The sequence below is a fragment of the Zhongshania borealis genome (assembly GCF_039539625.1).
Taxonomy (GTDB): Bacteria; Pseudomonadota; Gammaproteobacteria; order Pseudomonadales; family Spongiibacteraceae; genus Spongiibacter; species Spongiibacter borealis.
Map to the genome: position 1 here is coordinate 229676 of NZ_BAABDM010000004.1, position 114783 is coordinate 344458.

The 114783-nt window shown below is 50.4% G+C and carries 116 protein-coding genes, 1 tRNA gene and 1 pseudogene (2 of these 118 only partly in view); 63 read left to right on the top strand and 55 right to left on the bottom strand.

All coding sequences use genetic code 11. The features are described 5' to 3' along the window. Both ABD836_RS12450 and ABD836_RS12455 read left to right on the top strand, forming a co-directional pair. Positions 1-246 carry the 3' portion of a YceI family protein gene (locus tag ABD836_RS12450; protein ID WP_344936395.1) on the top strand. Its footprint begins 435 nt before the window's first position, so only the last 246 of its 681 coding nucleotides appear in the window; its start codon lies beyond the left edge, outside the window; its stop codon occupies positions 244-246. Positions 247-339: 93 nt separating this feature from the next. After that, positions 340-720, top strand: coding sequence for a DUF4345 family protein (locus ABD836_RS12455; protein ID WP_344936398.1), 381 nt, complete (start codon positions 340-342; stop codon positions 718-720). 95 nt (positions 721-815) lie between these two features. Here ABD836_RS12455 and ABD836_RS12460 read toward each other — a convergent pair whose 3' ends face one another. Genes ABD836_RS12460 through ABD836_RS12480 form a run of 5 tightly spaced genes read right to left on the bottom strand, consistent with a single transcriptional unit; the run spans position 816 to position 5118 of the window. Further along, a complete protein-coding gene (locus ABD836_RS12460) occupies positions 816-2108 on the bottom strand; it encodes an MFS transporter (protein WP_344936400.1) in 1293 nt (430 codons plus the stop codon). Between the two features lie 9 nt (positions 2109-2117). After that, entirely contained in the window at positions 2118-2930 is an 813-nt protein-coding gene (locus ABD836_RS12465) for a hypothetical protein (RefSeq protein WP_344936402.1), read from the bottom strand. A 54-nt stretch (positions 2931-2984) separates the two neighbouring features. After that, a complete protein-coding gene (locus tag ABD836_RS12470; RefSeq protein WP_344936403.1) occupies positions 2985-3779 on the bottom strand; it encodes an SDR family NAD(P)-dependent oxidoreductase in 795 nt (264 codons plus the stop codon). Between the two features lie 2 nt (positions 3780-3781). Next, complete coding sequence (locus tag ABD836_RS12475) at positions 3782-4654, bottom strand: NAD-dependent epimerase/dehydratase family protein (protein WP_344936405.1); 873 nt, start codon at positions 4652-4654, stop codon at positions 3782-3784. A 35-nt stretch (positions 4655-4689) separates the two neighbouring features. Then, on the bottom strand, positions 4690-5118 hold the full coding sequence (locus ABD836_RS12480) for a DUF2141 domain-containing protein (protein ID WP_344936407.1): 429 nt from the start codon (positions 5116-5118) through the stop codon (positions 4690-4692). Positions 5119-5263: 145 nt separating this feature from the next. On the opposite strand from ABD836_RS12480, the gene ABD836_RS12485 reads away from it, so the two are divergent. The 3 genes from ABD836_RS12485 to ABD836_RS12495 all read left to right on the top strand — a co-directional run bounded on the left by ABD836_RS12485 (position 5264) and on the right by ABD836_RS12495 (position 6754). Beyond that, positions 5264-5722 carry a VOC family protein gene (locus tag ABD836_RS12485; protein ID WP_344936409.1) on the top strand — a complete coding sequence of 153 codons (459 nt, stop codon included), beginning with the start codon at positions 5264-5266 and terminating at the stop codon, positions 5720-5722. Next, positions 5719-6390: a hypothetical protein gene (locus tag ABD836_RS12490; protein ID WP_344936412.1), complete on the top strand. Its 672-nt coding sequence runs from the start codon at positions 5719-5721 to the stop codon at positions 6388-6390. Before ABD836_RS12485 ends, ABD836_RS12490 begins: the two co-directional genes overlap by 4 nt. A 79-nt stretch (positions 6391-6469) precedes the next feature. Next, entirely contained in the window at positions 6470-6754 is a 285-nt protein-coding gene (locus ABD836_RS12495) for a hypothetical protein (protein ID WP_344936414.1), read from the top strand. Between the two features lie 168 nt (positions 6755-6922). Here the strand turns inward: ABD836_RS12495 and ABD836_RS12500 are convergent, their stop codons facing one another. Beyond that, positions 6923-8254 (bottom strand): choice-of-anchor Q domain-containing protein, encoded by a 1332-nt coding sequence (locus ABD836_RS12500; protein ID WP_344936416.1) that lies wholly within the window; start codon positions 8252-8254, stop codon positions 6923-6925. 19 nt (positions 8255-8273) lie between these two features. Beyond that, positions 8274-9605, bottom strand: a complete 1332-nt coding sequence (locus ABD836_RS12505) for a choice-of-anchor Q domain-containing protein (RefSeq protein WP_344936419.1) — start codon at positions 9603-9605, stop codon at positions 8274-8276. 303 nt (positions 9606-9908) lie between these two features. Here ABD836_RS12505 and ABD836_RS12510 point away from each other — a divergent pair, with 303 nt between their 5' ends. After that, a complete protein-coding gene (locus tag ABD836_RS12510; RefSeq protein ID WP_344936421.1) occupies positions 9909-10574 on the top strand; it encodes a TetR family transcriptional regulator in 666 nt (221 codons plus the stop codon). A 50-nt stretch (positions 10575-10624) separates the two neighbouring features. Next, complete coding sequence (locus ABD836_RS12515) at positions 10625-11023, top strand: DUF8021 domain-containing protein (RefSeq protein WP_344936423.1); 399 nt, start codon at positions 10625-10627, stop codon at positions 11021-11023. A 37-nt stretch (positions 11024-11060) separates the two neighbouring features. Here the strand turns inward: ABD836_RS12515 and ABD836_RS12520 are convergent, their stop codons facing one another. The 9 genes from ABD836_RS12520 to cyoA form a co-directional block, all read right to left on the bottom strand. Then, a complete protein-coding gene (locus tag ABD836_RS12520; RefSeq protein ID WP_344936426.1) occupies positions 11061-12029 on the bottom strand; it encodes a D-2-hydroxyacid dehydrogenase in 969 nt (322 codons plus the stop codon). 38 nt (positions 12030-12067) lie between these two features. Continuing rightward, the gene (locus tag ABD836_RS12525; protein ID WP_344936429.1) at positions 12068-12808 is read right to left on the bottom strand and encodes a hypothetical protein; all 741 of its coding nucleotides are present in this window, start codon (positions 12806-12808) and stop codon (positions 12068-12070) included. Between the two features lie 70 nt (positions 12809-12878). Beyond that, on the bottom strand, positions 12879-13451 hold the full coding sequence (locus ABD836_RS12530) for a response regulator transcription factor (protein ID WP_344936431.1): 573 nt from the start codon (positions 13449-13451) through the stop codon (positions 12879-12881). Between the two features lie 3 nt (positions 13452-13454). Then, positions 13455-14777 carry an ATP-binding protein gene (locus ABD836_RS12535; protein WP_344936433.1) on the bottom strand — a complete coding sequence of 441 codons (1323 nt, stop codon included), beginning with the start codon at positions 14775-14777 and terminating at the stop codon, positions 13455-13457. A 123-nt stretch (positions 14778-14900) separates the two neighbouring features. Beyond that, positions 14901-15629, bottom strand: a complete 729-nt coding sequence (locus ABD836_RS12540) for an SURF1 family protein (protein WP_344936436.1) — start codon at positions 15627-15629, stop codon at positions 14901-14903. A gap of 3 nt (positions 15630-15632) precedes the next feature. After that, positions 15633-16010: a cytochrome o ubiquinol oxidase subunit IV gene (gene cyoD, locus ABD836_RS12545; RefSeq protein WP_344936438.1), complete on the bottom strand. Its 378-nt coding sequence runs from the start codon at positions 16008-16010 to the stop codon at positions 15633-15635. Beyond that, positions 16007-16636, bottom strand: coding sequence for a cytochrome o ubiquinol oxidase subunit III (cyoC, locus tag ABD836_RS12550; RefSeq protein WP_344936440.1), 630 nt, complete (start codon positions 16634-16636; stop codon positions 16007-16009). The genes cyoD and cyoC overlap by 4 nt, the downstream gene beginning before the upstream one ends. 1 nt (position 16637) lies before the next feature. Then, the gene (gene cyoB, locus ABD836_RS12555) at positions 16638-18623 is read right to left on the bottom strand and encodes a cytochrome o ubiquinol oxidase subunit I (RefSeq protein ID WP_344936442.1); all 1986 of its coding nucleotides are present in this window, start codon (positions 18621-18623) and stop codon (positions 16638-16640) included. Positions 18624-18700: 77 nt separating this feature from the next. Next, the gene (gene cyoA, locus ABD836_RS12560; protein WP_344936445.1) at positions 18701-19687 is read right to left on the bottom strand and encodes a ubiquinol oxidase subunit II; all 987 of its coding nucleotides are present in this window, start codon (positions 19685-19687) and stop codon (positions 18701-18703) included. Between the two features lie 151 nt (positions 19688-19838). Here cyoA and ABD836_RS12565 point away from each other — a divergent pair, with 151 nt between their 5' ends. From ABD836_RS12565 to ABD836_RS12655, 19 genes are all read left to right on the top strand, one after another. Continuing rightward, positions 19839-21152 (top strand): MFS transporter, encoded by a 1314-nt coding sequence (locus ABD836_RS12565; RefSeq protein WP_344936447.1) that lies wholly within the window; start codon positions 19839-19841, stop codon positions 21150-21152. A gap of 248 nt (positions 21153-21400) precedes the next feature. After that, positions 21401-21556 (top strand): hypothetical protein, encoded by a 156-nt coding sequence (locus ABD836_RS12570; protein WP_344936450.1) that lies wholly within the window; start codon positions 21401-21403, stop codon positions 21554-21556. 637 nt (positions 21557-22193) lie between these two features. Further along, positions 22194-22382, top strand: coding sequence for a nitrate/nitrite transporter NrtS (nrtS, locus tag ABD836_RS12575; RefSeq protein WP_344936452.1), 189 nt, complete (start codon positions 22194-22196; stop codon positions 22380-22382). Continuing rightward, on the top strand, positions 22372-22986 hold the full coding sequence (locus ABD836_RS12580; RefSeq protein ID WP_344936454.1) for an RNA polymerase factor sigma-70: 615 nt from the start codon (positions 22372-22374) through the stop codon (positions 22984-22986). Before nrtS ends, ABD836_RS12580 begins: the two co-directional genes overlap by 11 nt. A 5-nt stretch (positions 22987-22991) precedes the next feature. Further along, complete coding sequence (locus ABD836_RS12585) at positions 22992-23210, top strand: zf-HC2 domain-containing protein (RefSeq protein WP_344936654.1); 219 nt, start codon at positions 22992-22994, stop codon at positions 23208-23210. A gap of 298 nt (positions 23211-23508) precedes the next feature. Next, positions 23509-24462, top strand: a complete 954-nt coding sequence (gene arsS / locus ABD836_RS12590; RefSeq protein WP_344936456.1) for an arsenosugar biosynthesis radical SAM (seleno)protein ArsS — start codon at positions 23509-23511, stop codon at positions 24460-24462. 276 nt (positions 24463-24738) lie between these two features. Continuing rightward, positions 24739-26712 (top strand): FAD-dependent oxidoreductase, encoded by a 1974-nt coding sequence (locus ABD836_RS12595; protein WP_425583034.1) that lies wholly within the window; start codon positions 24739-24741, stop codon positions 26710-26712. A 59-nt stretch (positions 26713-26771) separates the two neighbouring features. Beyond that, on the top strand, positions 26772-27839 hold the full coding sequence (locus ABD836_RS12600; RefSeq protein ID WP_344936461.1) for a lipid A deacylase LpxR family protein: 1068 nt from the start codon (positions 26772-26774) through the stop codon (positions 27837-27839). Between the two features lie 27 nt (positions 27840-27866). Then, positions 27867-28670 (top strand): DUF547 domain-containing protein, encoded by an 804-nt coding sequence (locus tag ABD836_RS12605; protein ID WP_344936464.1) that lies wholly within the window; start codon positions 27867-27869, stop codon positions 28668-28670. Beyond that, positions 28660-29364: a TIGR04283 family arsenosugar biosynthesis glycosyltransferase gene (locus ABD836_RS12610; protein ID WP_344936466.1), complete on the top strand. Its 705-nt coding sequence runs from the start codon at positions 28660-28662 to the stop codon at positions 29362-29364. The genes ABD836_RS12605 and ABD836_RS12610 overlap by 11 nt, the downstream gene beginning before the upstream one ends. Then, the gene (locus ABD836_RS12615) at positions 29361-30014 is read left to right on the top strand and encodes a TIGR04282 family arsenosugar biosynthesis glycosyltransferase (RefSeq protein WP_344936468.1); all 654 of its coding nucleotides are present in this window, start codon (positions 29361-29363) and stop codon (positions 30012-30014) included. The genes ABD836_RS12610 and ABD836_RS12615 overlap by 4 nt, the downstream gene beginning before the upstream one ends. A 280-nt stretch (positions 30015-30294) precedes the next feature. After that, complete coding sequence (locus ABD836_RS12620) at positions 30295-30729, top strand: MauE/DoxX family redox-associated membrane protein (RefSeq protein WP_344936471.1); 435 nt, start codon at positions 30295-30297, stop codon at positions 30727-30729. Between the two features lie 120 nt (positions 30730-30849). Then, positions 30850-31731, top strand: coding sequence for an MBL fold metallo-hydrolase (locus tag ABD836_RS12625; protein ID WP_344936474.1), 882 nt, complete (start codon positions 30850-30852; stop codon positions 31729-31731). A 145-nt stretch (positions 31732-31876) separates the two neighbouring features. Then, positions 31877-32917 (top strand): methyltransferase domain-containing protein, encoded by a 1041-nt coding sequence (locus tag ABD836_RS12630; RefSeq protein WP_344936477.1) that lies wholly within the window; start codon positions 31877-31879, stop codon positions 32915-32917. Between the two features lie 119 nt (positions 32918-33036). Continuing rightward, entirely contained in the window at positions 33037-33846 is an 810-nt protein-coding gene (locus tag ABD836_RS12635) for a phosphate ABC transporter substrate-binding protein (protein ID WP_344936480.1), read from the top strand. Positions 33847-33874: 28 nt separating this feature from the next. Next, the gene (gene pstC, locus ABD836_RS12640) at positions 33875-34765 is read left to right on the top strand and encodes a phosphate ABC transporter permease subunit PstC (RefSeq protein ID WP_344936483.1); all 891 of its coding nucleotides are present in this window, start codon (positions 33875-33877) and stop codon (positions 34763-34765) included. Then, positions 34758-35588: a phosphate ABC transporter permease PstA gene (pstA, locus tag ABD836_RS12645; RefSeq protein WP_344936486.1), complete on the top strand. Its 831-nt coding sequence runs from the start codon at positions 34758-34760 to the stop codon at positions 35586-35588. The genes pstC and pstA overlap by 8 nt, the downstream gene beginning before the upstream one ends. Next, on the top strand, positions 35588-36421 hold the full coding sequence (locus tag ABD836_RS12650) for a phosphate ABC transporter ATP-binding protein (RefSeq protein WP_344936489.1): 834 nt from the start codon (positions 35588-35590) through the stop codon (positions 36419-36421). The genes pstA and ABD836_RS12650 overlap by 1 nt, the downstream gene beginning before the upstream one ends. Positions 36422-36425: 4 nt before the next feature. After that, positions 36426-37178 (top strand): YiiX/YebB-like N1pC/P60 family cysteine hydrolase, encoded by a 753-nt coding sequence (locus tag ABD836_RS12655; RefSeq protein WP_344936492.1) that lies wholly within the window; start codon positions 36426-36428, stop codon positions 37176-37178. A 319-nt stretch (positions 37179-37497) separates the two neighbouring features. Here the strand turns inward: ABD836_RS12655 and ABD836_RS12660 are convergent. Next, a tRNA-Ile gene (locus ABD836_RS12660) sits at positions 37498-37574 on the bottom strand. Positions 37575-37838: 264 nt separating this feature from the next. On the opposite strand from ABD836_RS12660, the gene ABD836_RS12665 reads away from it, so the two are divergent. The 3 genes from ABD836_RS12665 to ABD836_RS12675 are packed head-to-tail and all read left to right on the top strand — an operon-like array spanning position 37839 to position 42288. Further along, positions 37839-39710 (top strand): adenylate/guanylate cyclase domain-containing protein, encoded by a 1872-nt coding sequence (locus ABD836_RS12665; protein WP_344936494.1) that lies wholly within the window; start codon positions 37839-37841, stop codon positions 39708-39710. A gap of 11 nt (positions 39711-39721) precedes the next feature. Next, complete coding sequence (locus ABD836_RS12670) at positions 39722-40093, top strand: response regulator (protein WP_344936496.1); 372 nt, start codon at positions 39722-39724, stop codon at positions 40091-40093. Further along, the gene (locus ABD836_RS12675; RefSeq protein ID WP_344936498.1) at positions 40090-42288 is read left to right on the top strand and encodes an ATP-binding response regulator; all 2199 of its coding nucleotides are present in this window, start codon (positions 40090-40092) and stop codon (positions 42286-42288) included. The genes ABD836_RS12670 and ABD836_RS12675 overlap by 4 nt, the downstream gene beginning before the upstream one ends. A 25-nt stretch (positions 42289-42313) precedes the next feature. Here ABD836_RS12675 and ABD836_RS12680 read toward each other — a convergent pair whose 3' ends face one another. The 5 genes from ABD836_RS12680 to rpsU form a co-directional block, all read right to left on the bottom strand. Beyond that, positions 42314-42793: an outer membrane protein assembly factor BamD gene (locus tag ABD836_RS12680; RefSeq protein ID WP_344936500.1), complete on the bottom strand. Its 480-nt coding sequence runs from the start codon at positions 42791-42793 to the stop codon at positions 42314-42316. Positions 42794-42877: 84 nt separating this feature from the next. Continuing rightward, entirely contained in the window at positions 42878-44692 is a 1815-nt protein-coding gene (rpoD, locus tag ABD836_RS12685; RefSeq protein ID WP_344936502.1) for an RNA polymerase sigma factor RpoD, read from the bottom strand. 109 nt (positions 44693-44801) lie between these two features. Further along, positions 44802-46673, bottom strand: a complete 1872-nt coding sequence (dnaG, locus tag ABD836_RS12690; RefSeq protein WP_344936505.1) for a DNA primase — start codon at positions 46671-46673, stop codon at positions 44802-44804. Positions 46674-46763: 90 nt separating this feature from the next. Next, positions 46764-47216 (bottom strand): GatB/YqeY domain-containing protein, encoded by a 453-nt coding sequence (locus ABD836_RS12695; protein ID WP_344936508.1) that lies wholly within the window; start codon positions 47214-47216, stop codon positions 46764-46766. 65 nt (positions 47217-47281) lie between these two features. Next, on the bottom strand, positions 47282-47497 hold the full coding sequence (rpsU, locus tag ABD836_RS12700; RefSeq protein WP_008248432.1) for a 30S ribosomal protein S21: 216 nt from the start codon (positions 47495-47497) through the stop codon (positions 47282-47284). 190 nt (positions 47498-47687) lie between these two features. On the opposite strand from rpsU, the gene tsaD reads away from it, so the two are divergent. From tsaD to folK, 3 genes are read left to right on the top strand one after another with little or no spacing between them, the layout of a single operon-like run. Then, on the top strand, positions 47688-48713 hold the full coding sequence (gene tsaD / locus ABD836_RS12705; protein ID WP_344936656.1) for a tRNA (adenosine(37)-N6)-threonylcarbamoyltransferase complex transferase subunit TsaD: 1026 nt from the start codon (positions 47688-47690) through the stop codon (positions 48711-48713). 41 nt (positions 48714-48754) lie between these two features. Further along, positions 48755-49138: a dihydroneopterin aldolase gene (gene folB, locus ABD836_RS12710; RefSeq protein ID WP_344936512.1), complete on the top strand. Its 384-nt coding sequence runs from the start codon at positions 48755-48757 to the stop codon at positions 49136-49138. Then, a complete protein-coding gene (gene folK, locus ABD836_RS12715; protein WP_344936658.1) occupies positions 49095-49622 on the top strand; it encodes a 2-amino-4-hydroxy-6-hydroxymethyldihydropteridine diphosphokinase in 528 nt (175 codons plus the stop codon). The genes folB and folK overlap by 44 nt, the downstream gene beginning before the upstream one ends. 6 nt (positions 49623-49628) lie before the next feature. On the opposite strand, the gene ABD836_RS12720 is transcribed toward folK, so the two are convergent. The 13 genes from ABD836_RS12720 to ABD836_RS12780 all read right to left on the bottom strand — a co-directional run bounded on the left by ABD836_RS12720 (position 49629) and on the right by ABD836_RS12780 (position 64873). Then, positions 49629-50720 (bottom strand): tRNA nucleotidyltransferase/poly(A) polymerase-related protein, encoded by a 1092-nt coding sequence (locus tag ABD836_RS12720; protein WP_344936514.1) that lies wholly within the window; start codon positions 50718-50720, stop codon positions 49629-49631. An 89-nt stretch (positions 50721-50809) separates the two neighbouring features. Next, on the bottom strand, positions 50810-51451 hold the full coding sequence (gene coq7 / locus ABD836_RS12725) for a 2-polyprenyl-3-methyl-6-methoxy-1,4-benzoquinone monooxygenase (RefSeq protein WP_344936516.1): 642 nt from the start codon (positions 51449-51451) through the stop codon (positions 50810-50812). Between the two features lie 35 nt (positions 51452-51486). After that, positions 51487-54324, bottom strand: a complete 2838-nt coding sequence (locus ABD836_RS12730) for a response regulator (RefSeq protein WP_344936519.1) — start codon at positions 54322-54324, stop codon at positions 51487-51489. Continuing rightward, entirely contained in the window at positions 54275-55552 is a 1278-nt protein-coding gene (purD, locus tag ABD836_RS12735) for a phosphoribosylamine--glycine ligase (protein ID WP_344936521.1), read from the bottom strand. The genes ABD836_RS12730 and purD overlap by 50 nt, the downstream gene beginning before the upstream one ends. Before the next feature lie 172 nt (positions 55553-55724). Next, positions 55725-57305 carry a bifunctional phosphoribosylaminoimidazolecarboxamide formyltransferase/IMP cyclohydrolase gene (gene purH, locus ABD836_RS12740; protein ID WP_344936524.1) on the bottom strand — a complete coding sequence of 527 codons (1581 nt, stop codon included), beginning with the start codon at positions 57303-57305 and terminating at the stop codon, positions 55725-55727. 59 nt (positions 57306-57364) lie between these two features. After that, the gene (gene fis / locus ABD836_RS12745; protein ID WP_344936526.1) at positions 57365-57673 is read right to left on the bottom strand and encodes a DNA-binding transcriptional regulator Fis; all 309 of its coding nucleotides are present in this window, start codon (positions 57671-57673) and stop codon (positions 57365-57367) included. Further along, positions 57670-58659: a tRNA dihydrouridine synthase DusB gene (gene dusB / locus ABD836_RS12750; protein WP_425583035.1), complete on the bottom strand. Its 990-nt coding sequence runs from the start codon at positions 58657-58659 to the stop codon at positions 57670-57672. Before dusB ends, fis begins: the two co-directional genes overlap by 4 nt. Positions 58660-58792: 133 nt before the next feature. Next, a complete protein-coding gene (locus tag ABD836_RS12755; protein WP_344936530.1) occupies positions 58793-59632 on the bottom strand; it encodes a zinc-ribbon and DUF3426 domain-containing protein in 840 nt (279 codons plus the stop codon). A gap of 14 nt (positions 59633-59646) precedes the next feature. Further along, positions 59647-60546, bottom strand: a complete 900-nt coding sequence (gene prmA, locus ABD836_RS12760) for a 50S ribosomal protein L11 methyltransferase (RefSeq protein WP_344936532.1) — start codon at positions 60544-60546, stop codon at positions 59647-59649. Positions 60547-60635: 89 nt separating this feature from the next. Further along, positions 60636-61976, bottom strand: coding sequence for an acetyl-CoA carboxylase biotin carboxylase subunit (accC, locus tag ABD836_RS12765; protein WP_344936534.1), 1341 nt, complete (start codon positions 61974-61976; stop codon positions 60636-60638). 47 nt (positions 61977-62023) lie between these two features. Continuing rightward, positions 62024-62488, bottom strand: a complete 465-nt coding sequence (gene accB, locus ABD836_RS12770) for an acetyl-CoA carboxylase biotin carboxyl carrier protein (protein WP_344936536.1) — start codon at positions 62486-62488, stop codon at positions 62024-62026. A 42-nt stretch (positions 62489-62530) separates the two neighbouring features. Continuing rightward, positions 62531-62971, bottom strand: coding sequence for a type II 3-dehydroquinate dehydratase (aroQ, locus tag ABD836_RS12775; protein WP_344936538.1), 441 nt, complete (start codon positions 62969-62971; stop codon positions 62531-62533). Positions 62972-63157: 186 nt separating this feature from the next. Further along, positions 63158-64873, bottom strand: coding sequence for a protein-disulfide reductase DsbD family protein (locus ABD836_RS12780; protein ID WP_344936541.1), 1716 nt, complete (start codon positions 64871-64873; stop codon positions 63158-63160). Between the two features lie 142 nt (positions 64874-65015). Here ABD836_RS12780 and ABD836_RS12785 point away from each other — a divergent pair, with 142 nt between their 5' ends. Genes ABD836_RS12785 through ABD836_RS12795 form a run of 3 tightly spaced genes read left to right on the top strand, consistent with a single transcriptional unit; the run spans position 65016 to position 67147 of the window. Then, entirely contained in the window at positions 65016-65522 is a 507-nt protein-coding gene (locus ABD836_RS12785) for a copper chaperone PCu(A)C (RefSeq protein ID WP_344936543.1), read from the top strand. Then, positions 65522-66556 carry a DUF2333 family protein gene (locus ABD836_RS12790; protein WP_344936546.1) on the top strand — a complete coding sequence of 345 codons (1035 nt, stop codon included), beginning with the start codon at positions 65522-65524 and terminating at the stop codon, positions 66554-66556. Before ABD836_RS12785 ends, ABD836_RS12790 begins: the two co-directional genes overlap by 1 nt. A gap of 3 nt (positions 66557-66559) precedes the next feature. Next, complete coding sequence (locus tag ABD836_RS12795; RefSeq protein ID WP_344936549.1) at positions 66560-67147, top strand: YajG family lipoprotein; 588 nt, start codon at positions 66560-66562, stop codon at positions 67145-67147. A 91-nt stretch (positions 67148-67238) separates the two neighbouring features. Here the strand turns inward: ABD836_RS12795 and ABD836_RS12800 are convergent, their stop codons facing one another. The 3 genes from ABD836_RS12800 to ABD836_RS12810 form a co-directional block, all read right to left on the bottom strand. Continuing rightward, positions 67239-67763, bottom strand: a complete 525-nt coding sequence (locus tag ABD836_RS12800) for a hypothetical protein (protein WP_344936551.1) — start codon at positions 67761-67763, stop codon at positions 67239-67241. A 287-nt stretch (positions 67764-68050) separates the two neighbouring features. Then, complete coding sequence (gene trxC, locus ABD836_RS12805; protein WP_344936554.1) at positions 68051-68503, bottom strand: thioredoxin TrxC; 453 nt, start codon at positions 68501-68503, stop codon at positions 68051-68053. Between the two features lie 118 nt (positions 68504-68621). Continuing rightward, on the bottom strand, positions 68622-69620 hold the full coding sequence (locus tag ABD836_RS12810) for an adenosine kinase (protein WP_344936556.1): 999 nt from the start codon (positions 69618-69620) through the stop codon (positions 68622-68624). Positions 69621-69700: 80 nt separating this feature from the next. Here ABD836_RS12810 and mrcB point away from each other — a divergent pair, with 80 nt between their 5' ends. Beyond that, positions 69701-71995 (top strand): penicillin-binding protein 1B, encoded by a 2295-nt coding sequence (gene mrcB, locus ABD836_RS12815; protein ID WP_344936558.1) that lies wholly within the window; start codon positions 69701-69703, stop codon positions 71993-71995. 14 nt (positions 71996-72009) lie between these two features. Here the strand turns inward: mrcB and ABD836_RS12820 are convergent, their stop codons facing one another. Continuing rightward, the gene (locus ABD836_RS12820) at positions 72010-73464 is read right to left on the bottom strand and encodes an ATP-binding cassette domain-containing protein (RefSeq protein ID WP_344936560.1); all 1455 of its coding nucleotides are present in this window, start codon (positions 73462-73464) and stop codon (positions 72010-72012) included. A gap of 129 nt (positions 73465-73593) precedes the next feature. Continuing rightward, positions 73594-74469 carry an LOG family protein gene (locus tag ABD836_RS12825; RefSeq protein WP_344936562.1) on the bottom strand — a complete coding sequence of 292 codons (876 nt, stop codon included), beginning with the start codon at positions 74467-74469 and terminating at the stop codon, positions 73594-73596. Positions 74470-74659: 190 nt separating this feature from the next. Here ABD836_RS12825 and nhaA point away from each other — a divergent pair, with 190 nt between their 5' ends. The 6 genes and pseudogenes from nhaA (at position 74660) to ABD836_RS12855 (ending at position 80806) form a co-directional block, all read left to right on the top strand. Continuing rightward, positions 74660-75850, top strand: a complete 1191-nt coding sequence (nhaA, locus tag ABD836_RS12830; protein WP_344936565.1) for a Na+/H+ antiporter NhaA — start codon at positions 74660-74662, stop codon at positions 75848-75850. Between the two features lie 64 nt (positions 75851-75914). Continuing rightward, positions 75915-76205, top strand: coding sequence for a hypothetical protein (locus tag ABD836_RS12835; RefSeq protein WP_344936567.1), 291 nt, complete (start codon positions 75915-75917; stop codon positions 76203-76205). A gap of 54 nt (positions 76206-76259) precedes the next feature. Then, a pseudogene (locus tag ABD836_RS12840) lies at positions 76260-76736 on the top strand (DUF1295 domain-containing protein). A gap of 34 nt (positions 76737-76770) precedes the next feature. Further along, complete coding sequence (locus tag ABD836_RS12845) at positions 76771-78330, top strand: cation:proton antiporter domain-containing protein (protein WP_344936570.1); 1560 nt, start codon at positions 76771-76773, stop codon at positions 78328-78330. 138 nt (positions 78331-78468) lie between these two features. Beyond that, positions 78469-79797, top strand: a complete 1329-nt coding sequence (locus ABD836_RS12850; RefSeq protein ID WP_344936572.1) for a DUF2157 domain-containing protein — start codon at positions 78469-78471, stop codon at positions 79795-79797. Continuing rightward, entirely contained in the window at positions 79790-80806 is a 1017-nt protein-coding gene (locus ABD836_RS12855; protein ID WP_344936575.1) for a GDYXXLXY domain-containing protein, read from the top strand. The genes ABD836_RS12850 and ABD836_RS12855 overlap by 8 nt, the downstream gene beginning before the upstream one ends. Positions 80807-80866: 60 nt before the next feature. Here ABD836_RS12855 and ABD836_RS12860 read toward each other — a convergent pair whose 3' ends face one another. After that, positions 80867-82090 carry an acyl-CoA desaturase gene (locus ABD836_RS12860; protein ID WP_344936577.1) on the bottom strand — a complete coding sequence of 408 codons (1224 nt, stop codon included), beginning with the start codon at positions 82088-82090 and terminating at the stop codon, positions 80867-80869. A 287-nt stretch (positions 82091-82377) separates the two neighbouring features. Here ABD836_RS12860 and ABD836_RS12865 point away from each other — a divergent pair, with 287 nt between their 5' ends. Together ABD836_RS12865 and ABD836_RS12870 are read left to right on the top strand one after the other, a co-directional pair. Next, complete coding sequence (locus ABD836_RS12865; protein ID WP_344936578.1) at positions 82378-84891, top strand: TonB-dependent receptor; 2514 nt, start codon at positions 82378-82380, stop codon at positions 84889-84891. Positions 84892-84951: 60 nt separating this feature from the next. Further along, positions 84952-85962, top strand: coding sequence for a 2-dehydropantoate 2-reductase (locus ABD836_RS12870; protein ID WP_344936580.1), 1011 nt, complete (start codon positions 84952-84954; stop codon positions 85960-85962). Positions 85963-85965: 3 nt separating this feature from the next. Here ABD836_RS12870 and ABD836_RS12875 read toward each other — a convergent pair whose 3' ends face one another. The 3 genes from ABD836_RS12875 to ABD836_RS12885 form a co-directional block, all read right to left on the bottom strand. After that, positions 85966-86649 carry a hypothetical protein gene (locus ABD836_RS12875; RefSeq protein WP_344936582.1) on the bottom strand — a complete coding sequence of 228 codons (684 nt, stop codon included), beginning with the start codon at positions 86647-86649 and terminating at the stop codon, positions 85966-85968. 155 nt (positions 86650-86804) lie between these two features. Beyond that, positions 86805-87128, bottom strand: coding sequence for an Mpo1-like protein (locus tag ABD836_RS12880; RefSeq protein ID WP_344936585.1), 324 nt, complete (start codon positions 87126-87128; stop codon positions 86805-86807). Between the two features lie 24 nt (positions 87129-87152). Then, positions 87153-87908 carry a class II aldolase/adducin family protein gene (locus ABD836_RS12885; RefSeq protein WP_344936587.1) on the bottom strand — a complete coding sequence of 252 codons (756 nt, stop codon included), beginning with the start codon at positions 87906-87908 and terminating at the stop codon, positions 87153-87155. Positions 87909-88059: 151 nt separating this feature from the next. On the opposite strand from ABD836_RS12885, the gene ABD836_RS12890 reads away from it, so the two are divergent. Further along, positions 88060-88746: a Crp/Fnr family transcriptional regulator gene (locus ABD836_RS12890; RefSeq protein WP_344936590.1), complete on the top strand. Its 687-nt coding sequence runs from the start codon at positions 88060-88062 to the stop codon at positions 88744-88746. Between the two features lie 56 nt (positions 88747-88802). Here ABD836_RS12890 and ABD836_RS12895 read toward each other — a convergent pair whose 3' ends face one another. The 3 genes from ABD836_RS12895 to ABD836_RS12905 form a co-directional block, all read right to left on the bottom strand. Continuing rightward, complete coding sequence (locus ABD836_RS12895; protein ID WP_344936592.1) at positions 88803-89549, bottom strand: DUF481 domain-containing protein; 747 nt, start codon at positions 89547-89549, stop codon at positions 88803-88805. Positions 89550-89574: 25 nt separating this feature from the next. Next, positions 89575-90399 (bottom strand): mechanosensitive ion channel family protein, encoded by an 825-nt coding sequence (locus tag ABD836_RS12900; RefSeq protein WP_344936595.1) that lies wholly within the window; start codon positions 90397-90399, stop codon positions 89575-89577. Between the two features lie 122 nt (positions 90400-90521). Continuing rightward, a complete protein-coding gene (locus ABD836_RS12905) occupies positions 90522-91292 on the bottom strand; it encodes a glucose 1-dehydrogenase (RefSeq protein ID WP_344936598.1) in 771 nt (256 codons plus the stop codon). Positions 91293-91490: 198 nt separating this feature from the next. Between ABD836_RS12905 and ABD836_RS12910 the strand changes: the two genes are divergently transcribed. The 4 genes from ABD836_RS12910 (at position 91491) to ABD836_RS12925 (ending at position 94597) form a co-directional block, all read left to right on the top strand. Next, positions 91491-91967 (top strand): hypothetical protein, encoded by a 477-nt coding sequence (locus tag ABD836_RS12910; RefSeq protein WP_344936599.1) that lies wholly within the window; start codon positions 91491-91493, stop codon positions 91965-91967. Between the two features lie 209 nt (positions 91968-92176). Then, the gene (locus ABD836_RS12915) at positions 92177-92443 is read left to right on the top strand and encodes a DUF4404 family protein (protein WP_344936601.1); all 267 of its coding nucleotides are present in this window, start codon (positions 92177-92179) and stop codon (positions 92441-92443) included. 92 nt (positions 92444-92535) lie between these two features. Further along, a complete protein-coding gene (locus tag ABD836_RS12920; RefSeq protein WP_344936603.1) occupies positions 92536-93216 on the top strand; it encodes a VIT1/CCC1 transporter family protein in 681 nt (226 codons plus the stop codon). 154 nt (positions 93217-93370) lie between these two features. After that, positions 93371-94597, top strand: coding sequence for a PGAP1-like alpha/beta domain-containing protein (locus ABD836_RS12925; protein ID WP_344936605.1), 1227 nt, complete (start codon positions 93371-93373; stop codon positions 94595-94597). Between the two features lie 49 nt (positions 94598-94646). Here the strand turns inward: ABD836_RS12925 and ABD836_RS12930 are convergent, their stop codons facing one another. After that, positions 94647-95102 (bottom strand): TlpA family protein disulfide reductase, encoded by a 456-nt coding sequence (locus ABD836_RS12930; protein WP_344936608.1) that lies wholly within the window; start codon positions 95100-95102, stop codon positions 94647-94649. 87 nt (positions 95103-95189) lie between these two features. On the opposite strand from ABD836_RS12930, the gene arsC reads away from it, so the two are divergent. The 4 genes from arsC to sppA are packed head-to-tail and all read left to right on the top strand — an operon-like array spanning position 95190 to position 98389. Beyond that, positions 95190-95543 carry an arsenate reductase (glutaredoxin) gene (gene arsC / locus ABD836_RS12935; RefSeq protein WP_344936610.1) on the top strand — a complete coding sequence of 118 codons (354 nt, stop codon included), beginning with the start codon at positions 95190-95192 and terminating at the stop codon, positions 95541-95543. A 35-nt stretch (positions 95544-95578) separates the two neighbouring features. Further along, positions 95579-96175: an NAD(P)H:quinone oxidoreductase gene (wrbA, locus tag ABD836_RS12940; RefSeq protein WP_344936613.1), complete on the top strand. Its 597-nt coding sequence runs from the start codon at positions 95579-95581 to the stop codon at positions 96173-96175. 7 nt (positions 96176-96182) lie between these two features. Continuing rightward, positions 96183-96575, top strand: coding sequence for a DUF2069 domain-containing protein (locus ABD836_RS12945; protein ID WP_344936615.1), 393 nt, complete (start codon positions 96183-96185; stop codon positions 96573-96575). Then, positions 96572-98389, top strand: coding sequence for a signal peptide peptidase SppA (gene sppA, locus ABD836_RS12950; protein WP_344936617.1), 1818 nt, complete (start codon positions 96572-96574; stop codon positions 98387-98389). The genes ABD836_RS12945 and sppA overlap by 4 nt, the downstream gene beginning before the upstream one ends. Positions 98390-98429: 40 nt before the next feature. Here sppA and glpE read toward each other — a convergent pair whose 3' ends face one another. After that, positions 98430-98753 (bottom strand): thiosulfate sulfurtransferase GlpE, encoded by a 324-nt coding sequence (gene glpE / locus ABD836_RS12955; protein ID WP_344936619.1) that lies wholly within the window; start codon positions 98751-98753, stop codon positions 98430-98432. 41 nt (positions 98754-98794) lie between these two features. On the opposite strand from glpE, the gene ABD836_RS12960 reads away from it, so the two are divergent. Continuing rightward, positions 98795-99181 (top strand): diacylglycerol kinase family protein, encoded by a 387-nt coding sequence (locus tag ABD836_RS12960; RefSeq protein WP_344936621.1) that lies wholly within the window; start codon positions 98795-98797, stop codon positions 99179-99181. 23 nt (positions 99182-99204) lie between these two features. On the opposite strand, the gene ABD836_RS12965 is transcribed toward ABD836_RS12960, so the two are convergent. The 6 genes from ABD836_RS12965 to cls all read right to left on the bottom strand — a co-directional run bounded on the left by ABD836_RS12965 (position 99205) and on the right by cls (position 108765). Continuing rightward, complete coding sequence (locus tag ABD836_RS12965; protein WP_344936623.1) at positions 99205-102348, bottom strand: efflux RND transporter permease subunit; 3144 nt, start codon at positions 102346-102348, stop codon at positions 99205-99207. Next, on the bottom strand, positions 102345-103574 hold the full coding sequence (locus ABD836_RS12970; RefSeq protein ID WP_344936625.1) for an efflux RND transporter periplasmic adaptor subunit: 1230 nt from the start codon (positions 103572-103574) through the stop codon (positions 102345-102347). Before ABD836_RS12970 ends, ABD836_RS12965 begins: the two co-directional genes overlap by 4 nt. A 152-nt stretch (positions 103575-103726) precedes the next feature. Continuing rightward, positions 103727-106048 (bottom strand): PqiB family protein, encoded by a 2322-nt coding sequence (locus tag ABD836_RS12975; protein ID WP_344936627.1) that lies wholly within the window; start codon positions 106046-106048, stop codon positions 103727-103729. After that, positions 106041-106661 (bottom strand): paraquat-inducible protein A, encoded by a 621-nt coding sequence (locus ABD836_RS12980; protein WP_344936629.1) that lies wholly within the window; start codon positions 106659-106661, stop codon positions 106041-106043. Before ABD836_RS12980 ends, ABD836_RS12975 begins: the two co-directional genes overlap by 8 nt. Next, positions 106662-107285, bottom strand: coding sequence for a paraquat-inducible protein A (locus ABD836_RS12985; RefSeq protein WP_344936630.1), 624 nt, complete (start codon positions 107283-107285; stop codon positions 106662-106664). A 7-nt stretch (positions 107286-107292) separates the two neighbouring features. Next, entirely contained in the window at positions 107293-108765 is a 1473-nt protein-coding gene (gene cls, locus ABD836_RS12990; protein ID WP_344936632.1) for a cardiolipin synthase, read from the bottom strand. Between the two features lie 262 nt (positions 108766-109027). On the opposite strand from cls, the gene ABD836_RS12995 reads away from it, so the two are divergent. From ABD836_RS12995 to chrA, 9 genes are all read left to right on the top strand, one after another. Then, positions 109028-109486, top strand: a complete 459-nt coding sequence (locus ABD836_RS12995; RefSeq protein WP_344936634.1) for a MaoC family dehydratase — start codon at positions 109028-109030, stop codon at positions 109484-109486. A gap of 221 nt (positions 109487-109707) precedes the next feature. After that, the gene (locus ABD836_RS13000) at positions 109708-110379 is read left to right on the top strand and encodes a zinc ribbon domain-containing protein (RefSeq protein ID WP_344936635.1); all 672 of its coding nucleotides are present in this window, start codon (positions 109708-109710) and stop codon (positions 110377-110379) included. A 101-nt stretch (positions 110380-110480) separates the two neighbouring features. After that, positions 110481-110717, top strand: coding sequence for an amidohydrolase family protein (locus tag ABD836_RS13005; protein ID WP_344936660.1), 237 nt, complete (start codon positions 110481-110483; stop codon positions 110715-110717). Positions 110718-110889: 172 nt separating this feature from the next. Further along, positions 110890-111183 (top strand): hypothetical protein, encoded by a 294-nt coding sequence (locus ABD836_RS13010; protein WP_344936637.1) that lies wholly within the window; start codon positions 110890-110892, stop codon positions 111181-111183. Between the two features lie 197 nt (positions 111184-111380). After that, entirely contained in the window at positions 111381-111998 is a 618-nt protein-coding gene (gene trhA / locus ABD836_RS13015) for a PAQR family membrane homeostasis protein TrhA (RefSeq protein WP_344936639.1), read from the top strand. Positions 111999-112021: 23 nt separating this feature from the next. After that, complete coding sequence (locus ABD836_RS13020) at positions 112022-112294, top strand: hypothetical protein (RefSeq protein ID WP_344936641.1); 273 nt, start codon at positions 112022-112024, stop codon at positions 112292-112294. A 43-nt stretch (positions 112295-112337) separates the two neighbouring features. After that, a complete protein-coding gene (locus tag ABD836_RS13025) occupies positions 112338-112724 on the top strand; it encodes an acyl-CoA thioesterase (protein WP_344936643.1) in 387 nt (128 codons plus the stop codon). A 168-nt stretch (positions 112725-112892) separates the two neighbouring features. Continuing rightward, positions 112893-114710, top strand: coding sequence for a DEAD/DEAH box helicase (locus tag ABD836_RS13030; protein ID WP_344936644.1), 1818 nt, complete (start codon positions 112893-112895; stop codon positions 114708-114710). Positions 114711-114776: 66 nt separating this feature from the next. Continuing rightward, positions 114777-114783, top strand: partial view of a chromate efflux transporter gene (chrA, locus tag ABD836_RS13035; protein ID WP_344936645.1) — the 5' portion only. Its footprint extends 1151 nt past the window's final position; only the first 7 of its 1158 coding nucleotides appear in the window; it begins with the start codon at positions 114777-114779; the stop codon falls past the right edge of the window.

A 114783-nucleotide genomic window follows, 5' to 3' on the forward strand; every position in this document is an offset into this window, starting at 1 on the left:
GATTTAACCTTGCATGGGATCACTAAGTCGATTGTGCTGAATGCGACATTTAACGGGGGGTATGCAGGGCATCCTTACGACCCAAATGCGCGAGTAGGTTTTTCTGCGCGAGGCAGGTTTAAGCGATCTGATTTTGGCATAGTAATCGGTATTCCTGAACCCGGAACGACGATGGGTGTGGGGGATAATATTGAAGTCATTATTGAGGCAGAGTTTACTGGGCCCCCGCTAGAAGGAGCGAAATAGGGTGGTGATAAAGTTAAATTTATCTGGCTATACTCTCTTGTCCTCAATATTCATAACCACAACAGAGACTAATTCTACACCATGAACTTTAATGTGCTTTTAATTAATATCACTGCCGCTATTTTTGCTCTGTACGGACTTGGGTTTGTTTTTGCGCCGGCTCAGCTTGCCCTTTTAATTACTGATGCAGCGCCAGCAACGGCCACGGCCTTAACGGATATGCGAGCCACTTATGGTGGTATGTCAGTCGGGGTTGGTATCGTGCTATTTGTTTTATCATCAAAAGCTGAGACTATTCGGCTTGGCTTGCTTGCGGTGTTATTGCTTATGGTGGGTATGGGCGGTGGCCGTCTTGTCGGCTTGATAATTGATGGCGCCGAAAATCAAATCATGTACGTTTACCTAGCCCTTGAAGTCGTGGCATCCGTTGCAGCTTGGCTTTTGTTAAGCCGCAACAAACCGCTCTCAGTCTGAAAACGCTTCTGCTGCGGGCACGATGTTGACTCATCGATACCCGCTAAACTCGTCCTCTGTTCTTGCGGTACTGTGTAAAGAGAAGGCTTGGTGTTTTAGCCTAATTCGTTTGTTCCCGGTTTTATCACTTTGCGCCGCACAAAAAACGCGGCAACGCAGACAACACCATTGAGCACACCGAATAAAACAAAGGGTGTGCTCGGGCCAAATTTACCGAACAGCCAGCCACCCCCAGCCGTGCCGACTAAGATGCCCACAGCACCAGCCACCCCGAAGAAACCGATGACGGCACCACGCCTTGCTGCTGGTGCCTGCTGCCCCACAAGCGCCTGACTAGACACAAAGGCGCTGATTTCGGCTACGCCCATTATGGCCAATAAGCCAAACACCCACGGTGCAGTGGGGTCGTCGACAAGGCCAACACTTAAATACACACAGCTGGCGAGTCCGGCGGCGATCATCACTGCGGTGCTGCGACGAATACGGTCGGCGATAATACCCATAAGAATGGCGCCAATCATCGCCCCCGTTACGGTGGTGAGTACGCGTGGTACGGCCAATTCTTGCATGGCTTGGCTTGGCGCCATGCCTAAATTTTGGGTGCCAAACTGCACTAGCCAAAGGCCCATAAAAGCACCTGTTACGGCAAGGTCGCCACGGGAGATAAATGCCGCGCCATAGCTTAGTGCCACGCCCGGATCTTTTGCCGCTTGTAGGCCCTTACGCAGCATCGTTGCGATGGGTTCCTGTATTTCCTTGGCGGCAGACTTTGCGTGGGGAGCTAAGCCAATTAACACAATAATAGTGCCGACCACGCCCATGGCGCCGCCAATACCAAAGGTGGCTTGTTGAGCTTCAATTTCGCTGTAGCCTTTTGCCACAAACACGCCGGGCATGATGCCGAGAATCGGCGGTATAAACGCACCAAAGGTGGCCAGTAAACCTTGTAAGCCATTGGCCTTTCCGCGCGACTGTTCCGAGCTGTAGTCGGCAATAACGGTCACCATCATGCCGATCATGGCGGCACCGCCGAGGGCGATAATAAGACGATAGCCGATCAGTTGCGCAAAGGAGGTGGCAAAGGGGTAGGCAAAAAAGCCGAGTGCGGTGAATCCTAAACCAAAGGCGTAGACGTAACGACGACCTATGCGGTCGGCGAGCACACCAAACAAGCCCATGGTGAGAATTAATACGGCTTCCTGCACTGCGCCGAGTAAGCCCGTGATATGCGCTTGATCGGCCGTGGCGTAGCCGAGGGTCGCTAATAAGCCCGGCTGTAACACCGCGAGGGCGCCAGCGTAGCCTGATGAAATAAGCGCCGCCAGTAAGTAGGCGGTGAGGTGGCGGGGGCGAATGCCCTCAGATAATTCTATGCCAAGGGCTCGCATCGCAGTTCCTCAATAGGTTTTGTTTTTTTCCATTTGCGCCTTACCCATGCGCACGTTAATCATATGTTCGACCTGATCTTCGCCAAACACCTGGGCGGCCAGCTTGTTCATGGGATCGAGTCGATAACCCAATTCACGCACCTTGTGATCGTAGCGTTGTAACTCGGCGCGGCGCTCTGCAGGCACTGGCTCGGCCTTGTCTAACCAGCCCAGCCAACGGTTTAAAAAGCGGTAGGCATAGTCTTCGAGAATATCGATGTTTTCATCGGTTAAATCTGCGCTCAGGCTTAGCGCCGAGGGTGACAACAGTGCGCGCATATAGGGGCCGTGACTAACAGACCACTGGAAGTTGGGATGGCCGCGCAATTCTAAGAAGTCTTTGTTGGCTTCGTCGTCGTAGTATTTGTTTAAGTACTCTTCGTCTACGCGAATATCGCTGCGCGGGGTGAAGTCAAAGTAGAAGAACAGTTTGGGTATGGTGCCAAAAACCATAATGAAATGCGGTACATCGGTTTCTTGGCCGAGGAAGGCCGTGGCGTTCATGTCTAAGATACTGGCTTTGCGATTGCCTAGCCATGAATTGACCAGCCATTCAACGCCATTGCCGGTCCATGCTTTCATCGAACCTTCGAACTCGCCATTGGGCGAGGTGTAAAATTCCCGACCGACGCAATCTGGGTCGAGTTCCAGATTACTAAAGCGCTCGGCGATGCGGTTTTTAATATCGGTAAGAATCGTAAAGCTGCGTTCCCATGCCTTGCTTACATCTACGTTGGGGTTTTCGGCAAGAAACTGGTCAATGGTTTTTGTATCGGCGCTCATGCAAACCTCTGTTTTGTGGGCTGTTGTTTTAACTGTGGTTGTGAATGGGACAAATTACAGGCCAAAGGCCTCGAACTGATCTGGGCGTGGTTTTATCTTACTCATTAACATCCGACCGGCGATCTTGCTGCCGTTGAGCCAGCGTATTTTGCGGCCGCTTTTATCGGTGGCCAGAACCTCTTTGGCAAGCCACGGTGAAACGGTGTCCACGGTATCGACCAGATTGTTCATGATCTTGCGCGACTTCTGAAAATTCTCGAAATCTGCGCGGGCTTCGCGTACTACGCCTTCGGTAATGATCATACCGGGGCGAATTTTGCCGATGATTAAAGGGCTGTCTTTTAACTCTTTGATCAGGGCGTTGGTGAAGTAATCGAGGCCACGTTTGGTGGAACCGTACACGCCCATGCCAGGAAAGGTTTCGCCGTCGCTGCCGCCGCCGAGCATATTGAATATTTTACCTTGGCCGTTTTTTAACATGCCTTTGGCGGCGACTTGGCAACCATTGATTGTGCCCAGCATATTGGTGGTGACCATGTTTTGAATTTCAGCGCTGGGGGTGTCGACTATCGACCACACTGTGCGCGCTAATCCGGCATTGTTGATCCAAATGTCGACGCTGCCGAATTTTGCTTCGGCGGCATCCCACAGGGCTTGAACCTGATCGGCTTCGCGCACATTGGCGGTGTGGCCGGCCACAGTGCCTTCGTCTTGTAGGCTGTTGAGGGCGGATTCGACGCTGGCATCGCTGCTACCTGAAATCATTACCTTGTGACCCAGTCGCGCGAACTCCCGTGCTAAGCCAAAGCCAATGCCCTTAGTGCTGCCGGTGATGACGATACTGGCCATGCTTACGCCCCTGCTTTTTGGCTGGCTTCGACGATCTCGGCATTGGGGTCTGCATGCAGAACTTTATAGCCAGTGTCGTAGATTTTTTGCGCTGAAATTTTGCGGTTGGGCGCCTGGATTTGGTCGAGGTAGTCGAGGCGACTTAGGCCTTCGCGGTCGGTGATGGCGTCGAAGACTTGCTTGTTGGTGTACGGCAGGTTGTCGTTGTCGCAAACATTAAAGGTGCCCGCGAGGGACTTGTCGATGGCGTGTTTAACCGAGGCCACCACATCTTCAAAATGAATACAGTACAGTGGCGCGTTGGCGCCAAAAATGACTTTACCGCCGAAATAACTGTGAGCCATTTTTACCCGCTCGGTAAAACTCATGTCGCCGGGTGCGCCGTACATGTCTGGGAAGCGCAGTACGCAACCTTCGGTCGCACCTAATACTGCGCGCTCGGCGGCTTGGTAAAACTTAGAAGAGGGCTCTTCATGGTTGGCCGTTGGTGTACTTTCATCAATTGCCCCAGTGCCTTCGCCACCATTGCCGTAGACTGAAAACGATGACAGAAAAATAACGCGGGGGGACACTGCCGCTGCGCTTTGGCAGCTCTTTTCTAGCACTTCGTGGTATTCGGTTTCGCGTTCTTCCTTTGTCCGAGTCTTGCGAATATTTGGCGCTACGGTCACCACAATGGCGTCGCAGCCTGCAGAGGCGGCGGCTACTTTGTCGCTTTCGCTACCTTTAAGAATGGCGACTTCGTCTGCGTATTGGCGAAGGTCGTCGACTTTGCCAGGTGTGGTTGTGCTGCCAACAATGCTGTGGCCGTCCGCACGAAGGCGCTTAGCGAGGGCTTTGCCTACGTGTCCCATACCCAAAATGAAAATCTTCATACTGTCTCCCAATAATTCAGTGGCCGTGGCGGGCCTTAATCTAATGTGATGTTTATTTTTTTGGTGTCGGCGTTAATACTGAGCTCGGCCTTTTTGTAACGTGGTGGCCCAAAGCGCGGACGGTGATCGTTAGACAAACCCACTGGCTCTTCGGGTAGGCCGATAAAGTTCTTGTTCATGGCGCCGCTGCCGTCAACGTCGTGATACACCGCAAACGCGTATCTTCCTGCCTCGAGTTCAATATCGATTTGCAGCGGTCCGCCTTTATAGTTACTTGGCATTGGCAGAACTTTTGTCATTATTGGTGAGTCGCTCAGCCAGTTGTCTTTGTTGTATACCCGGGCGGCCAAGCTGCCTGTGCTGTGTTTTATACCGTCAACTTCGATACTGAGGGCGACGGTTTCCGCATAGGCTGGGGACGCAAGCATTAGGCTGCTGAATACGGCGAGGGTAAATTTTTTCAAGGTTCGTCCTCTGTATATGCTGTAGTAGTTGCGCATAGCTAATGGGTTTTAGTGCGCAAGCATTACGATAGAAAGTTTGATAATATTGCTTATTGATATAACATTAATACAAATTGATTGTGATATCCAGACTGAGATCGGGAAAATGATGAAAAACTTGGCCTTTGCGCTGCAGGACTACATTCTTGGGATTCAGCACGTTGGTCATGTGGTGAGTGATTTGGAGGCCGCGGTGGCTGACTTTGAGGCGCTCTATGGCATAGACGTAAATACCGTGCGCTGGGAGCCACCGGCTGGCGTAGACAGCCCGAGCCGATTTGCCTTTGTGACCGTGGCGGGCACTGAATTTGAATTAATAGAAGCGCGCGAGCCGCAAATGCGCGCGCAAATTGAGAAATACCCCTCCGGTGGCGCTGGGATCAACCACATCGCGTGGCGGGTAAAGGAGTTGGATACAGTCATGGCCATGCTCGCCGAGCAAGGCGTAAAGCCGGGCCACGTAACCCCCAGCGGCCCAGTTCGCTTCGGTAGCAAAGCGTTGGTTTATCTCGACCCTGCGACGACCGGTGGCGCCTTGGTTGAGTTGATCGAAATTTTTGAATGAATATTGCTGTGTTTGCAAAAGCGGAGAGCGCAGCAATACTGTCTGCCGGGCGCTACGACTATTATTTGAACGAGGTACTGCAGCCGGTCAGTGAAACCTGGCAGTTCTATACCAATAGCCGTGGCGAGTTAGTGATCGACAGTTGTCGGCAGGCAGGAGAGTTAACGCTTCGCAGCCGGGCTATCTGCGTTGGTGATGACTTAACCCAGGTTTTGGTTGAGTGGCATGACGAGCATTCCATTCAAGCACTTTACGATCTTAGCGCCCAGCAGTGCTATTGGCAGATAAATGCTGACGCCGAGCAGGTGCTCGCGTTACCCGCCGCACCGGTTTACCCGCTGATGCGAGTTTTTACTGGTGGCATTATTAAGCGAGTCGCCCAGCTCGGCGGCAATGCGCCGATTATTGTGCCAGACATTCGACCAGATACGCTGGCCAACCAAAAACTGCGGCCGTATCGCGGCACGCGCCGCTGCGCGTTCATCGCCGATGAAGAAATTCATATTCAGGGCGCTAGATACCGCAGTGCATGTTGGTCGTTTATTGGTGATCAATACGGCGAAGACAGTCGTTTTTGGCTAGACACGCAGAGCAATTTACTTCGCTATACTTGGCTTCAAGCACCTGGCCAAGCGTGGCGGGTTGAGCGGGTGGCGGTGAAACCCTAGGGGAATCGCGATATGTGCGATTGTTCGGCTTGGGCTTTCAGTATATTGTCTTGGCATTAGCGTCTACTAGGACAAAGTAATGAACGTAGATAAAGCCAAGAAACGTATCGCAAAACAGGTAAAGAAGGGCTTTAACGGTTATCCGCAAATATCGTTGACCTACTTTGGTAAAAGCGCAGATTCTGCCAGCGAGGTGCTTATCTCCTTTGTTTTGGACGAAGGTGAAGCTTCCCAAGAACAGAAATTCACCTGTGAACAAGACGCCCGTGAAGACGAAACGATTCAATCTATTTTGGTTAAAATCATTGAACGTGCCGATGCCAAAACCGTGATCGAAAGCGACGGTGTGTCGATAATTTCATAGTTCCGCTTAGCGCGTAGAATAATTAAAAGGAAAAGCAGGGTGGTTTCCTTGTGAGAATCACCGTGCATTTTCTGTTGTTCAGGCGCAGATTGATTGGCGTTACCACCGCAATGATTTCATTGGCTGACTTTAGCTATCTCCTCTGCGCCTCAAACAGTTTAGCTGGACCTACATTCCCTCTTGCATTGCGCCACTATCACATACAGTTTCTCGTTGTGCGCCACGTTGATCTTGGGCGGGGCATCGGTCCATTAGGCCATTTTCAAGTGCGGGACTGGTTGCGAAGGGGGCATGGGTGTCGGTAGGGCCGCCATTGTCAGCGAGTTCATCTAACTCTGGGTCGGTAGAATTCTGGTCATTTGTAAAATTTAGGTTACAGCTATCGTCATCGGATATATTGCCGCCGAGTGAGTGGATAGCCGAGATAGTGTTTTTACAGTTTGCAGGACCTCGTGTGGAGGTGTTGCCAGCAATTATTGTGTTAATTAATTCGACCGGGCGTCCGAAAACTTCACTGCCAATTGCCTGAAATACCCCGCCAGGATCGCCTTGATAGGACGTCGCAATATTGAGTCCGCCACCGCCAATGACCGCGTGATTGTTGACTATAGTGGAGTTGATGATGGTGACTGGGCCGCCGCCGCGTGCATCTATTCCGCCACCTTCACCTTGTGTACCGCCGTCATAGGTACTGTCTGAGCAGCAATCCTCTAGTATGCGATTGTTGCTAATCGTCGAGTTTATGACCAGTCCCGCTGCATCAAATCGAATCCCACCGCCTTCGCTTTCAGCAGTGTTATTGCTGATGGTGCTTGAATCTATAATCGCGGAGCTACTTGGAGTATTGAAAATACCGCCGCCATAGCCGCTAGTGTTGCCGCTAATAGTGCATCGCGTAACGGTTAATTGGCCTTGATTAAAGATTCCGCTAGCGGATCCTCCGGTAATGGTTAGGTCGGAAATAGATAAAATTGCGTTTGGACCCACACCGAATACTCGGTCAATACCATTGCCATCTAAAATGGTTTTTCGGGCCCCTGCGCCGCGAATGTTAGTGGAGCCAAGGATAGATAGCATTCCAGCATCGGAGGTGCCCTCGGCGACAACGGTTGGTATAAGTGGCGGCTCTATAAATTTATAGTGGCCTGGAGGCATAATTATCACGTTAGTGTGGGTGAATGGATTTGTGCTCAGCAGTATTGTGGCATTAGATTCCTGAACTGCCGCTCGTAAACTGCAACCCCCAGTCTCTGTTTCACATAGGCCATCACCTTGTAATATATCGGGTTCGTCACCCTCGTAATCGACGATAAATGTGCCTGGTGATGCCGGGCTAAACGGGGGCGAGTTATCCTCACTTTCTTGCGCAGTGTTACTTGGGTTCTGATCACCTCCGGGCGAGCTTGAGCTTCCACCACAAGCACTTTGAAATACCAGTGCAGCTGCGATAAGTAGGCGTGGGAGAGTGAGGTTTAAAAAGCCGCTACAAAAACTATTCATAATTTACTCCGGAAACTTGTCACTCTGATTCGACGGCGCCGATATCACAGGTATTATTTTGGCCGCGAGCTACCCCGCGTTGATCAACAGCTGTGCAGGTTTCGATCTTTCCAGCGTCTATTGCGGGGCTAGATGGTAATAGTAAATGTGTGTCGGTCGCCCCGCCGTTGTTTGCTAATGGTGCAAGAAAAGGTTCAACGCCCGGTAAGTCTCCGGCCTGATCCAAGCCACAGCTGCCGTCGCTGTCTATATTGTTGCCCTGTGACAATATGCGCGAAAGGCCAACTGTCGTTAAGCAATCACCGCTTTCAACCTCGGAGAGATTATTTGCGATAATTGTATTTTCTAAAATTAAATCAAAGTGTGGGATCTCGGCTGCGCCGGTGACTGGATCGGGCAAGGCATCTATATATGCAGTGTCGAAATGAACTCCGGCGCCACCTTGGGCGGAACTGTTAAATACAATCGTCGAATTCCGAATGCTAGTGCCTATACCGCGAATGTCGATACCACCGCCTTGCGAGAAAGCAAATGGAACGCCTGTGCCTGCGGGTAGTGGCTCTGCTAAACCCAGTGCCTCGTTGTGGCTGATAGTCGAGTTTGTGATTGTTCCTCGGGTATCGATGCGTATGCCGCCAGCTTGACCTTCAGCGATATTATGACTAACCGTGCTGTCGTTTAGCTCTAAACTGCCGAGTGGGTTAACGAATATACCGCCGCCGCCACTGGATTGATTTTCTATAATCCAAACCCGCGATAACTTTAAATGCGCCTGCGAGTATATTCCTCCGCCCATGGTGTTGCCGTATCCGCCGGTGATCGTTAAATCGGCGAACGCCGTGTCAGCGCCGCGGTGTATTTCGAATACCCGATCTAGTTGCTGTGCGTCAATTATCGTTTCCCTTGCGCCTGCGCCTTGAATGGTCATGGGAACCGTTATATTGAGTGACCCGGTTTCTTCGCTTGCGATGATTGGTCTAGCGATAGCCGCATCTAGTCCTAAATCGCCTGTAGAAAGTGTATTGGGTATTGATAGCGCGTAGGTGCCTTCCGGTATAACGATGGTGTGCGGATTTCCTGCGGAATTCAGGACACTGGAATTCGCCTCCATGATTGCTGCGCGCAGGGTGCATGCACCTTGCGCGGTCGCACATATTAGATCGCCAGGGGTTTCATCGACTTCGTCATCCGGGCTGTTAACTCGGAGGGCGTGCTCAGATAGGTTTGCTGTATTCCCTGTTGTTTCTGACAATTCAGGCTTGCTGCTTGACCCGCCACAAGCGGTCAAGCTGAGTGTAGAAATCAAAAATACTAGCTTACGTTGGCTCAGGAAATTTTGCGTTATACGCATAACTCACTCCTTATTTTTTTATTTTTAATTGTATTTTTAAGCGTAGCTGCCCCAAAAAGGAGACTGCATCGTTTTATTTTCTATCAGATATATGTCGTGGAACCCCGTTGTTGGCGCCTAAGCGATTAAATACGTTTATTGGTATGAGGCAATTCACCATTCCTTATTATTAAGCCCGTGAATGATGTTGCGCTAATACTCAATGTAACCATGTGGTGACTTAGGTGGATGTAACCATATGGTGACATTCGTGTCAATCTAAGCTAATCTCGATTTCAATAATTTTTAATTTCGGGCGTGAATGTGAGTGCCAAAATCGAAACTACCGCTAAGAAATTAAGGGGAGGGAAGGGGAATCTGTCCGCCGCTAAAGTGGGTGGCGGACGAGATCGACTGTTGAAAGCGGCGTTACGTCTAGGCGCTAGGCAACGGTCGATTGCAAATCTCGGTTTGAGGGAGTTGGCGCGGGAAGCCGGCATGCACCACACGGCAATATATCGCCACTTTAAATCGATAGATGAAGTTGCTGTTGCTTTAGTCGAGCCACTGTCTGCGCAATTGCGAGTTGATCTTCGCTTTGCCCGACGAAGTGCGAATAGAGATGCCAAAGATATGATTAGGGCGTCTACACTACGCTATTTTGACTATGTTCGAGAACATCCACTTGGTGTAATTTTTTGCGCTAGGGAGATTCATGGCGGTCTACCTTGCCTTCGTGAGGCATTGCAGAAAATGTTAGATGAATTTGCCGCCGATAGTGCAGAGGATTTGTGCTTGCTTGGCTTAGATAAATTGTTGCCTGACTATGAAATGCTCTTAACCTTGACGCGTTTGATTGCGCAGCACACGCTTTTTGCGGCGCTCGATTATTTGGAGCAGAAGGAAAGTAGTGACGTAATTGTTGAGCGAACTGTCATATTTGTGGAGTGTTTAATTGCGGGTGCTATTGCGCGTAATCGCAGTACCTGAAGCGGTTCGGGAACCCGATTGACAGATTAAAATAATTATAAGGATAAAGAATGAGTGATTTTCGTGCCCAACAAATTGCTATTGTCGAAACGTATTTAGATGCGGGTTTATTGCAGCATAAGCCAGAGAATGTATTGTTCGCTGAGAACTGTACCCGCTGGGAGATGGGCTATGCCACCGGCAGCGGAGCGGCCCAATTGCGCGAGTTGTTAAAAGATCCCGCGTATGAGGGCAATGAGGCGATTGAGAATAGACGCTGGCTGGTAGAGGGCGATGAGGTCGATTGTTTTTATGATTTAAGAATAAGTGGTTTGCCCGAGCCGCTGAAAATAGCCACGCGATTCACTATTGAGAATAAGTTGATTAGCCGCATTGAGATTTATGTGTGCGCTGGTGAATTACAGCAAATTATCATGGACCAGGTGAAGGCGCTGAGCGAAGGTCTATAAAAAACGGCTGCTGAGCCGGTGTTATTAAGATTCGTGCTCAGCATCCATTAACGATATTAATGGCTTCACCCCGCCGGAAAGCCGCGACTATTTCTACCGATTGATCGATTAGTGCCTGTCGCGCTTCGCGACTTCCCCAGGCATTGTGGGGTGTTACGATTAGGTTGGGGTGCTTGCAACTGAGCAGTGGATTACTCTTTCTTGGCGGTTCTTCGGTGAGAACGTCTACCCCTGCACCACTAATCAGACTGTCGTCTAACGCGCGTGCTAGATCGCCCTCGTTCACGATGCCGCCACGCGCGGTGTTGATAAGAATGGCTTCCGGTTTCATTGTTTGTAGCGCGGCATAGTTGATTAGATCGCGAGTTTGTTCGGTGAGTGGGCAATGAATACTCAGTACATCGCATTGCGGCAGCAGTTCACTCAATGGCAGTCGCGGTGGTGTTTGCTCGGCCCTAGCTGCGCCCCGCGATTGCCATGCGAGAATATTCATTCCCATGGCGCGGCCAAAGTCGGCGACGCCTTGCCCGGACGCACCGTAGCCGATAATACCCAGGGTTTTTCCGCGCAATTGGCGGATCGGCGGTTCTAACAGGCAAAACTGATCGTGGTTTTGCCATTGTCCTTGTTGCACTGCCGCGTGGTAGCTGGGCAGCTGGCGCATTAACGCGAGGATTAGCATTGCGCTGTGTTCGACTAGGGTAGCGTTGGCGTAGGCGACGTTATTGCATACGGTTACGCCAAATTCAGTGGCGGCGGCAAGGTCGATATTATTGGTTCCGGTTGCCAGTACAACAACGAATTTTAAATTTTTAGCCGCGGCGAAATTGGCACGGCCGAGGGCTACCTTATTGCTGAATACCACATCAGCAGAGGCGATGCGTACGTCTATGTCGGCTGCGTTGGTTTGCGGGTAAACATCGGCACTGTCGACTGCGTCGCGAAGCTTGTGCCAGTTTACGTCGGCTGGCGCGAGGCTATCTAGGTCGAGAAAAACGCCGTGCATGCTTAAACCTTCTTTAAATTAATTTGCGTTAAATTTGCCTACGCCGGGTATTTATCTGCCCAGTGCGGGAAGTGCATTCGATGCGACGACAGCAGCAATGCCCCCGTTTGAAAAATCATATACAGCAGAACATTTCCGTAAATGGCGAAGAAGGGTAGTGTTAGCAGCAAATTAGGTACGTGGCAGAGTAAGACTTTGCGTAGATTCCACTCCGGATAATTATGCGGTGGCGAGACCTTAATATCCCAATAAAATTGCTGCCAGTTGCCGTTGTAGATTGAAATTAAGCTAATACTAATTAGCGTTGTCCAAGCAAGTGATAGCTGCGCTAACTCGCTAAGCGCCCAGAAACTTAAAAACAATTGGGCTTGGCTTAGGCCCCACATGACGCCAAATACGGTAGTGCTAACGGGGTGCCATAGGCGACCGTCGGTATATGTGCCTTTGGCCCAAATAAAACCGTAGGCAATGACGATTAGTAGGCTGCAAACCGCAACGCCGACGAGCCAGCGTGGATCAGATATTTGTGCAGGTGTGGCCAGTGGGTATTGCAGGACCGCGTCGGCGACACCACAGAATAGCGCGATAAGCGAGGTTGCACAGAAATAGATCAGCGCGCGTAGCCAGGCGAGATCTGCGCGGTAGTTGCTGCTCGCGTTGCGCCGTTTTACTAAAATCACGGCAGCGATTACCGAAATAAGTATGCAAAGGCTCGCCACTACATATTGCCATGGCGCGGATAAATATAGGCTTGGGCTAAAGTAAGGTGTGTGCGACACAGAGCGGCTTCCACTAATAATTTTTTTGAAGTGTTGGCCGAGCTAAGGGGCAGTGTCAAGTTTCTGCCCCTTATTTCACCTGTTGTTTGGCGAGTTTGCGGGCTAGGGTTCGTCGGTGCATGCCGAGCCGTCTTGCTGTCTCGGAAATATTAAAACCGGTTTCTGCGAGTGTTTCGTGAATACGCTCCCACTCGAGGGTTTTTATGGAAGTCGCGCGACCGCGAATCTCGACTTCTACATTGCCTTGGGCGCTGTTGAATGCGGCTTCGATATCGTCGGTGTTTGATGGCTTGGCTAGGTAGTGGCAGGCCCCAAGTTTGACAGCTTCGACTGCGGTGGCGATGCTGGCGTAGCCGGTGAGCACCACAATCAGCATATCTGGGTCGTGTTTGTGTAAGGCCTGTACGCAGGCTAAACCAGATGCTTCGCCGTCTAACTTTAGGTCAACGACGGCGTAGCCTGGTGCGTGGTCGTCTAGTAATGCGAGTGCACCCTCTAAACTACTGGCGGTGATTACGGCGTAGCCGCGTCGCTCAAATGAGCGCCCGAGGGTGCGTGCAAAGGCGGCATCGTCTTCGATGAGTAGCAGAGTAGGGGCGGTGTTTTCTGTGTTTAGGTCTGTCTTGTTAACGTCATCTACCATTGCTTAAGTTTCCTTGAGCTGGATTGCATCGAGCGGCAGGCGCAAACTAATTTCCGCGCCGCCACCACGGCGATTACGGGCGCGAACTTGGCCGCCTAAAATACGTGCGACATTGAAGACCAAAAATAAACCGAGGCCGCTGCCGGGGCGCCCCTTGGTTGATTGGTAGGGTTGGCCTAATCGGTCAAACACTCCTTTGGCAAAGCCGGGGCCGCGATCAATTACCCGGATCACTAAGGTGTCTTCTTGGCGCGATACGTAGAGCGCGATCCACTCCGGCGAGGCCTCCAGCGCGTTGTCGAGTAAATTGCAGATGGTCTGTTTTAATACGGTGTCGGAGGCGATATCGATGTCTTCGCCAAACTGATTGTCAAAATTGAACTCTTGAACCTTGCGGGTGTTTTTCCATTCGGCGATAAGCTCGTCAAAAAATTCGCATACACTGGTCTCGCCGGAGGATTCGCCGCGGGTTTCACCAGCGGACATGAGAATACCGCTAACGATTGTCTTGCAGCGCTTCACTTGGGTCTGCATTTCAGTGATTTCTTCGGCCAGGTCCGGGTCGGCGCTAAGTGCCGGCATACGCCGCCAATCGCCAAGAATGACGGCAATGGTTGCCAGTGGGGTGCCGAGTTCGTGGGCGGCGCCGGAGGCGAGTAGGCCCATGCGCAAAATATGTTCTTCTTCGGCTGCGCGCTGGCGCAATTCCGCGAGGCGGGCGTCGTGCTCGCGGTGAGTGCGGTTAATTCGGTTGATAAAGACTACAAGCAGCGCGGCGTTGAGGACTAGGCATATCAGCATGCCTTCAAGGTAATAGCTGCGGATACCTAGGTGGTAATCTTGCGGGAGGTCGATAGGGCGACCTGCTTCGGCCAGCCAAAGAAAGCACATGGTCGCCACACCAAGCAGTACCCATGCGTAGGTTTGGGCTAACAATACAGCCGCTAGGCCAACCTGCAGTAAATACAGAAAAACAAAGGGGTTGGTGGCGCCGCCGCTGAGAAAAAGCTGCGCGGTAAGTGCACCCATGTCGACCAGTAGGCCCATAAATAATTCGGCTGTGCGCACCCGACGATTTAGGCGCAGACTCAATTCATTAAAGGCGTTAAAGGCGATGAGCCCGGCCAAAATACTGAACATGGTCTGCATTGGCAGTTCAACGCCAAAGCCGTAATGGGTGACCAAAATGGTGAGCAATTGACCGAGCACTGCCATCCAGCGCAGCTGCACTAGTTGGCGCATATGCTTGCCGAGGGTGTCGGTGTCACTGGATTCTGTTTGTCTAAGCAGCTGGTTTACGGCGGCCAGTGCTTTGGTGTTTGTCATACGACTGTTTCTCCCAGACCTGCTTTGCGACAGGGGCTCTGTTGGCTTGGGTCAGTATACCTATGAGTTAATAGCGGCGCAGCCGTGATCACTGACGAGCGAAGTGTGAGCTTATCGTTTAGCTCAGCCTTCGTTGCGGCGACGGCCTTCTCTCACTACGATAAGCCCGGCAAGTACGACGCAGAGCGCAAGGCCATACCAGGTGATTGCGTACACCAGATGGCTATTATTGAATGCGATAACAGTAAGACCTGCGACGGGTTGGCTACTCGGTGTGTTGTTGTTCGCTTGAGTCGGTATTGCTTCAGCATCGACAAAATAGGGTGCCGCTGTGAGGCCGAGGCTGGCAGCTATTGCCTGTACATCGCGGGAGTACCAGCGCCCGGTACTTGGGCTGTTTTCGCGCAGCACACTGCCTTTTGGCTCGTTTAGGCGGAGTAAGCCGCTCACCGCGATGTTACGAGAGGCAGGTGCTAACGGTGTGACGCCTTGGTCGATATAACCGCGATTGACCAGAACAATACCGCCATCGTCGCGCTGAAATGGGGTGAGCACCCAGTAGCCGCTGCCCAGCTCGGTGGCGGCAACCACTAGGGTGTCTTTGCCTGTTAGGAATTGGCCTTTTAAAACAACGTGGCGGTATTCGTCGTCAGCTTTGTTAACTGACGGCCAGTCGCGAATACCTGGCGCTGCTTCAGCGGGCGCGTGAACGCGGGTTTCGACTTTTTCAATTAAGTCTAACTTCCATAATCGGCGTTCTAACTGCCAATTGCCGAGGGCAATAAAGCCCGCAAAGAGGAGCAGGCCGCATAGGCTGATTAGCGATAAGCTAACTATGCGGCGAAGTGACACGGTTTAGCTGCCGCCAGACATCATTGAGGGCATCATATTCACGTTCATGTGGTACATCACCCACAGCGACCCGGCTAAGGTAATGAACAAGAGTACTACAGTGAAAATGAGCGATAGCATGGTCCAGCCACCTTCAGACTGAAAATTCATGTGCAGAAAATAAACCATGTGCACTAGAATTTGCACTAGGGCAAAGGCGAGAATGATCAGCACGGTGGTGTTGCGTGAGCTGAATACATCACCCATTACTAGCCAAAAGGGGATGGCGGTAAGAAACACCGAGGCCATAAAACCCAGCATATAACCGCTGAAGCTGCTGTGCGGGCCTTCTTCTTCGTGATGGTCGTGATGCTCATCGTGGTTGTGTGAAAGCTCGCTCATGACAGTGACCCCATCAAATAAACAATAGTGAATACGCCGATCCAGACAACATCAAGAAAGTGCCAGAACATAGACAGGCAGAATAACCGGCGGCGGTTTGCGGTGGTTAAGCCGTGCTTGCGGAGTTGGAAAAGTAAGGTAACTAACCAAATTATGCCAATGCACACGTGCAAACCGTGGGTGCCGACAAGGGTGAAAAAGGCCGACAAGAACGCACTGCGTTGGGGACCAGCACCTTGGTGTAAAAGGTGGTAGAACTCATAGAGTTCTAAGCCGAGAAAGCCTGCGCCGAATACGCCGGTAATGGCCAGCCAAATTATGGTGCCTTTGAGCTTGCGCTGCTGCATCTGCAGCATGGCAAAGCCGTAGGTGATCGACGAAAACAGCAGAAAACTGGTGTTTAAGGCGACTAGCGGCAGATCAAATAAATCTGCGCCCGATGGCCCACCCGCATAGTTTTGGCTCAATACGCCATAGGTGGCAAACAGCGCGGCAAAGATGAGGCAGTCGCTCATCAAATACAACCAGAAGCCCAGCAGCGTGCCGTTAGCGACGTGATGCTCTCCCTTAACGAGGAAGTCGAATTGGCCCGGCTCTGCGGCCGGCATAGCAGTAGAGTGAGACATCTTAGGCAGCTACCTCGGAACGTTGGGCTTCGACTAACGCGACCTCTTCAGCCGGTATGTAGTAGTCGCGCTTGTAGTTAAAAGTGTGCGCAATAATGGCGATCATTAGCGCCGCAAACGTCAGACCACCGATTAACCACATATGCCAAACCATGGCGAAACCGAATGCTGCGCTGAGGCCAGAAATAACCATGCCAGCAGCGGTATTTCTGGGCATATGGATGGGCATAAAGCCATCAGTTGCGCGCTTAAAACCATTGCTCTTCATATGCCACCAGGCGTCAAGATCGTATACCCGTGGGGTAAAGGCGAAGTTGTATTTGGGTGGTGGCGACGAGGTCGACCACTCTAGGGTGCGGCCACCCCACGGATCGCCAGTTTCGTCGCGCAGCGAGTCGCGGCGCTTGTAGCTCACATAGAGCTGAACCAAGAAGGCGATGATACCGGCGCCGATTAATACCGCGCCACCTAGGGCAACCTGGAACCAAATCTGCAGCGATGGATCGTCGAAGTGGCTCATGCGGCGGGTGACGCCCATAAAGCCCAACATATACAGCGGCATAAAGGCGAGGTAGAAACCGATAAACCAGCACCAGAACGAGACCTTGCCCCAGAACGGTTCCAGCTTGTACCCGGTAACTTTGGGATACCAGAAGGTAATCGCCGCGAAGGTGCCGAACACCACGCCACCGATAATGACGTTGTGGAAGTGAGCAATCAAAAACAGGCTGTTGTGCAGCACAAAGTCAGCAGGTGGCACAGCCAGTAACACGCCGGTCATGCCGCCAATCACGAAGGTGATCATAAAGCCGATGGTCCATAGCATCGGGACTTCAAACTGAATGCGACCACGATACATGGTGAACAACCAGTTGAAGATTTTCGCGCCAGTGGGAATAGAAATAATCATGGTGGTGATACCAAAGAAGCTATTCACCGTTGCGCCAGATCCCATGGTAAAGAAATGGTGCAGCCACACGAGGTAAGACAGAATCGTGATGACCAAGGTCGCGTAGACCATGGACGAGTAACCGAATAGGCGCTTACCACTGTAGGTAGAGACGATCTCTGAGAACACACCAAAGATCGGTAGAATCAGTATATAAACCTCTGGGTGACCCCAGATCCAAATCAGGTTTACGTACATCATGGCGTTGCCGCCAAGGTCGTTGGTGAAGAAGTTCATGTCCAAATAGCGGTCTAAGGACAGCAAGGTCATTACCGCTGTTAAAACGGGGAAAGCCGCCACAATCAGGATGTTAGTACACAGCGCGGTCCAGGTGAAAATCGGCATTTTCATCATGTTCATGCCGGGCGCGCGCATTTTGACAATCGTAACTACAAAGTTGATGCCGGACAGCAAGGTGCCGACCCCGGCAATCTGTAGGGACCAAATATAGTAATCCACCCCGACCCCGGGACTTTGCAGTATTCCGGTTAATGGCGGGTAGGCCAGCCAGCCGGATTTGGCGAATTCACCGATAAACAGTGAGATCATGATGAGCGCCGCACCGGCACTGGTCATCCAGAAGCTGAGGTTGTTTAAGAATGGGAAGGCTACGTCACGCGCGCCGATCTGCAGGGGCACAATGTAATTCATTAAGCCAACCACAAAGGGCATGGCCACAAAGAAAATCATGATCACGCCGTGGGCGGTAAATATTTGGTCGTAGTGATCTGGCGGCAGGTAGCCGGTAGCTTCACCAAAGGCCATGGCTTGGTGAATCCGCATCATGATGGCGTCGGCAAAGCCGCGGAGCAGCATGACTAAGCCCAGAATCATATACATCACACCGATCCGCTTGTGATCGATGCTGGTGAACCATTCACTCCACAGATAGCCCCACACTTTGTAATAAGTCAGTGTGGCGAGCAGTGCTATTCCGCCAATTGCGGCCACGACAAAGGTCGCGATCAAAATCGGATCGTGGAAGGGGATGGAGTCAAGGCTTAGGCGCCCGAATATAAGGGTACTGAGATCAGACATGAGAGTTACCGGCGCCCTGACGCGCTAAAAGTGAATGGGACGGACGCATTGCGACCACGGTAATTGCACAAAAAAAGCTAGTGGGCATGGTGACCCTCGTCATGTGTTTTAGCTGTTGATTTTGCTGAACTTGGCGCGGCGGCGTCACTTTTGTGGTTGCCGTGGTGCTTCATCATATCCTTCATACACAGGGTGCCAGGCTCAACGCAGCGGTTGAGAATAGCGTCGTACAGTTCGGGCGCCACTTCGCGATAGTATTGAACGGGGTTGTACTCGCTAGGCTCAGCGAGTTCGGTGTATACGCTACGGCTGAGGACGTCGCCATCAGTTTTGACCTTGCTCACCCACTCGTCAAACTCGATCTCTGGCATGCCTAAGAATTTAAAACGCATGCCATTAAAGCCCGCACCAGAGTAATTAGCAGAGAAACCGTCGTAGCTACCGGCTTCATTGATGACCGCGTGTAGCTGGGTTTCCATGCCGCCCATGGCGTAGATTTGTCCCGCCAGGGCCGGAATATAAAAGGAGTTCATCATGGTGGTAGCAGTAATTTTGAACTTTATTGGCCGGTCCACGGGAGCAGCCAATTGGTTCACCGCGGCAATCCCGTACTCGGGGTAAAAGAACAGCCATTTCCAGTCCATGGCGACCACTTCAACAATAAGCGGCTCAACACCCTCTGGAACGGGGCGACCTTCGTCAATGCGATCAAGGGGGCGGTAGGGGTCGAGCTGGTGGGTGCTCACCCAGGTTAGTGCGCCCAAGGCGATAATAATGGCCAGCGGTGCAGCCCAGATTACCAGCTCCAAGTTAGTGGAGTGGTCCCAGTCTGGCGTGTAGGTGGCCTCTTTGTTGGATGCCCGATAGCGCCAGGCAAACAGCAGGGTCAGCACAATGACCGGAACCACGACGATCAACATGAGTATCGTCGCCCATACAATTAGCTTGGCCTGTTGCGCCGCAATATCGCCCGACGGCGACATAACCACGGTGTCACAGCCAGACAGCAGGGCCATTCCGATAGCGGAAACGAATATAGTGCGCAAAGTTTTAGAAATCGACATCGCCACTCGCAAGTCCAGATGTTAATAAGAAGACGCAGACTTTAAGCGAATTGGGCTTGGGAAAGAATTGGACAATTTGTCCTATGGCTGGCGTGGGGGAAACGGAGTAGTCTTTCAATAATTCATAAAACCTACGGATGAGCGCCGCACCATGGCCAGTACAACAAACTCTTCTCTCGCAGCTGATATGCAGACCCCAGCGGGTCACTCGCCAGTCGCCCCCGGCGAAATCGCCATTGGTGTGGTTATAGGTCGCGCCTCCGAACATTTTGACTTTTTCGTGTTTGGCATGGCCTGCGTATTGGTGTTTCCGAGCGTATTTTTCCCCTTTGCCAGTACCTTAGAAGGCATGCTTTACGGTTTTGCTATTTTTTCTATGGCATTTGTTGCGAGACCCTTCGGTACCGCGCTGTTTATGAATATACAGCGCCGCTGGGGTCGCAGCGTAAAACTCAGTACCTCATTATTCCTGCTGGGCACGGCTACCGCCGGAATCGCGTTTTTGCCGGGATACGACTCTCTGGGTGGAACTTCAATTTTCTTTCTTGCCATATTCCGGATTTTGCAGGGTTTTGCCTTGGGCGGTTCTTGGGATGGCCTACCGTCTTTGCTGGTGCTTAATGCGCCGCGTGCTAAACGCAGCTGGTATGCAATGATTGGTCAGCTCGGCGCCCCAATTGGTTTCCTTATTGCGAATTTATTATTTTTCTACCTGATTCGTAGTGTTAGTGCAGAAGACTTTCAAGCCTGGGCATGGCGTTATCCCTTCTTTGTGGCCTTCGCCATCAACGTAGTGGCACTGTTTGCGCGCCTGCGTTTGGTGCTTACCGAAGAGTATACGGCTGCATTGGAAGAGAGCGAACTGGAGCCTATTAGTACTAGCGAAATGCTAGAAAAGCAGGGGCCAAATATTTTCTTGGGTGCCTTTGCCGCGCTGGCAAGTTATGCCTTATTCCATATTGTGACTATCTTTCCGCTGTCGTGGATCTCGTTGAGTGAGTCTCAATTAATTGGTAATGTTCTGATTGTTCAGGTGTTCGGCGCTTGTATCGGTATTATTGCTACCGTCGCTTCCGGCATCATTGCTGACCGCATTGGTAAGCGCACCACGGTATCGTTAATGGCTGTGCTTATTGGTATCTTTGCATTGTTTACACCAATGCTGATGAGCGGCTCTCCGGCAATGCAAGACACCTTTATTTTAGTGGGTTTTGCGTTACTTGGTGTTTCCTACGGCCAAGCATCCGGTACCTTAACGGCCAACTTTGAACGTCGATTCCGCTACGCTGGTGCCGCATTAACCTCCGATTTTGCCTGGTTATTTGGCGCCGCCTTTGCGCCCTTAATTGCCTTAGGTTTGTCGGTACATTTCGGCTTGATGGCGGTTAGCTTGTACTTGATCTCTGGCGCACTGTGTACATTGTTGGCGTTGCGTATTAGTAAGCACATGGAAGCTGCGGATTGAGTCGTTCGCTCACGTTTTAAAATAGATCTGCGTAACGACAAAAGGTGGATGTTTTGCATTCACCTTTTGTCGTTTTGTGTGGCAGATAATCCTGCGGCGTTGAGTGCTAGGCTTCGTCACTTTGTCTAAAAGCAAATTAGCTGTTTTCATTAACTCTATAAGATCTGCGCACCCACAGCGCTACGCTGGCACCGCTGATGTTGACAAACTACTCTGATCGGCGTATTCATAGAACTAAGAGCCGAAAAATGGTAGCTGAAATTATGCCCGTCGAAATAGTAATTACAGCTGCGATTCTAGCGTTATCAATGACCATTCTGTTCTTCTATCATAAGTCGGATGATAAGCGGCGGTGGGAGCAGTTAATGGCTCAAGCTGCCAATGATCACGATGAACTCGATTGAGTGATCAGATAGCATATCGATAAGACCTCCTTTTTGGGGGCTTTTTTTTGCCTGTAGCTTACATCCTAAATACCATCGTCGCGCATGTGCGTAGGTATTTCGCCCAGCCAGAACTTTACGATTGAATAGGTGATATGGACTAGGCTCTCCCTATACTGAAAAGCGTACATGGGGTTTACACGGTGTTATCTACGTAAGTCATTGCTGTGGCTGAAGAGTAACTAATGGAAATTGAAATTATCACTGGTGAAGACGCAAGGCGCGCTATTAAGACAGCTAACGAACTTATTGATAAGAGAATTATTTGTTCTGTATGCTGTAATAATCATAATAGTCACAACGACTAATCAGCAGAATGGCTCTCTAAGGTCCGGGCCAATAAGGGAATGTTCGAACGATTATATTTCTCAGTCAGCTCAAATGAAGTCTTATACAAGCAAAGAAATTACACGGGGGCTGCCGAAACCAAGTCGGCTAGATTAAGTTGAGTTGCTAGTAACGACGTAGCAAAAGTCAAAATATCAGTTTTTGCTATGGTCTTCTTTACATTAATTTTGCTAGTGCAAAACAGTCGACACTTAGTGGGTGGCACTCAAAGATGAGAAGTTTCGCGAAAATATTAGTAAAGCGTCGCATTATGATCAATGCATTTCGCGTCTCACTAGTGGTTGGTATTCTGTTGAATGCAATCAATCAGGGTACGCAGTTCATTAACGGCCTAGATATCATCTGGGGACAAGTGGTTCTAAATTTTGTCGTTCCATATTGTGTAGCATCGTATAGTGCAGCGATGAATGATATTGAGAGTAGAAATAATGATGGATGAGACAAAGTTGGCAGCTAGGGAGGACGTCTCGGGTATCTCAAGCTTAACAGACCCTATTTTCCTTCAAGACTTACGTACTCAAATGATAAAATTTGCCAACTTGCAGCTAGGAGACAATGCTTTAGCAGAAGATGCAGTGCAGGAAGCACTCATTGGTGCTCTGAAAAATGCACGATCGTTTAATCGGCGCGCCGCTTTAAAAACCTGGGTTTTCGCAATTCTCAAGAATAAAATTACCGATGTACTTCGAAAGAGAATGCGAACCGTCGAGGCAAGCCGAAAACTTCCCGATCAGGAGGGGAATCTTGATCAACTATTCGATGCCAAGGGCTTTTGGCATGATGATGAACGGCCTGCGTCCTGGTCTCAGCCAATGGAATCCGTTAAGAACGACCACTTTTGGCGAGTATTTGAAGTCTGTTTGAGTGATCTACCGGAAAGGCAGGCTCGTATTTTCATGATGCGGGAGTTTCTTGAACTCGATAGTAAAGAGATTTGCGATTCATTGGATGTTAGCACTAGTAATCTCCATGTCATGCTGTACCGGGCACGCTTGGGATTACGTGAATGCTTGGAAAATCACTGGTTTGTTACAGGAGAATGAATATGATGAACTGCCAGCAAACCACACGCCTGCTTTCTGATGCGCTTGAGCGAGAGTTGTCTATAAAGGAACGTACTTCACTAAAAGTTCACACTATGATGTGTTCTGGCTGTCGAAATTTTGGCAAGCAAATGGGAACGCTGCGAGGACTGACTCATGAGTTCGCAAAAGGGGGGCTTAGTTCTGAAAGCCCAGCTAGTAGCGATAGTGATCTAGAAAAATAGAAGGCCACACTGATGAGTGAGTTGTAGTAATTCGACCATCATTCTAACTTTTTAGCGCAAGTGGCCATCATCCGCCGTTATAAATATAACGCCAAGCTCTACAAAGTTCTTCCCGTCCAGATATTTCATAAACTAGCTTTAAGTAGCCTCGCTGAGGCTTGCAGAGGAATAATTTCTCAGTTGCGGGTCAATCCTTGTCCATCATAATAATAAATTATCAGTTTGGCGTAAGAAATCGCCGTCTCATCACGACTACCTTAATACACTATATTGTTAATTTTAATTGTTGGAGAGTCTGATGCGTGATGTCCTACCCCTTTTGGAGCTTACTGACTTTCCGGCCATTTATCGCAAAAAAATAGAAACCTTACAAGTCAATCTAGGCTACAAATGTAATCAACGCTGCCTGCATTGCCATGTTAATGCAGGCCCTCATCGCAAGGAAATGATGGACAGAGCAACTATAGAGCTAATCGTACCTACCCTAAAGTCTCATGGTATAAAAACATTGGATTTAACCGGAGGTGCACCTGAGATTCACGAAGATTTTCGTTATCTGGTGGCCGAGGCACGAGCGGCAGGCGTACACGTGATTGACCGCTGTAATCTTACCATTTTGTTTGAACCCGGCCATGAAGACCTTGCTGAATTCTTGGCAGAGAATCAAGTGGAGGTAGTCGCGTCTCTGCCTTGCTATTCATTAGAGAACGTAGACAAGCAGCGTGGCGACGGCGTCTTCGACAAAAGTATTGCTGGCCTTAAAAGACTCAACTCGCTGGGTTACAGCAGGGCAGATAGTGATTTACGTCTAAACCTGGTTTTCAACCCTCAGGGCCCCTCGCTGCCACCTGACGAGCAGGGCCTAGAAAATGACTTCAAACGAGAGCTCCTTGCGCACTTTGGCATTACATTCGACCATTTGTACGCATTAGCAAATATGCCTATCAAGCGCTTTGGTTCAACACTAATCTCCAAAGGCCAATTTCATAGCTATTTGAAATTATTAAAAGACAATTTTAAACAAGAAAACCTTGATCAAGTCATGTGCCGCTCCCTACTGAGTGTTGATTGGCAAGGTTATTTGTACGACTGCGATTTCAATCAACAGTTAGCGCTGCCTTTGGCTGGAGGTAAGCGCCAGCATTTGAGTGATTTGTTGGACAATAATCTCGAGGGAATAGCGATTGGTGTAGCAGATCATTGCTTCGGCTGCACTGCTGGGCAGGGGAGCAGTTGCGGCGGCGCACTATAGCAAATTCAATAGCTGGCGAATTGTAAAGCGGTTCGCTAAAGCAAGTTACCACTACGAGAAAATATAATGAAGAAATTAGTATTACTCGCTGTAATAGCCGCACTAGTCATAGTGTTTTTCTATTTCGACGCCGATCGATTACTCACATTGGAGGGATTGAAAAACGGGCTATCACAATTTGAGTCTTGGCGCTCAGCGCGCCCAGCGCTAGTCGGGGGGGCATTCTTACTGTTTTACGTTCTGGTTGCCGCGCTATCGCTTCCTGGTGCGGTCATTATGACCCTAGCAGCTGGCGCATTGTTTGGATTGATGTGGGGTACCATTATTGTTTCCTTTGCCAGCTCTATCGGCGCTACGTTGGCATTTCTTGTTTCTCGATATTTGTTAATAGACACCGTTCAAAATAAGTTCGGTGATCGGCTCAAATCTATTAATGAGGGCATTCAAAGGGATGGTGCATTCTATTTATTCACTTTGCGCCTAGTACCCGTGTTTCCTTTCTTCCTAATCAATCTATTAATGGGATTAACAGCTATTAGAGCGGCTACATTTTATTGGGTTAGTCAGTTAGGAATGTTAGCAGGCACATTGGTTTTTGTTAATGCAGGTACGCAGCTTGCTCAGCTCAATAGTTTGTCAGGAATCTTATCTCCTTCATTGCTGTTGTCTTTTGCATTAATAGGAATTTTTCCTCTCATTGCGAAGAAGGGCTTGGGCGTTATGCGAGCAAGACGTGTTTACGATGGTTATCAAAAACCTAAAACCTTTGACCGGAATCTGATTGTTATTGGTGCCGGTGCGGGCGGCCTTGTGTCGGCGTACATCGCCGCTGCTGTCAAAGCAAAGGTTACGCTAATAGAAGCCCATAAAATGGGCGGTGATTGCCTTAATTACGGTTGCGTGCCAAGTAAGGCGTTAATTAAAAGCGCAAAACTAGCGAACCAAATGCGGAATGCTGGGCACTACGGTCTCGATGATGCCATTCCTAAATTTTCATTTCGCAAAGTGATGCAGCGCGTACACGAGGTGGTCGCCAAGGTTGAGCCACACGACAGCGTTGAGCGTTATGAGGAACTGGGTGTTGAAGTGATCCAAGCATATGCCAAGCTAGTAGACCCATGGACAGTAGAAATCAAACATAGCGATGGCCGCGTGCAGCATCTAACTAGCCGCGCGATCGTGTTAGCGACCGGAGCAAGTCCATTTGTACCGCCTCTTCCAGGACTTGACGATGTGGGCTATGTCACCAGCGACACTATGTGGGATGAATTTGCCAAACTCGATGAGGCGCCAAAGCGATTGGTAGTCTTGGGAGGAGGGCCCATAGGCTGCGAACTTGCGCAAAGTTTTGCGCGCTTGGGCTCTGAAGTCATTCAGGTCGAGATGGCTCCTCGAATCATGATGCGTGAAGACGAAGAAGTTTCGGAGCTAGCCAAAGCTTCACTCGAACGAGATGGTGTCACCGTTCTCACTCTGCATAAAGCGTTACGCTGTGAAAAGAACGGCGAAAGTAAGCACCTTATTGTAGAGCACGATGGTGTAGAAAAAATCATTGAATTCGATGCTCTCCTTTGCGCTGTTGGTCGTGTAGCAAGGCTGAGCGGCTTCGGTCTCGAAGAGCTAGGGATCGAAACGAACCGCACCATTGTGACTAATGAATACCTAGAGACGGGGTATCCAAATATATTTGCCGCTGGTGATGTCGCTGGTCCGTATCAATTTACACATACCGCTGCCCATCAGGCGTGGTATGCCGCGGTGAATGCCTTATTCGGTCATCTAAAGAAATTCAAGGTCGACTATAGGGTCATTCCATGGACGACTTTTCTTGATCCTGAAGTGGCGAGGGTTGGGCTCAACGAACAAGAGGCAAAAGAAAAAGGCATAGCTGTCGAAGTGACTCGCTATGGTTTGGATGACTTAGATCGCGCAATTGCCGATGGCGCTGCCTACGGGTTTGTGAAGGTACTAACGGTGCCCGGCAAGGATCGGATTCTTGGTGTAACGATTGTGGGTGAATATGCCGGTGATTTGATGGCTGAATTCGTGCTAGCAATGAAGCACGGTCTCGGCCTCAACAAAATTCTGGGGACGATCCATGCTTACCCGACGTGGGCGGAAGCGAATAAGTATGCCGCCGGCGAGTGGAAGCGAGCACACGCGCCACAGAAAGTGTTGTTATGGCTTGGTAGGTACCATACGTGGCGTCGAGGTAGCCCAAGTAAGACTGCGAAGGTATCAAAAAACTAGCTGCGAATACTTGATATACATCACCGATTTGAGTTGGCTCTCAAGCTAAGGATACAGATATGAGAAATATAACTATCAGTAAGGCACTCATTTTTGTGGTATTTCCCTTGGTTAATTCGGTAATTGGCCAGGCCGACGAGTATCGGGAGAAAGAGCCAGTAACCATGTCGCTCTATGTCGACAATGATTTATTCACGGGAAACAATAAGGATGAGGATTATACAGGTGGTTTCGCCGTGACCTTTTCAGGTGAGGACGCCTCAAGGCATCCTTTTTCTATAGATATACCTCTGGCATGGATTAATAATGTCGCTCGGGTTCATGATTTATTGGGTCTAAATGATGCAGGTGTTAGTCAAACCTTACACAGCTGTGAAATCGGTGTCGCCGCCTTCACCCCAACAGAAAAAACCGATAGAAACCCTATCGCCGACGACCGGCCTTATTCCAGCCTGATTTACCTCGCTAACACTCAGCAAAGCATTAGTGCTGATTTAAAAAACGCCGTAATTACTAGTCTATCTATCGGAATAATGGGGCTCCCGATAGCCGGTGACATTCAAAATGGCATTCATAGCGTCATCGGCTCTGACCGTGCGGAAGGTTGGGATAATCAGATATCGGATGGTGGTGAACCAACCATTAAATATTCAATGGCATTTCAACAGTATCTAGACACCTCCAATGAGAATATTCAAATCACCACCTCGACCGGCTTGAGCCTAGGCTACATAACAGAGGGCACCGTGGGCATTAGCTTACGCACAGGCATAATAAATACCCCGCGCTGGAGCTTCAATGTCCCGAACAGTAATTATGGCGAGAAATCGAATATTACGCTTCCTACCAGCCGGTCTTTGAATGAAGTCTATTTTGTAGCAGGTGCAAATATAAAGTTAAGAGCTTACAACGCATTTATCCAAGGCCAGTTTCGCGACAGCAAGGTGTCATATTCATCCAGAGAAATAGAGAATCTTGTTTACGAAGGTTGGGTAGGATTGGGGTGTGAATTTAGTTCTGGAATAAGATTGAATTATCTCGTTCGCCATCAATCGAGTGAATTGAAAACCGGGCTAGCAGACCGTGATTTTACCTATGGTGAGTTAGTAACTAGCTATAAATTCTAAGTACCGAGAAAATTATTGGAGATACAGATGAGAATGTTGAAAATACGCTGGTTTATTTTTATTGCAATTCTTTCAGTAAACCAAGCGGCATTCGGCCAAAATATCGACCATGAGTTGTGGGGCAAGTTGCTTAACAAAAACATAATTTCCGATAATGGCGGACGATCAACACAAGTTGACTACGACGCAATGATGAATGATCGTAAAATTATAAAGGATTATCTAGATACGCTTTCTACCGTTTCTGAAAACGAATTTTATAAGTGGTCAAAACAAGATCAATTGGCATTTTTGATTAATGCGTACAATGCATCGACTGTAGAGTTAGTTCTGACTGGGTGGCCGAATCTGAAATCGATCAAGGAGTTGGGTGGTTGGTTTAGCTCCCCTTGGGAAGTTGAATTTGTATCTTTGCTGGGTAAAACTCGTTCACTTGACGATATAGAACATAACTTGATTCGAGGGTCTGGACGTTATAACGACCCTCGCATTCACTTTGCAGTCAACTGTGCGAGTATCGGGTGTCCTGCCCTGCGCGCCGAGGCCTATATTGGCAGTAAACTCGACGAACAGCTACGCGAGCAAACCAATCTGTTTCTAAGTGATCAAAGACGTAATCGTGTGGAAAGCTCTACAATACAACTTTCATCGATATTTAAATGGTATCGCGAAGATTTTGAGCGGGGCTGGAAGGGGTTCGACCGGTTAGAGGAGTTCTTACTGGCTCACGCTGACGAAATGGCGATTACAGCACCCATCGCGCAAAAGCTGAAACTAGGTAAGGCCAAAATCGAGTTTATGGATTACAACTGGCGCCTCAATGAAAAGTGATGAGCCTCAAATTTATCCGCTACCCCCAGTGCTCTCCATCATCGTTCCGATGCTCAATGAAATCGAGCAATTACCTGAATTAATGGCCCATTTACTCCAATGGCAGCGACGCGGCCATGAGGTATTGCTCATCGATGGCGGAAGCAGTGACAATTCTGCAAGTGTAGCCAAAGCCCTAGGGTTCAAAGTTTTTCATTCACATTGTGGTCGCGCAATACAAATGAATGCCGGTGCGGCTAGAGCGAAGGGCTCGGCCCTTGTTTTTCTACATGCCGATACGCGGATGCCTCTGGATGCTGATTTACAGATTATTGAAGCCTTGAAAAAACGCTCCTGGGGTCGCTTCGACATTCAATTGTCTGGCGATAGATGGATGCTTCGTGTCATCGCATTCCTTATGAACCTTCGTTCAAGGATCAGCGGAATCGCGACAGGTGATCAAGCCATCTTTATAGACCGAACCACATTTTTTGCTACTGGTGGATTTCCGGAACAGCCCTTGTTGGAAGACATCGAGATCTCCAAACGGCTCAAGCGACGCGGCCGGCCACAGTGCCTTCAGTCACGGGTGACCTCCTCCGGACGTCGCTGGATAGCCTTTGGCGTTTGGCCCACCATTTGTTTGATGTGGCGAATTCGTTGGGCATATTGGCGAGGGACTTCTGCTGACCAATTGGCTAAGGAATACCAATGAATAGTCTTATAGCCGCCCCCAAATACACCGCGTTATTAGATACATCGATACGAATTGTCATTTTTGCAAAAGCGCCATTACCTGGATTTGCAAAAACCCGACTAATCCCCTCCTTAGGTAGCGATGGAGCCGCTAATCTCGCGAAGACTTTACTGAAACATACCGTCGATCAGGCACTTGGATCCAATGTAGGCACCGTGGAGCTTTGCGTGACTCCCTCGTACGACTGCGCTATATGGAAATCAATGGGGCTCCCCGGCAATATCCAGTGGTCGAATCAAGAGGATGGCGACTTGGGCGATCGCCTTATGCGAGCCGCCCGCAGAGTAACAGCTAATCATGAAGCCATATTATTGATAGGCACAGACTGTCCTGATCTAAGCGCGGAACGCATTCGGGATGCAGCGTTAGCTCTCCGGGAGAATGATACGTGTTTAGTACCCGTAGTAGATGGTGGTTATGCCTTATTGGGCCTCAACCATTTTCTACCCAACATATTCACTGGTATCCCATGGAGTACAGCGAGAGTTGCTAATCTTACCCAGAAGGAAATTCTTGATAGCGGGCATACTATGATGATGCTTCCTAAACTTCATGACATTGATGAACCAGGGGATTTACAATATTTGCCAGATAAATTCAGATGTTAACTAGAATTGCTAAATATTTAATTTCTTGGGTGACGTAATTATTATTAATTTTCTAAATTTGAGGGTAGCTAATTTTGATGCACTTTTACGGAAGTGATGAGGGCGATCATCTGAGTTTAGAGCGAATCCAAGAATTTTCTTGGCAGCAAATACAAGTTGAGGCATGAAATTCGCGACTTTCTTAAAAGAGAATGTAGTAATCAGAATTAAATTATTGTCTAGCTACAGATTGATTGGCATATGTTAGTGCCGATAATTATTAATCATAGGAGTAACACCGATGAATTCCAGCGCTTCGATTACAGATACTTTGCAAAAGCCATTGTCTCGTTCATTGCTCATGTTAAGGCTTGGCGTCTTCGTGGTGATGCTGATGTGGACACTCGACAAATTTTTTAATCCAGCTCATACCAGTAAGGTATTTTCCGGCTTCTACGGCATTGATTGGTTGAGTCATAATATCTCGTACGTGATTGGCGCTGTCGAACTTTTGCTGGTGCTCGCATTTGTGGCGGGGCTTTGGCGGCGCTGGACATATGGTGCGGTGTTGTTGATTCACGCCATTTCAACTTTCTCATCTTACAAGATGTACTTGCCTCCTTTTAACAATCTGCTGTTCTTCGCCGCATGGCCTATGCTTGCTGCATGCCTTGCCCTGTATTGGTTGAGAGATTGGGATACATTGTTCACGCTTCCTTTAAAGCATAAAGATTAATACGCCACGCCATAAAATTGAAAATCGCTAATGTGTTGCGATAAGACTGATGCACAGCGGGAAATTATTTCAGCCTGCTGTACCAATTTTACAATCAAACTTACTATTAATAGGATTGTGATGAAAAGTAAAATTGCAATAATAGGTCTGCTACTGTTCATGGCCGAATTTGCTTTAGGAAGCTTAGTAGAAGCAGATAATGATTATAAAATTGAGAAGATAAAAGGTGATGTTTATCGGTTTGTTGACGATCGACATCGCTCGGTTTTTTTGGTCACTCGTGAAGGGATAATACTTACAGATCCGCTTAATTCCCCTGCAGCGCATTGGTTGAAGATAGAATTGAAAAAGCGTTTTAATCTGCCAGTGAAGTATGTAATTTATAGTCACAATCACAGTGACCATATTTACGGGGCAAATGTTTTTAATGATCCAGGAACCATATTTGTTGCACATGAGTTAGCGGCGCAAGATATTAGGAGGACTAAAGCCGACACGGTTCAGCCAACAGTAACGTTTAAGGACGGCATGGTTATTTCATTGGATGGCCACTCCGTTGAACTTAGGTATCACGGGCCCAATGACGGACGGGGCTCTATTAGCATGTTGTTTCAGCAGGAGAAGCTGGTCTTTGTTGTGGATTGGATTGTAGTTGGGAGAATGCCTTGGCAGAAACTTTGGAGTTATGACATACAGGGTATGATCAACTCAACTGCGGAAGTTCTTGAACTTGACTTTGATGTCTTCGTCGGCGGACATGCAGACATTGGTAATAAAGCTGATGTTCAGCGATACCTACGCTACCTTGAATCGCTCTATAGCGCTGTTATTAACGGCATTCACGCGGGCAACAGCCTAAAAGAGCTACAGAAAAATATAAAGTTAAGTGAGTACAGCGACTTCAAACAATTCGAGGAATGGCTACCGCTCAACATTGAGGGCGTATACGAGCGACTAATGGAAGAGTCCGGCATGGGCTGGAGGCCAGATATTAAACATTAATATCGATCGTAGCTAAGGATATACACCCTCTAATCTATCTGCTTATTCAATGTGTAATAAAGTGCGCTTGCCCAACGACTAATATCTAACACGCATCTAATCATGCGAATGCCTATTAGAAATTTTCAGTTGGAGAATAATCGCTATGCACGACGTTGTTCAAGAATATTACGGTAAGCAATTACAAAGTTCGGCCGACCTAAAAACCACGGCGTGTTGCGATGTCAGCAGCATGCCCGAATGGCTTAAGCCCTTACTGTCGCGCATACATCCTGAGGTACTGTCTCGATATTACGGCTGTGGGCTGGTTTGCCCGCCATTGCTATCGGGGGCTCGGGTGCTAGACCTAGGTTGCGGTTCTGGGCGCGACGTCTATGCTCTCGCTCAGTTGGTTGGCGCCGATGGTGAAGTGATCGGCGTAGACATGACTGACGAGCAACTAGAGGTAGCTAAAACGCATCAAAACTGGCATGCAGATACCCTTGGTTTTGATAATGTTCGCTTTATTAAAGGCTATATTGAAAAGCTTGATGAATTAAATCTCGAGCCCGGATCCTTTGATATTATCGTATCAAATTGTGTTGTGAATTTATCGCCTGATAAGTCCGCAGTATTGGAAGGGATTCACCGACTACTTAAGCCGGGTGGTGAGTTCTTTTTCTCAGATGTTTATGCTGATCGACGGGTTCCCGCTGCGATACGAGAGGATTCGGTGTTGTACGGCGAGTGCCTAGGTGGCGCACTATATTGGAATGATTTTCTAAGTATTGCTACTCTCGCCGGTTTTGCTGACCCCCGCCTAGTGGAGGATCGCCCACTCGATATTACCGACGCCGGGCTCGCTCGAAAAACGGGCAATCTACAGTTTTTTTCAGCGACATACCGTTTATTCAAACTTAATGAACTGGAGAGCGCCTGTGAGGATTACGGGCAAGCGGTTATTTACAAGGGCAGTATTTCAAACAGCCCTCACCGTTTTGTTCTGGATAAACATCATGTTTTTGAGCTGGGTCGTGTGTTCCCAGTATGTGGTAATACTTGGCGTATGCTTAAGCACACGCGGTTTGCCGAACACTTCACCTTTATCGGCGACTTCACGCGGCATTTCGGTATATTTGAGGGCTGCGGTTTGGCAATACCATTTGACTCAGCAAAATCGCCATCAGAGGCTAGCCCATGTTGCTAACGGCAAGCTTGCATCGCTTAACTGGAGCGTAATGTAAATGCGATTTCCCGTCACTTTTTGCCAGTGTTTTAGGCCGGTTACTACTATAAATGGGCCGAAAAAATCGTCAGGACATTGTTATGCTTAAATCCCTTATAAGTCTTATTTTTGTATTAAGTGCTGTCGTAAGTACGCCCGCCGCTCACGCCGAAAATAAGCGATTGATATTAACGGGGTCAAGCACGGTTGCTCCGCTCGCAGCGGAAATTGCCAAGCGTTATGAATCACAACATCCTCGGGTAAGGATTGATGTCCAAATGGGCGGATCGGCGCGCGGTATCAATGATGTTCGCGGGGGATTAGCTGATATTGGTATGGTATCGCGTGCGTTGAAGGAATCTGAACAAGATCTAAAATCATTCCTGATCGCCATGGATGGTATTGGTGTTGTGCTCCACAAAAGCAATACTATTACCGCCTTAAGTGATCAGCAAATCATCGCGATTTACACTGGTAATATTCGCAATTGGGAGCAGCTCGGCGGGCCGGATAAGCCAATCACAGTGATCAATAAAGCCGAGGGGCGCTCGACCCTAGAGCTATTTCTTCAGCACTTTTCTCTGAAAAATAGTGAGATTAAAGCGCATGTGATAATTGGTGACAATCAGCAGGGTATCAAAACGATCGTGGGCAACCCCGGCGCTATTGGCTATGTATCAATCGGTTCCGCCGAGTATGAAGTAGCCCGCGGCACCGCGATAAAATTACTCCCTATGGCAGGTAATCCCGCCACTGTCGAGGCGGTAGCGAAGGGGCATTACCCATTGTCGCGGCAACTTAATCTGGTGCTGAAAACTGAGCCGTCGGGGTTGGCTAAGAATTTTATTGCCTATGCACAATCAGCTCACGTCAAAGATTTGGTCGAATCACAATTTTTTGTGGCACCGTGAATGATAACGTCGAGAGGTATCGATAGCGATGATGTTCAAGGCCAGTAGCAGTCGGGCCGACCGGCGGCTTAATGCACTGCTGCTTTTGTTAACTAGCGGTACTGCCTTGCTGTTGGCGCTTATCATGCTATTTTTGCTGAACGAATCCTGGCCGTTTCTTATCAGTTGGTGGCGTAACGGTGGATGGCATGATTTCTACCAACCTCAGGGTTGGTATCCGCTGGAAGGACGTTTTGGAATGTCGCCGATGATTTTGTCGTCATTGGCGGTGACCGTTGGTGCCATCACTCTAGCGCTACCACTCGGTTTAGGGAGTGCTATTTTCTTACAGTTTTACGCGATCTCGCCGTTTGCACAGAGTTTCCGCCTGTTACTCAATTTGCTAGCGGGAATCCCTTCGGTGGTTTTTGGCTTATGGGGTTTAACGCGGCTGGTGCCACTTATCACAAGTTGGCAACCACCGGGGGCTTCGCTTCTGGCTGCAATATTGGTGCTGTCCTTGATGATTCTACCAACGATTGCGCTTACCAGCGCATCGGCATTGGCGAGTGTCTCCAAAGACTTAGTGACTGGCAGTATGGCATTGGGGCTTAGACGTAAGACGTGGATTATTAATGTTCTAATTCCAGCGGCGAAAGTCGGAATAAGCCGCGGTGTACTCTTGGCCACAGCGCGCGCACTGGGCGAAACCATGGCAGTAATGATGGTCGCCGGCAACGTGGTACAAAATCCAATAGGGCTGTTTGAGCCGGTACGTGTTCTCACCGCAAATATTGCATTGGAAATGGCCTATGCCATGGGAGACCACCGCGCTAGCTTGTTCGCGTCGGGCTTGCTGCTAACGTTACTGGTTTGGCTGTTATCGTGGACGGCCCACCGGATGAGTAACTCCAGCAAGGGGGCGAATCTCAATGGCTGATCGTCTATTTTCTTACCTTGTTTTTGGCTGCGCGTTATTGGTGGTGGCACTATTATTTTGGGTGTTGGGTGATGTCGTAATAGAAGGTAGCAGACATTTCTCATGGCAATTTTTGTACTCTGCGCCTGCAGATGCAGGGCGTAGCGGTGGCATTGGTCCAATCCTCGTATCCACCTTGTGGATCTTGCTAATTGCCTTAGGCCTAGCGCTACCTTTGGGGCTAGGGGTGGCTATTTGGCTGTCGGAATTTGCCCACCAAAATAGTCATTTTGCTAACGGTATCGGCATTTCACTGGACATTCTCGCCGGTGTTCCCTCCATTGTGTTTGGTTTATTTGGTAACGCTTTTTTCAGCATCTATCTCGGCCTAGGATTTTCGCTGTTGGCAGGTGGGCTAACCTTAGCCTGTATGATTCTGCCGGTGTTTGTGCGTACCTGCGAGTCCGGTTTGCGTGCTGTCAATGATGATTGGCGGCGCGGTGCTTTGGCGCTGGGAATGAGCCGAAGTGCAGCTATCGCGCACATTCTGTTACCGGTAGCTCGCCCTGCGATAGTGGCCGGCCTTATTCTCGGTATTGGCCGTGCTACCGCAGAAACTGCTGCACTGTTATTTACCAGCGGTTACGTTGATCGCATGCCTGGCTCACTCTTAGATTCTGGCCGCGCGCTGGCTGTGCATATCTACGATTTATCTATGAATGTCACTGGCGGTGATGGCGCGGCATACGCCTCGGCTTTGGTGTTGGTTGTTCTTATTATTACCCTCAATACTTGGGCGCAAAGTCTTGTAGACAGCTGGTTCAAACGGAGGTTGCTTAGCTAATGAATCGACAAATTCCAAGCCCTTATACACTGGGGGATGTCGCGCTTGGGGTGCCCTGCTGCGTGCCCGAAGCTCACCTACAGGTCAAAGATGTTTCCGTGAGCTACGGCGGAAAAAAGGTACTATCTAATGTCTCCCTCGATATTTACAAAGGCTGTATTACCGCATTGATAGGTCCGTCCGGCTGCGGAAAAACTAGCTTTCTCTCTACCTTAAACCTACTTACCGATCACTCTGAGAATGCACATGTCACCGGGCAGCTGCTGTTCGATGACCAAGACTTGTTACGTGACCCAGTTGACAAACTCAAACTTCGTCGCCGTATTGGTATGGTTTTTCAGAACCCTAATCCCTTTCCCTTATCCATTTGGCGTAACTTGGAGTTACCACTGAAAGAGCACGGTGTGCGAGACCGTAAGACTCGCCAAGTGAAGATCGAGCAGGCACTGAAAGACGTGGGGCTTTGGGATGAAGTTCACGATAGATTGGCGTCCCCAGCGTTAGCCTTGTCCGGCGGCCAACAACAACGCCTCTGCATTGCCCGCGCTCTGGTATTAGAACCCGAAATTCTATTAATGGATGAGCCCTGTAGTGCTCTCGACCCTATTGCGTCCGGTGTAGTAGAGGAGCTTATTTTACGTCTGAGAGGACGTTATACCGTGGTGATAGTCACTCACAATCTGGCGCAAGCTCGCCGCCTAGCAAATTACGCTGGGTTTTTCTGGATGACTGAGCGGGTTGGAAAGCTGGTTGAATTTGGGCAATGCCGAAATTTGTTCGAGACGCCGATACACGCATTGACGGCCGCCTATATTTCGGGAGCCAAGGGGTAGTTTCATGAATAATTTTTTGTCGATACTCGGGAAACTACTCGCTCGCTACTTGAACCATAGCGTGCACCAACACGGCATCATACCCCCGCAGTCCTCCGATCAACTACTTGCCACATTGCAGCCAGGTGATGTCCTGTTGGTAGAGGGTAATCGGCGGGTCAGTACTGCAATTAAATACCTTACGCAATCGACATGGTCACACGCCGCTTTGTTTATTGGCTCAGATCACGGTTACGCTGTGCCGACTGACCACTATTTTATTGAAGCCGATACTCTCGCTGGCGTACGTACGATTGGAATCGAGGAATTTGGGGGAATGAATACGCGTATCTGTCGTCCGCTTGGCCTTTCCTCGCTAGATTGCCATCGCGTTATCGACCATGCCATGGCACAACTAGGCCATCAATACGACCTGCGTAATGTGTGGGATCTGGCGCGCTACTTGATTAGCACTCCGCCCGTTCCTCAGGCCTACCGGCGACAAATGATTGCGCTAGGCTCTGGTGATCCTTCTCGGGCTATTTGTTCGACACTGATTGCCCAAGCATTTCAATTTATACGCTATCCCGTTTTGCCTATTATGGAGAGCCGATCGGTTGATTCCCCGCTGTGTCCTGGCTGTGTAAAGGAAGTGATGCATATTCGGCATCATAGCTTGTTCGCACCCCGTGATTTCGACATCTCTCCCTATTTCCAAGTAATAAAAGTGGGCTTGGATACCGATTTTGATTTCAGAAGCTTACCGTGGGCCGATTAACGTTAAACACCACTCGGTTTACTTACGGTTTAATATGCGTCGTAGAGTTGCACTGCTTGAGAATCAAATGATCTCATGGTGGGCGTATGGTTTTAGGAGCTTTGAAAATTATCGATTACGAGTGCTGGTCCACCGCGGGTGGGACGGGATTATAAATGGGGTTTGATGAGTGCCATCCCCTTTAATGGGGTGGAGCCGTAGAGTCGAGCCATCGGTTTCCGCATATAGCGGTCAAACTATGCTTCTATAGTAACCATAGTTTGGCCATTCCGGCCAATCTATGCTTTCAGGAACATGTGCCGGACGATTGCAAGAAAAATGGTGGGCCTTCCCAGACTTGAACTGGGGACCTGCCGATTATGAGTCGGATGCTCTAACCAACTGAGCTAAAGGCCCATTTTTCTTGTGCTTGTTACTGATGACCAAGGCTAAATCATAGATTCAGGCGATGCATGCAGTTAAGCGACGGTGGTCTGATATCACGCCGTGACGTGCCCACCGGAAAAACAGCGCGCATTATAATGCTCGGAAGCACGGTTGGCCAGTGCTTCCTTTCGCACTTGTGTGACGGAAGTCTTTGAGATGCCATGCTATTTTTGTGCTTAAGTAAGATATAAGTGCAATAATTGCACAGACACTGACTCGTTGAAGGAAATGACTTTGGACGATAAAGAGCGCATTTTTAAGGCTTATCTGGATGATAAGCGTCAGTCTTTGCAGGCGCCATTGGCGTCGGTAGCGGCGTATACCGAGTCTTTGCTGGAATTGCCGGCAATTACGGGTGATGGTGCGATGTTTGCGGATGCCCAGCGCATTGCCCGAGCAGCGGCCGAAATGCTGGATGTGTTACAGGTTGTGTCAACGCTGACAGTGACCTCGCAAACTGAAATAGCACGCTTGCGCCATGATTTACGCAATGCCATTGGTTTGGTCGATGGCTATAGCGAGATGCTAGTCGAAGATTGTGAGGTAGCGGATGCCCAGGCTTTTTTGAGCCAAATTCGGCACCAATCGCGGCTTTTTCAAGAGCGTTTGGACGGCTTTTCACTGCAACCAACAGAGTCCGCGAAAACAGATCCGATCACTGCGATGTTCCAGAGTTTTAAACGGGGCATTATTCGCGATGATCGAGACCATCTTACGGGCAGTATTTTGGTTGTGGATGACAACGACAGTAGTCGCGATTTATTGGCCCATCAGCTGCAGCGACAGGATCATATGGTGATAGAAGCCGCCAGCGGCGCGCGTTGTTTAGAGGTGATGCGCAGCGCCAGCCCAGATTTGGTTTTACTCGATCTGGTGATGCCCGATATGAATGGCTATGAAGTATTACAGGTGATTCGTAGTGATGAAGCGCTGCGCAGAATTCCGGTGATCGTTGTTAGCGGTATGCAAGATGAAGAGGGCGCAGTGCGCTGTATAGACGCTGGCGCGAGTGACTACTTACTTAAACCGGTGAATGCCACTTTGCTGCGGGCGCGAATCGGCGCGCTATTAGAAACGAAACGCTGGCAAGATCGAGAGCGCGAGTATTTGGCTGAGCTAGAAAAGAGCCAGCGCTTCATTCGTAAGGTGTTTGGTCGCTACTTGTCGGATGAAATTGTGCAGCGGCTGCTAGATGACAATAACGGCTTAAGCATGGGCGGTGAGCGCCGTACCGTAACGATTCTAATGGCGGATATTCGTGGTTTCTCCGCGATTAGCGAGCAGCTGGCACCTGAGCAGTGTGTGCAATTACTCAACAATTACCTAGGGGTGATGACGGAAATTATTCAGCGCTATCGTGGTACGGTCGACGAATTTGTTGGTGATGGCATTTTGGCTATTTTTGGCGCGCCGGTTAAAGATCAAGATGATTGTGATCGCGCTCTGGCCTGTGCACTGTCGATGCAGTTGGCGATAAAAGAGGTTAATAGCCGCAATCGTCGCGACAACTTGCCTGAGATTGCGATTGGCATTGGTTTGAATACGGGTGACGTGGTGGCCGGTAATATTGGCTCAGAACTGCGCTCTAAATACGGTGTGGTTGGTCATAATGTGAACCTTACTGGCCGTATTGAGTCCTGTACTGTTGGTGGGCAGATATTGGCGTCGCCCGCCACCGTGGCAGCGGCGTCGCTGGAAGTGTTAACGGGCAAGCGCGTTGCTGTTGATCTGAAAGGTATGGCGGAGCCGTTAGCGCTAGCTGAGATACTTGGTGTCGGTTTGCCCTATGACCTCTTGCTGGATTCTGTACAAACCCAGTGGCAGAACGTTGCCCCGCCAGTCGAATTACGATTAAGCCTGATGAGCGATAAGCAAGTCGCTAGTACTCAATTGGCGGGCTTGCTGGTGGCAGTGGCAGGTGAGCAGTTGCGTTTGCAAAGTACACAGCCGTTGCCGCTTTTGGCAGACGTGCGCGTTGAGGGCTTAGTTGAGAGCTGTTACGCGAAAATCACTGATAAGCAGGACGACGACTACATCTTAACGGTGACCTCGGCTACCGCAGCGTTACGAGACGAGTTTCGCAAATTACCAAAACATAGCGCTTAAGCGAGAGATAGATGCCAAAAGTATTGCTGGTTGAAGACAATGAAATGAATCGCGACATGTTAAGTCGACGATTACAGCGCAAGGGTTATGAGGTTGTGTTGGCCGTTGACGGCCAACAGGGCATTGATCTTTGTCGGGCTGATCCACCGGACATTCTTTTATTGGATATGAGCTTGCCGGTAAAAGATGGCTGGCAAGTCGCCAGTGAAATGAAAGCAGATAGCGCCTTGCGTGATATTCCGATTATTGCCCTGACCGCCCACGCCATGGCTGATGATCGTCAGCGCGCGCTGCAAGCGGGTTGTGATGATTATGATACTAAGCCAGTTGATCTGCCGCGCCTTTTGACCAAAATTCAGCGCTTATTAGGGCAGGTGGAATGAGTTTTACGCGTCGGCTGACTTTTTCCTTTGTCGCTATTTTAGTGTTGTCTTTGAGTAGTGTGCTTATTCAGGTATGGGGTAATGACACTCGTCGGCGCAATGTATGGCTATTGCAGCATGTGATTCGGACCCAGTCTGAGCTCAATGATTTTAGTCAACGTATGTACGGTACCCATCGCAAAATTTTGGTGGTTGATGCCTTGTCGGACTCGGGTGTGCAAAACCGGATTACTGAGTCGGAGCAGGAGGAGTTGCTTAGCACCATTGATGCGTTATTAGCGTTAGAAATCGAGCTAAACGGCGATTTGCAGGAGTATTTGGAAGATGGGCGTTATCAGTATTTAGATGCGCAGCTACTCTTGCGCCGCTGGCGGCAGTTCCTTGAACTTGGTCATGAGCTGGATACTGCCATGGCTCAACGCGAATATGAGGCGTTGAGCGGGAGAATAAGTGCGAATGAATGGTATTTGCTGACCCGCTCAGACGAGATTAACGTTGGCCTGCGCAATGTGGTCAGTATGACCAACAAGGTCGCCTTAGGGGTGTTTTTACTGGCCTTGGTCACCACGTTTATTCTTGGCTATTACATGACTCGCTACACCCGTCGCTCGATTCGGCAGCTGCAAAAGGGCACGTCGGAGTGGGGCAGCGGTAATCTCGATTACAGTATTGGTGATATGGGGCACGATGAATTTGGTCAGCTGGCAAAGTCATTTGATGATATGGCGGCAAACCTGAGAGAAGCCATGGCGAGCGTTAGGGAGGCGAGCCGTCGCGCCGACGCTGCGAATCAGGCGAAAAGCGGTTTTATGGCGAATATGAGCCATGAATTGCGTACGCCAATGAACGCAATTATTGGTTATTCAGAAATGCTGCTTGAGGATATAGAGGACGAGCCGGAAATGCCTGTCGAGCAGCTTCGTCCCGATTTGGCAAAAATTCAGCTCGCGGGTAAGCATTTGCTGACCTTGATAAATGATGTTCTCGATATTTCCAAAATCGAATCTGGGCGAATGGCGGTGTATTGGGAAGATGTCGCGCTGGAGGACATTCTGCGTGATGTTGAGGTGACAATGGCGCCGCTAATGGCAAAGAATGGCAACACGCTGCATTGTCATTTTGAGCTGCAAAGTGAACTGATTCGCACAGATGTGACTCGCCTGCGCCAAATTATTTTAAATCTGTTGAGTAACGCCGCCAAATTTACCCGTCAGGGTGAGGTTCATCTCGATGTGTCTGAGCAGCTTGTTAATGGTCGCTCTTACCTTATGGTTGAAGTGCGTGACAATGGTATTGGTATGAGCGCAGAGCAACTTGAACGCGTGTTTGACGCTTTTGTTCAGGCCGATTTATCGACAACCAAACAATATGGTGGCTCTGGATTGGGGCTGACAATATCGCGAAAATTTGCCGAGCTGTTAGGCGGGGCAATTACCGCTAAAAGTGAGCCGGGTAAGGGGTCAGTGTTTGAGCTGAAACTGCCTTTAGGTGCGCAGGAACTGGGTTTAACCACCGAATTCGACGGCGCGACGATGGGTGACGTCCTGGTTATAGACGATGATCCTGCGGCATTGGAGTTGAGCGCCAGAACCTTGATAAAGGCTGGGTATCGGGTGCATTTGGCTAATTCCGGTTTAGAGGGGATGCGTATGGCGCAAAGCCAACGCCCAGATGTGATATTGCTCGATGTGATGATGCCCGGAATGGATGGCTGGCAAGTCCTACATAATTTACGCAGTGATCCGGCATTGTCAGATGTGCCTGTGCTGATGCTGTCGATGCTAAATGAGCGCGATCTCAGTTTGCTGCTCGGCGCGAATGAATATTTAGTAAAACCGGTTGATAGTGCGACGCTAACGGCGGCGGTACATGAGCTGCTACCGGCAACCGCGGTGGGAAATTTATTGCTACTGGAGCAGGGTGACACTCTGGCCAAACCAATTTCACGCCTTCCCGGTGCGGAATATTGGAAGATTTACCACTGTGTAGACGTGGCTAATGCCAAGGCTTTATTGAAGGATTTGCCGTGGCAATTGATTGTGGTTGGACCGCATTCTGACACCGAGGCGGTGGCGGATTTGTTGTCCTACTTGCGCAAGGATTATGGTCGCAAAGTGCCGATCATGGTGGCGCAGACGGAGTCCGATATTCAGAGCTTGTGCGCTCAATTGGGGGCGTATTTGAATCGGAGTTAGCGCGGTTATTTTAGCGTCGGCGGGCTTACTGTAGGCTAAGCTGCCGTAGTTTTTGAAGTGCGCGCTGCAGTGCTTGGGTTTCATTGTATAAGGATTGCTGCTTTGTTTCGGCAGCTACTCTAGCTTCGCGCTCAAGGGTGAGGTGCAGGCTATTTTCTAGATTCAGTTTTAAACTGAGGCTGAGTAGTTTTAAACTGGTATTACCTTGTGGTTTGCGTAGGGCGCGCTGGTAAAATGCATCCAGGGCCTTGGTTGCCAACTCGATGTTCTGATTCTGTAAATGCAGTAAGCATAGGCCTGCTAACGCTTGTTGGCTGGCAAGTTCGCTGTCGCTGTTCAGCGCAGCTTCAAAAGTTTTTTTTGCCGATTGATACTGTTGATTTTCAATCTGCTGCAGGGCCGCAGATAGCGTGTCGCTGTCTGGTTTTTGGTACTCGGTAGGCGTCTGGCAGCCACTAATGAAAAGGGCGCTAAGTAGGGTAAGGCAGGGGAGGCGTGCTGACATTAATCTGTTTTCCGTGTGAGGTACTTAAATCACTCGGTATTGAGTTTGTGGCCGACGCGAATATCGCGTCGGCCACAACAGATCTTACTCGTCAAGGAAACTGCGCAAGTGGTCCGAGCGAGTCGGATGACGCAGTTTACGTAGGGCCTTGGCTTCAATTTGACGAATTCGCTCGCGGGTAACGTCAAACTGTTTGCCGACTTCTTCCAAGGTGTGGTCGGTATTCATGTCGATACCAAAGCGCATTCTAAGCACTTTTGCTTCACGAGCGGTCAGGCCCGCTAATACGTCTTTGGTGGCTTCACGCAGGCCTTCGCCTGTTGCCGATTCTATCGGCGAGGAAATTGTGCCGTCTTCAATGAAGTCACCTAGGTGCGAATCTTCGTCATCGCCGATTGGGGTTTCCATTGAAATGGGTTCTTTGGCAATTTTCAGTACCTTGCGAACCTTGTCTTCTGGCATTTCCATGCGCTCGCCAAGTTCTTCTGGCGTTGGCTCGCGACCCATCTCCTGAAGCATCTGCCGGGAAATACGGTTGAGCTTGTTGATAGTTTCGATCATGTGCACAGGAATACGAATAGTCCGCGCTTGGTCGGCAATTGAGCGGGTAATTGCCTGACGAATCCACCAGGTGGCATAGGTCGAGAATTTATAACCACGACGGTATTCAAACTTATCTACCGCCTTCATCAAGCCGATGTTGCCTTCCTGAATTAAGTCGAGGAACTGCAAGCCACGGTTGGTGTATTTTTTGGCAATCGAAATAACCAAGCGCAGGTTGGCCTCTACCATTTCTTTCTTGGCGCGGCGGGCGCGAGCCTCACCGATGGATACCCGGCGGTTAATTTCTTTTATATCGGAAATAGTCAGGTCTTGACGCTCTTCAATATAGGCAATCTTGTTTTGGATACGGCGAATAACGTCGTTGTAATCGGCTAGCTTGGGGTGTTTCTTAAGTAGCTCGTCGGCCCACTTAAGATTGGCCTCATTGCCCTGAAAGCTGCGAATAAATTCTTTGCGATCTATGCCAACACTCTTGACACAAATACTCATGATTTCGCGTTCCATAGAGCGTATTGAGCTCAGAGTGGTGCGAACTTCTTCAATGAGTGGATCGAACATTGCAGGGGTGAGTTTAAAGTATTTGAAAATCTCACCAAGCTCATTCAATTCTTTTGCGGTTTGCTTGCTGTAGCGGCCATGTTCAGCAATTGACGCTTCTACTTTGTCTGACTGCTCTTGCAGGGCAGAAAAACGGATGCGCGCTTCTTCTGGATCGGGGCCAGAAACAGCTTCGTCTTCGTCTTCGGTGTCGGCGGTTGTATTGTTTGCTTCCGCGGCTTCCGCGGCGGCTGCAGCCTGCTGCTGAGGCGATTGCACATTTTCAGCGGGATTCAAGTAACCGCTCATAATGTCGCCAAGGCGGCGTTCTTCAGTGGCTACTTTGTCGTACTGAGCCAAAATACCGGTGACGACGCCGGGGTAGTAGGCTAGCGCTGCCATGACTTCCCGAATGCCTTCCTCGATACGCTTGGCGATAACAATTTCGCCTTCGCGGGTCAGCAGTTCAACTGTACCCATTTCACGCATATACATACGAACGGGGTCAGTGGTGCGGCCCGTTTCAGTTTCTACGGCGGCCAAGGCGGCAGCGGCTTCAGCTGCTGCGATATCATCCGGCGAATCGCTGCCCGCCATGATCAGGGTATCTTCGTCAGGTGCGTGTTCAAACACCTGAATACCCATGTCATTGATCATCTGAATGATTTCTTCGACCTGATCCGGATCAGAAATATCTTCTGGGAGGTGGTCGTTGACTTCAGAGTACGTTAGATAACCCTGCTCCTTGCCTTTGGCAATGAGTTGTTTGAGTCGCGATTGATGCTTAGAGTCACTCATTCTTTCAAATTACTCGCTAGGTGCAGGTGAAAAATTAGCCGCAAATTATACTCTATTTAGACCCTATACGACCAGTAAAATCCGGCTATGTTCAGGGAATGGCCAAGTATTAACGCTGATGTTTCTGATTGAGCAGCTGCTGAATGGCCAAGAGTTGTTGTTTGAGCTCGTCACTGAGTTCAGCGTAGTTGTCGCTGACGGCTTTGTCGAGGTGACCCGACTCGCGCAATTGTTCAATTTGCTTGCGCAGATGCAGCTGCGATTTACGGGTATCGAGATGGCTGAGGGTGTCCATAAAGGCGAGCTGGGCTTTTTCGTCGTCGAGCTCTGAGCCCAGTAGGGCAATGGTCTTAAGCGCCTCGATCAAAATGTCGTACTCGGCTTGGCCGTACCAGTGGCCCAGTAGCATGGCGGTGCTTGAGCTGGGGCGTTTGTTAATGAGTTCCAAGATGGCGCAGAGCAATGCGCCGGCCGCAGAGGTGTCGCCGGCGTCGAGCACCAAATTATGCGTGGCTGCGCCGCGCGGGTTAAAAAGCACCATTGCCAGCGCGAACAGCAAGGGGTCGCGGCTTGAGCTGGGTAGATTGGCAACGAGTTTCTTGGTGCTACTGCGCGGATTCGCTTGGGGTGGTGGCGTACTGACGTGGCTGCCGTCGGGTTGCGGTGCCGCTGGGGTTTCGTCCAGCAGCTGATCTAGGGCGTGACGACTGAGGCCAGTGCGCTCGGCCAAGGAGTCGAGCATTAATTGGCGAAAAACCCCGGACGGCAATAATTGCAGCATCGGCAATGCCAGTTTACTCAGGCGGGCTTTGCCTTCCAGGGTGCTGGGATCGGTTTGGCTGTGTAGCGACTCGAAAAAATAGCGTTCCAGCGGTTGCGCTTGGGCGAGTAATTTTTGAAAGCCGGCGGCGCCATCACGGTTTACGACGCTGTCTGGATCATCACCTTCGGGCAGAAATAGGAAGCGAATACGGCGACCGTCTTCCATTGTCGGCAGGGCATTTTCCAGGGCTCGCTCGGCGGCTTTACGTCCGGCAGCGTCGCCGTCAAAACAGAAGATGAGTTCGCTGGCATAGCGGAAGGCGGTGCGTAGATGTTCAGTATTGCTAGCGGTGCCCAGGGTGGCGATGCCGGTCATAATGCCATGCTGGGCCAGCGCCACGACATCCATATAACCTTCGACGATCAGTAGTTGCTCTAGGTGTCGGTTGTTTTGGCGAGCTTGATATAGGCCGTAGAGCTCCTTGCCCTTGTGAAAAATATCGGTTTCTGGGGAGTTGAGGTATTTGGGTTTGTCGTCGCCCAGCACCCTGCCGCCAAAGGCAATAACCCGTCCGCGATTGTCGCGAATAGGGAACATGATGCGATCGCGAAAACGGTCGTAGAGTTTGCCGTCTTCTTTTTCTATGAGCATGCCGCCGTCAATAAGCTGCTGCCGGTGTTCCTCGCTGTCGCCGAGGGTTTTTAGCAGGTTATCCCAGCCTGGTGGCGCAAAGCCAACGTCGAAGTCCCGCGCGATACGTCCACTTAGGCCTCGTTGCTTTAAATAGTCGACGGCGCGCTGGGCTTGCGGGTGATCTCGGAGTTGCTTTTGGTAGTAGCTGGCCACTTTCTCCATTAGGTCGTAAATGGTTTTGCGGCGTTCTTGCTTTATTTGTTGTTGGGGGCTGATTTCTTCGCGGGGTACTTCGAGGCCTGCGAGGGTTGATAGATTGTCGACTGCGCCGGGGAAGTCCTGGCGGTCATAATCCATAATAAAGCCGATGGCATTGCCGCCCGCGCCGCAGCCAAAGCAGTAGTAGAACTGCTTGTCTGGATTGACGCTAAACGATGGGGTTTTCTCGTCGTGAAATGGGCAGCGGGCGCTATAGTTTTTGCCAGTTTTTTTGAGGGCGACGCGGCGATTGATAACGTCAACAATATCGACCCGAGACAGTAGCTCGTCGATGAAAGATTGCGGAATGCGTCCTTTTGCAGCCACGTCAGTGTATCCAAAAGCGAAGGTAGAAGTGCGTAAGCGGCTATGGCTACGCCAGACTATAATTGACTAGAGTGTGTCAAATTGCCAGTGCTACTGGAGCTGAGATTTGATCTTTTGGCTGACCATACCCATATCTGCGCGGCCTTGAACCTGCGGTTTGAGAATGGCGACTACCTGTCCCATATTTTTAATGGAGTCGGCGCCTGTGCTGCTAATGGCGGCGCTAATCAGGGCATCTAATTCGGCTTCGCTCAGTGGCGTTGGCAGAAAAGACTGAATAACGTCCATTTCAAAGCGTTCTTGATCGGCGAGATCGACACGACCAGCACTGTCGTACTGGCTGATCGAGTCGCGGCGTTGCTTAAGCATTTTGTCTAGCACGGCAAGAACCCGTGCATCATCAACGTCAATGCGTTCGTCAACTTCAATGCGCTTAATGTCGGCAAGAATGAGCCGCACGGCAGAGAGTCGCGCTTTATCTTTTGCTCGCATCGCGGTTTTCATCGCGTCACTAAGCGTTTGCTTCAGCGTTTGATCTGCCATAAAGCGCAGAGACTCCCTGTTAAGAGGATTGGATCTTAGCGGGCAAAGCCCTACTAGACGTTGTCTTAGTAGAGGCGTTGCTGCTTTTTAGTGTCGCGAGACACTTTTTTCGCGTGGCGCTTTACTGCAGCAGCAGCTTGACGCTTGCGCACAGAGGTGGGCTTTTCATAGAATTCGCGACGGCGAACCTCGGCTAAAACGCCGGCTTTTTCGCAAGAGCGCTTGAAACGGCGCAGGGCGATATCAAATGGTTCGTTTTCTTTGAGTTTGACTGAAGGCATCCGTTAAACCTGTCCTGATTTTTTTGTGCAAGAATTTGCTGTCTATACCGCATTAATTAAAAGCGGCACTCCAAGGGCGCTGAATTCTATACTCAGTTGCTGCAAAATGCAAAGCCATTGCGCGGATAACTGGTGCGAATAAGATGAAGTCAGTATCATGCGCGCTTATTTAACGTGGGAAGCGGCTATTGTGCGGGTTTTGGGGCTAGAGACCTCCTGTGATGAAACAGGGGTGGCGATATATGACACCGAGCGGGGTTTGCTGGCGGAAGCGCTATATAGTCAAATCGCCTTGCACGCGGAATACGGCGGTGTGGTGCCAGAGTTGGCTTCGCGAGATCACGTGCGTAAATTATTGCCGCTGGTAAGCGAAGTGCTTGCAAAAGCCGATATGCGCGGCTCAGAGCTTGATGGCGTGGCTTTTACTAAAGGGCCGGGGCTAGCAGGTGCGCTAATGGTTGGCGCCTGCGCTGGCCGCGCTATGGCCTACGGCTGGGGTGTGCCGGCTATTGGTGTGCATCATATGGAAGGTCATCTCCTTGCGCCGATGTTGGAAGTAGACGCGCCGACGTTTCCTTTTATTGCGTTATTAGTGTCAGGTGGTCATACCCAGCTGGTGAGAGTCGATGGTATTGGCTGCTACACCTTATTGGGGGAGTCCTTGGATGATGCCGCTGGCGAAGCGTTCGATAAGGCAGCCAAAATGTTGGAGCTTGGCTATCCCGGTGGTCCGCAGGTCGCCAAAGCGGCCGAGCGTGGACGCATTGGCCATTACAAATTTCCGCGGCCGATGGTTAACCGTCCCGGCTTGGATTTTAGCTTTAGCGGTTTAAAAACCTTTACCTTGAATACGGTGACGGCCAGCCGCGAGGCAGGCACTTACAATGCTCAGGATCAGGCCGACATTGCTGCGGCCTTTCAAGAGGCGGTTGTTGATACCTTGGTAATAAAGTGTCATCGCGCGCTGGTTCAAGAAAATCTCAATACCTTGGTCATTGCTGGTGGCGTTAGCGCCAATACGGAACTGCGGTCGCGGTTGGCGGCAAAATTGGCTAAAACCAACGGTCGGGTATATTACCCCCGTCCGGAGTTCTGTACCGATAATGGCGCAATGATCGCTTATGCAGGTCATTGCCGTTTAGCCGCGGGCCAGAATGAAGACCTCGGCGTGACTATTCGCCCCCGTTGGCCAATGACCGAATTAGATGCAGTTTGATTTTTGATTCGCAATAGCGCCCAGATCTAGCGAGAATGAGTATGGATATTGTTTTTATAAGTGAGTTAAAGGTCGATACTGTGATCGGTATTTTCGACTGGGAGCGCGCGCATCGGCAAACGGTGATTTTGAATGTAGAGTTGGGTACCGATATTCGCGCGGCGGCTGAACATGACGATATTAGTAAAACCTTGAATTACAAGGCGGTCACTGAGGCGCTATACGCCTTTGTCAGCGCAAGTGAATTGCTGTTGATTGAAACCCTCGCGGAGCGCTGCGCGGCAATGATCATGACGGAATTCGATGTACCGTGGTTGCGCTTGAGTATTACCAAGCCCGGTGCAATGCGCCAAGCTAAGGATGTGGGTGTGATCATTGAGCGTGGTACGCCATCGGCAAGCTCGGCTGACCTTGCCGATGGCTGAGGTATTTCTGGGTTTGGGTAGTAATGTTCAGCGCTACCAACACATGGTTAAGGGCCTAGACGCGCTGGCAGAACACTTTTCGCCACTGCGTTTGTCGCCGGTTTACGAAAGTGAGTCGGTCGGTTTCCGCGGCAGTCTATTTTTAAATATGGTAGTGAGTTTTGATACCGATATGGCGCTCGCGCCCTTAGCGGAATTGCTGCGTGATATTGAAATTCGTCTTGGGCGAATAGTGGGCGCGCCAAAGTTCAGCCCCCGATCCTTGGATATCGATATTCTTAGTTACGATAATCTCTGTGGTAATTTCGATGGCATCGATTTGCCCCGAGATGAAGTGAGTTATAACGCCTTTGTGTTGCGGCCGTTGAGTGAGCTAGCCCCAGATCACTGTCACCCATTAAGCGGCAAAAGTTACCGCGAATTATGGTCTAACTACGCTAGTGAGCAAAAGTTGTGGCCGGTGACGTTTCGCTGGCCTTTGTAGTGCTTTCTAGCTTGCAGCGATTAATGTGGCTATTTTTTGTAAGCGTTTAGCGCGCAAAGCCTTGCCTAATTCGGCGCCTTTATAGCCTTGGCTCATTAACGCTGCCGCAGTAATCCCTCTTAATTTCTCTGCAGCGTCTGCGAGTAGTATGAGTCTTGTCTCGCTCGGGTTGAGTAGCTTGGCTATTTCAATGAAATTGTTTAACTGTTCTGGTCTGCGCGCGTAGTCAAATTGCTCTAGCAGTGTTAACCACTCCTCCGCTTTTTGTAATGCGGGGAGTGGGGTGTTCGCTGCGCAGCGCTCCGCCAGCCAGCTCGCGCTATTGCTGGCGCGCAGGCTTTGGCATAGTCGCTTGCTGCCTTCTGAAGACAAATTACTACAGCAGATGGCAAACCGTTGATCTAATGAAAGCGCCTGAGCTGCGGCATCGTCGATGGCGCTCAATATCTCGGGAGGCAGCGCTGGCAGCCAGTCTGGGAAAAGTGCGACGAGGGCGTCGCAGTCTATCAAGACTTTAAAAAAACTGCCTGGATTACGCTCGCCGAGGGCCTTGCTTAGTTCTATCCATATTCGTTCATGTGCGATGGTTTCCAGTTCGCCATTGCGACTCATTTTACTCATTAATTCCATGGTCTCCGCGGCTACGGTAAAGCCGAGGTGCGCGTAGCGGGCGGCAAATCGTGCAACCCGTAGAATGCGCAGTGGGTCCTCAATAAACGCCGGTGAAACATGGCGTAGAACTTTGGCATTGAGGTCGTTGCGGCCGTGGTAGGGGTCGATAATTGTTTTATCTTCATCCTGCGCAATGGCATTAATGGTCAGATCGCGGCGGCTAAGATCCTCTTCAAGCGTAATGTCCGGGCTAAAGTCGCACACAAAGCCATGATAGCCGGAGCCACTTTTGCGCTCGGTGCGGGCGAGGGCATATTCCTCTTTGGTTTTGGGGTGTAGAAATACAGGGAAGTCTTTACCCACTTGTTGATAACCTAAATCGAGCAAGTCCTGAGGACGTGCGCCGACCACCACCCAGTCCCGCTCGTGGTAGGGGTAGTTGAGTAACTTGTCGCGCACGGCGCCGCCGACGAGGTAGGTTTTCATTGTGGTTTAATTCTGTGTTGGGCTAGAGGGTCGGAGTATAGCAAAATGAGGCGCAGCTTCACTGGAGAGGGGTAGGGTGAAAAACGCTTTCACACGTAGTAAGTGCTGCCCGTCATTACCTTTGCCATTAGGCTCATCGCTTTTTTGACCGGCTGCGGAAATACCTGGCCGCCGGCGGCAATTGCCATGGTGGCGTGGGCGGCTTCATCTTCTAGCATTTGGCTTATGATCGCGCGCGATTTGGCATCGTCACGGGGCAGTGTTTCAAGATGCTCGCGCAGATGTTCACATACTTGGTCTTCTGTTGCGGCGACGAAACCGAGACTAATGCGGTCGCTGATTGCGCCAGCTGTCGCGCCAATGGCAAATGAGGCGGCATAAAACAGCGGATTGAGCCGGCTGGTATGGCTGCCGAGTTCATCTAGGCGTTGTTCGCACCAGGCGAGATGGTCGACTTCTTCATTTGCAGCCAATTCCATTGCCGCTTTAACCTCGAGGTTTTTGGCGGTGAGCGCCTGCCCTTGGTAAAGCGCTTGCGCACAGACTTCACCGGTATGATTAATCCGCATTAGACCGGCGGTATGACGGCGTTGCTGATCGGCATCGTGCCTGTCATTAAATTTGTTGCTTGGGTTGCTGCGCTTGGCGGTGGCGCTGCCCTTAAGCAATGTTTTTAAGCTGCGATCAGCGCTCATAACAGCGCGGTCGAGCAGGGAATATTCGCGGGTCATAGTAGATCCTCCGGGGGCATTATACGCCACCTTGGCTATTCTGGGGGTGTGCTCGCCTGATTCTCTGAGGGCGGTTTTTGGTGCTGATAACCTGTCCACTGTTTAATGGCCTCTGCTAGCTCCCAGAGGCGAATCGGTTTGACGAGGTGTAAGTCCATTCCGGCCTGCAAGTAGCTGTCGCGCTGTTCGTCGAGGGTGTTGGCGGTTAGCCCAAAAATGGGCGTACGTTCGCGGCCTTCCTCTTCTTCAAATTGGCGAATTTGCCGGGTGGCTTCGGCGCCGTCCATTATGGGCATTTCTATATCCATAATGACAAAATCAAAGCGGCTGCGTATAAAGGTGTTGAGTGCTTGCTGGCCATTCTCGACGTGATTTACCTCTATGCCTAAACTGCTTAGCATTCGAGTTAGCACTTGCGCATTAGTAGGATTGTCTTCGGCGATAAGGCATTGCAGTGACGACAGATTGAGTGCCTCAGTGCTGTACTGGTCGGGTGATCGATTGTTAATGCTGGCGTCAAAATGGCACTCGGTTAACAGCGCGCTGCGCAGGGCTACACTGCTTAATGGCTTGCTAAGGACGCGACGAACACCGGCGCTTTGCAGTTCGCTGCGCTCAAAACTAATGTTGGCGTGGGCCAGCATGAGGCTGATTGGTTGTTTATTTTCCGATTGACTGTCATCGCGGATACGTTGCGCTAATTTTAAACCACCGCCGGGGAGGGCTTGGTCAACCAATAGAATTTCGATTGGGGAATTAAGCAGTATTTGATTGCGTACTATTGCGACGGCAGCATTGTCGCTATTTGCAGTCAGAACCTGCATTCCCCAGTTGCTACATTGTTTGCTGAGTACTTTGCAAAAAGTTTGATTGCTGTCGACGACTAGCAAGCGTTTACCTTGGAGAAGTTTGGTGCCGTTGTTGCTGTCGCGCTCGCGGGTTTTAGGAACACCTAGTAGTAGCGAGAAGCTTAGTATATGAGAACCATTTGGCGAAGTGCGTACATTCACTTGGCCACGCATTAGGCCGATTAATTGGGCGGCAATCGCGAATCGCGCATTGATGATGCTGTTGTCATGGCCAATGTAGCGGCTAAGGGCTTGCTTCTCTTGGGCGCTGAAGGCCTTGCCGTGATGGCTGAGATCAAAGAACGTAAGTCCGGCTTTGGTTTCTGAGGGGTAGACCTTTAATAAAATATAGCCAGACTCGTAATGCTCAAACGCGCTGTTCATAACATGCGATAGCAGTTGGCGTATTCTGGAGGGATCGCCAATTAATTGTTCGTTGACGTTGCTGTCGATGTCACAGATAAGCTCGATGGCTTGCTCCGCGGCAATATTGCGGAACCCTGCCAGAGATTCATCGATAATCTCTGGCAAATTGATGAGTTGGTTGCTGAGTTCAACATCGCTTTCGCTAAAGCGTACAGCCTGGCTAGCCTCGTCAAGTAATTGCAGTAACTCGTGGCTGGAGCGCTGCAGAGTACTAATGTAGTCCTCTTGGCTTGCAGTTAAGCGGGTGTCGTGGAGTAGTTCAGTGACCCCGATCATGGCGCTTAGTGGGGTGCGAATGTCATGGGTGATCCGCGCTAATATATCGGTTTTTGCGCGATTGACTTCGCCAAGTATGGTAATGCGCTGATCGTCTTGAGCTTGTTTTTGCCGCCGGAAATGATGTCTGGCAAAGAGTAAGGCTGTTTGGCTGATAGCGGCGCCCGTGGCCAGTGCTATCAGGACCGTATTGATAAATGGCGTGGGAACAATATTGAGGAAGAAGCTCAATATTGTGGCGAAATACAGCAAAATCATCGCCGTGCGAGTAATGAGGTAGTAAAAAACCAAGCGGCTATAGCTTACTGCATAACAGTGGAATGCCATGACGAATAACAGTAAGACATTGGCCGGTAGCAATGCGTGAATAAGCACTTCAGCGCTGCTGCCGTTGCTAATGATGCCAATCGCTATAGCAATAATGTCGACAATTAATGCGAAACGAATAAGCAGTGGCCAGCGACTGGGTTGGCTACTTAGGTATACCGGGAATCCCCGTGCGTAGAGCAAGTCTAAAATACAAAACAGCAGTAATGCGGTTACTAAACTGGAATTTTGCCACGGCGGCATCAGCCCTTGTGCTTCACCGATATAACCCCATGCGAGGAGTTGGCAAATAACAATGACGCCGCAATTGAGGCCCTGATATACGAACAGTGGTTCTTTATGCACAAGGGCGCTAACAAGATTAAATAATAGGAGCAAAATCAAGGTGCCGTAAAAACCGGCGTTTATAAACTCGCGTTTGCTGATCTCCGCGAGAAAACTCGCGTAGCTGTGCAGTTCGAGTGATACGCGGCGGCCAATTGGCGATGCAATACGCAGGTAATAGCTGCTGTCACTGTGCGCGGCGACGGGTAGTGCAAATAGAATCTCACTTCGAATTAGCTGCTTGGTTGGGAAGGGCGCAACGACCGAATTTGGGGTGTATAGCGTAATGTAATTGGCGTTGCTAGGATTGATTTGAAGTAGTTGTTGTTGGGTTTTGTCGCTGTTATTGCGGAGCGTAAATCGAAGCCAAAGGCGACCGGTAGTTGGTGACACTTTGAGATCGCTAGCTTCAGTCGGTCGGAACTGGGTGCTAAGCGGAGGCTGGATTATATTTTCTATGCGGTAATTATTGTCGGGGTCTAGCAGAATATCGCTGTATTTGGCGAGGTCTATATTGTTTTGCTCGGCATCGAGTACGAGCACCGCCGCCCCTTGACTGGTGACGCTAAAGCACAGCAATAGCAGCCCCAGTAAGTGGCGCAATGGGCGGAGCAACCGAAAATTACTTGCGGTCGATAGCGCGGTAGGCAATGTCGGTACGATAGAAAGCATCCTGCCACTTTATCTGCTTCGCGATAGTGTAGGCAAGCTGCTGGGCTTCGGCAACGGTGCTCCCCATTGCGGTAGCACAAAGTACGCGGCCACCATTTGTGACTAAAGCGCCATCGGCCAAGCGAGTACCTGCATGGAAAACTTTGCCACTCGCTGTTTCGGCCGGAATGCCGGTGATAGCGTCGCCCTTGGCGTAGTCGCCGGGGTAACCGCCAGCAGCTAATACCACGCCAACGGCTGGCCGCGGATCCCAGTCAGCGCTGACGGTGTCGAGTTTGCCAGCGATAGCGGCCAGGCAAAGCTCGGCTAAGTCTGATTTTAAACGCAGCATTATTGGCTGGGTTTCTGGGTCACCAAAGCGGCAATTGTATTCAATGACCTTGGGTTCGCCTTGGGTATTAATCATTAAGCCGGCATATAAAAATCCGGTGTAACGATTGCCTTCGCTGGCCATTCCCTGCACGGTGGGAATAATGACTTCATTCATTACGCGCGCGTGAATTTCAGGGGTGACTACGGGCGCCGGGGAGTAAGCGCCCATGCCGCCGGTATTCGGGCCTGTGTCACCATCGCCAACGCGTTTGTGATCTTGGCTGGTGGCCATGGCCAGAATGTTTTCACCGTCGACCATGACAATAAAGCTTGCTTCTTCACCGTCTAAAAACTCTTCGATGACAACGCGGCAACCGGCGTCACCAAAGGCGTTGCCCGACAGCATGTCGCGCACTGCGTCTTCTGCCTGCGCTAGCGTTTCGGCAACGATAACGCCTTTGCCTGCGGCGAGACCGTCGGCCTTCACAACAATTGGCGCACCTTGTTCACGTAAATAGGCCAGTGCGGGCTCTAATTCAGTGAAGTTCTGGTAGCTGCCCGTGGGTATTTTATGGCGAGCGAGGAAATCCTTTGTGAAGGCCTTGGAGCCTTCAAGCTGCGCTGCACCTTTAGTAGGGCCGAAGCAGGGTAAATTGCGGGCTTGGAAAAAATCGACAACGCCTTCTACCAGTGGAGCTTCGGGGCCAACAATAGTTAAACCGACCTGATTGCTTTCGGCAAAATCTGCAAGTGCGGCAAAGTCGTTAATCGCAATTGCCACGTTTTCGATATTGTTATCTAAAGCCGTGCCGGCATTGCCGGGCGCTACAAAAACAGTTTCGACTTGAGCTGATTGGGCAACCTTCCAAGCGAGTGCATGTTCGCGGCCGCCATTGCCAATGATGAGTACATTCATATCGTTGGGTGAGCGCTAGACGGGAGGCGGGAGACAAGGAACGATCTCTCTTCTGCTATCTGCGTTCATACTCCTTAATTTCTATTATTGACTGCAAAATTGTATGGGGAGCAGAGGCGCTTTATGCGTCTCTTGTCTCCCGTCGAGTATCTTCCGTTAGAGCGTCTAGTGCTTAGTGTCGGAAGTGGCGCATACCGGTAAACGCCATCGCAATACCGTATTCGTCCGCTGCGGCGATCACTTCTTCATCGCGGATCGAGCCGCCGGGCTGAATTACGCATTTAATTCCGGCAGCGCCGGCATTGTCTAAGCCATCGCGGAAGGGGAAAAAGGCATCTGACGCCATGACCGCGCCGGCTACTTTCAGGCCTGCGTGCTCGGCTTTGATTGCTGCGATGCGAGCAGAGTTGATTCGGCTCATCTGGCCAGCGCCAACGCCGATAGTCTGACGGTTCTTGGCGTAGACAATCGCATTGGATTTAACGAATTTAGCAACCTTCCAAGCGAAGATCATATCGTCGATTTCGCTGGGCTCAGGCTGACGCTTGGTGACGATTTTGAGGTCGGCGGCGGTAATCATGCCGAGATCGCGGTCTTGCACCAGCAGGCCACCGTTCACACGTTTGTAGTCAAAGGCGGGGCTGTTTTGATCCCACTGACCGCAGCTGAGTAGGCGCAGGTTTTTCTTTTCCGCGACGATGGCTGCTGCTTCTTCACTCACCGTAGGGGCAATAATAACTTCCACAAACTGGCGGTCGCAGATGGCCTTGGCTGTCGCGGCATCGAGTTCGCGGTTGAAGGCGATAATACCGCCAAACGCTGACTCTGGGTCGGTGGCAAATGCCAAGTCATAGGCTTCGCCAATACCGTTTAGGGAGACGGCAACACCGCATGGGTTGGCGTGCTTAACAATTACGCAAGCTGGTTTCACAAAGGACTTAACGCACTCGAGTGCTGCGTCAGTGTCGGCAATATTGTTGTAGGACAGCGCTTTGCCCTGCAGCTGTGTTGCGGTGGCAACAGACGCTTCGCTTGGGTGACGCTCTACGTAGAAGGCTGAATCCTGATGAGGGTTTTCGCCGTAGCGCATGTCTTGGGCTTTAATAAATTGGCTGTTAAAGGTGCGCGGAAATTTCTCGGTGCCGCCGGGGACCAGGCGACCAAAGTAATTGGCGATCATGCCGTCGTAGGCAGCGGTGTGCTCGTAGGCTTTAATAGCGAGATCAAAGCGGGTAGCAATAGTGGTGCAGCCGTCGTTGGCGTTCAACTCATCCAGAATAACTTGGTAATCAGTGGCATTAACGACAATCGCGACATCGCGGTGATTTTTTGCTGCTGCGCGAACCATGGTTGGGCCGCCAATATCGATGTTTTCTACCGCGTCTTCCAGTGTGCATCCGGGCTTGGCTACGGTCGCTTCAAAGGGGTATAGGTTAACGATAACCATGTCGATGGCGTCAATGCCGTGTTCGGCCATAATGCCGTCGTCGATACCGCGACGACCAAGAATACCGCCGTGAACCTTGGGGTGCAGGGTCTTGACTCGGCCATCCATCATTTCTGGGAAACCGGTGTAATCAGATACTTCTGTCACCGCGATGTCATTCTGCTTTAGCAGGGCAAAGGTGCCACCGGTAGAGAGTAGTTCAACACCGAGCTTGCTGAGTTCGCGGGCGAAATCAACAATGCCAGATTTGTCAGAAACGCTGATGAGTGCGCGCTTTACGGGACGGGCCTGATTGTCAGTAGTCATGCAGGGAGAGTTACCTTAGGGTTTAAAAATGGGCGGTATATCGACTGTATGTTTAGCTTTTACAGTAGATCGTATTGTTTGAGCTTTTTGCGCAAGGTGCCGCGATTCAAACCAAGCAACTGCGAAGCGCGGGTTTGGTTATTGCGGGTATAGCGCATTACTTCTTCGAGCAGCGGTGCTTCTACCTCGGACAAAACCATGTTGTAGACGTCACATACGTCTTGGCCGTCGAGGGTGGTTAGGTAGTTGTTGAGGGCAATCGCCACGCTGTCGCGTAGGGTTTTGGCCTTGCTCATATCTTCGGCGGACGGTGCTTGGTTCGAGCTGACCTCGTCAATCACTGCGGCGTCTGTGCTTGTTAAATTCATGCGGCTGCATCCTGTAGGTATTGGCCGTGCTGTTCAAAGTAGCGATGTACAGCATCTAGTTGTGCACTGGCTGATTCAAGGCGGTTGAATTCTCCGCGAAAGCCAGTGTTGGCGTCATGCCCCTGCAAGTACCATGCGCAATGTTTGCGCGCGATACGCAGGCCGTTCTGTTCCCCGTAAAACTGGTGCAAAGCGCTGATGTGACTCAGCATTACTGCTTGTATCTCGGCGATGCTTGCTGCCGGTGCCAGTACCCCAGTGTTAAGGTATGTGGCGATTTCCCTGAATATCCAGGGCTTGCCCTGAGCGCCGCGCCCGACCATTACGCCATCAGCGCCGGTATAGTCCAACACGTACTTGGCTTGTTCGGCGGTGGTGATGTCTCCGTTGGCAAAGACCGGTATCGCAAGGCTCTGCTTAATAGCGGCAATGGTGTCGTACTCGGCCATACCCATATAGCGACATTCCCTTGTTCGGCCATGCACGGCCAGTGAACTGATGCCGCAATCTTGGGCTAGCTTCGCAATATCGACGCCGTTGCGCTGGTCTGGAGACCAGCCGGTACGAATTTTCAAGGTTACCGGGATGTCGACTGCTGCAACTACCGCCTTGAGGATTTGTTCAACGAGCTCAGGTTCCTTTAGTAAGGCGGAGCCGGCTGCACGTTTACAAACCTTCTTTGCAGGGCAGCCCATGTTGATATCAACAATGTCAGCGCCCATTTCCATGCAGCTTCGTGCTGCCTCTGCCATCATCGCGGGTTCAGCGCCGGCAATTTGCACCGCGCGGGGTGTGTTGTTGTCGTGGGCCAAACGCAAATGACTTTTGCGGCTTTGCCAAAGCTGCGTGTCGCTTATCACCATTTCTGACACAGTTAAACCGGCGCCAAATTCCCGACACAATCTGCGAAATGGCAGATCGGTGATGCCTGCCATTGGCGCCAATACGGCACGAGCAGCAAGCTTGTGAGAGCCAATTTGGATCATCGCCATGCCCTGAATCGGGTTTTTAACAGTGGGAAAACAGGGCAGCTATGATACTCGTTTGAGGACTTTACAGGAAGACTTGCGCTCAAAAAACAACCAGCTCAAAGTGTGAAAGAAGTGCCAAAAAGAGGCTTTACGGCAGCAGCTGTAACTGATAGTTCACCGCCGCTGAACCGGGGTCGACGATCTCTAGGGCAATGTGGACTGGTTGCTGGCTGGCCAGCGTAGATAGTGCGTTCAGTTCGCCGGCAAGGTATTCATTGGGTTGGAATACACGGCTGGCAAGGTCATGGCCATTAATGTCGCTGAAACGTAATTGTAAAGCAGGGAAAGGACTAGGGCTTGGGTCGCGATTTAGGAGGATGGCATCAACAAAAAGGGCCTTGGCAGCGCTGGGGTGTTTGCGGACTAATAAGTGCGTGCTGACAACATCGCCTAGTTGCTTGGCTGCTGGTGGCTTGTCTTCACATAGGGTTGGCAGTAGTGGGCATAATTGACGCAGGTAATCGCCAGCTGGGCTGGAAAATAAAGCGGATTTTTGCCAAAGCGCAATTTGTCCTGCTAACACCAAAATGGCTGTGAGGTTCAGAATCAGCCACGGCCAGCGGCGCGGTGCTTGGCTGGGACGATGGTGTTCAAAGTCATGGTTAACCGTGCTTAAGCCAGCTAACAGGTCTAGGGGGGAATCCGCTTCGCCCGCCGAGGTTTGCTCGGTGGATTCGACTGGGTCCACTGGCAATTCGTCGGAGTTTTCAGCATTGGCGCTGAGTGTTGGAATGTCCTCTGCTTCGGCTGGGCTATTTGCTGGGGCAGCATTGAAAATGCTCATGCACACGCTGCAGCGCACCAGGCCGCCAGCTGCGCTGAGCTGCTGGGGTGTTAGCCGAAACCGCGTCATGCACTGCGGGCAAGCAACGCTGGCGGCTGAGTCGGCGCCAAGCTCAGAGTCTTTGTGCGGGTGGTGGCTAGGCATTCGCTCGGCTTACTTTATTGGTTTGGATTGAGTGGGTTTTTCACACCATTAATGCGAACCCATTCGTCTTTGGCTGTTAGTTCTAGGGTATTAAACCACTGTCGATAGCAATTCAGCAATTCTTCGGCTTGGGTATTGAGTATGCCGGATAGGCAAATTGGCGCATCGGCATCTAGGCAGGCCGCTAAGTTTGGGGCGAGTGAAATGAGTGGCCCAGCGAGGATATTGGCGACCATTACATGGCCATGTAAATTTGCCGGTATCTGTTCGGGCAGTAGGCAGTCGATACGGCTGTCGTCGATATTGTTGCGCTGGGCGTTGTCGCGGGTGGCGGTTAATGCTTGAGGGTCGTTGTCGATGGCAATAACTTTTTTGGCGCCCAGTAATAGCGCTGCAATTCCCAAAATACCAGAGCCGCAACCGTAGTCGATGACAGTTAAGCCGTCTAGGTTTTGCTGGTCTAGCCACTGCATGCAAAGCCATGTAGTGGGGTGGGTGCCGGTGCCAAAGGCGAGGCCAGGGTCGAGCAGGAGGTTGACTGCTGAGGGATCAACTGGCTCACGCCAGCTAGGGCAAATCCACAGGCGTTCGCCACATTGAATGGGATGGTAGCTGTCCATCCATTCGCGAATCCAGTCGCGATCTTCCAGTATTTCGCTGCGGTTGGGGGGGAGGGCTTCGCCGAACAGCGACTCTAGGGCAATAAGGGTGGCGTCCATATTCGTGTCGGCGGTGAATAGGCCGGTAACGCGGGTTTGCTGCCACATTGGGGTTTCACCTACGCCGGGCTCGTAGACGGGTTGGTCAGCATTGTCTTCCATAGTGACTGCGGCAGCGCCGATTTCCAATAGTGCATCTTCTAATTTTGGAGCTGATGCGGGGTTGGTATCCAAGCGCAGTTGTAGCCAAGTCATAGTGCTAACTCTTTTCGGTAATAAACAGGTATTGAGCAATAATGTAAAAAGGGGCCGAAGCCCCTTTTGGAAGTGAAGTTTAAACTATTTTACAGCTTAAGTTTCTTTTCCAAGTAGTGAATACTCACGCCACCTTCGCGGAAGGCTGCATCCCGAACGAGGTCGCGATGCAGGTCGGCATTGGTGCGAATGCCGTCGACTACGAGCTCGTCTAATGCATTGCGCATTCTGCTGAGCGCGATTTCGCGGTTGTCGCCCCAAGTGATGATTTTGGCAATCATCGAGTCGTAATGCGGCGGTACGGTATAGCCGCTGTACAAGTGCGAATCAACCCGCACGCCTAAGCCGCCCGGTGCATGATAGTGCTTTATCAAACCTGGGCATGGCATAAAGGTTTTGGGGTCTTCAGCGTTGATCCGACACTCAAAGGCGTGGCCTTTGATCTTGATGTCGTCTTGGGTGATCGACAATTTCTCTCCGCCAGCAATTAAAAGCTGCTGTCGAATGAGGTCTACACCGGTCACCATTTCGCTGACGGGGTGCTCTACCTGAATACGGGTGTTCATCTCAATAAAGAAGAACTGGCCGTTTTCATAGAGAAACTCAAAGGTGCCAGCACCCCGGTAATTAATGGCGATACAGGCATCCACACAGGACTTGGCGACTTGGGCACGAATTTCGTCGGGAATGCCGGGCGCTGGTGCTTCTTCCAGTACTTTTTGGTGGCGGCGCTGTAGGGAGCAGTCGCGATCACCCAAGTGAATGGCGCTGCCCTGGCCGTCGGCCAGCACTTGTATTTCGACGTGGCGCGGATTCTCGAGGAATTTCTCGATATACACGGTGCCGTCGCCAAAGGCAGCGGCGGCTTCAGACTGGGTGACATAGACGGCATTGAGCAGCGCGGCTTCGCTATGCACTACCCGCATACCGCGACCGCCGCCGCCGGCAGCGGCTTTAATTATGACCGGGTAGCCAATGCGTTTGGCGACAGTCAAGGTGTGTTCGTTGTCATCGGTGATCGGACCATCGGAACCCGGCACGGTGGGAACGCCAGCCTTTTTCATGGCCTTAATCGCGGAGACCTTGTCGCCCATCATGCGTATAAGGTCGGGGGTGGGGCCGATAAAGATAAAACCGCTTTTTTCGACTTGTTCGGCGAAGTCTGCATTCTCGGCAAGAAATCCGTAGCCGGGGTGGATGGCCACCGCGTCGGTGACTTCGGCGGCACTGATAATGGCAGGAATATTAAGGTAGCTTGCGGGCGATGGCGCGGGTCCTATACATACCGACTCGTCAGCGAGGCGAACATGCATTAGGTCGCGATCAGCGGCGGAGTGTACTGCTACCGTTTTTATACCCAATTCTTTGCAGGCGCGCAAAATCCGTAGGGCAATTTCACCACGGTTGGCAATGACGACTTTTTTAAGCATTTGAAAACAATCCCTCTGTAGGTGCTTTGATCGTGGTTTTGCCAGGTTTACACAATGGTGATCAAGGGTTGATCGAATTCAACGGGTTCGGCATCGTCAACCAAAATAGCTTCAATCACGCCGGATTTGTCGGCTTCAATTTGGTTCATCATTTTCATGGCTTCGACAATACAAATAACATCGCCGGCTTTCACGTGTTGACCTACTTCAACAAAGGCCGGTGATGATGGCGATGGTGAGCGGTAGAACGTGCCGACCATTGGCGATTTGATTAAGTGGCCACTTGGGCCTTGTGCAGCGGCGGGAGCGGCCTCGGCTACCGGAGCAACAGCGGGAGCGGCCGTTTGTGGCGCCATTTGCATAGGCTGTTGCATGTATTGTGGAACCATCATGCCTTTCGCGGCGCTGTTCCGGCTAATGCGCACGGATTCTTCGCCTTCTTTGATCTCGAGTTCGTCGATATTGGATTCTTCGAGTAACTCAATCAATTTTTTTACTTTTCTGATATCCATAGTAATTCTCTTTATAAATGAGTGAATAGATGAAGGTTTGGGTTATTTGGGTAATTTATTCATTGCTGCCTGGAGTGCAAATTCGTAGCCCGCCGCGCCAAGTCCGCAGATTACGCCGCTGGCAATGTCAGAAAAATACGAGTGGTGGCGGAAGCTGTCTCTGGCGTGCACATTGGATAAATGTACTTCTATAAAGGGAATGTCGACTGCCAAGAGTGCGTCGCGCAGGGCAATACTCGTGTGGGTGAACGCTGCGGGATTGAAAATAATGAAGTTAATACCTTCAGGTCGCGCGAGGTGAATGCGCTCAATTAACTCGTATTCGGCATTGCTTTGCATGGATTGCAAATGATGTCCCGCAGCCTTGGCGGTCGACTGTAACGTAGTGTCGATGTCGGCGAGAGTTAGGCTGCCGTAAACCTCCGGCTCCCGGCTGCCGAGCAAATTGAGGTTGGGGCCGTGAAGCACGAGTATTGATGCCATAGGGTGCTACTACTTCGCATTATTCAACATGTATAGCGATTGTGCCTTATTTGTTTTTATGAGTCCAACGCATCTCATGAATTTTTTAAGATAGCGTGTAGTTAGCCGCAAGTTTGCAGGAGATGACCGGAATTTTCGGTCGCTCAGTGTTTTCGGTGCAAACACTTAGAACGCCAAAATTGCCCCTTAAAGGGGCTTGTTGAGGAGTTCTAACACAATGGACTTCGTTAAGACTTGCGGAAGTATGATTGGCGCGGCAGAGAGGTCTGCTGGGTAATATACATACAGGGGGATACCGTTGCGCTGGTAGTCGGCCAGTAGCTGAGTTATTGCCGGATCGTAGCGTGTCCAGTCGGCTGTGACATAGTGAACATTGTGCAGTATGAAGGCGGCGCGAACAGTATCCGTGTGCAAGACCAAGGCTTCATTGGCAGCGCAGGTGATACACCAGTCGGCGGTGACATCTAAGAAAACGTTTTGACCGCCTGCGCGTAGCTCATGAATGATGCTGCGATCGAAGCCCGTCAAGGCTTCTGGGCGCTCGACAGGTTTGTTGAGGTTGGTGACCATTGTGGCGAGGGCGCCAATCGCGATGGTGACGGCAATTATTTTTGCCAATCGACCGTGTTCGTAGAGCCACAAAGCAAAACCAATAAGAAGCCAGGCCAATAAAATGGCGGCCATGCCATTGGCGCCGGTTTGGCGGCCGACTACCCAGCTAAGCCAAATGGCGGTTGCCAATAAGGGGAAGGCGAGTAATTGCCGAAGCGTTACCATCCACTCACCCGGTTTGGGTAAGCGGCGAAGAGCGGCGGGGTAGAGTGTGAGCAGCAATACTGGCAGGGCCATGCCAACGCCAATTGCAGCAAAAACCAATAGCGAAATTGCCGGTGTCTGACTCGCGGCAAAGCCCACTGCAGTTCCCATAAAGGGGGCGGTGCAAGGGCTGGCAACGACCGTGGCCAGTACGCCGGTGAAGAAGCTGCCGCTATAACCGGACTGGCGACTGAGATCGCCGCCGATATTCATCCAGCTGCCGCCAATTTCGAATAGGCCGAGTAAATTCAATGACAACACAAAAAACAGGCTGGCGAGTAGCGCGACAAACCAAGGGGTTTGCAGTTGAAAGCCCCAGCCAATGGCCTGACCCGCTTGCTGTAAGGTAATTAACACCGCCGCAACGACAATAAAACTAAGAACAACACCGGCGCTGTAAACCAAGCCATGATTGGCCGGGCTGCCGCTGCGAGCATTAGCAAAGCTCAATACCTTGAGGCCGAGCACCGGGAAAACGCAGGGCATTAAATTGAGGATGGCGCCGCCTAGCGCAGCAAAGATCAATATGACCCACAGCGATTGATTCTCGTCGGCACCGGCGCTGAACGTGGTGGCAATCGGATTTGCGCTGGGTGTTATCGGCCGTTGGTCGATTTGCTGAAAAGTCTGATCGCTGGGATTTACGCGATAGTGTTGGGTCTGTGGTGGGTAGCACAGACCCGCGTCGGCGCAGCCTTGGGATGTTATGCTGAGGGTTGATACTTGGTCTTGGGGAAGACCGCTAACGGTGATCGACGTATTGTGATAATACACCTCGGTTTCACCAAAATAGGGGTCTTGTTTGAGCTTGCCAGCTTCCAAACGACTGGTTAGGGGCAGTGATTTCGTGCCGGCCATGGCACTGAGCTGAAACCGTTCACGGTATAAGTAATAGCCCTCGGCGATTTTCCAGCCAATGAGTAGTTCGTTATTATTCCAGATCAACTCCGATTGATAGGCTTGTTCAACGGGTAGGAAGCTGGGGGGGCTGTCACCAAAGGTTTGCGGCGGGGTGTTTAAAAAGTCCACGGCTTGTGCACTTGTGCCGAAGATCAATAAAATTAGCGATAATAAAAGCGGTTTCATAAATACAATCACTGCTGCGGTGGCGTTATGATAGGTTAGATTTTTAATTCGATGCGCAAGTATAACTTCGGTGCCCTACAAAGGGGGATTAGTTCAGCATAATGTGTCGTTAAATCGCATAAAATAATGCCTTGGAGGATTTGTGGTTTTTAGAAAATGGTGGGCCGCAGCGGTAACGCTGGTCTTGTTGAGTGGCGGGCTGCAAGCGCAGGTGGCCCGCGTTTCAATTGAAAATGCCTATGTTCGGGGCTTGCCGCCAAGTCAGCCCAATACGGCTGCGTTTTTTACCGTGCATAACCCTCATGATGTGCCTGTACAAATTATGGCGGGGCGCAGTGATGCCGCCGAGCGGCTGGAAATACATGGTCACCAACATCGCGATGGTATGATGTCGATGCAGCGTGAGGATACGATTACGGTTCCTGCCGGTGGAGAGTTTCGCTTTGCCCCTGGCGGCTACCATTTAATGTTGATTAATTTGACAAAACCGCTGAACGACGGCGATCAGCTTAATTTTGAGCTCAAAACCCTCAGTGGTGAAACGATTGAGGTGGCGGCGCCAGTTATCAGTGTGCTAAAACCCGCACCGCTTGGCGCTACTTCGTCGACATCGACCGCGACTCACACCGAACACACAGGAATGCATTAATGATTGACGCTATAAAGGACTTCTTTGCAAGAATAAAAGAAGCGGGCCAAGACTGGCTCGGCGATGGCCTAATTTTGAAAATTGCCGGGGTAGTGGTGCCGCTGTACTTGCTAGCGGTGATGATCTTTGGCGTGTATTGGAGTTTTACGCCCGAGATGCCAAGTACGCAGTACTTACAAAAAGACGCGAAAGCGTCGGTAGTGGGCACGGCCACAGTGTCGGCATTAATTGATGTTGGCGAAGTGCTGCTCGATAAACCCGGCGGCTTTATCAGTAATGACATTAGCCCGCCGGGTATATTTATGGACGATATGCCGGCGTGGGAATACGGTGTATTGATTCAGCTTCGGGATTTGAGCCGTGCTATGCGCGAGAATTTCAGTCGCTCGCAATCGCAGTCGCAAGAAGACGGCGATCTCGCTAAGGCGGAGCCGCGCTTTAATTTTTCAAATAACAGCTGGGCGGTACCGGCCTCGGAGTCGGAGTATCGCCAGGGCCTTAAATTTCTGAAAATCTACCGTCGGCGTCTTGCTGATGTGGATCAGCCACAAGCGCAGTTTTACGCCCGCGCAGACAATCTGCGCTACTGGTTAGCGGGTGTGGAGTCGCGGTTGGGCAGTTTGTCGCAGCGCTTAAGCGCCAGTGTTGGTCGGCCCCGTTTAAATACCGATCTTGCCAATGACGCTAATGCTCGGCAGTCAACCGCCGCCTCCTCAGAGGTTCAAGTAAAGACGCCATGGTTAGAAATCGACAATGTATTTTACGAATCGCGGGGCACGGCATGGGCCTTGGTTTGTTTTCTTAAAGCCATTGAAGTTGATTTTGCCGACGTCTTGGCGAATAAAAATGCCGCGGTGAGCCTGCGGCAAATAATTCGCGAGTTAGAGGGAACCCAGCAGGCAATGTTTAGCCCAATGGTCTTAAATGGCAGTGGTTTTGGCTTTTTGGCTAATCACTCATTGGTGATGGCGTCGTATATCAGCCGCGCGAATGCAGCTATTGCAGATTTACGTGATTTATTATCTCAAGGATAAATAATGGCATACTCTACTTTGATAAAATCCTGCGTGATTGCAGCCAGCGTGCTGCTCACCGCCTGCGCTTCTAGCCCGCAAGCGATTCAATTGGCGCCAAAATTCTCCGCGCCGAGCGCCCGTGTTGTTAACGGCAGTCCCGTGCACGTTAGGGTTAGCGATCAGCGTCAAAACAAGGTGTTGGGCAGTCGCGGTGGCGCATACCCAGAAACCTCCGTTGTAACGATTGGCAATGATCTGTCATTGGCGGTGGAAAAATCCCTAGCCGCACACATGGCGGCAATGGGTTATGCTACCGACAGCCTCAGTGCTGACACGGTTGATCTGCACGTGATATTTGATTCACTCGTGTATGACCACCGCAAAGAAGAGGGGGTTGGCTATGATATGGATATGCTCGCCGCGGTGAATGTGGTTGCCAGCCGGGGCAATGAGCACTATGAAGGTCGCTACCGAGTTAAGCGTAAACAGAAGTTTTTTAAAGCGCCCAGTAACCCAGACAATATTGAGCAGGTGAATGGTCTGGTGGTAGAAGTGCTTAACAGTATGTTCGAGGATCCAAAATTAGTGGGCTTCTTACGGAATAAATAGTGGAAATTGTTTAGACGGAAAAGGCGGATGCTTTAATTGCACCGCCTTTTTAGTTTAGACAAAACTGTTCGCGAGTTTGATAATACTTGGACTATGGTCGATAACTAGATTCTGCGCCCTGCATTGTTACGCGACCAACCTCGATCAATTTGTGGCCTTTTGTAATGTTAGACTCGCCCTCGGAAACTCGATTATTTCCGCGCTTAATTAGCTCCCTTCCTTTTTCGGTATTATCTTTGCCCTCTTCCCACGCAGCTGCATATTTTTTGAGTTTGTGAGCGCGTTCAACGGCGGTATCAACATCAGCTGTGTCCTGTGTGATTTTTGCAAGTGCCTGAAAGGATTGGCGGCTGGTTTCAACAGCGATATTCCCAGTGATGATAAGCTGTTCGCCATTACGTAGATCTAAACGGCCATTTTCGACGGTTTTATGGCCTTCTTTGACTTGTTTTTCACCTTTTTTTACTAAGCTTTGGCCTTCTTCCCATTGTTTTGCAATGGCGACGGTTGACTCGCCGTCCGCCTTTATTCGGTCGCCAAATGTAGGGGGGCTTGTCGCACATCCCATCGTGCTGAAAGCGATCGTTACTACCATTGCAAAAATTACTGTTTTCATCGGTGTATTCCAATTATGTGAGTATTTGAACGGGTGGCTGAATGGGGTGTACTGTAAGCGGTGAATCGTAAATTGGTGTTCAATAGGAATAAATACTGATTCTGGGGGATAGAGCTGATTTATTGCGCCAATTCTAGGCGTCGAATTTTCTCATAACATGTCGATTATATCGGTGAAATGATGGCATTTATGTACGTATAAATACATAAGTGTCCCGTAGGGCTACCCACATCAAATCCGCATAGGGACTATTCCCGTTCTTTTTTTATTTGCTGTGACTTGCTAATTTAATGGCGTAGCCCTGCTAATTGTTGCTCTAGCCATTGCTTGAATTGCGCCTTAGGTAGGGCGCCAGAAAGCCGCGTAATTTCTCGACCTTGGTGGAACAATATTAGGGTGGGAATTGAGCGGATTTGGAACTGCGCGGCTGTTTTCTGATTTGCCTCTGTATCGAGTTTAAGAAAGCAGGCACGGTCTGGCATCTCTGCGGCAAGTTCGCTATATACCGGCGCAAAGGATTTGCAGGGGCCGCACCAGCTCGCCCAAAAATCAACTAGCACTGGCAGGCTGCTTTGCTGGATATAGCGATTAAAATGAGTGTCGGTGGCGTTACGGACCTTGCCGTCGAGTAGGCGGTGCTTGCATTTTCCGCATACTGGCGCATCGTGGAGTCTGCTATCCGGTATCCGATTAATGACTGAGCAGCTTGGGCAAATAAGTTGTAGCGTTGGGTTTGTCATTGCGTGTCCTAGCGATAGGCGGCGATAGCAATGATATGAGGTTCAAATGGCGGTATTTCAAGCTTAGACAGTGATATAGCTATCCCTAGCCGTGTCTAGGGATAGCTGAAAGGGCAGTCTAGCCCTTTAGTTCGTTAAGTAACTCTTGGTGGCGTGGCCCCGGAAGACGAGGTCCGTACTGGGAGACCACCTCGGCGGCGGCGCGGCTAGCGAGTGCGCCAGCTTGCGCATAGCTATAACCGTGGGTTATGCCGTAGAGGAAAGCGCCGGCAAACATATCGCCTGCGCCGTTGGTATCGACGGCTTTTATAGCGTGACCAGCAATACTATGCAGGTGTTCGCCGTCGAACACTAAGGCGCCTTTGGCGCCAAGCGTAATCGCGAAGGTTTTGGCGACGTTCTTTAGCGCGGCAACGGCTTCGTCTAAAGATTCGCTATTTGCCCAGCCCAAGGCTTCCGCTTCATTGCAAAATATCAGGTCGACGCCGTTGCCCAGCATATCTTGCAGGCCATCCCGGAAAAAGCTCACCATGCCGGGGTCGGAAAAGCTCAGGGCGGTTTTTACACCGCTTCGCTCCGCAATTTCTCGGCCAGCAATCGCGGCGGCTCGACCACTGTCGGACGTCACCACATAGCCTTCCATGTAAAAATACTCGGAGGCGGCGAGGGCGGCTTCATTGAGTTCACTGATACCAAGTGTTTCACTGATACCAAGATTGGTGTTCATGCTGCGTTCGGCGTCGGGGCTAATTAATACGAGGCATTTGCCGGTAATGCCACTGGCTTTCGTGCCGTTAAAATCGGCATCGACACCGGCAGCTTTGATGTCGTTCATAAAGAAGTGGCCGTGTTCATCGTCCGCGACTTTGCATGAGTAGTAATTGTTTGCGCCAAAATAGGCTGCGGCGACAATTGAGTTACATGCGGAGCCGCCGCTGGCTAAATTGGCGTGAACCATATGGCCGCGGAGTTGGTCCAATAACTCTTGTTGGCGACTGGCATCGACAAGCGTCATCAGACCTTTTTCCACGCCAAGGGCATTGAGTTCAGCGTCGTTGATTTCAATTTCGGTATCGACCAGCGCTGCGCCAATTCCATAGAGGTGGTATTTTTTCATCTGATTTGCCAGTTACTTGAGGTAAAGTGCCGCTATTATCCGGTTTGAATTTTGATTTGCAATGTATCTGGTCGTATTGAATGGTTAAGAAAGCGTCAAAGGGAAGTGCTACGTCGGCAACAGGTTTTTCATGGTGGGGGCTGTTCGCGAAACTGAGCATTGTGTTCCTAGTGCTCATGGTCGTGTTTTTCGCCTACTGCGACGCCAAGGTGCGTGGTGCATTCGATCGGCAGCGCTACGAGCAGCCGGCTAAGGTTTACGCTCGGCCGCTGGTATTGGCAACAGGTGCAATTCTCACTGCCTATGAGCTCGAATCTGAGTTGGCCGAAATTGGCTACAGCAGTCGCCGCCTGGTGGATCAGCCGGGCAGCTATTACCGCCAAGGCGATCACTTCAGCATTTACTTGCGACCCTTTGATTTTGCTGATGGCCCCCAGCCGGCGCGCAAAATTGAAGTTGATATGAATGGCACAACGGTGGGGGTTGTCCGCAATAAATTGGGCGATCGTATTGCCGAAGAGCAGTTGGACCCCATGGTTATTGGTGGCGTTTACCCCGGCCGCCATGAAGACCGCTTGATGCTCAGTCTTGCCGAATCACCGCAAATGTTGATTGAGACCTTGGTTCAAGTCGAAGACCAGCACTTCTATCGTCACTTTGGTATTTCGCCGCGCAGTATTGTGCGTGCCATGCTCGCCAATATTAAGGCCGGTCGCACCGTGCAGGGCGGCAGTACCTTAACCCAGCAGTTGGTTAAAAATACGATTCTTAGTAACGAGCGCAGCTTGTGGCGAAAGGCCAAAGAAGCGGTTATGTCGATTTTGACCGAGATGCATTACAGCAAAGATCGCATTCTTGAAGCCTATATTAACGAAGTGTATCTGGGCCAAGAGGGCAATCGTGCAATTCACGGGTTTGGCTTGGCTGCGCGGCATTACTATAACCGCCCCTTGAATGAATTAAATCTGGCGCAAACCGCGATGTTAGTCGGCCTTGTAAAAGGGCCTTCTTATTACGATCCATGGCGGCACCCTGAGCGTGCGAAAACCCGTCGTAATATCGTTCTTAATGAGCTGGCGGAAGAAGGCTGGCTGACCAAAGAGCAATTAACTGCATGGCAAAATGAGCCCTTGGAATTAGCAAAAACCTCGGCACTCGCTGGCGTGTATCCGGCTTATGTCGATCTAGTGCGTCGGCAACTAAGTAGGGATTACCAGAGTAAGGAGCTGCAAAGTAGTGGGTTAAGGATATTCACACCATTTGATCCGGTGCTGCAGCGCCGGGCTGAAAAAGCCACGGTTAAGTCTTTGCAGCGCTTGGAGTCGCGGGAAAAAGATTTAGAGGTGGCAATGGTGGTCACCAAGGTAAATAGCGGTGATGTGGTTGCGGTTATTGGTGGAAAACGGCCAAAGTACGCGGGATTCAACCGGGCCTTGGACGCCTTGCGGCCGATAGGTTCGCTGGCAAAACCCGCTGTCTTTTTAGCCGCGCTCAATCAGCCCACGCAATATAATTTATTGACGAAAGTGTCGGATGAACCGGTCTCGATTACCAATGCAAATGGCAGTCAATGGAAGCCCGCTAACTACGACCGTAAATCCCATGGCGAAGTGCCGCTGCACACCGCATTGGCGCATTCCTACAATATCGCGACCGCGAGATTGGGTATGCAAGTTGGGCTTGATAAGGTGATGGCGATGTTCCAACGTCTTGGTATACAGCGTCCGCTGCTGGAGGTGCCGTCAATGCTATTGGGCTCTGCTGAATTGGCGCCTATCGAAGTTGCAGCAATGTACCAGACCTTAGCCGCCGACGGCCGTTATACGCCCCTGCGTACGATTTATGCGATTACTGACAATAAAGGCGAATTATTAGCACGCTATCCACAAAAGCCTCGGCAAGTGGTTAATCCTGCGGCGGTGCATTTACTGCAATACGCGATGTTAGAAACAGTGCGGGAGGGTACTGGTAAAGGGGTATACCAGGTGTTGCCGAAGGACTATCGCGTTGCGGGTAAAACTGGCACGAGTAACAATACTCGTGATTCTTGGTTTGCTGGGTTTGCTGGCGACTATATGGCTGTGGTGTGGATGGGTACTGATAAAAACACCTCAACAGGGTTGACTGGTGCCAGCGGCGCATTAACCGTGTGGCGGCAATTTATGGCCGAGGCCAGCACCGAGCAAATGCCCTTTTCACCGGTGGATGGTGTGGAATATGAATGGGTAGATGGGCTCAGCGGTAAGCTCAGTCAGTCTTGGTGTGAAAATGCGCGGTATATGCCCTTTATGAGCGGAAGTGCGCCTCGTGAACGCGGCGGCTGCGCCCCGGAGCCTGAAAAGGTCTGGGGATGGTTTCGCAGCGTGTTCGATTAGGTGATTTGTAGGGGTTAGAATTCGCGAATTTGGGCGGTATAACCGCCCTGACTAGCGGGAACTAAATCCATAAATTGATTGATGCACTCGGGTACTTCTTCACTGCGGTGGCTCACAAACAACATCCGAGTTTGGCCGTGGGCGGCGATTTGGTCTACCGCGCCAAGCAGTCGGGACTTTTGTTCATTGTCCAAACCAATGCAGGGTTCATCTAAAATGAGAATTCGGGGCGACTTCACCATCGCCCGCGCTAAAAGTACCATGCGCTGTTCACCAAAAGACAGACGGTCAAAACGCTGTTCTTTAAGCGGCAGCAGTTCAAGTGCGTTTAGCCATGCTACTAAGGTCTGGCGTTGCGACTCGCTGTAGTCAGTGTACAAGCCCACCGAGTCAAACAAGCCTGAAGCAACCACATCGATCACCTTAGTGCGTTTTAAATTGCTCATTTGCATGCTGGTATTGAGCAGGCCGAACAGGGCTTTGACCTCCCAGATACTTTCGCCACTGCCTCGGCGCTTGCCAAATAAATATACCTCTTGGCCGTAGGCCTTGTCGTTTTCACCACACAACAGGCCGAGCAATGTCGATTTACCTGCGCCGTTTGGGCCGCTGATACAGCAATGTTGGTTGGGCATTAAACGCCAGTTGATATCGCTGAGAACTTGCTTCCCTCGAAAATTGACATTGATGTTGCGGAGTTCCAAGAGTGCGGTGTCGTTGGGGTGCGCAGGCGCGTCGACAATAGGTAGTGGTTTGGCGTAATGATGGAGCGCTGCACTGGCTTGCTTCGCTTCGGCGGCGCTGCATTGGCCTAGGATTTTGCCCTGAGCCATGGTGTACACAGCGTCGATGGCATCGGGAATGTCTGATGCGTCTTTCGTTAACAGAATCAGTGGTGTGGGTGAGAGAAGCAGCTCGTCAAGCATGGCCCGCATCTCCGCTTGGGCTTTTATGTCTAAGCCTTCAAATGGATTGTCGAGAATTAAGGCGGCGGGTTTGGCGAGTAGCGCACGGGCGAGTAGGGTTTTACGACTTTCGCCGGTTGAAATAAAGCGAATCCCTTGGTCGAGAATGTGACTGATTCCTAGGCGTTGGCAAAGGATTTCAAATTCATCATTCGCGGTTTGCCCCTGCAAAATAATATTGCGGACGGGTGTGCCCACATCAAAGGCGTCGTCGCGTGTCTCGCTGTCGTCAAAGCGACGGTCGTGTTCCATTAATTCGCGGTGTAAATCAAAGGAAATATGCGCAATATCATCGGGGCCGAGTTCTGCCGCGTAGGTGATACGTCCCTGATTGGCTCGCAGTTTGTCAGTAATTAATTTGGCGAGGGTGGTCTTGCCTGCGCCGTTACCACCGAGAATGGCAATGTGTTGGGCAGCAGGCCACTGCCAGCTAAAATTGTCGAGAATCGGGTCGAGCTGATAGGCGAAACGTATGGCGTCAAAGGCAATAATAGGCGCGGACATGGGTAACCGTGGTAGCGTGAAAATAATCAGCCACTATACCATAATTGGCATGCCGCAATTCGTCACGCGCTTGGCCAAGTGACTGCGGTAATCACTTGGCCTTTGTTTAAGCCCCTGCCAACGCGGATCTTAACAACGTATACACTCGCCAGGACTGAGCTGATAAAAATCGACGATGTGCTGCCAAGCTTGCTCAGCTGTGTCGACGATATTGATCATATTGACATCGTCGGGGCTGATAACACCTTCGTCTCGGAGAAACTCTAAATTTATAGCCTGTCGCCAGAATTCGTGACCGATGAGAATGACCGGAACCCGCTTAGACTTACCCGTTTGAATCAAGGTGAGGGCCTCAAACAATTCATCAAAGGTGCCAAACCCTCCGGGGCAGACCACCACCGCTTTGGCTCGTAGCATAAAGTGCATTTTGCGTATGCCAAAATAGTGAAAGCGGAAACAAAATTCTGGGCTGATATAACGGTTCGGCTCCTGTTCGTGAGGGAGTACGATATTGAGCCCGATAGATTTACCGCCAGCTTCGCTCGCGCCGCGGTTAGCGGCTTCCATTATGCCGGGGCCGCCGCCAGTGACCACGTAAAGTTGTTCGGTGGGGTCGCAGTTGGTTGAGTGAGTAGTAATGAGTTCTGCTAGGCGACGAGCTTGCTCGTAGTGATGGCTATTGCGTTGGTCGCGCTTGGCGGCGCGAATTTTGGCGGGGTCTCCGCTCGCTTGGGCGGTGATCAGCGCGGCGTCTGCATCCTCTGGTGACGGAAAGCGGGCGCTACCGAAAATAACAATAGTGGATTCGACCCCGTGTTCCTTTAAAGTCATTTCCGGTTTTTGTAATTCCAAGTGAAAGCGCAGCCCGCGCAGTTCCTCACGCAGTAAAAAATCTTGATCGGAATACGCGAGACGGTAGGCTGGCGGTTGATTTTGTTGGTTGCTTGGTAGTTCGTCCCTGGCCGAGGGGAAGTTGGCGCCGCGTAATTTGGACTTATCGGTCATCTATTGTTTCCTAAACGGTGGAGGTAAAGTGTTCATTGAGCTTTAGCATAGCTGCGAAGTGCTACAAATGCATAGCAGCGAAACTCGTGAGAAAACATTGTGTTGTCGGCGCCAGTCGGTATGATCTTGAGTTAGATGCAGTGCGTATACGCAATTGCCGTGCTTTCCATTTAAACTATTCTAGGTATGTATGTCTCAAACAGATTCGTCATTCATAAATAACTTCTTAAAACAGGAATCCGCAGGCGGGATTCTATTGGTGATGGCCAGTATTCTAGCCATGGTGATGGCCAACAGCCCCTTGTTCAGTCTTTATAATCTGCTGATAGACACCCCTGTGGTAGTGCAGGTTGGTGCGCTTAAGCTCGCTAAGCCATTGCTGATGTGGGTCAACGACGGCTTGATGGCGGTGTTTTTTCTGTTAGTCGGCTTAGAATTGAAGCGTGAATTTCTTGAAGGTGAACTTGCTGAACTAAACAAAATTATTCTACCTGGCTTGGGCGCAATTGGCGGGATGCTCGTGCCGGCGTTAATCTATTTGGCCTTGAACGCTGATGATGCGGTTGCTCTGCAGGGCTGGGCGATTCCAACGGCCACCGATATTGCTTTTGCGCTGGGTGTGCTTAGTTTGCTCGGGCCGCGTGTACCTATAGCGCTAAAGGTGTTTTTAACATCGCTGGCTATTTTTGATGATATTGGCGCGATTCTCATCATCGCCTTTTTTTATACCAGCAAAATCTCCCTGTTGGCCTTGGTGGTGGCTGCCGCTTGTGTGTCGGTTCTCGCGATTATGAACCGGCGGGGGGTAGATGAAAAAAGTCCCTATTTATTAGTTGGTCTGGTGATGTGGGTTGCCCTCGTAAAGTCGGGGGTGCACGCAACCTTAGCTGGGGTAGTGTTGGCGATGTTTATTCCAATGCAGCCGCGAGACGCCAGTAAACACTCACCAGCAAAATCCTTAGAACATGATTTACACACGGCCGTGGCCTTTGTGATTTTGCCGGTATTTGCGTTTTGTAATTCGGGCATAAGCTTTAGTGGTGTTGGCCTTGAACAAGTGTTGCACGGCGTGCCAATGGGTATCGCCATGGGGCTGTTTGTAGGTAAGCAAATTGGTGTGTTCGGCTTTTGTTGGTTGGGGGTTAAATTAAAACTGACTAGTTTGCCATCGGAAATATCTTGGCTGTCGCTTTATGGCACCGCCGCACTTTGCGGTATTGGCTTTACCATGAGCCTGTTTGTTGGCTCCCTTGCCTTCGAGGAGTCTGGGGTGAACAGGCTATTTGATGAGCGATTGGGGATTATTATCGGTTCATTATTGTCTGGGCTGGTGGGCTATATCATCTTGAATAAGAGTTTAGGAAAAACAACTGACTACTAACGCCGCGGCCATTGATCACTAGGGCTTGTTGTATACGGGACATTAAATCAGAGGTAGGGCGTCGATGAGAAAGTCCGCGTTAAAGGCCGGACTCGCGATATTGCTAATGGCGATGATTGCATTCTTGATCTCTGGGCTCGCCGGGCAGGGTTTGCCGACCTATGGCGGTTTGAACCTAGCGCTATGGTCACTCGTGATTGCCTTTGGCTTGCAATGGCTGATGTTTGTGCATGCTTATTTATGTCAGGCCGAGCGCTTTTATGATTTAACTGGCGCTGTCAGCAATATTGCCGTTGTGGTATTGAGCTTGAGTCTCTCTACTGAAACAGCACGAAACTATTTACTGGCGAGTTAGTGTCGATAACGGCGATTCGCGTTTTGCGCCCATTAAAGTGAATTTTTTCGATTTTTGATAACGTGGACTTTGCAGGGACTGGGAGTTTTTATTATTACCCTATGTGCAATTTTGGCGATTGCTTCAGTCGAAGATCGGCCTTTAGGCTGGGTCGCGGGCTTGGGTGTAATGTGTTGGTTGCTAGGAATGCTATTGGAAACAATCGCTGATGTGTAAAAACGGCAGTTTCGTGCGGAGCAAGTGAATGTTGGACAATATATTCACACTGGCTTGTGGGCCTGGTCTCGGCATCCAAACTATTTTGGTGAAATCTTAGTGTGGCTTGGCGTGAGTATTGTTGCTTTGCCAGTTCTAAGCACTTGGTTATATTTAGGTTTGCTGTCCCCGCTATTCGTTATTTTGGTATTGACCAAAGTGAGCGGTATTCCTTTACTTGAGGCCAGCGCACATCGACGATGGGGTGGCGATCCTGTATATGAACACTATAAAGCCAACACGCCGGTGCTGGTGCCGCGAAGACCTCGATCTTGAAGGTGAATTTATTGAACGTGATGAGTGAGTTGTAATGATTGAACCCATGTTGGTCGGGCTAGCATTTATTGCCGGTTTGTTATTTAAGCGGCTCGGAATGCCTCCTTTGCTTGGGTATTTGCTGGCGGGTTTTGTTGCAGGTGGTTTTCATCTCGGTGACCCGAAGCTTATTCATGCGTTGTCTGAACTCGGTATTATTCTACTGCTCTTTACTATTGGCCTTAAATTGAATTTGCGAGAGCTGTTAGCGCCGCAAATCTGGGCCACAGCAAGTTTGCACACGGTAGTTGTAGTGCCGCTGACCGCAGCGGTTTTGTTAAGTTTACACTGGCTTATCCCAGAGCTGCAGCTTGTTGAAACCTCGGTTGCGTGGATGCTGGCGTTCGCGCTGTCGTTTTCGAGTACGGTATTTGCGGTCAAAATTTTTGATGAGCGCGGTGAGGGCGCGGCGCTTCACGCAAAAATCGCGATCGGTATCTTGATTGTGCAAGATATTTTTGCAGTCAGCTTTCTGGTCTTTTCCGCCGAACAGCCGCCGTCGCAATGGGCCTTTGCCCTGCTGGCGCTGCCACTTGCGCGCCCGCTCCTTGTTGTACTGCTCAAACAGGCCGGTCACGGTGAACTTCTAGTCTTGTTTGGTATAGGTACGGCATTGGGCGCTGCTGCCTTATTTGAATTGGTGCATTTAGAGGGTGGCCTAGGCGCTTTGCTATTTGGGGTCTTGCTGTCGAAATCAAGCAAGAGTGTGGAACTGTATAAAAGCCTTATCAATTTCAAAGATATTTTTCTCACTGCTTTTTTCTTGAGTATCGGTTATGCGGGCATGCCCAGTGGCGCGATGTTGACCGTCGCCTTGGTGTTGGCTGGCCTAATATTAGTGAGACCAATAATTTATTTTGCACTATTACTGATGTTTCGCTTGCGGGCGCGGACTTCCTTGCTCGTTGGTTTGTCCCTATTTAATTACAGTGAGTTTGGCTTAATTGTCGCCGCTATGGCGGTCAAGTCTGGTAGCTTGCCCGCCGAGTGGTTGACCACGCTTGCGGTAGCGATGGCTTTGTCGTTGTTTATTGCGGTGCCGTTTAATACCCATGTACATAGTTTGTATGCGCGGATAGCGGATAGATTGCAAAAATTGGAGCGCAAGCAACTGCTGGTTCAGGAGCGAGCGGTGAACATGGGTGAAGCCGAAATAATTATTTTTGGTATGGGGCGAATTGGCGGTGGTGCCTACAACTACCTGAGCCAACACTACCCAGAAAAAATTGTTGGGGTGGAAGAGAGCGCAGATAAGGCGGTATCCCTCAAACTTGCCGGTATCAACTGTGTTTCTGGCGACGCCAGCGACCGTGATTTCCTCGAACGGGCTGATTTACAGCGGCGGCGTATGATCTTGGTGAGCCTCAGCAACCACGAAGAGAATATTGAGGTTGTAAAATTACTCAATCAACTAAACTACCAGGGCAAGGTTGCCGTGGTATCGCGATTCCCTGATCAGCACGATGAATTGCTTCGCATGGGGTGTGTTACCTTCAACCTATATGCTGAAGCTGGTCACGGTTTTGCTGAACGGGTACTAGAAGAGTTGGCGTGATGCTACAGATCGCGGTGAGCCCGTACCGATAATTACTCTTTTAGGCTTGCGCGTTAAATGCGCGTATTATTGATAGGGAACCATTTGGCAGATAGACGGATCTATCCGTCCGGCGTTTTAGCCGATTGCAGGAGTATTATGGACAATAACAATCCTTGGTTACGCGCTGAAATCGATCAGTGGCTAAGGGAAGGTGTTATCAGCGACGAGCAAGCGAAGATACTCTACGCTCGCTACCCCGTCATGATCTATGGGCGCGGTGGTGTTAGGACAAGTCGCGGGGGCGACGGGCGCTGGGGCAAGCTTATATTTGCGGCTCTGGGCGTTAGTATTTTTGGCATGGGCGTTATTCTACTGTTTGCCTATAACTGGGCAGATATGCATCGCTACCTCAAGCTAGCAGTAATTGGTGTTTCTATATTATTGGCCCACGGCGCGGGTATGGCGCTTTATGGCGCCGACCGACAGCGCAAGCTAGGGGAGAGCTTACATTTACTCGGGACCGTCTTATTTGGTGCTGGTATTTGGCTTGTTGCGCAAATATATCATTTTGATGCTCATTACCCTGACGGCTTTCTGCTGTGGTTTGTCGCCGCCTTAAGTTTTGCTTGGGCCCTGCCGTCGGCAGTTCACGGCATTTTAGCGGCGGTTCTACTTGTGATGTGGAGTGGACTTGAAACATTTGAGTTTCAGCGTCAGTTGCCGCAAACCAGTTGGATCTTGATGTTCTGTCTATTGCCCTTAGCGTGGTGGCTGCGCGCTAATAGTCTTTTGACGATTGTCTTGCTGAGCTTACCGCTGTCTTATGTCTTTGGTATTTGGGGTTTTGGTGAGCAGTTTGTGATGCCGGTGTTGTTGCTGCTGGTAGCGAGTTATTTTGCTTTTGCGCGGCTCGCAGTCGGGCTTGCTAATCCCGAGGCTAAGAATGTATTCGAGAGTGTGGGGCGCGCGCTCTGGCTGCCGCTAGTATTTATTGGCAGCTTTATTGGCGTTCCGCCGCAGCAAGGTATATCGGCGGTGGCTGGTTTCGGATTATTGCATTTGCTTGCGCCGTTGGTATTGGCGTCGGCTGCGTGGTTGTGGGCACTGGCTAAAAGCGGTAGTCGCCCGGCGGACAAGCAATCTTGGTTAGACAGTGGCTTGGTGCTCGGGGTGCTGCTGCTCGCAGTTGTTCCTGCAATGTTCGGGGCAGATATGACGGGATTTGGCCGCGTGGTATTTAACGTGGTATTTCTCGCTTATAGCTTGTTGTACGTGTATCGAGGTACAGAACAAGGTCGCGGTAAAATATTAGGCCTGGGCTGCTTTATGCTCAGTGTACTTGCCTTTGCTCGATTTACTGATTTGTTCTACAGCTTACTCGCGCGCTCAAGCGTATTTTTGGTGCTGGGTTTGCTGCTGTTTTTGATTGGCCAGCGCTACGCCAAGCAAAATACTCGTCGTAAGCTGGAGAAGCCCCGTGCGTAAAGGAATAATTGTGGCGCTAGTGTTGAGTCAGCTTGGCTTGCTTGGCTACTTAGCGGGACAGCGGGAATGGGTCCGCCAGCGCGGAGAACAAATTTACTTACGCACAGCACCGGTTGATCCGCGCGATCCCATGCGCGGAGATTATGTTCGTCTGAGCTACAGTTTTAATACCGTGGATGTCAGTCGTTATCGGGGCAGAGCTGCTGCCTCGACTTTACGGCGCGGCGCAGCCGTTTTTGCGGCACTCAAAGCGGGGCCGGAAGATGTCTATGAGCTGGATTATCTGAGTGATCAGGCGCCCTTGTCTGGCTTGTACTTGCGTGGCCGAGTGACTCGAGACGTGCTCGCCGGACAAATTGCAGTGGCTTATGGTATTGAACAATACTTTGTAGAGCAGGGTAGTGGTCTAGTCATCGAAAAGCGGCGCGGCGGTCGTGATGGTATGCAAATACCCTTGGAAATGGCGGTCGCGGTTGGTAGCAATGGCGTGAGCGTACTCAGTGGCTATCGTTGGGGACGTTTGGGGATTGCCTTAGAGCAAATAAACCCTACTAGTACGGCACAAAGTACGTCACTGAGCTGGGATAGTGCGAGCATTGCCCAGCGTAGTCCGGTAATTGTGCTTAGTCTCCAAAATGTATCAGACGCCGCATTAGCCATTGCGGACAATGAAAAGCACTGTGGCTTCAGCTTGCAGTCGCTCGGTGACACCGGGCGAAGCTTTAGCCAAGCCGATAAGAGTTGCGCATCTTATGTCACGCGCGAATCCGATATTATTTACTTGGCGCCAGGGGAGGTTTATCGGGTCGAGTTTAATATGGGCTTGCCGCGCTGGTATGTATTGGAACGCAGTGGTGGTGCGTCGTCAGCGATGGTAGTGAGTGCGGCCAATGAGCGTTTTAACTTGGTCTATCAAACGGCAAGTTTATTGTCTGGTATGGATGCCGACCTGCTCTGGCGCGGGAGTATCGTATCGCCAGCATTTAGTGTGAACGGTAGGCTAGATTAGCGAAGGTGCATTTGACATAAAAAAAGACGCATATAGCGTCTTTTTTTATGTCTTGTTGTCTTATGCCATTTGCACACTAAGCATTTGCAGGCGTTTGCGCTGCATTTTTAGCGCGTATTCCAGCTCCTTAAGTCGGGTTCGCAGTGTGGCGTGCTCCCAGGCATTGTGTAAATTGAGCTGCAATTGTTCTTTTCTGTCAGCAAAGTTTTCTTGCAGAGCTTCCTTCTGAGCGCTAATGGCGTGGCGCTTGGTTTCTACCCAGCGTTGGCTAACAGCGTTCCAATCGTTCAAGTGCTCACAGAACTGCAGGTATTCCTGCTCAAGAAATGCGCCGAACTGCTTGGCATCAGCGCCGTTGCTTCTGCGCAAAGCCTGTTCAGCTTTTTTGAACTGCATGGTGAGGACCGCGCGCTGAATTTTAAAATCCGGTACTTTACGCAAATCCCAGGTTAGGCCGACCCACGAGGCGGTCTTAATGAGCCATTTCGTTGGGTCGTAATGCCACCAGCGAATGCCGTTGCGATAGTCATTTTGAAAAATATGGTGATAGTTATGGTAGCCCTCACCATAGGTGAGCAGCGCCAGAAAATCGTTGTCGCGGGCTGTGTTTTCATCGGTGTAGGGGCGACGACCCCAGTAATGGGCCAGAGAATTAATAAAAAAGGTCGTGTGATGGCTAACCACTAAGCGGAGCACACCGGCAAGCAGGATGTTTTCCAACATATTGCCGGTGATAAAACCGAGAATCACCGCTGGCGCAATATTCATGATGAGCACTAAGGCGAGGTAATTATTGTGCTGCCACATTACTATTTTGTCGCGTTGCAGATCACGGGCGTTGCTGAAGTCCTCGCTGCTTGCTTGGTAATCTCTTAGCATCCAGCCGATGTGGGAATACCAAAGGCCTTTTTTGGCTGAATAAGGGTCGTTGTCAATGTCATCGACGTGGCGATGATGACGGCGGTGGCCAGAAGCCCAGATTAAAATGCTGTTCTGGGTAGCCGCTGCGCCAAATAAGGCAAACATAATTTTTAGCAGGGGATGAGCTTTATAGCTGTTGTGCGCCCATAAACGGTGGTATCCGGCCGTAATCGACATGCCATTGGCGCCGAGTATCACAACAAAGGCGAGCCAGCCGCTCCAGCTAAAGCCCTGGGTAAATCCGTACCAAGGCACGCCGATCAAGGCGATAAGTAGGGTGCTAGAAAATAAAATGCTCTGCATCCACAGCAGTGGCGGCTTTTGCTCGGATTTGGACTGTGCGGTTTGATGCGCTTCAGACATTGCGGGGGTGGCCTCGTCGCTTATTAAGTGTGTATATTGCGGCATTTTATAGAAAGCACTCCGCCTTTGACAGTTACGACTTGATGACAATGTGTTTTTGTGACGTAAACTGTGCGGTCATGCAAGTAAAATAATAGTCTGGCGACGGGCATAGTGCCATTGGGATTTCCCCTAATATGCCGACGTGGCGGGTAAATGCGCCGCTCCTTACAAGGCCTATGGTATTGTTGGTGGGCAGATAAAGAGTGGCGCAATAAAAGACTTATTCAGGGAGTAGAGCGCAGAGTATGTTAACAGCGATTAAGCACCTAGGCTGCGGCCTTGGTAAACAGGATGTTTGCTACCAACCCTATGGCCGCCGCTTGCCCTTGCTGGGCATAGGTTTGGTAACGATGTTTATAAGCACCACCAGTTACGCGGCGGATAAGGCCCGCCTTGAGGAGGTCTTAGTCAGCGCAGGTAAGAAAATTGAGTCTCTGCAAGATACCCCTATTTCATTGACGGTATTTAGTGAAGATCGCCTAGAAGTAGAAGGTATCAGCGGGTTGGCGGATATCGCCAGCAAAGTACCTGGTCTTACTATTGAGCCTTTCCCTATCAATGGCGGCACGCCGCGCGTTTATATCCGAGGTATTGGTTTGGGTGATGTACAAGTTACCCAAGACTCACCGGTGGCTTTATACCTAGATGGTGTTTACATTGCGCGCTCCAGCGGCGCAGCTATGGACGTGGCTGAGTTGGCTCGGATGGAAATTTTGCGGGGTCCGCAAGGTACCTTGTACGGTCGCAATACCACCGGCGGCGCAATTAATTTACTGACGCGACGGCCGCACACTGAAAATTTGGAGTTTAAGCAAACATTAGGGCTGGGGAATCGCAATTTGTTTCGCAGTAAATCCAGTATCAATATTCCACTAAGTGATTCCTTCGCTATTAAATTTGCCTATTTTGCTGAGCTCCGTGACGGCTTTATAGAAAATACTGGGCCAGGTGGCGATTTTGGCGACAGTGAAGTGCAAGGCGCCCGTTTTGATCTGGCTTGGCATATCAGCGATGAGCTGCGCCTGGACTACAGTTATGATCGCTCTGACATGGAGTCGTATAACTATATGTTTCAGGCAATAAACCCTCCTTCAGAAGACGGAAATAAGGGGCAGGCCGAGGCCATTAAGCGCAGTGCGCAAGCGCGCAGTAAATTTGGTCAGCATCGTTTTAGTTCAATGGCCACAACGGCGCCACTAGAAGCGTCGAGTAGCGAAATTGAAGGCCATTCCCTAGTTTTCCACGCTACGACTGCGGTCGGTGAGTTTAAATATATTGGCGCCTACCGGGAGTTATTCGATTCAGCATACACTGATTTGGGTGGCGGCTTAGGGTCGGCTGACTACCGCCTAGATACAAATTATTTCGATGGAAGCGCAGCTGATTCTGCAGCAGGTGGCCCAACGCCATTGGTTAAACCAACCATTTCTCAGCACCAGCAGTCCCATGAACTGCAGTTTAGCGGCGAGCTGAAAGGTGCGGGTTTAGAGTATGTAGTGGGTGGCTATTATTTTGAAGAAAAGGCGGTAGAAGATAATAGCCCTATGCATTTGCAGCTCTATTCTCTGGTAGATGGCTCGGAAGACGTTTACATCGCAAATTTCGTTAGCCAAAAATACGATGTTGAGAATCAAGCGACAGCGCTATTTGGTCAATTGCGTTGGACGCCGTCAATTCTCAATAATGCCCTGCATTTTACTCTCGGTGCGCGGCATTCTAGGGACCATCGCTACGCGCTCAAAAACCAGCGTGACGAGGTCTATTTTGAATACTCTCCCGATATCGGTAATCCACAGGTCTTTTCCTTAACCGCCCTCGCGGAGAATGCGCTGCTAGGCCCATTGATCATCCCTCTCTTAAATGAAGGTGGTTTGCCGGGTGATCGGCGCTTTAACAATGTGTCTGGGCGACGTCGATTTAAGGATGATTCCTTTAGTGCCATTGTGGAATATGAATTAAGCGAGACCGTAAATCTTTATGCCAAGGCTGTAGAGGCCTATAAAAGTGGCGGATTTAATACCCGTGATCCACAGATGGATGGCGATGAAGGCGCAGCGTCCGATGGTATCGATTACGGTGTTGGGTTTGCAGATGGCTTTGGTGAAGAGAAGGCCTTTACGACGGAATTGGGTATGAAAAGTGAGTGGCTTGACCGTCGTTTGCGCTTAAATGCCAATGTGTTTCAGACCGATTTCGACAATATGCAAATGAATTTCTTGCTCAACGGAACGGTTGCAGACACCAAGGTGCTAAATGCTGGAACCGCAAGCATGCAGGGTTTTGAATTTGACCTAAGTGTATTACTGGGCGACAAGATCGCGGCTAGCATGGAATACGCGTATCTTGATGCAGAAATAACCGAGGTTCGTGACAGCCAGGGCAACGACGTAAGTTATCGCTATGCGTTTTCTGCAGCGCCAGAGAATAGTTATACCGCGAGTCTTGATTGGCATGTTTGGCAGGGCGCAAAAGCCAATTTGCATTTAAATGTGAATACCAATTTTATGGACACGCGTTTGGGCGGCGGCGATGTGCAAAATGCCTTAACCATCATGCGTTCATACCAACTGTGGAATGCGCGCTTGAGTCTTACCGAATTAGAATTTGCTAGTGGCGAAGTGAGCGTCGCATTGTGGGGTAAAAACATACTCGACAAAGAATACGAGATATACGCGATTGATAATCTACCACACGCTGATCGGGCCGTGGTGTGGGGCGAGCCCCGAAGCATTGGTATGGAATTGAGCTATCATTATTAAGGCGTTCAATATCGTTGACCGCACACAATTTTAGAATAATAAATTAAGAAAGAGGCAGACATGGCATTGCGTGTGGGTATTGTGGGGGCGGGCAGTATTGGTTGTTATATTGGCGGGGCTCTGCAAATGGGTGGCGTCGACGTGTGTTTTTTAGGTCGGCAGCGCATGGCGGCGGAGCTGGCTGAACATGGCCTGCGGATTAGCGACTACCGTGGTTTAAAACATGACATACCCGCTCAACAAGTGAAGTTCTACACTGAACTTACTGACCTTCCAAAACAAGACATTGTCATCGTCACGGTTAAGTCTGGTGATACAGCGGCCATTGCTGAACAGCTGGCGCCGGTTATTCAAGCTGGGACGACGGTCATTAGTCTACAAAATGGGGTTGCAAACGCGACGATACTCCACCAAGCAATGCCTGATACGACGGTGTTGGCCGGTATGATTGCCTTTAACGTCCTACACATGGGCAATGGCTGTTTTCATGCTGGCACAGACGGTGCTGTTATTGTTCAAGCTGCCGCGGCGATGAGCGCGCTTGGCGAAGCTTTAAAGATTAGTGGTACGCCTTTTGAAACGCAGATGGATATGCGTTCAGTGCTCTGGTCCAAATTATTATTGAATCTGAACAACCCAATTAATGCATTGTCTGGTTTGCCGTTAAAAGCGGAGCTGTCGCATCGCGCCTATCGCCGTTGTTTGGGTTTATTGCAGCGCGAGGCCTTGGCGGCAATAGCCGCGGCGGAAATTCCCTTGCAACGATTAACAGCGGTGCCAACATCGTATTTACCCTATGTTCTCGCCTTGCCGGATTTTGTATTTACACGGCTTGCGCAACCCATGCTAGCCATTGACCCAATGGCACGTTCCTCGATGTGGGAAGACTTGGAGCGGGGTCGTAAGACAGAAGTGGAATGGCTTAATGGCGAAGTCATTAGCTTAGCAATGGCGCAGGGCCTTACTGCACCCGCAAACTCGCGTTTAAAAGCCTTGGTCCATGAAGCTGAACAAGGCGGGCGCCGTGATTACAGTGGCGCAGAATTGTTGGCACTTATTAGCGCGCCGTAAAAATTATTCGGCAAAATTGGCTACCCGTCGCTTTCCGCCTGGATAGCTGACGACGAGGCGGCCACCCATTAATCGATAGTTAAATTCCAATTGCCAATCTTCATCAGCGGCGGTGTAAATCTTTCCGTCAACGGCTTTCCAACGTTGCGAGGAAGGAGTGGTGCATGGATCGCGATGGTTTTTGCGTGTGCGAGTGTCGACCAAGTATATTGATTCGCAGAGTTTGCCGTTTTCGCTAAAATGAATTGCCCACTCTTCGCCAAGATAGGGATTGTTGCTGCTAGCACCGGGTTCGGCAACCGAGTACCACGTGCCTAGAATCGCGGTATCAATAGGGTTTTGTTGGATGTCAGTGCTGAGAATGGTTTTGCTGAGTCTTTTGCCAGAGGCGTTGGTTAAACTGAGCTCAATGTGACTTTCATCGATACGCTGTATGTCAAAAAGCAGATCTTCGGCCGCTTGGCTGCTTCCTATGGGAGTCTGGCAACTGCCTTTAATATGCTTGCCGTCGACATTGCCTATTAATAAATAGCGCGCTCTGGCATTGCCCATTTGCAGTTTGGCGGTCACTCGGCGTTGAAATGTTTGGCTTGAGGTGAGTTGTAGGGTCCACGTACTGCCGTCGACTTCGGCAAAATATCGCTCTTGAAAGCCATCAATACTGGCAAAACTACTTAGCGGGCTCATTGAGGCCCAGCAGATCAAGCTCCATAAAAGATGTCGTATGACATTTGCTCGGATCATTATTATTCCCCTGTTTACGAGATCTTGGGGTGATTATTCCGTAGTAATGTCACATCATAATGGATATTGCTGGCAATATCGAAGTTCTGGCTCTGCAATTAAAGTGGTATGCGCCCGATTAGTAGGTCTTTTGCCATCACCCAGTCGCCAATAAAGCTGTATAGCGGGTTCTTGAAGGTTGCCGGTTTGTTTTTCTCAAAGAAAAAATGACCTACCCATGCGAAGCCGTAACCGATAATCGGGAGTAACCAGAGTAGTGCCCATTGCTGATTGATTACAGCAGTGAACAGGACTGAAAGAACAATAATGCTGCCCACCAAATGCAGCCGGCGGCAGGTCTTATTACTGTGCTCGCTGAGATAGTAGGGATAAAATTCGGCGAAGCTGGTAAAGGTCTTTAGTTCATTTGTGCTAGTAGACATATTATCCTCCTTTTTACGTGCAGATTAGTCGGCGTAGCCTGGGTTTTGGCGGTCGAGTTTCCGCAACAAGCCAGGCCAGGCTAGGCCGCCAAACAAACCACCGGTAACGATTTTGGCCGCTTCCTTTACCCCGTCGACAATGGCTGGGTCTATGGGGATGAGTTCGCGGTTGCCCGCGAGTGCTTTTACTTGGATCATACAGCTCGCTTCGAAAATATACATGGATAAAAATGCGTCGGCGGGGGTGGCGCCCACGGTTAGTAAACCGTGATTACGCAACATTAAAAAGGTGTTGTCGGCAAGATCGGCGACCAATCTTGGCTTCTCTTCCTCGTTCAGCGCAATACCTTCGTAATCGTGATAGCCAAGGCTGGCCAATACCAACGTGGCTTGTTGCGACAGTGGCAGCACGCCTTCGCGTTGGGCCGATACGGCGACGCCGTTTAACGAGTGGGTGTGCATCACGCATTGAGCGTCTTCACGGGCCTGATGAATGGCGCTGTGAATGGTAAACCCGGCGGGATTCACCGGGTAGGGCGAGTCCGCCACTTTATTGCCCTGAAGATCGATTTTAACCAGTGACGAGGCGGTTATTTCTTCAAACATCATGCCGTAGGGATTAATCAAGAAATGATGCTCTGGGCCAGGTATGCGCGCGGTGATATGGGTGAACACCAAGTCGTCCCAGCCAAACATAGCCATTAGACGATAAGCAGCGGCGAGGTCGACTCGCAATTGCCACTCGGCATCGGGAACTTGGTTTTTTAGAGATGCTGTCATTTTGCTGTGCCTCATCGCGTTATTAGGGTTATTCAATGGCTTGTTAAGCTATAGTCCATTTTGCGTCGAGTTGAGCACTAAAATCTGTCAAGCAGATGACAGTGTCGACGATAATGGACAAAAAGAGTGTAGCTTGTGAAGGAAGATCGTGGTGATAGATAAGCATCAAATACTCAGTACAAATCCACTTTTGTCAGGCCTCCCCAGTGATGTGGTTGAGCAATTGATGTTAGTGAGTACCGTGCGCGAGCTTGCTGATGGTGAACGGCTTTATAGCCAAGGTGACGAGGGCGATGGTCTGTTTGGTGTTATTAAAGGCCGAATTCGCCTTAGTAACACCAGTAAGGACGGCAAGGAGTTATTGGTAATGCTGGTTCAAACCGGCGACTGGATTGGCGAGATCTCGCTCTTTGACGGCTTGCCGCGCAGTCATGATGCCTTCGCGGTGGGGAATTGTGCGGTACTGTACTTACCTCGCGAAAAATTCAATACCCTGCTCAAAGCGCGCCCTGAACTGTACCAATACTTTATTCCTATGTTGTGCCGAAAATTGCGCTTGGCCTTGAGTTACGTTGAAGGTGCGGCGCTGTTCTCGTTGGCGGAGCGTTTGGCGCAGCGGATTTTAGAGTTGTTAAAATTTTACGGTATTGACGACGGTGGTAACGGCCGCTTGATTGATGTGCATTTGCCGCAGGAGGATCTCGCGAAAATGTTGGGGGTATCGCGGCAGGCGATAAGTCGGGAATTAAAGCGGCTGGAAACAGAGGGTATTATCGAGCTGGCCTACGGTAAATTACGTGTGCTTGATAAGCTGGGTTTAGAGCGCCAGCTTGCTTAATAGCAAGCTGCGTAGGCGCCATAAGGGCGCCTGATGGTTTTACCGAGATCCATCCGTTAAAAACTGTAGACCAAGGTAACAGCCGTTTCGCGATCCATATGCACCGTGCCTGTTGGCACGGTTTCGTTGTAGGTCATGGTGTAACTGAGCTTTAGGCCCAGACCGCCAACAATTTTGGTTTTCAATGACGTAATAGACTTGCTAACGGTATTTTCATCGCCAGATTCCATTGTGAGTTTCTGCTCAAAGGTGGCGGTCTCAGATACCGCTGCTGCAAAGTCGGTAGACAATCGCAGAATCGCTTCTGAGACCTGGCCGTCACCGGCTGTGCTGCCCGTTTCAAATTCACTGATTCTAAAACCAGGACCGATTTCAGCGTCCCAAGTCATTTTTGGGGTTTTTAATAACCGTCTACCGTAACCACCGGCGATGGTGGCTTGGTACACATAGCCACTAAAGCGGTCTTTGTTGGCTGAGGCATAGCCAAAGCTGTAGTTAAACTCACTAAAGTCGTAAGCAAGCCGGTTGTTGATGGCGTACTTTTCAGCCGAGCGTATACCGGCGGCTTCGCTATTTTGTGCCTCGGCAGCAATGTCGTAGGTCCATTGACCATTAACGCGCTTGCCGTTTGCTTTCGCAGCGACGTTCGATTCCTCACTATTTCCTTCCAGTTGGAAATAGCCGAATTCGACGTCGCCCTTCCACAGTTTTGGGTTGCTTGCTGGGTCTGTTTGTGCAAAAGCTGTGCTTGTTCCTAACAAGGCAGCCATGACGGCCACCTTGTTCGTGGTTAAATTAATCATTGTGGTCCTTAGACGGTGAATGGAATTAAGATTCTTTGTGGAAGTGAACATCCATTTGCGGATAGGGAATACCAATACCGGCGGTATCAAAGGCATTTTTTAGGTCTTCTACTAATTTCCAGCGGGTCGGCCAGTAGTCGCCAGTCGCTACCCACGGACGGCATACTAAGTTCACCGACGAATCGCCCAACTCTGCTACCGCGATTGTTGGTGCAGGGTCTTTGAGTATACGGGGCTCAGCCTCAACCAGATTTTGCAAAATTTCCTTGGCCAGGCGCATATCGGCATCGTAAGAAATTCCCACAATTAAATCAATGCGACGGCGGGGCATGGCACTGTAATTGGTGATCGCATCCGACATAACTTTTGAATTGGGAATCACAATGCGTTTGTAGTCGCCCGTGAGCAAAATGGTGGAGAATAGGCTAATGCTTTCAACGGTACCTGAGCAACCGCCGGCATCGACCCAATCACCGACCTTGCAGGGACGGAAGGCAATCAGCAGCACGCCTGCGGCAAAGTTTGCGAGTGAGCCTTGCAGCGCTAAACCAACAGCAAGACCTGCAGCACCAAGTGCGGCGATTACTGAGGCTGTTTGAATGCCCGCATGGGCGAGAGCGGGAATTGCGCCGAGTGCAAACAAGATGAAAAACACCAGTTTGCCGATGAAACTGGTTAGCGTTGCGTCAATACCGCGCTTGGTCATGGCGGTTTTAATAATGCCAGATACAAACTTGGCTACCCAATAGCCGATAAGTATCATGGCCAGTGCACCGGCAGCGCGAAGTCCAATCGCGGCGGCGTCTGGGGCATACTCGGCAATAAGTAGCTGAATTTCTTTAGAGTCCATACATCTCCAGTTGATCACTAAACAATTTAGAGACAATTATAAACACGGACTGGAACACTACCACAATGGCCGTGCCGCGAATTGCAGCAAGGCCGCGCGCAGTATTTGCGTTTAGCAGCGCGCTAAAAGGGCCAGGTGGTAGATTCTGCGCCGCCATCTACTTCAATGATTTTACCGCTAACCCAGCGGGCGGCGGGTGACGCTAAATACAGCGCGGCAGCAGCAATGTCATCGGGGTGGCCCAAACTTTTTAACGGCGTGAGCGCCGTCATTTTTTCCTGTATCTCTTCGTTTAGAAATTGGCCCAAAGCTTCAGTTAGGATGGTGCCGGGGGCCACGCCGTTTACGCGAATGTTTGGGGCGAAGTCGGCGGCCAGTAATTTTGTGAGCTGTGTGAGCGCCGCCTTTGCGGTGCCGTAACTACTAAATCCGGCTTGCGCGTAACGTGCTACCGCCGAGGTAATGTTAATTACATTGCCCTTGTTGGCCAATAACTGCGGCTGACACAGCTGGGTGAGGCTGAGCGCGCAGGTAACATTGAAATTAAAATCTCGATTAAACGTTTTTGCGTCAGTTTTTAGCGGGTCATTTGGATACGCGCCACCCGCGTTATTGACAAGAATACTGATTTTTCCATACTCATCGACACAGGCTTTCACCAGCTTGGCGAGATCCTCTTCGTTACTGACATCACAGGCGACGGCTAAAGCGCTTCCACCGCTTTGCCGACATTGCCTTGCCGTGTCATCAATATCGGCTTGTGTGCGGGCAGCGCAGACTACTGATGCGCCAGCCTGCGCAAAGGCAATTGCAATCGCTCTTCCAATGCCGCGGCCGGCACCCGTAATAATGGCGACGTCGCCCTGAAGTGAAAACAAATCTTGTATAGCCATCTCGTTATCCTTTTTCTGCGTGCGCGAATGTTGAACCATACCTATTTAATGGCAGTTAGCGTCGCGATTCCGGGCTTGTGGGTCAATGATAAATCCGCTCAGCACGCTGACCTTTTTGACGGGAGGCCTCTTTCCTCTTTAAATGATAATGATTATCATTTAGTATGAATTCGGTATCAATATTTAAGGATGGCGATTATGGCAATGCGATTTTTGTGTGAACCTCACCGACAACAGCTGCAGCGCAGTCAGGCAGTGGCTGAAATTCGCTGGGATGAATGGATGGAAGCGGGCCGCGAGGCCTTTAGTAATAAAGAGTGGTTGGTCGCATTGAAGTATTTAGGTTCTAGCTACGAATTGAGTGATTTACTGCTCAAGCGCAATGCGGTGCCGTTGTTACCTAGTTTGGATCGTTTTATGCTGTCGGGCCACTTTTTAGCGGAGTGCTTACGTCATTGCGGCGAAGCCCAATTGCAGCGGCATTGCTTATTAGAGGTTCACCATCGCTTGATGGCAATTCTACGAAGTCCTCAGGGCGCGGAATTACCATTGCAGCGCAATATCGAGATCTCGCTGCAAATGCTGACTCGCCATTATGACGCCGCCGGAGAAGCGGATTTACTGCTAACGTGTGAGCAGGAAACGCGGCGCCTATTGCGACGAAGTGTGCACTAGTTTCTCTGGTATCCCCATATATTCTCTAGGTTTGTTGTATTGCTCACTTGGGCTATTCTTATAGGAATTTTCGGGTAATGCGTAACTAGTTTTCGCGAATATTAACTGAGCGGCTTGGTCGTAAGTAGTCACTTAGCGGTCATTCCTTATTGCAGCATGTGAAGCTTCAATGTATTTGTTATGCTGGCGGAGTTTATTGGGAGAGATGTATGGATCCGAAACAATTACATGAACAGTTATTGCGCCTTCAGACCGAGATAGATGGGCTTGCTGTTGATCAAGATAATCGCGCAAAACTGCATGCCTTAGTCGACGATATTGATCGCGAATTAGGAGTCGGTCCACAGTTCGTATTGGAAGACTCAAGCATTCAGGACAGATTAGAGGATTTGGTCTCTAATTTTGAAGTGGATCATCCAACTGTTGCCGGAATACTAAAAGATATTATGGTGAAACTGGCAAGTATTGGCGTTTAGCAGTAAGCGAGTTTTCCACCTGATTGGTAGGTATTTAAACCGAAATCACAATTTAACTGCAGTGTCTAGGTGGACTAATACGATGGTGAGCGATGAGGCACATTGAGCGACACCGAGTACATCGAGTTAATTGGTTGCGCGCCGCGGTACTTGGTGCCAATGACGGCATTGTGTCTACCGCCAGCTTGATTGTTGGTGTGGCTGCGGCAAACAGCAGTCAGAGCAATATTATTTTAGTGGGCATGGCTGGTCTTGTGGCCGGTGCAATGTCGATGGCCGCTGGCGAGTATGTGTCGGTTAGCTCACAGTCAGATGCTGAGCGGGCAGATCTGGAGAAGGAGCGCCGAGAGCTTGCAGAAGAGCCTGAGCATGAGCATGCGGAGATGGCGGCGATATATGTTGAGCGGGGCTTGGATGAAAATCTTGCCGCGGAAGTGGCCACGCAATTAATGGATCACGATGCCCTTGGCGCCCATGCGCGGGACGAGCTGGGTATTATAGAGGAGTACACTGCCAAGCCTTTTCAGGCGGCGGTTACCTCGGCGGCAAGTTTCGTTGTGGGCGCCTTGCTTCCAATGTTAGTTGTGTTTTTGGTGCCGTTGAGTAAGGTCATCTGGGCGGTTCCTGCTAGCGCGCTGCTATCCCTTGCTTTGCTTGGCGCTTTAGCAGCTCGTGCGGGTGGTGCGCCGATCTTGACCGCTGCGATACGGGTCTTTTTTTGGGGTGCACTTGCGATGTTGTTCACCGCTATTGTCGGCTACTGGTTCGCCTGATATCGAGTTCTTCCTCCTCAGTAAAAATCCAATCTAAGCACGCAGGCTGAAACGCCAAACAAATATGTTTTTTGGCCAATGTTTTAGGGCCGCTGGCCGGTGTAGTGTCATGCGCTAAGCTTCCCGTTATTGGGTTTCGGGATGGAGAACCGTTATGTTGAATGAAGACCATAAACTACCAAGTGAATTGTTAGGCGCAGGACGTCTCGCCGTTGATGCCGTCGCCGGGGTAAGTGACATCGCCGAGGGGCTGCATCACGCGATTGTCACCTTGGGCGGTATTTTGAGTGATGAGGACGTGGCTGGTGAGGGCAGTGATGCTCAGCAGAGTAAGCGTACTCGCGGTATTAGCGGCTTTGTGTATCGCAGTATTCGTCAGGTAAACGGCGCGATTGGCAATGGCTTGGATGCCTTGATTCCGCATTTAACACATACCGATACCGGTAAGCGCCGGGCGCCTGGCCGCGCTGCCGCGGTTTCTGCTTTGAATGGGGTACTCGGAGATCACCTTCACCGTAACAGTAACCCCTTAGCGATTACGATGGCTTTTTGCCGAGACGGCGTGGCTCTTGATCATGCCGAGTTAAAAGCCCTCCTGAAGAACCGAAAACGCATAGCTATATTTATTCACGGTCTGTGTATGAATGATCAGCAGTGGACCCGACGTGGCCACAATCACGGTAAGGCTTTGGCTCACGAGCTGGGTTTTACGCCGTTGTATCTGCGCTACAACACCGGTTTGCATACCTCTGAAAATGGCCGCGCATTAGCTGAGCTGATGGCCTTGCTTAGCGAATACGGTCAGCCCGATACCGAATTTTATATTGTTGCGCACAGCATGGGTGGTTTGGTGTCGCGCAGTGCCTGCCATTACGCTAGCGCCCAAGCCCAGCGCTGGCCCAGCCAATTACAAAAGATAGTGTTTCTTGGTACGCCGCATCATGGCGCAGCGTTGGAACGCGGCGGAAATTGGATTGATGTGTTGTTAGACAGCACGCCGTACAGCTCGCCATTTTCGCGCTTGGCGAGAATTCGCAGCAGCGGCATTACCGATTTGCGTTACGGCAATGTTGTCGATGACGATTGGAGTGCTGGTGATCGCTTTGATCGGCTCGGTGACACCCGCGTGCCGACAAGGCTGCCGCAGGGAGTGGCTTGCTATGCGATTGCCGCCACAACGTCGATTGAGTCGAACCCCATTGTCAATAATGTAGTGGGTGATGGCTTGGTTGCGGTGAGCAGTGCTTTTGGACGCCACAAAAAACCCAGCTTAGACCTTGGTTTTGCGCTCGAGCGCCAATGGCTTGGGCAGGGCATAAACCATATGGATTTGCTCAATCACCCTGCAGTTTATCGGGCACTAAAATCTTTTCTTCTTTAAACCCCGGCAATGCTGAACAGACATTGCCCTTTGTACGTCGTGACGCGGGCTAGTTAGTGCTTGCCGCCTTTTTTATTGTGGCCTGCAGGCTAGCAATGGTTTGCGGGCCGGTGAGCGTTGCGACGAGTTCGCCTTTGGGGTTAAGCAATAAGGTGGTGGGAAGTACTCTGGGCCGCGGTACACCCAGTTGCGGTGCAGGGTCGCTGCGCAATGACGCAAAATGAATGCCCATTTCTGCAATTGCGGCGCTAAGCGCCTCACCCTCGAGTCCGTCATAGTTAACACCGTAAATCTGTATATCGGCATTGTCTTTGGCAAATTCATTGAGGTCGGGAATTTCTTCGCGGCAGGGGCCGCACCAGGTAGCCCAATAGTTGATTAGCACCCATTTACCTTGATCGAAGCGACCTTGAGTTCCGTCAGCCGTGACAAAATCGGGTTTCTCACAGGCACTTAGGTTTAATAAAATCAGAAAAAAAAGTGATCTAATTGGGCTTGTGTTCATGTAAATACTCAATGCTGGTCCTGCCTAGGGCTAGGCGGTGTATACTGCCGCGTTATAAAAGAGATGAGTTATTACGCTGGAGTGCGCATGTCCGATTATACCATTTACCACAATCCACGTTGTTCGAAATCTAGACAAACCTTGCAGCTACTCACGGATCGTGGAATTGAACCCCAAATTGTCGCATATTTGGAAACTCCTCCGACAGCGACAGTGCTAAAACAGTTGATTGCCAAACTCGGCATTAGTCCACGGCAATTGCTGCGTAAAGGCGAAGATGCCTATAAATCCCTCGGATTGGCCGATACCGCTAAAACCGATCTTGAATTAATTGCCGCAATGGTTGCCGAACCTAAGTTGATCGAACGACCTATCGTGGTCAAGGGTGACCACGCTGTTCTCGGCCGCCCCCCAGAAAATGTGCTGGCCTTGCTTGATTAACGCTGTCACCACCAAGCTTTGAGAGGACGTATTTGTTGAGTAGTGATTCCTATGTGTTGGTATTGTATTACAGTCGCCACGGCGCCACTGAACGCTTGGCCCAGCAGATTGCGAGAGGGGTAGAGCAAGCGGGTGTTGAGGCGAGAATTCGCACCGTGCCCGCAGTTTCTACCGTGTGCGAGGCCACCGCAGAAGATATTCCCGATAGCGGTCATTTGTACGCGAGTGAAGATGATCTGCGCGATTGTGCCGGGCTGCTTATGGGGAGTCCGACGCGCTTTGGCAATATGGCCGCGGCCTTAAAGTATTTTCTCGACGGTACGTCTAGCCTGTGGATGAGCGGTGCGCTGATTGGTAAGCCTGCGGCGGTATTCACCTCGAGTGCAAGTATGCATGGTGGGCAGGAGAGCACATTGCTAACCATGATGATGCCCTTATTGCATCACGGTATGCTGATCGCCGGTTTACCCTACAGCGAGGCCGCTTTAACCACAACGCAAAGTGGTGGAACGCCTTATGGCGCCTCACACGTAGCGGGCCAAACCGGGCGCGACGTAGATCCCACTGAACTTGAATTAGCTGCGGCACTGGGCCGACGTGTGGCGGAATTAAGTAAAAAACTGCAATCTTGAGGTACACATGACCGCTATTGAAAAGCGTGCGCGATTTGCGGCGCTGGCAATGAAAATGAGCTATATCGCTTTTTTACTGAGCTTAACCCTCGGAACATGGGTGTGGGTGCAGGAAGGGCGGCAGCCAAGTATTAGTATTTGGTTGATTCGCACCGTACCAATATTACTGTTTGCCTATGGCGTATTTAAACATCAGCTTCGCAGTATTGCGTGGCTGTGCTTTGCAATATTAATGTATTTTGCCATGGCGGTAACCGAGGCGATGTCGCCGTATGTGATTTGGTTTAATTATATTGAACTAGCGGTTGTGGTGATCTTGTTTTGTAGCGCGACGATATTTATTCGCTGGCAGGCGCAAATGCTGAAAGCGAAACAGCCGGAAGGAGCGTCAGGCGAATGACTAAGGTAAAAAAACGAGGCTTTTTCTCACGCATTGGTGCCTTTATTGATGGCACCCGGCGTTGGTTTATCAATACCCTATTTGTGGTTTTTGTCGCGCTAGTACTCACCGCTTTGCTTAGCTCTGAGCATGTTAGCGTGCCTGATGGCGCGGTTTTAATTGTTGCTCCACAAGGGGTGGTGGTCGATCAAATTACGGCTGTAGATGCCTTTACGCAGCTCAGCGCCAGCGGCTTACCTTCGGAAACCTTGCTCAGTGATTTGATTGAAACCGTCGAGTTGGCGACTGAAGATCCGCGCATTGAAGTTATGTTATTGCAGCTCGACGAGCTTAGTCATATCGGTTTAAGCAAGGCCATGGAGTTGTCGGAATCCATTGATCGTTTTCGCGACAGTGGTAAAACCGTCGTGGCGACCGCCAGTCATTATGACCAAGATCAATATTTGCTCGCTAGTTTTGCCGACCAGATATTTGTCCATAATATGGGTGGGGTCGGTATTGAAGGCTTTGCCGTGATCCGCAACTATTTTTTAGACGCGATCAATAAGCTGAAAATTCGCTTCCATGTTTTTAAAGTAGGTAGCTTTAAATCAGCGGTGGAGCCTTTGCTCCGCAATAATATGTCTGATGCGGCAAAAGAGTCTAACAAGGCGTGGCTAGACCAGCTATGGACGGTATATGCCGACACAGTGACTAGCCGACGCGGGCTGACCGCCGAAAAGTTTGAGTACTATGTTAATCATATCGATGAGGTAATGGCCAAAGTTGACGGTGATGCAGCGCAAGCGGCACTGGATTTCGGCTTGGTGGACGGCATTGTCAGTCGGCCATCGCTGCGGGCGATGCTGGTTGAGCGGGTTGGCGAAGATAAAGATGGTAGCTACAAACATATATATTATCGCGATTATCTCGCCTTAAGCCAAAGCATTGGGCCGAGTAAGCCCGCTGGGGTTGGTATTATCGTTGCCAGTGGCAATATCGTTGACGGCATACAGCCCGCGGGTACTATTGGCGGCGATAGTCTGGCGAATTTGATTCGCAAGGCGCGGCGTGACGAGGATGTCAAAGCGGTGGTATTGCGCATTGATAGTGGTGGTGGTTCGGCTTTCGCCTCTGAGGTGATTCGCGCAGAGCTGACTCAGTTACAAGAGGCGGGTAAGCCACTGGTAGTGTCAATGGGTAGCATGGCCGCATCAGGCGGCTACTGGATTGCGGCCGGTGCAGACGAGATATGGGCTACGCCCGCGACCTTAACGGGTTCTATTGGTATCTTCGGCGCCTTTCCTACGGTAGATGAATTATTGCAGGGATTGGGTATCAGTACCGACGGTATTGGAACTAGCGCGGTAGCCGGAAAATTGCGTCCCGATATTCCCTTAGACCCTATTTTAGAGCGAGCTATTCAATCGGGTATTGAGCACGGTTATCGCCGATTCATTGGTATTGTGGCGGACGGGCGAAATAAATTAATCGAACAGGTTGAACCGATAGCGGAAGGGCGAGTGTGGAGTGGTATAGACGCACAGCAGCTGGGTTTAGTCGATCAATTGGGCGGATTGAAGCAGGCTGTGGCATCGGCGGCGGCTTTAGCGGGTTTACCTGACGACAGTAGCCGAGTGCTGCGCTTGCCGCTTAGTCCAGAAGAAGAGCTGATGCAGTTACTATTGGGTTCGGGGCTGGTGAAACAGCTATTGCAAACCTCGTCTCCGCTGGTGAGCACGCTGAATAGTGCGCTGCCCGCGTGGTCGTCGATGCTGCAGCTAAACGATAGCCGCGGCGTATACGCCTTCTGTGTGTTCTGCGTGGCCCCCTAAGACTTGCCCAGCAAGGCAGCGGCGAATATGCCGCTGCAACTCAGCTTGTAACTGTGATTGCTGGGTAAAGTTGGCGCCACATCTCAAAGCCACCATCCATGCTGTAGACCTCGGTAAAATCCTTCTCGACAAAATACTGAGCGGCACTCTGGCTGCTATTGCCGTGGTAGCAGTAGATGATGAGCGCTTGATCTGGATCAGCGGCTTCGACAAATTGCTGCAGGCTTTGATTGTCTAAATGGGTGGCCGCCGGGATATGGGCGCTGGCGAATGATTGCTCGTCGCGAATATCGGCAAGCTGACAATTTCCCGCTGCGATCATTGCTTGGGCGTCTTGTGGTGAGATATGTTTGAATGTTGGCATATAGAATATCTGTGAATTTATGAGGGAGTCATAGTACCGCGATGAGAGCAAAAACTGAACGTCGTCGGCGCAACGGTCAATTTAAACTATTAGATCGTTTTTCTAGCTTGCGCGACGCTTTGAATGGCTTGGGTATTTTAGTGGTAGAGCAGCACAATGCGCGTATTCACCTGGTGGTAGCGACGTGTGTTCTGGCGCTGGGCTTGTTAACCGGTTTGAGTGGCCTGGAGTGGATACTGGTATTTGCCGCGATTGCCTTGGTGTGGATGGCCGAGGCGTTTAATAGTGCTTTGGAGTATTTGGCCGACGCCGCTGTGCCAGATACGCACCCATTAATTGGCAAGGCTAAAGATGTTGCGGCGGCGGGCGTGCTGATTAGTGCCAGTTTTGCCGTTATGGTCGGGCTCTGGGCGTTTATTCCTGGTTAATCGTTCAGGAATAAACGCAATTATTAAAGCTCTTCAGCGAGTTCGCGGCGAGATTTTGATCCTGCCAGCTGGTGTATATCTTCTAAGACCATGTACAGGCAGGGAATGAGTATTAGGGTGATCACCGTAGCGAAAATAATACCAAAGCCCAGTGAGACCGCCATTGGAATAACAAACTGCGCTTGAACACTGTCTTCCATCAACATCGGTAGCAAGCCAAAGAAGGTGGTTAGCGATGTCAGTAAAATGGCGCGGAAACGTATGCACCCAGAATCCACTACGGCGTCGAGCAGGCGCTCGCCACGGGCCAGCGCCGAGTTTATAAAATCAACCATAATCAAGCTGTCATTAACAACGACGCCAGACAGGGCTATTACGCCAAAAAAGGACATCATGCTAAACGACAAGTCGAGCACGATATGGCCAACAACCGCGCCGATGATGCCAAACGGTATAACACCCATAATAATAAACGGCTGTAAGTAGGAGCGCAGTGGCACAGCCAGTAAGGCGTAAATACCAAAGAGCGCAACCACAAAGCCAATGGTAAGGCTGGTCATGAGTGTTCCCATTTCCTCGCTTTCACCACTGAACTGCACTTTAACCGCGGGGTAGCTGCTAGCAAAATGGGCTTTAACCACATTTTTCATTATGTCGGAAGTCACTGTGCTGGGGCTGGTAAACTCTTTGTCGACCTGTGCACTGACGTTGATTGATCGCTCGCCGTCAATACGTTTACGCTGGCTATAGCCCGGCTCAATCTTAATGTCGGCAACGCTACTGAGTGGGACATTGGCCAGATCGCCTGAGCGGATATACATATTTTGTAGATCAGAAACTGCTTCGCGCTCAGCGCGAGGGTAGCGCACCATGACCTTCACTTCGTCGTTGCCGCGCTGTATTCGCTGAGCTTCTGCGCCGTAAAAAGTGTCGCGTAGCTGACGCCCTAAGGACGCGGAGCTTATCCCCAATATTTCGGCACTGGGTTTGATCTCTAAAACGATTTCATCTTGAATGGCGCTGGCACCGTTGCGGATATCAAACACGCCTTTGTAGTGACTGAGTGTGGCTTCTAAATCTTTGGCGGCGGCTTCTAGCTGACTGTCGGAGTTACTGCTCAGCTTAAAGGAAATGGCTGGGCCAGAGCTTTGATCAGCACTGCTAACCGACATCACCTTGGCGCCGGGAATTTCACCAATTTGCTTGCGCCAGCGACGAGCGACTTCGCTGCCATCAATGTCACGTTGTTCATTTTTGGTTAGCTCCACCATAAACGTCACCATACGACCAGAGGAGCCGAAGGCCATAACGTGACTGATTAGGCGTTTATTTGCACTGGCAGGATGCTGACTTTGGTATTCGCTGTCGACTTCGCGCAGGGCTTTGTCCATTTGCTCGTAGGCGAGTCGTGTCTGAGTTTCGGGCGTGCCCTCAGTCATTTCGACACTGGCTCTGATAAAGTCGCTGGGTACTTCAGGGATCATCACAAAGCGAACTATGCCGCCCATAATCAGCCCAGTGGTGACAATGAGGAGTGCGAGAAACGTTGCACCGGTGACATAGCGTTTGGCAATGGCGAGGTGGATAAAGGGCCGGTAATACGTGTCGACAAAATTGTTTAACACTTTGTTTGAATAGCGCGGTATGCGATCGAGTTTTAACCAGATTCCGCTGGTGCCGGGTTTGCTGTGGGCAAGGTGCGCGGGCAGTATCCACTTAGACTCAACGAGGGAAAAACACAGGCACAGAATAACGACCCAGCCCACCGCTTCAGGGAATGGCGAAAATGCACCTTCGGTGAATAAAGTGGGGGAAAATGCCATGATGGTGGTGAGTACCCCGAAGGTGGCAGGGGTTGCAACACGTAGGGCACCGGTAATAACCGTTTCGATTGAGTGGCCTTTTTTCTCAGCTTCGGCATAGGCGCTTTCGCCGATAATGATGGCATCGTCGACCACGATACCCAGTACCAGAATAAAGCCAAATAAGCTGAGCATGTTCAGGCTGATGCCAATCATTGGCATAATGGCGAAGGTGCCCAAAAAACAAATGGGCAGGCCAACCATAACCCAGAATGCCAGTTTCACATTGAGAAATAAGCCGAGCACAATAAATACCAGCAAGGCGCCCATGCCGAGGTTCTTCAGCATCATGTCCATCCGGCCTTGCAGATAGAAGGTGATGTCTGCCCAGCTATCGATACTGATACCTTCCGGTAGCGCAGCGCGCTTTCTGCTTACGTAATCTTTGGCTGCATTTGCAACTGTAATAATATCCTGATCACCGACGGCAAATACTTGCAGGCCAATACTGGCTTCACTGTCAAAGAACGAGAAACCGTCTTGCTCCACAAAGCCGTCGCGGATGGTGGCGATATCGCCAAGAGTAAGCCGGGTACCATCAGGGTTGGTAATTAAAACGAGGCGTTCAAATTCGTGCTGATGTCGCGCTTGGCCGCGGGTCCTCAGCATAATATCGCCATTACTGGTCTTTATCGCTCCGCCCGGGGAATCGAGCGAGGCGCGCCGGATGGCGTCGGCGACTTCGCTAAGACTCAGTCCGTATTGCAGCAAGGTATGTTCGGGGATTTCTATGCTGATTTCAAAATCACGTGCGCCGTTAATTTGCACGTAGGCGATATTGTCGTCGAGCATTAATTCTTGCTTTACTTGCTCCGCTAAGCTTTTTAAGCCGCGCTCGTCCATATTCCCGTAAAGCTGGATGTTGACTGCGTGATTATTAAAATCGACGCGATTAATGATGGGGCGCTCAGCTTGCTCCGGGAAACTGACAATGCCATCGACGGCACTTTTTATTTCATCCATGACGGCGAGGGTATCGTAGCCCTCGAATATTTCGATCGAGAGATTGGCGACTGATTCGTCTGCGGTAGACTCGATGCTTTCGATAGACTCAATATCTTTTAAGACTTCTTCTATTTTGAGAACTACGCCTTTTTCTACCTCGTCGGGCGTGGCGCCTGGATAGGGTACGGTGATCCGAACCAAATTAACCTCAAATTCAGGCTGAACAGTACGTTGAATGTTCATGGCTGAGCCAAGACCGATGCCGATGATAATTATCATCATTAAATTGGCTGCTACAGAGTTGCGCGCAAACCACGGGATTGTGCCCTTATAGGTATTGTATTCTGGCTCTAAGCTCATAGCGGAGCAGGTCCGCTGCTGTGTGTCGCTATTGTATTTTTCAGCGCGGGCGCGGGAACGAGTGTACTGGTTTTACTTTGGTGGTTAATTTTTACTTTGGTGCCGGCGATCGCGTTGGGGATTGTTGATAAACAGATTAAGTCGCCGTCGTTTAGGCCTTCGTAGACGTAGACCAGCTTGCCTTCTGAGTGCAGAATTTTAACGTCGCGATTAGCTAATTTTTGCTCTTCGTCGAGCACCCATACTTTGTTTCCGGTGCGCAAGATATAACGGGGAATGGCAATGAGGTCTTCTATTTGCTTACCGGCGATCTCTGCTTTTACGAAACTGCCCATCATTAAGGTTTCGCCCTCGCTGTCAAGGCGGTAGGGATCGTCGATTTCTGCAACAACAAATAATACGCGACTGCGTTCGTCGAGCACGCCTTCGGTACGGACAATGCTGCCCTGCCAGTGTAGGCCTAATTCATTTTCAATGTCGACGCTGGGCGCTATATTTGGCGCGCTGCCGTTGGGTAAGTCTAGGTAGCGAAGGCGGTCGGCGGGGATCGGTAAACGAATCTCGGCGCGGTCAATAGCAAAGATTTGGCCGAGCTGGCTGCCGGTGGCAACAAACTGGCCGAGATCAACACTGCGATTTTTGATAATGCCGCGGTACGGTGCTCTAATTTTGGTACGGCTTAAGTTGTTCCGGGCGAAGCTGCGGTCTGCAATGGCGGCCTCTAGGCGCGCTTGTGCCTCTTTTAATTGGGGGTAGCGCAGTGCGAGGCGCAAAGCATCTTTGCTGGCGTGTTTACGTGGGTATTTTTTAAGGTCTGCTTTGGCAACCGCCGCGAGGCCTTTTTCATGAATGAGATTGCTCTCCGCCGCGGCAAGGTTGGCTTCTGCGCGTTTTAGGTCAACTTGATAATTGCGGTCATCAATCGCGAGCAGCAGTGCATCTTTTTTCACTAATCCGCCACTTTCAAACTGCGGTGCAACGCTAACCACTTTGCCGGCGACTTCGGATACTAAGGCTGTTTGCGTTCGGGGCTGGACATTGCCCTGGGAATTTACGGCAATGGCCAGCGTTTGTTTTTCGGCCACGGCAACATCAACGATTAATTCCGGCGGGACGGTGGTAATTGTCTCGGCGGGTGGCTTTAACGCGTAAAATACGCCAGCAATAACGGTGGCGATTGTGAGTATGATCACCACGATGACGGCTTGATTTGACTGTTTCAACACACTTAATGGTCTCTGCGGGGCTAAAAGGTATTAGTCACTTTGACTGCGGCAATATCATCATCGCGCGGCCGCTAGCGATCGTGCGCTTGGCCGTCGCGTAAAAACGCTCGGGCATTGTAGCGTTATCGCGGCCTTAAAGGTGTGACAACTTGTTAATCCGTGCGTATCCAGTTTTCTCCGGTGTCCGCCTCCCTTGGTAATGGGATGCTTGGCGTCCAATCTAGCCAGCTTTGTTCCGCATTTTGGCGCAGCGGAAACACCTTTCCAGAGGCAACGGCAGGGGCCAGTGGGCTTGAATCGGGTGTTGCAAAGGCAATACCACCTTCAAGTAGCGATTCTATGGACTTACTTCGGATGGTTGCGCCACTGAATAAGCCGAATTTCACCGCTATGCCGCTGGAGTTCCAAAAAATACTATTTTCTCTAACCAGACTTGCGTAGCGAGATTCAATATTTATATGCATAAGTGTCTGGCGGGCGTCGTCGGCTAATTCGTAACCAAACACTTCGCCAACGGGAATGTCGCGATAAAAAACCTTCACGCCTTCTTTTATGGAGCCACGCTGCGGGGCCGCAACAATTAAATTCAAGCCGACACTGGGTTTGCTTAGCGGTGGTGGTTTATCCAGTGCGGCGAAACTGGATTGTGGCGAACCGTAGCCTGGGCGAACACTGATATAGCTGCCGGTCACTAATGTTTCTAAATTGCGTGTGCCAATGAGACCGAGCTGTGGCTTTACGACCCAAAATTGAGTGCCACTTCGGGCCAGCGCTTTGGCTGATGGGGTAAGCCGGGCACTGACCTTGACGCCTTCCATATTAGTGTCGAGCTCAACGGCGATGACTTCGCCAACTTTAATGCCTTGGTATTTTATTTCGGTACCTTTGTTAATATTGTTGCCGCTATCAAAGTATAAAAAGATGTCGCGGCCTTTATCTGCGAAGGTACTTTGGTAGTCAGGATGCAGGGTATACGCTAGGCCCTCCCAAGCAAGCTGCGGTTTTTTAACTTCTGGTGTATGAAAGGCAATACCGCCCGCAACGATGGTGGCCAGTGAGTCGGCCTGAATATCTAAGCCGCTGAGGCCGCCACTAATGCTAATGCCGCTGGCGTTCCAAAATTGTGAGCTGCGATGTACTAAATTGGCGTAGCGCTGGTGAATAAACGCGCCAATATTCACCCCATCGGCGTCGAGTTCGACAGATTCAACCTGACCAACAGCAATTTTTCGATAATATATTTTAGTGCCAATGCCGACCGAACTCAGCTCGTTGCTGCGCAAGCTTAAACGCAAGCCGGGTTGTTGAATTCGGCTCTCAGGTGCTTTGGTTAACGCTGTGTAGCGTTCGGCGATCGTTCCGCCTTTGCCGCTGACTTGCATAGCAATATAAGGGCCGCCAATTAAGGCGTCTAGGCCGCTGACGCCGCTGGTGGAGACTTCCGGTTTCACCAGCCAAAACTGGGTGTCGGAATTTAAGTATTGGTGATGCGGTGCACTTATGGCTAAGCGAAGATTGGCGCCGAGATTTGGGTTATTGTCGACAAAACTGAGCGACTCGAGTTTGCCGATATCCATGCCTAAAAGCCGGACATTGCTGCCAACGGTGAGGCCGTCTGGATTACGAATGAATACCTCGACTATCTTGCTGCCCTTGGCGCGGTCTTTGGTTGTAAATAGCCGGAAGCGGCTGTTCATGTCGACAGCATCGGCGTTTGCCTTTGGTGTTTCAAAGGCAATGCCTCCGGCCAAAATACTGGCAATTGAGCCAGCGTCTATATCGATTCCCCCTAGTCCGGCGTTAACCTTGAGGCCACTTTGCTGCCAGAAGCGAGAGCTGCTATTCACCAAATGCTGGTATTGGGGGTCGATGCGTACATTGACCTCAATTCCGGTTTTGCTGAGTTGGTAGCTTTCGATGTCGCCAATATCTATTTGTTGATACAAAATAGGGGCGCCGACGGAAAGTGAACCTAGGCTATCGGCTTCTAATATCAAGCGTAGGCCGGGGAGGTTGCTGGCCATTGGCGGTGGCTCCATCAGTGCGGTAAAACGCTCGGCGGGCTCGCCGTCACCGGGTTTGAAACTGATGTAATTTCCGGCGACTAGCGTGTCTAGACCTGATACGCCTGAAAGCGAAATTTGCGGCTTTACGAGCCAAAATACCGTGTTTTCTCGAATAAGCGGTGCGATTTGCTCGCTTAACTCAATCGTGGCGTTAACCCCTTCGAGGTCATCGTCGAGTTGCAAACTTTTTACGTGGCCAACATTAATGCCCTGATACATGATCGGGGTTTTACCCACGCTAATACCGCTGCCGTTGTCGAAGGCCACCGTAATGCTAAGCCCGGTTTTATTGATATTTTGATATAGCAGCCCGCCGGCAACGGCCAGCGCAATTAAGGGCAGCAACCATATAGCGGAGAGGCCGCGCTTAGGGGCAGTGTGTGCGGATCTAATATTGTCTTCAATCATGGTCCAAATCCCATAGCAAACGCGGGTCAAAGCTATTGGCGGCGAGCAGTGTGAACACCACGACGGCTGCAAATGCGGTAGCGGCAGGTCCGCTGGCCACTGTGGCGATATTGCCCAGGTGAACGAGGGTCACCAATATCGAAATCATAAATAAATCCAACATCGACCAGCGGCCGATAAAGTGTATAAATCGGTATAACACCGTGCATTGCTGCTTACTCAGCGGCAGGCGAAGCTGTACCACCAAAATCAAAATAATAATAATCATTAGTTTAATAACGGGTACAACAATACTGGCGATAAATACGATGGCGGCAATCGCCTGTAAATCCGCTACCCACAATTTTACAACGCCAGACATAATGGTGTCTGGCTCGCCTTTGCCAAAACTGATCACCGTGAGTATTGGCAAAATATTGGCCGGAATCATTAAAAACGTTGCTGCTAAGGTATAAGCCCAGCTGCGCTGCAAACTGTGAGGGCGACGAAAGCTAATCGGCGCTGAGCAGCGGGTGCAGTGTTGGGATTGATCGTTGCTGGCGGTGCTAAGGCGGCTAAGTTTGCCGCACTCAGTACAGCGAGCAATGCCACGTTGCTGAGCGGTGATCGTCATTTAACTGCGCTGCTCCCAATATTGCCAAGCTTGCTCTTCGTGAAAATATTGGCTGCATAAAATAACGCACAATAATAAGCCTCCAAGGCTGTATGTACCGCTTGCCACGCTGACTTCGCCGGGGTCCATCATTTTGACGTAAGCGACAATAATCCCCATGGCGTAGACCTCGAGCATACTCCAGCTCTGCATCCAGACTTTCGCTTTTAGCCAAGCTGGAAAATGGCGCGGGTGGTATTGGAGTCGCATTGAAATGCCGATCATGGCCGTTAATAACAAATGCATTAGCGGTGCGAGCAGGGAACATAGCAAAATCAAGACGGCCAACATGTGCTCGCTTTCTAGCCAAAGCCGCTTGACGCCGCCGAGTAGTGAATTACTGCCTAGCTGGCCAACCATGTCGAGCTTTAAAATAGGTAAGCTCATCGCTGGAATAAACAACAGTAGTCCGCTAATCGCTGCCGCCAAATCTATATCTTTGTTAGGGCTTGCTGCGTGCCAAAGGGTTGCTGAACAGCGGGGGCAGTGGCCTTGCTGGCGGTGATCGCTGTCTCGGGTTTGCAATAGTAGATCGCAGTCAGGGCAGGCGGTGAGTTTCACCGGAATTTGGCTGGCAATGGTCATTCTTAGCCTATTGCAGGGGCGCAAAAAGATAGGCGCAGCGGCTCAGTAGCCGACGTCGTAACGACCATTTTGCGACTTCCCTGGGCAATAATTGCACGCAGTGTTGTAAGTCAGTATTGAGCATAACTTCCATTTTTTGGGCTAAGTGTCGGTCGTGGCTGATAACGCCTATTTCAAAATTAAGGCGGAACGACCGATTGTCGAGATTAGCGGTGCCCACCACACTGATGTCATCATCTACCAACATCACTTTCTCATGCAAGAAGCCGTCTTGGTAGTAATAAAACTGCACGCCTCTGGCCAAGGTTTCTTTAATTGCAGTATAGGATGACAGTTGGATCATTATTTTGTCGGGTTTAGCTGGCAACATAATGCGGACATCCACGCCGCGCATGGCCGCTAGCTGTAAGGCATGAATGACCGGCGCATCGGGAACAAAATAGGGGCTCACAATCCACAATCTGGCGGTGGCGTGATTGATCATATTCAAAAAGTAGAGTGCGCAACTCTCTGTGTTGTCTGCTGGGCCGGTGGCGAGCACCAAGGTCTTGCTTAGAGCTTTGTCGGCGTCAGCCGAGCAGACGTGCCAATTTAGTTCGGGCAGCGATCCGGTGGCCCATAGCCAATCTTCAGCGAAGGCTAATTGCACTGCGTGCACCGCGGGGCCAGTGAGGGCGAGGCCGGTATCACGCCACGGCTTGAGAACGGGGTGCATATCGCGGTATTCGTCGCCAATGTTCATGCCGCCAATTAAGCTGTAGTCGCCGTCGCAAACCACTATTTTGCGGTGATTGCGGAAGTTGAGCTGGAGGCGGTTGCCGAGTCCCTTTGTGCTGTTAAATGGACGGACATCGACGCCACCGTTACGGAGTCGACGCAAATAGCTTCCGGGTAATTGCAGGCTGCCGATTTCGTCGTAGATAAAGTAAACCGCGACGCCGTCACGAACCTTGGCGAGCAATAAATCAGCTAATTTACCGCCAATGCCATCATCTCGAATTATATAGAACTCGAGGAGTACGTAGTGTTTCGCGGCAGCAATGCGGCTCAACATTTCGGCAAAGGCGTGCTCACCATTAATTAATAAATGGGCGTCGTTGGCGGAGCTAAAGGGTAGGGTGGCGAGCTGTTCTAAAGCGATAAAGCGTGGGTCGTCGCTGCTGGTGGCGCGGAAATTCGAGAATTGACTCGCTAATTTGGCGGCAATCCGGTCAATCTCACTATGATCGCTGTGTTTGGCAAGCGCATAGCCGCGAAACTTACGGCGGCCAAATATCCAATACAAAGGCACGAACACCCAGGGTAAACCTATCAGTACAATCGCCCATGCTACGGCCCCCTGAGCGGTCCGGGATTTTAGGATGGCCTCCAGCGCTGATAGTACCCCTAACACCATAAAGCTAGCTGCAAATAGTGCGGCGATGCCTGCGCTATTCATGCTTAACCAGTGCCAGGTGCTGGTGAGGATATCGGCGGGCATCACCTTAGTCTTGTCTCCCCAAATTAAACATCACGATCCCAGAATTTGCGGCGGCTTAGTGCCGTTTACCCGCTTAGTGTAGTTGTTTACGGCTGTTCGTAGTGGCAACTGGCATAGATAGACCAAAACGAGGCAAAAAAGTGCTAAGAAATGTGCAGGATGTCGTCTCGATAGACGATGCAGGAGTTCGGCTCGGCAATGCTAAAGTACGCCCTTTCTTTTCTGTGCGACGTATATGCCGATAGGCTGTGATGGAGTGGCAATGACAACGGTATTTAAGCAACCGCAAGACCTTCAAGCCTGTGTTGGTCAAACCTTGGGATGCAGTGAGTGGCTTGAAATTGATCAAGCGCGGATTAATTTGTTTGCCGATGCAACCGGCGATCATCAATGGATACATGTTGATCCTGAATTGGCAAAAGATGGGCCGTTTGGCAAGTGCATTGCACACGGCTACCTAACACTGTCATTGGTGAATTTGTTCCTGCCGCAAATTATAGATGTACAGGGTATCTCGATGGGCGTGAATGTGGGTTGTGAGCGCATTCGTTTCCCGGCGCCAGTGCCCGTGGGGTCGAAAGTCCGCGGTCGCGGCGAGCTGGTGTCGGTTGAAGAGGTAAAGGGCGGTGTACAGTCGGTGGTGCGGGTTACTGTTGAAATTGAGGGGAGTGATCGTCCAGGCTGTGTTGTCGATACCATTAGCCGCTATTTCCCCGCATGAAAATGTTGTTGTGAGGGCACAGATATATCGTGATGGTGATCAATTATGTCAGTGCTAGTTGATGGCTTCAGCTAATGAGTTCTGCGGCCGCGCGCCTTAAAGTGGCGTGATTAAAAGCGAGCGCCGGAGCAAGCCATGAAAAACTTCCCTATGCTTTAATCGATTGCGATAACCACTATTACGAACCCGATGACTGTTTTAGTCGTTTTATAGAGGGGGCGATGAAGGCATTCTTTAAAGGCGATGTGGACACCGGTGGTGCGGTCAACGCGAATGCTATTCGGGCTGTCGATTGCCCAGAGTTTATTGATAAGTCAGCGCGCTTAGCGCGAATGGACGAACAGGATGTCGAAGCCTGTGTCATGATCCCAACTCTCGGCTGTGGGGTGGAATACCAACTGCGTAAACCAGAACACCGCGCGGTGGCTTACCCGAGTATTCGGGCGTTTAATCGCTGGGTTGAGGCTGATTGGGGGTGGGGCAGCGATGGCCGTGTATTTGCCACCGCAATGATCAGTTTGATCGAGTTTATAATCGTGCTACAGTACTGTTTATACATACAGTTTTGGGTAATCAATTGCTACACCAGTCAGGAATGTGCCGAATGCGAGCACATTCACCCCGGCAATCGCCAGAGCCAAGCAAGGTTTGTGTGCGTGAGTTGCGGCCACTCTGATAATGCCGACAGAAATGCGGCGCTGGTGATAGCTAAACGGGTGATAAAGTTAATAACCTACTCTGGAACGGAGTTGTCTGATCGAGATGTGCTTTATGCACGTGATCAAGGCAAAGGACGTGGAGCCAATAGTAAGTCAAAACCTCAAGGGGTTTTGCCGGTGGTTACGAAGCGTCAAAAAAGAAAAGATCACGTAGGCTCTATCAGAGCTGCTTGATTTTGGAAGCCCGCTAATTCATTGGCGGGTAGTTCACAACCCTCGATAAAGTCTACCGCTTAGGCGATCACAAGACCCGCTTTGCCTATGGAAAGCCTGAGCTGCCGAGTGAAGTCTTTAAGCGACATTTCAAGATTGTGCCTTTTCATGAAGATGATTTCTCGCGTATTGCGGAGGCTGCGGGGGTCGATACCATTGTAAATGGCTCAGACTATCCGCACCCTGAGGGCCTAAAATGGCCGGTCGAGATGGTCGCCGAAATGGGCGACTTCGGCGATGCTGAAATACGGCAAATGATGCGTGGGAATGCCGCGGCTATGCTAGGTTTACGCGGCTAGAGCCAGCGCTAAGATGATTTAGTTATGACAGCGATCTTGAATAACCCTGTTTAATCTAGGGTTTTTGAAGGCGCTCAGTCGTTTTTATGTTATAACAAACTTGTTTAGCGGCTTTTTTGCTATTCGGGAATATACGCATATATAAACATTACGGCGAGCGTGGAGGTAGTCAATGGATTTGACTCATGGCAGTGTGTTGTTGGGTGATAGGGAGCTATTGGCGGATGTCCCTATGTATATTAACGCTGGCGGCAACTTAGTGCGCTGGGGTGGGTGCCTGCACCTAAACAAAGAAATCAGTGAGTTGCTCAGTGGTAGTGACTACAGTATTCGTCTTCGCGACGGTCGGCTTGGCGATATCCGGATTCGTAAGGTCGTAAGTACCAACGGCGCGCTTCACGTAGAGATTCTGTTTGACGGTTTGGGGGAACTCGCGCCTAGGTCGCAAGACGAGCAGCGTGCTTAGCCTTTATTATATCTGTGGGTCATTAATTTTAGGCCCGTAAGCGCGATGACGAATTTGCCAGCATCACCCTACAACGTTCGCTAAACCCCTCGTTTCAGTGCCAAATTTTCAACTCGTGTTTGTGATAAATACTCGCGATTTTGCTGAAATTAGGCGATAGTGCGCCTCTTTTAGGCAGTTTGGATGGTGTTTTCATCGTGTATCAAGGTGAGCGTTTTAATAGCTATACGCATCTGGCTGGGGTAGCGGCTGCGCTAGTGGGGAGTGTTCTACTGGTGTGGCCAGCAATAGCCGCTGGGGCGGGCTGGAAGGTGCTGGCATTTGTTATATACAGCGTGTCCTTGCTTGCGCTCTACAGCTTTTCAAGCCTTTACCATAGTTGCCGCGGCCCGCGAAAAGCCCTGTTTCGCCAGCTCGATCATTTGGCCATATATCTGCTAATTGCTGGGACTTACACCCCGTTTTTATTGGTTAGTCTGCGCGAGAGTGGTGGCTGGTGGATGTTTGCGCTCATTTGGTCATTGGCCGCGCTGGGTATGATTTTAGAGAGTGTGCCAAAAGAGAGTCGACGGTTTTGGTCAATTGCGGTCTACCTGCTTATGGGCTGGTTAGCCATGTTTTTGATAAAACCCCTTGGGGCGGTGCTAGCGCCAGCGGGTTTTAATTTGTTACTTGCTGGTGGGCTTGCATATACCGGGGGTATTGTTTTCTACATTTTAGATAAAAAAGTAGCGCATTTTCACGGAATTTGGCACCTGTTTGTCTTGGCTGGCAGTGTTTGTCATTTTTGTAGCATTTATTATTATGTCGCGTAATTTTCTTGTTTTTCGAGGCGTTAATGTTGCGATTTAAGGTGTTGGCGCTTTTTGGCCTCTTAAATTTCCTGTTTATTTTTACAGCATTGCTGCGGCCAATTAGCATTGCTGCGCAATCCTACGGTTGGCACCAGGCCTCAGTATTGTTAATGATTCAGGGCTTAATTGCTTCGGCGATGCTGTATGCAGCAAGGCAAAAATTCGCTAAGGCGGATATTGCCGACAAGGCGTATCCTGCAGTGGTTGTGGCTTATGTACTTTGGCTGTGCATGGTGTGGCGGTGGTTGGGGCAGTAGCTTAGAAATCGGTAGATCCATAACTTAAAAATGAGTGTTTTACATGTTGTTGTATGAAGTCAGTCCGCGTTTTTGTGAAACCGATGCTATGGGGCATATTAATAATACAGTGTTGCCCATGTGGTTTGAGTCTGCGCGGAGCGGGATTTTTGAGATTTTTAACCCCGGCCAAGACCTCGCTAAATGGAATTTAATCCTACGTAAAATCGATGTCGATTTTCTTGCGCAGACCTATTATGAATACCCTGCCCAGGTGCGTACCCGCGTAGGCCGTATTGGCCAATCTTCCTTTGTGGTTGAGCACGAGCTTTGGCAGCGTGATGAAAAGACCGCTACGGGCTCGGCAGTGATGATATTTTTTGATTATAATGCTCAGCAGAAATTAGAAATTCCGGCTGATATACGCGCTGAATTACTAAAACTAAGCTAAATTTTGCGCTTTAGTGCGGCGGATTACGCCGCCTAATGCCAAAAAAGGCCAAAGGTTTCGCGGTAATTGTCGTCTCATGCCGGTATAATGCCGCCTCAACGCCATTGGCTGCGTTCGGCCGAGTGGGGTCAAATGTTGCGGCGACTCTTGATTCCTACGGTAGCGATTATGCCCTCAGATACACCCGCGGCAGCGGATACTCTTACTTTTGATGATTTAGGCCTTGCGCCTCTTATACTGGCTGCTGTTAAAGCAGTTGGTTATGAAATACCCTCGCCAATTCAGGCGGCGACCATCCCTCTTATTCTTGCCGGCAGAGACGTTGTCGGTCAGGCGCAGACCGGTACCGGTAAAACTGCAGCCTTTGCGCTGCCTTTGCTTTCGCGTCTGGACGTTAACAGTCGTCGCACCCAAGCTTTGATTTTGGCGCCAACGCGCGAGCTAGCCATTCAGGTGGCTGAAGCCCTGCAAAGCTACGCCTCACATTTACCGGGCTTCAATGTACTGCCCATATACGGCGGTCAGGATTATCGCGGTCAATTGGCGGCGCTAAAGCGTGGCGTTCAAGTGGTCGTAGGTACTCCCGGTCGGGTGATGGACCATATGCGACGCGGCACATTGAAATTGGATGATTTGACTCATTTGATTCTCGACGAAGCTGACGAAATGCTGCGTATGGGCTTTATCGACGATGTTGAGTGGGTTATGTCACAAATGCCCGCCAAGCGTCAGATCGCTTTGTTTTCAGCGACCATGCCCTCGGCGATACGCCGCATTGCAACGACCTATTTGACTAATCCTGAACAGGTTACGATTCAGACTAAAACCTCAACGGCGATAACCATTCGCCAGCGCTACTGGATGGCGCGTGGTCTGAATAAACTGGATGCATTGACGCGTATTCTGGAAGCTGAACCGTTTGATGGCATGATTATTTTTGTGCGGACCAAATTGGTTACCACCGAACTGGCAGAAAAGCTTCAAGCACGTGGCTATGCAGCGGCGGCCCTGAACGGTGATATAGCTCAGGCCCAGCGTGAACGCACCGTAGAACAGCTTAAAAATGGACGTTTAGATATCGTTATCGCTACCGACGTAGCGGCGCGTGGTCTTGATGTTGAGCGTATCAGTCACGTTATTAACTACGATATTCCTCACGACACCGAAGCCTATGTTCACCGCATTGGTCGTACTGGTCGTGCCGGTCGTAGCGGCGACGCAATCTTGTTTGTTGCACCGCGTGAAAAACGTATGTTGCAAGCAATTGAGCGTGCGACCCGCCAGTCTATTGAAGAGATGGGCTTGCCCAGCGCCGAGAATATCAATGCCCTGCGCGTAGATCGCTTCATGCAAAAAATCACCGATACCTTAGCGGGTACCGATTTGAGCTTTTTCCGGAAAATGTTGCAGGAATACGTGACTAAGCACGACGTTTCTGAAATTGATGTTGCCGCAGCACTCGCTAGCCAGTTACAAGGTGATAAGCCATTGCTGGTGAAAGACGCGCCGAAGATGATGACGGAACGTCCTAAAAATCGTGATAAGCCAGGTGGTATTTCACGTGGGGCTGATACTGGCATGCAGCGTTACCGTATTGAAGTTGGTCGTCAGCATGGTGTTAGTGCGGGTAATATTGTTGGTGCTATTGCCAATGAAGCGAATATCGACAGCGCGAACATTGGGCGTATTTCAATCTACCCAGAATTCACCACGGTAGACCTGCCTAAAGAAATGCCAGAGGATGTGGTTCAGTGCTTGCGCACTACTCGCGTGGCGGGGCAGGCCTTGAATATCTCCGTGCACGAAGGTGGAGATATGCCCATTGATGATCGCGAGCGCCCGCGCAAACCGCGTGCTAAGCCTAGCGGTGATAAAGCCGGTCGCAAACCAGTTAAGGCCAAGCCGAGAGTTTCAAATGCTGCGGCCAAACCTGCTGGCGCTAAACCAACGCTTACGGGCACCAGAGAAAAGCGCGGCAAGGTTTAAGCTTTACGCGTAATACCTTAGACTCTTTGGCTACTCTATCTCAGAGCACTGCCAGAGAGTCTAAGCGTGACTT

Excerpts from the sequence above, each read along its gene's own strand:
- ABD836_RS12885 (WP_344936587.1), bottom strand. The coding sequence starts at position 87,908 with ATGACAGCATCTCTAAAAAACCAAGTTCCCGATGCCGAGTGGCAATTG.
- ABD836_RS12965 (WP_344936623.1), bottom strand. The coding sequence starts at position 102,348 with ATGAGCTTAGAGCCAGAATACAATACCTATAAGGGCACAATCCCGTGG.
- ABD836_RS12530 (WP_344936431.1), bottom strand. The coding sequence starts at position 13,451 with ATGGTAGATGACGTTAACAAGACAGACCTAAACACAGAAAACACCGCC.
- ABD836_RS12895 (WP_344936592.1), bottom strand. The coding sequence starts at position 89,549 with ATGATTAATTTAACCACGAACAAGGTGGCCGTCATGGCTGCCTTGTTA.
- ABD836_RS12630 (WP_344936477.1), top strand. The coding sequence starts at position 31,877 with ATGCACGACGTTGTTCAAGAATATTACGGTAAGCAATTACAAAGTTCG.
- ABD836_RS13020 (WP_344936641.1), top strand. The coding sequence starts at position 112,022 with ATGTTGCGATTTAAGGTGTTGGCGCTTTTTGGCCTCTTAAATTTCCTG.
- ABD836_RS12795 (WP_344936549.1), top strand. The coding sequence starts at position 66,560 with ATGGCATACTCTACTTTGATAAAATCCTGCGTGATTGCAGCCAGCGTG.
- ABD836_RS12595 (WP_425583034.1), top strand. The coding sequence starts at position 24,739 with ATGACCCTAGCAGCTGGCGCATTGTTTGGATTGATGTGGGGTACCATT.
- ABD836_RS12910 (WP_344936599.1), top strand. The coding sequence starts at position 91,491 with ATGGCAATGCGATTTTTGTGTGAACCTCACCGACAACAGCTGCAGCGC.
- ABD836_RS12870 (WP_344936580.1), top strand. The coding sequence starts at position 84,952 with ATGGCATTGCGTGTGGGTATTGTGGGGGCGGGCAGTATTGGTTGTTAT.
- ABD836_RS12670 (WP_344936496.1), top strand. The coding sequence starts at position 39,722 with ATGCCAAAAGTATTGCTGGTTGAAGACAATGAAATGAATCGCGACATG.
- sppA (WP_344936617.1), top strand. The coding sequence starts at position 96,572 with ATGACTAAGGTAAAAAAACGAGGCTTTTTCTCACGCATTGGTGCCTTT.
- ABD836_RS12495 (WP_344936414.1), top strand. The coding sequence starts at position 6,470 with ATGAACGTAGATAAAGCCAAGAAACGTATCGCAAAACAGGTAAAGAAG.
- ABD836_RS12465 (WP_344936402.1), bottom strand. The coding sequence starts at position 2,930 with ATGAGCGCCGATACAAAAACCATTGACCAGTTTCTTGCCGAAAACCCC.
- ABD836_RS12605 (WP_344936464.1), top strand. The coding sequence starts at position 27,867 with ATGAGAATGTTGAAAATACGCTGGTTTATTTTTATTGCAATTCTTTCA.
- ABD836_RS12880 (WP_344936585.1), bottom strand. The coding sequence starts at position 87,128 with ATGTCTACTAGCACAAATGAACTAAAGACCTTTACCAGCTTCGCCGAA.
- ABD836_RS12580 (WP_344936454.1), top strand. The coding sequence starts at position 22,372 with ATGATGGATGAGACAAAGTTGGCAGCTAGGGAGGACGTCTCGGGTATC.
- nhaA (WP_344936565.1), top strand. The coding sequence starts at position 74,660 with ATGTCTCAAACAGATTCGTCATTCATAAATAACTTCTTAAAACAGGAA.
- ABD836_RS12900 (WP_344936595.1), bottom strand. The coding sequence starts at position 90,399 with ATGGACTCTAAAGAAATTCAGCTACTTATTGCCGAGTATGCCCCAGAC.
- ABD836_RS12500 (WP_344936416.1), bottom strand. The coding sequence starts at position 8,254 with ATGAATAGTTTTTGTAGCGGCTTTTTAAACCTCACTCTCCCACGCCTA.
- fis (WP_344936526.1), bottom strand. The coding sequence starts at position 57,673 with ATGAATTTAACAAGCACAGACGCCGCAGTGATTGACGAGGTCAGCTCG.
- ABD836_RS12820 (WP_344936560.1), bottom strand. The coding sequence starts at position 73,464 with ATGTCCGCGCCTATTATTGCCTTTGACGCCATACGTTTCGCCTATCAG.
- pstC (WP_344936483.1), top strand. The coding sequence starts at position 33,875 with ATGATGTTCAAGGCCAGTAGCAGTCGGGCCGACCGGCGGCTTAATGCA.
- ABD836_RS12475 (WP_344936405.1), bottom strand. The coding sequence starts at position 4,654 with ATGAAGATTTTCATTTTGGGTATGGGACACGTAGGCAAAGCCCTCGCT.
- ABD836_RS13030 (WP_344936644.1), top strand. The coding sequence starts at position 112,893 with ATGCCCTCAGATACACCCGCGGCAGCGGATACTCTTACTTTTGATGAT.
- ABD836_RS13000 (WP_344936635.1), top strand. The coding sequence starts at position 109,708 with ATGAAGGCATTCTTTAAAGGCGATGTGGACACCGGTGGTGCGGTCAAC.
- ABD836_RS12520 (WP_344936426.1), bottom strand. The coding sequence starts at position 12,029 with ATGCACGGCGTTTTTCTCGACCTAGATAGCCTCGCGCCAGCCGACGTA.
- ABD836_RS12515 (WP_344936423.1), top strand. The coding sequence starts at position 10,625 with ATGAGTGATTTTCGTGCCCAACAAATTGCTATTGTCGAAACGTATTTA.
- ABD836_RS12960 (WP_344936621.1), top strand. The coding sequence starts at position 98,795 with ATGAGAGCAAAAACTGAACGTCGTCGGCGCAACGGTCAATTTAAACTA.
- aroQ (WP_344936538.1), bottom strand. The coding sequence starts at position 62,971 with ATGGCATCAATACTCGTGCTTCACGGCCCCAACCTCAATTTGCTCGGC.
- ABD836_RS12825 (WP_344936562.1), bottom strand. The coding sequence starts at position 74,469 with ATGACCGATAAGTCCAAATTACGCGGCGCCAACTTCCCCTCGGCCAGG.
- purD (WP_344936521.1), bottom strand. The coding sequence starts at position 55,552 with ATGAATGTACTCATCATTGGCAATGGCGGCCGCGAACATGCACTCGCT.
- ABD836_RS12680 (WP_344936500.1), bottom strand. The coding sequence starts at position 42,793 with ATGTCAGCACGCCTCCCCTGCCTTACCCTACTTAGCGCCCTTTTCATT.
- ABD836_RS12490 (WP_344936412.1), top strand. The coding sequence starts at position 5,719 with ATGAATATTGCTGTGTTTGCAAAAGCGGAGAGCGCAGCAATACTGTCT.
- cls (WP_344936632.1), bottom strand. The coding sequence starts at position 108,765 with ATGCCCGCCGATATCCTCACCAGCACCTGGCACTGGTTAAGCATGAAT.
- arsS (WP_344936456.1), top strand. The coding sequence starts at position 23,509 with ATGCGTGATGTCCTACCCCTTTTGGAGCTTACTGACTTTCCGGCCATT.
- mrcB (WP_344936558.1), top strand. The coding sequence starts at position 69,701 with ATGGTTAAGAAAGCGTCAAAGGGAAGTGCTACGTCGGCAACAGGTTTT.
- cyoA (WP_344936445.1), bottom strand. The coding sequence starts at position 19,687 with ATGTCGATTTCTAAAACTTTGCGCACTATATTCGTTTCCGCTATCGGA.
- rpoD (WP_344936502.1), bottom strand. The coding sequence starts at position 44,692 with ATGAGTGACTCTAAGCATCAATCGCGACTCAAACAACTCATTGCCAAA.
- rpsU (WP_008248432.1), bottom strand. The coding sequence starts at position 47,497 with ATGCCTTCAGTCAAACTCAAAGAAAACGAACCATTTGATATCGCCCTG.
- nrtS (WP_344936452.1), top strand. The coding sequence starts at position 22,194 with ATGATCAATGCATTTCGCGTCTCACTAGTGGTTGGTATTCTGTTGAAT.
- ABD836_RS12675 (WP_344936498.1), top strand. The coding sequence starts at position 40,090 with ATGAGTTTTACGCGTCGGCTGACTTTTTCCTTTGTCGCTATTTTAGTG.
- trxC (WP_344936554.1), bottom strand. The coding sequence starts at position 68,503 with ATGACAAACCCAACGCTACAACTTATTTGCCCAAGCTGCTCAGTCATT.
- ABD836_RS12780 (WP_344936541.1), bottom strand. The coding sequence starts at position 64,873 with ATGAAACCGCTTTTATTATCGCTAATTTTATTGATCTTCGGCACAAGT.
- folB (WP_344936512.1), top strand. The coding sequence starts at position 48,755 with ATGGATATTGTTTTTATAAGTGAGTTAAAGGTCGATACTGTGATCGGT.
- ABD836_RS12985 (WP_344936630.1), bottom strand. The coding sequence starts at position 107,285 with ATGACCATTGCCAGCCAAATTCCGGTGAAACTCACCGCCTGCCCTGAC.
- purH (WP_344936524.1), bottom strand. The coding sequence starts at position 57,305 with ATGACTACTGACAATCAGGCCCGTCCCGTAAAGCGCGCACTCATCAGC.
- ABD836_RS12975 (WP_344936627.1), bottom strand. The coding sequence starts at position 106,048 with ATGATTGAAGACAATATTAGATCCGCACACACTGCCCCTAAGCGCGGC.
- ABD836_RS12845 (WP_344936570.1), top strand. The coding sequence starts at position 76,771 with ATGATTGAACCCATGTTGGTCGGGCTAGCATTTATTGCCGGTTTGTTA.
- ABD836_RS12865 (WP_344936578.1), top strand. The coding sequence starts at position 82,378 with ATGTTAACAGCGATTAAGCACCTAGGCTGCGGCCTTGGTAAACAGGAT.
- ABD836_RS12470 (WP_344936403.1), bottom strand. The coding sequence starts at position 3,779 with ATGGCCAGTATCGTCATCACCGGCAGCACTAAGGGCATTGGCTTTGGC.
- ABD836_RS12655 (WP_344936492.1), top strand. The coding sequence starts at position 36,426 with ATGAATAATTTTTTGTCGATACTCGGGAAACTACTCGCTCGCTACTTG.
- ABD836_RS12875 (WP_344936582.1), bottom strand. The coding sequence starts at position 86,649 with ATGAGCCCGCTAAGTAGTTTTGCCAGTATTGATGGCTTTCAAGAGCGA.
- ABD836_RS12930 (WP_344936608.1), bottom strand. The coding sequence starts at position 95,102 with ATGAACACAAGCCCAATTAGATCACTTTTTTTTCTGATTTTATTAAAC.
- ABD836_RS12460 (WP_344936400.1), bottom strand. The coding sequence starts at position 2,108 with ATGCGAGCCCTTGGCATAGAATTATCTGAGGGCATTCGCCCCCGCCAC.
- cyoD (WP_344936438.1), bottom strand. The coding sequence starts at position 16,010 with ATGAGCGAGCTTTCACACAACCACGATGAGCATCACGACCATCACGAA.
- arsC (WP_344936610.1), top strand. The coding sequence starts at position 95,190 with ATGTCCGATTATACCATTTACCACAATCCACGTTGTTCGAAATCTAGA.
- ABD836_RS12755 (WP_344936530.1), bottom strand. The coding sequence starts at position 59,632 with ATGCCTAGCCACCACCCGCACAAAGACTCTGAGCTTGGCGCCGACTCA.
- coq7 (WP_344936516.1), bottom strand. The coding sequence starts at position 51,451 with ATGACCCGCGAATATTCCCTGCTCGACCGCGCTGTTATGAGCGCTGAT.
- ABD836_RS12695 (WP_344936508.1), bottom strand. The coding sequence starts at position 47,216 with ATGGCAGATCAAACGCTGAAGCAAACGCTTAGTGACGCGATGAAAACC.
- ABD836_RS12920 (WP_344936603.1), top strand. The coding sequence starts at position 92,536 with ATGAGGCACATTGAGCGACACCGAGTACATCGAGTTAATTGGTTGCGC.
- ABD836_RS12615 (WP_344936468.1), top strand. The coding sequence starts at position 29,361 with ATGAATAGTCTTATAGCCGCCCCCAAATACACCGCGTTATTAGATACA.
- ABD836_RS12625 (WP_344936474.1), top strand. The coding sequence starts at position 30,850 with ATGAAAAGTAAAATTGCAATAATAGGTCTGCTACTGTTCATGGCCGAA.
- ABD836_RS12635 (WP_344936480.1), top strand. The coding sequence starts at position 33,037 with ATGCTTAAATCCCTTATAAGTCTTATTTTTGTATTAAGTGCTGTCGTA.
- ABD836_RS12790 (WP_344936546.1), top strand. The coding sequence starts at position 65,522 with ATGATTGACGCTATAAAGGACTTCTTTGCAAGAATAAAAGAAGCGGGC.
- ABD836_RS12810 (WP_344936556.1), bottom strand. The coding sequence starts at position 69,620 with ATGAAAAAATACCACCTCTATGGAATTGGCGCAGCGCTGGTCGATACC.
- ABD836_RS12835 (WP_344936567.1), top strand. The coding sequence starts at position 75,915 with ATGAGAAAGTCCGCGTTAAAGGCCGGACTCGCGATATTGCTAATGGCG.
- ABD836_RS12915 (WP_344936601.1), top strand. The coding sequence starts at position 92,177 with ATGGATCCGAAACAATTACATGAACAGTTATTGCGCCTTCAGACCGAG.
- ABD836_RS12570 (WP_344936450.1), top strand. The coding sequence starts at position 21,401 with ATGGTAGCTGAAATTATGCCCGTCGAAATAGTAATTACAGCTGCGATT.
- ABD836_RS12610 (WP_344936466.1), top strand. The coding sequence starts at position 28,660 with ATGAAAAGTGATGAGCCTCAAATTTATCCGCTACCCCCAGTGCTCTCC.
- ABD836_RS13025 (WP_344936643.1), top strand. The coding sequence starts at position 112,338 with ATGTTGTTGTATGAAGTCAGTCCGCGTTTTTGTGAAACCGATGCTATG.
- cyoC (WP_344936440.1), bottom strand. The coding sequence starts at position 16,636 with ATGTCTCACTCTACTGCTATGCCGGCCGCAGAGCCGGGCCAATTCGAC.
- ABD836_RS13010 (WP_344936637.1), top strand. The coding sequence starts at position 110,890 with ATGGATTTGACTCATGGCAGTGTGTTGTTGGGTGATAGGGAGCTATTG.
- ABD836_RS12650 (WP_344936489.1), top strand. The coding sequence starts at position 35,588 with ATGAATCGACAAATTCCAAGCCCTTATACACTGGGGGATGTCGCGCTT.
- ABD836_RS12945 (WP_344936615.1), top strand. The coding sequence starts at position 96,183 with ATGACCGCTATTGAAAAGCGTGCGCGATTTGCGGCGCTGGCAATGAAA.
- accB (WP_344936536.1), bottom strand. The coding sequence starts at position 62,488 with ATGGATATCAGAAAAGTAAAAAAATTGATTGAGTTACTCGAAGAATCC.
- ABD836_RS12980 (WP_344936629.1), bottom strand. The coding sequence starts at position 106,661 with ATGACGATCACCGCTCAGCAACGTGGCATTGCTCGCTGTACTGAGTGC.
- accC (WP_344936534.1), bottom strand. The coding sequence starts at position 61,976 with ATGCTTAAAAAAGTCGTCATTGCCAACCGTGGTGAAATTGCCCTACGG.
- ABD836_RS12730 (WP_344936519.1), bottom strand. The coding sequence starts at position 54,324 with ATGCTTTCTATCGTACCGACATTGCCTACCGCGCTATCGACCGCAAGT.
- ABD836_RS12860 (WP_344936577.1), bottom strand. The coding sequence starts at position 82,090 with ATGTCTGAAGCGCATCAAACCGCACAGTCCAAATCCGAGCAAAAGCCG.
- cyoB (WP_344936442.1), bottom strand. The coding sequence starts at position 18,623 with ATGTCTGATCTCAGTACCCTTATATTCGGGCGCCTAAGCCTTGACTCC.
- ABD836_RS12535 (WP_344936433.1), bottom strand. The coding sequence starts at position 14,777 with ATGACAAACACCAAAGCACTGGCCGCCGTAAACCAGCTGCTTAGACAA.
- ABD836_RS12925 (WP_344936605.1), top strand. The coding sequence starts at position 93,371 with ATGTTGAATGAAGACCATAAACTACCAAGTGAATTGTTAGGCGCAGGA.
- ABD836_RS12800 (WP_344936551.1), bottom strand. The coding sequence starts at position 67,763 with ATGAAAACAGTAATTTTTGCAATGGTAGTAACGATCGCTTTCAGCACG.
- dusB (WP_425583035.1), bottom strand. The coding sequence starts at position 58,659 with ATGATCCAAATTGGCTCTCACAAGCTTGCTGCTCGTGCCGTATTGGCG.
- ABD836_RS12565 (WP_344936447.1), top strand. The coding sequence starts at position 19,839 with ATGGCCAGTACAACAAACTCTTCTCTCGCAGCTGATATGCAGACCCCA.
- ABD836_RS12850 (WP_344936572.1), top strand. The coding sequence starts at position 78,469 with ATGGACAATAACAATCCTTGGTTACGCGCTGAAATCGATCAGTGGCTA.
- prmA (WP_344936532.1), bottom strand. The coding sequence starts at position 60,546 with ATGACTTGGCTACAACTGCGCTTGGATACCAACCCCGCATCAGCTCCA.
- ABD836_RS12505 (WP_344936419.1), bottom strand. The coding sequence starts at position 9,605 with ATGCGTATAACGCAAAATTTCCTGAGCCAACGTAAGCTAGTATTTTTG.
- ABD836_RS12600 (WP_344936461.1), top strand. The coding sequence starts at position 26,772 with ATGAGAAATATAACTATCAGTAAGGCACTCATTTTTGTGGTATTTCCC.
- ABD836_RS12585 (WP_344936654.1), top strand. The coding sequence starts at position 22,992 with ATGAACTGCCAGCAAACCACACGCCTGCTTTCTGATGCGCTTGAGCGA.
- pstA (WP_344936486.1), top strand. The coding sequence starts at position 34,758 with ATGGCTGATCGTCTATTTTCTTACCTTGTTTTTGGCTGCGCGTTATTG.
- ABD836_RS12485 (WP_344936409.1), top strand. The coding sequence starts at position 5,264 with ATGATGAAAAACTTGGCCTTTGCGCTGCAGGACTACATTCTTGGGATT.
- ABD836_RS12905 (WP_344936598.1), bottom strand. The coding sequence starts at position 91,292 with ATGGCTATACAAGATTTGTTTTCACTTCAGGGCGACGTCGCCATTATT.
- ABD836_RS12620 (WP_344936471.1), top strand. The coding sequence starts at position 30,295 with ATGAATTCCAGCGCTTCGATTACAGATACTTTGCAAAAGCCATTGTCT.
- ABD836_RS12720 (WP_344936514.1), bottom strand. The coding sequence starts at position 50,720 with ATGAAAACCTACCTCGTCGGCGGCGCCGTGCGCGACAAGTTACTCAAC.
- glpE (WP_344936619.1), bottom strand. The coding sequence starts at position 98,753 with ATGCCAACATTCAAACATATCTCACCACAAGACGCCCAAGCAATGATC.
- ABD836_RS12995 (WP_344936634.1), top strand. The coding sequence starts at position 109,028 with ATGACAACGGTATTTAAGCAACCGCAAGACCTTCAAGCCTGTGTTGGT.